We start from the raw sequence: 101,330 nt of genomic DNA on the forward strand, positions 1-101,330 counted from the left end.
ATGGAAACCATAATCCATTAAGCGCTTGGCAATATCGCTTTCGCTGATACCAGTTTCATCCTTTAATGGACGAATATCGATGATACATTCGTGCGCGACGCGGCCGTTTTTGCCAGCGTACAGAACAGGGTAGTGATCTTTTAGCTGAGCGGCGACGTAGTTGGCATTTAACAGCGCCAGTTCAGTGGCTTTAAGCAAACCATCACGGCCCATCATGGCAATATACATCCACGAGATCGGCAAGATGCTGGCTGAGCCATAAGGCGCTGCCGATACAGCTGAACAGTCTTTTTGCGCATTATGCACAGGGCTTAAGGTATGGTTGGCCATAAATGGTGCTAAATGTGCCTTCATACCGATAGGACCCATGCCAGGACCGCCGCCGCCATGTGGGATACAGAAGGTTTTGTGCAAGTTCATGTGTAATACATCTGCACCAACATCCGCAGGCTGCATCATGCCGACCTGCGCATTCATATTCGCGCCATCCATATAGACTTGGCCGCCATGCTTATGAATCAAGTCACAAATATGACGGATGCCTTCTTCGAACACACCATGCGTCGAAGGGTAGGTGATCATCAAGGCACCTAGGTGCTCGCTATGCTCTTCACATTTAGCGGTCAAATCTTCGATGTCGACGTTACCGTTTTCATCGGTTTTAACCACGACGACTTTCATACCCATCATCATGGCAGTCGCAGGATTGGTACCATGCGCTGACATTGGGATGAGGCAAACATCACGGTCGGTCTCGCCCAATGATTCATGATAGCGGCGAATCGCTAGCAGACCAGCATATTCACCTGAAGCGCCAGAGTTTGGCTGCATCGACACATCGTCAAAACCAGTGATGGCTTTAAGTTGATCTTGTAGACTATCAATCATCGCAATGTAGCCAGTGACTTGATCGCGCGGTGCAAAAGGATGCACATTGGCAAATTCAGGCCACGTAATCGGTAGCATTTCACTGGTTGCGTTCAATTTCATGGTACAGCTACCCAATGAAATCATACTACGGTTCATCGCTAAATCTTTGTCTTCAAGCGACTTTAAGTAGCGCAGCATCTCATGCTCGGTATGATGCGAGTTAAATACTGGATGGGTCAAGATGTCATCGGTACGCAAATGCGCGCTATCAAGTGACAGGCTGGCAGTCTCAGGCAAGTCATGTGATTTACTAACGAACAGCTGGGTCAACACCGTAAAGTCATGCTGGTCGCTGATTTCACTAAAAGCGACACCCAGTTTGTTATCATCTAGACGCCATAAGTTATAACCAACATTGTCTGCATTTGCAAAAATTTGCGTCGCCAGTTTTTCTGAACCGCAATCGATAACGACGGTATCAAAGAACTGATCATGTACTACACTTAGACTGCTATCGTTGGCTTCTGTAATGACATTAGCAAACGCTGTGGCAAAAGCATGGATACGAGTGGCAATACGTTTTACGCCACCTGGACCATGATAAACCGCATACATCCCAGCGAGGTTGGCCAGCAATACTTGTGACGTACAGATGTTTGAGTTGGCTTTTTCGCGGCGGATATGCTGCTCGCGGGTTTGTAATGCCATACGTAGGGCGGTATTACCTTGCGAATCTTTTGAGACACCAATGATACGACCAGGTGCTGAGCGTTTGGCTTTATCAGAGAAAGCAAAGTAGGCGGCATGAGGACCACCAAAGCCCATTGGAATACCAAAGCGCTGGGTGCTACCCAAAGCGACGTCTGCGCCCATATCCGCTGGTGATTTTAATAATACTAAGCTCATGATGTCGCTGACGACGCTGACGTACGTTTTGTTTTTCTTAACTGCAGCGATAACGTCAGTTAAGTCTTTGACATCACCTTCAACACCGACGTATTGGAATAGCGCACCGAAATAATCACCAGATTTGGCGGTTTCAAAATCACCAACGACGACTTCCCAACCAAAGTACTTAGCACGAGTATTGATAACGTCTAACGTTTGTGGATAGACGCGATCATCAACGAAAAACTGCGTTGATTTGCTTTTGCTTACCCGCTTAGACATCGCCATGGCTTCAGCGGCTGCCGTTGCTTCGTCAAGTAACGATGCGCCAGCCATTTCTAGACCCGTTAAATCGATACAAACTTGCTGGAAGTTAAGCAAAGCTTCTAGACGACCTTGGGCGATTTCAGCTTGATAAGGCGTATAAGCCGTATACCAACCTGGATTTTCAAGGACATTACGCTGAATGACCGCAGGCATACGCACAGGCGAATAGCCTTGGCCGATGTAGCTTTTATTAACGGTGATATTATCTGCCATGGCGCGCAATTTAGCCAACGCTGCATGCTCACTCATTGCCAATGGCAAATCTAAGTCTTTGTGCAAGCGTACGGGCTCAGGCACCGTATCATTGATAAAACTCGCCATGTCTTTATAACCAATTTTGCTGAGTAAATCAGCTTGTTTGGTCTCATTTGAGCCTAAATGACGATAGACAAATTCAGCTTCGTTGAATAAACCTTGAAAGGTATCAAACGTCGGGTTTTGAGAAATAGTCATGACAATCCTTGGTTAAGGGAGTAATAAAAGGGTTTATTTAAATAGAGTAATATGGCGATGCATTAAACGTAATGTACAAATTGCTTTTGATCAAAGCGAAACTGGCTGTTGTAAATGCCATTGTCAGCACGCTCGCCAGCACCAATCATCATGATAATGTGCTGATCATTGCTTAAGCCTAACAAGCGCTTCATGGCAGGCTCATCGAAGCCGCCCATCGGACAGCTATCAAAGCCGTGCGCGCGTAGTGCCAACATGAGGTTTTCGGCAGCAAGTGCGGTATTGTTGGTCGCCCAGTTTTTGGTGTCTTCAAAGGTATAGTAAGGCGATTTAATAGGCCCTTTTACCCGTCTGACGACTTGAGTTGCGCTCCATTTAGCCGCTGATACGACGTTGGCAGGTCCACGTAAAAAGTCCATGGCAACGACTTTGGTATAATAGTCTTTAACTTTCTTCGGTACTGGCGTCTCAGGATACTCACGTAAGATCTGCTGGGCGTGGTCGTGCCAAATGTCAGTACGGGCGACAACTGCGATCAAGCGCGCTGCTGTTTTTGCTGCGTTTTGATTCATGCAGTTTTTGACGGTACGTTTGCGTTTATCAGCATTATCAATCACATAAAATTCCCACGGCTGTAGATTGCTTGAGTTCGGCGCTAGCATGGCCAAACGCAGACAATCTGCTAACACATCGTCAGGTATCGGCGTGTCAGTAAAACGACGGACTGAACGACGTGACTCGACCACCTCACGAAACGCTTGCAACTGCGGTGTGTGTTCGGGTGTGGCAATGTTGTCGTTGTTATCAGAGTTGGAAGTCATATTAGGATCCATGCTGGGGATTAAGTGATTAATTTGCTTATTACCGATGGCAGATTTTTATAGACCAAGTCAAATAGATAAGGCAAATACATTAACGAGCATATGAGGTAATAACATTGAGTAACGATCTTTCATGGCAGTATGCGTATTTAGCACAGTTGCTGAATATTTTGAAATGATAAGTGCGTCTAAAATAAAGCGTACAGATACCAGTTAGCACCAGTATCTGTCATGTTTTCACGTCATATGACTAGCGAATATAAGTGATTATCGAATATAAATGACTATCGAATATAAGCTAAATATTGATTACAAAAGAAAGCTTGGACTATAGATCGTTTTCGTACTCATCAGCCGTCATTAGTGCTTCGTAGTCAGCGATGTTGTCAGGCTTCATTCTAAAGAACCAACCTTCGCCATATGGGTCAGAGTTGATGATTTCTGGATCGTCTTCTAGCGCTTCATTAATCTCAACCACTTCACCTGAGATCGGGGCATAAACGTCAGAGGCGGCTTTTACTGACTCAACGACTGAGATTTCGTCATCAACGGCGATGATGTCACCCACGTCAGGCAGTTCAACAAACACCACGTCACCAAGCAAGTCTTGAGCATGGTCTGTGATACCGACAGTGATTGTACCGTCGTCTTCTAGACGTAGCCATTCGTGGCTGGCAATGTATTTTAGTTCTGCTGGGATATTACTCATGGTCTCTCTCCTAAGTGATAGAGGATGGTTAACAAAAAAAGTGAAAGCTAATAATAGAGTTTATAATGCCTATGAGTCAAACTGCTGCTTGCCATTACGGACAAACGGTAACTTGAGAACGCGTACATCAACGAACTTGCCTTTGCCACGTAGATCAACTTGGACATTATCATCCTCTGATACGCTGGCAGGAACACGGGCAATCGCAATCGAGTTTTTTAGACTAGGGGAGAATGTACCACTGGTAATAATGCCAGTTTGTTCATTGTCTGAGCCTTGATTAATGGTAACTGTCATGCCTTCACGTAACACACCGCGCGTCGTCAATAGGAGACCCACTTGCTTCATGGCTGTGTTGTCGTCTTTTGACTGCTGGCGTTTGCTAACCAACGCTGCACGACCAACGAAGTCGCGCTCATCTTTTAGCGCGAGCGTCCAGCCCATATTACATTCGTAAGGGCTAATGGTTTCGTCCATATCGTGACCATAGAGGTTCATGCCCGCTTCCATACGCAAGGTATCACGAGCGCCAAGACCCGCTGGTTTTACACCGTTGGCTTTTAATAGCTCAAAGAACGCTGGTGCATCATCACCATGCATAATCACTTCGACACCATCTTCACCAGTGTAGCCAGTACGAGCGACGAACCAATCAGCGCCTTCGATATCAGTCAAGTCAGCACCGACGAAAGGTTTGAGTTCGGCTAAAGTATCTGCCCAGCTTGGTTTGGCTTGTGCCAGTTTTTCGACCGCATGTGGCCCTTGAACTGCCAACATAGCAAGCTCTGGACGCTCAGTGATGGTGATGTCAAAACCTTCTGCGACTTTATTGAACTGCGCCATATCTTTATCGCGAGTGGCGGCGTTTGAGACGATACGATATTTGGTTTCATCCGCATTCATAAGATAGACGATCAAATCATCGATAACGCTGCCTTGCTCGTTTAGCATGCCAGAATACAGCGCTTTGCCAGCAGTCTTGAGTTTATTGACATCATTAGCGAGCAGTTTTTGTAACCATGCCTTAGTGTCAGCGCCTTTGATATCTGCGACGACCATATGTGAGACATCAAACATACCGGCGTCAGTACGTACCGCTTCGTGCTCTTCGATTTGTGAACCATAATGAATCGGCAATTCCCAACCAGAAAAATCCACTAACTTGCCTTCACTATCAACGTGAGACTGGTAAAGGGGCGTGCGTTTAGGGGCTGAGGTATTGGTGTTTTGAGAGTCGGTCATAACAAATCCTTATGTGTACATTAGTCATACTCGGTAGAGTAATGAGCGATGCGCAGTATCATAGTAGCGAGAAGCAATGTTGCAGGGTGCAAGCATTGCAGCCAAGGGTAGCACAGAAAAAAAAGATAAAGCCGCCAGCCAAACAGACGCTGAACGTCAGTTTAAGCAAAAGCCCTATCTGTCCTGTAACCTGAGATTTTCAACACGAACCATCACTGTTAGTTTCTAAAGCATAAGCTTCAAAAAATCAAATCAAATGATGTCGCATTTTCTCCCCTTCGGTGGGTAAGACGTCGTCCGTCCTTACCGCTCTCCAGATTTGTTATGCCCTATGTTTGGATGCGCTACGCGATTGACGGTAGACAGCGAAACAGTCGTGACATGCGTTTTTCAGTCCTTTTACCTGAGCGATTGGCAGGGTGGATGCGCCTTCGGTGGTCGTGTAGCAATTATATACGTCGTATGACCAATGCGGTTTGATACGATATTTTTTATGTTATAACCATATATTATAGTATAACTATGCTCACAAACTCTCTCCTGAAAAACGCTTTTATTATGAAAGGTTCAGGGCGCTTTTACAAGTCATCAACGCCATTAAAATGGATAATTTCGGCAAAAGTGCCTGTTTGTGAGGATAATTAGGTACTTCCGCGATAAACCGAGTACCTTTATTACTGTTTTATCGTCTCAGTTTTAGAGCGGTTGCTTATATCAAAACGTAAAGCAACTACTGAAATTTGGCTAAATTATGCTAACCTACGCCTATAGTTTCTGACAGGTGGTTTTTATGCATTGTGATATTTATAAATTTTCTAAACATGACGGCATGTATGTCTATATTGCCCGCCCTGATTATCCTGATGACACTGACGAGATTAAGGACTGGCTGGGTGTGCTACCAAAAGACTTCCGCGCAAGCTTAGGTCGCAGTAAATTTGTGATGCATCTGGATTTGGCAACCACGCCAACGCTTGCACGTGTCGATAAAGAAGAGGTACTCGCAAAATTACAGTCGCAAGGATATTTTGTACAAATGCCACCGCAAGACGTTATGCGCCGCCAAGCGGAATTACGTGCGCGCGAGGCACAAGATAACATTTACGATTGATACGTTTTTTTGAAAATTTTTCTTGATAGCTATCTCTTTGATATGTTAAATGAAAGCCACTAAGAAAAAGTTTACGACACATTTGCGCTCATGCATTTTGATAGAAAGTCGTGATAAACTAGCAGGCTATATGAGTGATGAATGATGAGCGGCAAGTTGAGTAGTCTTGTCTCCAAGGCTTCTGTCGATAACGTATACGATACTCTCGTGAATAAAACAGCACATATTATAGTCAGAGCATTTTTAAACCGCTACGGTGTTACCTATCCTAGATGTACTCAGTGTACTATCTGCGGTCGGTCGCTTTGTAGCGACTCTAAAGTTCCTTGACTATATTTATCATTAAGCGCAACAACGCGACGCACAATTTATAAACGCAGGTAACTACACACGCATGGACTGGTTAAAAGGTATTATAAACAGCTTACCGCTGGAAGCCATTAGCGATATTCTCGGTGAGATTGCTATTTGGTGGGGACAGCTGGTAAAAGACGTGCCACCCGCAGACTTACCAATGTATGCGTATCTTGGTGGTGTCGTTATTGTGTTGGTATTGTGGTTGTTGGTCGCTCGTATGCTGCCGCGACCGTTGGGTGGTATGAGTTGGATGATGTTGTTTGCCGTGTTATTGGCACCTGGCACTGCCCTTAGCGACCCAAGTGTGATTGCACCGGCCAGTATCTCTGTGGTCTATGCGATTATGATGAAAGACACAGCTGGCGCGATTACCAACATGTTACCGATATTGGTTGTCTTGGTATCAGGCTTGTTTATTGGCTTTGTTTGGCAGCTTATTCGTGGTGCGTTTGAGTCAAGTCTAGACAAAGCGCGCAGTCGTACCGCAGAAGATACGCAAGCAACCATGCAGCTGACGACGGGCAGTTATTTGACAGAAAACGCGACTTTGATGGATCCGCCTACTGTCGCTGAGCAGTCTAATAAAACGCCTTTAGCGGCTAATGCTAAAGCAGATATTAGCTTAAAAAAAGACGGTGGCTTAGCTAAGCCACCCGATGCTGAAAAGCTTGATAAGCGGTAAAGTGATATCAGAAAAGTTATACCAGAAAAGTGATATCAAAATTTTGCTAGAGGTGACTGGGTCTTTGCCTTAGGCTTATGGTAAGTACAATCAAAGCCGTTATGAATAAGAGACACTGTTAATAGATAAAAAGTATTATGAATAAAAAAAGACACCATGCGTGTCTTTTTTTATGAAAAAACGTTTTACGACTGCGATGATAAATAGTTAAAAGGCGCTCCCTATATATGTTGTTTATTAGCAATTGCGAACGCATGAGTATTTTGGCAATCAATCATGCTGTGCTAATCTAAATGATTATTTATTTGCCATCGATTGCTTTTATGCCCTTTATGGCTCTTGATAGCCTTAATCTATAACAATAACTGAGACTTGATTATGACCACGACTGATAAAACGAAGAAAAGCTTTACCGGTACGCAAAACTATATAGCCACTGACGATTTGCAGCTGGCGGTTAACGCAGCGATGACGTTACAAAAGCCGCTCCTGATTAAAGGTGAGCCGGGTACTGGTAAGACGTTATTGGCAGAAGAAGTGGCTGAGAGTTTGGGTATGCCGCTGATTACGTGGCATATCAAATCAACCACCAAGGCGGAGCAAGGTCTGTATGAATATGATGCGGTTTCGCGCTTACGTGATTCGCAACTGGGTGATGACAAGGTGTATGAGATTGGCAACTATATCAAGCCCGGCAAGCTATGGGACGCCTTTACCAGTAAAGAGCGTAGTGTGCTACTGATTGATGAAATTGATAAAGCCGATATCGAGTTCCCAAATGACTTGCTACATGAGCTGGACAAAATGTCTTTTTATGTCTATGAGACAGGCGAGACCATTACCGCGGCACAACGTCCAGTGGTTATCATCACCTCGAACAATGAAAAAGAGCTGCCCGATGCCTTTTTGCGTCGTTGTTTCTTCCATTATATTGACTTCCCAGAAGAAGAGACCATGCGCCAAATCATCGACGTGCATTTTCCTGAGATTCAAGAAAAACTGGTCAATGATGCGCTCGATATTTTTTATAAGCTGCGTAATGTTCAAGGGCTTAAAAAGCCGCCATCAACGTCTGAGTTGGTTGATTGGTTAACACTATTATTGGCTGATGATATGGCACAAGTAGAGCTGGAAGAAAACCTACGCGGTGAAAAATCTATTCCGCCGTTATATGGTGCGCTGCTCAAAAATGAAGCCGATGTGAGCTTGTTGCAACGCTTTGCTAATATGATGCGTCGTTAAGCAATAGACCATTTGTCATGATTAAAGCTCATGATTGAAGTTAATAAGACGGCTTCATTCGTCACCATATCAGCCAATAAGCGATGCGACTCTTATGTTTATCAAATTGTTCTATACCTTACGTACTTACGGTGTGCCAGTCAGTACGCGCGAGCTGCTTGATCTAAATGCTGCGCTAGATAAAGGGCTGATGATGCACCCGCATCCTGAAGATTCGGCATTGACTACCTTTGCCAGTCGCGAAGATATGTATCGGTTGATTCGATTGTGCATGGTCAAAGACGAGCGCCATTTTGATAAGTTTGATCGGGCAATGGCAGATTATTTCGAGGGTGTCGACAGTCTGGATATGGATGAGCTATTGTCTAAGCTCACAGATGTGCCCAAAGAATGGTTAGATTTAAAGCTCGATCCAAAAAATTTGACCGAAGAGCAGCGCCGATTGCTCAAAAAATATGGCTCGTTAGAGGAGCTGATGAAAGCCTTGGAAGAGCGTCTCAAAGAGCAAAAAGAGCGTCATCAGGGTGGCAGTAAATGGGTTGGCACTGGCGGTACGTCACCATTTGGTGCCTATGGCGATCATCCAGAAGGGGTGCGCGTCGGCGGTGAGTCACGTAAGCGTAGCGCGGCTAAAGTCTGGGAGCAGCGTAAATATCGTAATCTCGATGACGACAGCCAGCTTGGCACCCGTCAGATTCAGATGGCGTTACGGAATTTGCGTCAGTTTGCCCGTACCGGTAGCGCGGATGAGCTAGACATTCATGAGACTATCAAACGCACCGCCAAAAAAGGTGTGCTTGATATTCATATGCAAGCTGAGCGTCGCAATCGCGTCAAAGTATTGATGCTGTTTGATGTTGGCGGCAGTATGGATATTCATGTCGAAGCTCTGGAAAAGCTGTTTTCGGCGGCTAGAAATGAATTTAAAACCTTAGAGTTTTTTTACTTTCATAACTGTCTGTATGACTATGTCTGGAAGGACAATGATCGTCGCCACAGTGCGCCGATGCCAACGTATGAGCTGCTCAACAAATACGGTCGCGAGTATCGTGTTATCTTCGTCGGTGATGCCTCAATGTCGCCATATGAGCTGATGACAGTAGGCGGTAGCGTAGAGTATATGAATAATGAGGCAGGTATTGTTTGGCTCAAGCGGGTACTTGATCATTTTGATAAAGTGGCTTGGCTGAATCCTGAAGCGCCTTCTTACTGGCAATATACCCAAACCATCGTTGAGATCAAAAAATTAGTGGATCATAAGATGTATCCGATGACGTTGCATGGCGTAGAAGAGATGACCAATTATTTAGCGCGGTAATTTTGGCGTTTTCACCAACTTATAAAACCTGTTGATTCCCATATTTTTTGATAAAAGCAGCCGTTATGACAGCATAACGGCTGCTTTTTTGGCTAAAAAATCAGCTTTATGGCAATGCGGCATTGGTATGCTTAGTAAAATATGATAACATTCATTTAAAATGAATGTTATAGGATTATTCTGATTGGCTAAGCTGAAAAGCTTGATCACGACTGTAAAAAGCTCCAATCATCATGGCCAGTTTGAGTGTTTTATTTTTCACATCTCCGTTTATCAATGTAGTTAATGACTAAGAGAAACAACATGGCCTCACCAAAAACGTTAGAAATCGTCACCGCAACTGTTCCCGTCCTTGAAGAGCATGGAACGGCAATCACCACGGTATTTTATAAAAACATGTTTGAAGAGCACCCCGAGCTGTTGGACATATTTAACGAAACCAATCAAAAATTGGGCCGTCAACAGACGGCTCTGGCGACGACCGTATTAGCCGCTGCTAAGCACTTGGATAAATTGGCGACGTTATTGCCACAAGTCACCCAAATCAGCCACAAGCATCGTGCTTTACAAATTTTGCCCGAGCATTATCCCATCGTTGGTAAGCACTTAATCGGTGCAATCAAGGAAGTATTGGGAGAGGCTGCCAATGACGATATCATCGATGCTTGGACGGAAGCTTATGATGAGATTGCCTCAGTATTTATTCAGATTGAACATGGCATGTATAAGGAGGCAATGTGGCAGAGTTTTGCGCCTTTTGTAGTGACTAAAAAGGTAGCAGCTGCTACGGATATTGCTGCTTTTACAGTTGTACCAGCCAAGGATAATGCAGAAAGTCATCAACAGATCGACCTGAGCAAATTGACGTTAACCGCGGGTCAGTACATCACAGTGAAAACAGACCCAAAAGACAGTGACCATGTTGCGCTACGTCATTACTCTTTGTACTCTGCTAGTACCGATGCAGGTATTCAGTTTGCGGTCAGACGCGACAATCGCAATGAGCATCATGGTTTGGTCTCTAACTATATGCACGACCAATTAGAAGTGGGTGACACGGTTTTATTATCGGCACCAGCAGGTGACTTTGCGCTCAATCAAGATTTGGTACAGCAAAATGAGATTCCGCTGGTATTGATGAGTGCGGGTGTTGGTGTAACCCCTGTGCTATCTATGTTAGAAGCACAAGTATTAGCCAATCCAAAACGTCCTATTATCTGGGTTTATGCTTGCCAAAGTGAAGCGCATCATGCTTTTAATACCGAAGTAAATAAGCTATTAAAAAAGGCTGAGACTGTAGAAAAGCATGTCTTCTATTTTGAGTCGGGACAATTATTAGATGAGGCATGGCTTGCTACCTTGCCTGAGCCTGCTGATATTTATGTCTGTGGCTCGATGCCATTTATGGAAAGTATGATCGATGGGCTAGTGACGTTAGATCACGGTGTCGATAGTGTCCATTACGAACCGTTTGGTCCCAAGATGAGTCTGGGCGGCTAGTTTTTAGCTATTGACTGTTGCTAGTAATAAAAAAGCACTTGGATGACAAAGTCGTCTCAAGTGCTTTTTATGCGACATACTATAGTCGATACTAAATAAAATGCATACAGGACACCATGCTGTATCTCTTTTATATTGACATAACTATATGAGGGCAGGCAGTTGATTAGATATTAACTTTGAAATATAAAGGCAAATTAATCTTTACTTTCAACCAGTCCAATCATCACGCCCATCTCTTTTTTGTCGTGCTTATCAATGCTGGGCGCATATAATGCTGACGCAATCCCGCCATCTAAAAATAGCGCGTTTGGACAGCTTAAGTCATTCTTAAACAACGATGCAAATTGATAAAACGTCACAGGCTCATCACTATTAACAAACTGTATGCTACCGTCGTCACAAATACCTGCGCCATTACGAATCTTGAGTGAGGTGCTATCAGGATTAAATTGCGGGTGTATCTCGTTATCGATGACCAGCATAGGACCTGATTGAGTGGCATACCTAGGCTCTGCCTCATCATTTTTAAGCTGCTCATTTAAAGCATTGCTTTCAGTGATTTGTACTTTACCAGCTTTATCCCACCACAGAACACCATTTGGCAGTAAATGAAAATTGCCGCCACCTTCTTTGGTATTTAACGCGCGAATCTCTTTACCGTCGATGACGGTATAGCCAATCGGTGCATAATTTTCGTTATACATACCTGCATTCATGGCAAAGCTAAGCGATTGATTGCTTGGTAATGTCGCTAATAAATTGTCAAAGGTTAGTAGCGGCTGACTGCTATCGGAGGGCTGCCAAAACAGCTGTAGAGAAGAGCGTTCGCTATTTAACGCATCAGCATCAACACGACAGACGCTGTAAGTAAACGGTGAGTTTTGCGTCTGGCATGACCAAATTCCTGTATTACTATCAGAATCTTGTTTGGTGATGGGCTGGCAAGCACTGACGCTTAACGTAATAAGCGCTGCTGTCAGTAGAGTGTGTGGTAAGGTGAAAACGGAACTTGGCATCAATCATCTGTCTTTTTGATAAAGAGTAAAATATAAACGCTCATGAATGGTGAAATACTCATCACTATTTTTCAATACTATTTTCAGTCATTGCTAGGTGGAAATTCACGAAAAGTATTGTTGACGTTGCCGATTAACTGCCCACCGCCACTGATACTCGCAAAGTTCCCAAGACTCTGTTCCGCTGATGTGGTGGTTTCTCTACCTTTATCTCGTGAGTCTTTATTATAAGCAATGAGGGCATCATCATTAGCTAAGAAGCTATCAGAGTTCGCCATTACCCACATCTGATTGAACACGTCCGCGCGGGCGCTACTATTGAGCAGGGCACCTCTATCAGTAAAATAAAAGAATTTCGATAATAGCTTTATCTGCCCATCATCGAGGCGTCGCGCGATATGATAAGGTTGCAATTGGCTTGGGTGTTGTAAGCCGACCGCACCCACGATACTGGCAAGCGATTTTAGGGTGTTTTTATGGAAACTTGCAACACGCTCAGCTTTGCTCGGCACATCCAATGCCTTTTGGCGATACGGGTCTTGGGTGGCAACGCCAGTCGGGCAAGTGTTGGTATGACACGAGCGTGATTGAATACAGCCCACGGCAAACATAAAGCCGCGTGCTGAATTACACCAGTCTGCGCCCAACGCAATCATACGAGCAATATCGAAGCCAGAGACAATTTTACCGCTCACACCAAGTTTGATTTTATCGCGGATGCCTGCACCGACCAAGGTATTGTGTACCAATAAAAACCCTTCGACCATTGGCATACCAACATTGTCCATAAACTCGACGGGCGCTGCACCCGTACCACCTTCTGCGCCATCGATAACGACAAAATCAGGATAATTGTCCGTTTCTATCATGGCTTTGACGATGGCCATAAACTGCCAAGGTTGACCAATACATAGCTTAAAGCCAACCGGCTTGCCACCAGATAACTCGCGTAGCTGCTGCCAAAAGGCGACTAGCTCACGCGGTGTGCTAAATGCCGTATGCGAAGAGGGTGAAATGCAGTCTTGCCCCATCGGCACTTGACGTGTATCAGCGATTTCTTGAGTGATTTTGCTGGATGGTAAGACGCCACCTTTACCAGGCTTTGCGCCTTGAGATAGCTTAATCTCAATCATTTTCACTTGTGGATCAACAGCTTTTTCGGCAAAGGATTGCGGACTAAAATCACCGTTTTCATCGCGGCAACCAAAGTAACCCGTACCTAGCTCCCAAATCAAATCGCCACCGAACTTGCGATGATAAGGACTGATGGCACCTTCACCCGTGTCATGGGTAAAACCGCCTATTTTCGCGCCTTGATTAAGCGCCATGATAGCGTTTGCTGACAGACTGCCGAAACTCATCGCCGAGATATTAAATACCGACATATCATGCGGCTGCTGACAACGCTCACCGCCCACCATAATGCGAAAATCTTGGTTTTCTAAAGGCTGGCTAATGGCTGATTGCAAAAACCATTCTTTACCATGGGTGTAGAGATTGTCTAGTGTGCCAAAAGCATTGGTATCACTAACGTTCTTGGCACGTTGATAAACCAAGGCACGCTGCTGGCGTGAAAACGGTACTTGCTCTTTATCGTTTTCTAACAAATACTGACGAATCTCAGGACGGAAGTCTTCAAGTACGTAGCGGATATGCCCAGCCACTGGATAGTTTCTCAAGATGGCATGCTTTGACTGTATAACGTCATAAATCCCCAAACATACCCCAAACCCACCAAGAATAATCAGCCACCAACTCATCAATAATAGCCCTGCTAAAAATAGCAAGACAGCAGCGGCAAAAGTGCTGTAACGTAACAGCACACCGACTAAATAAGGCGAGTTGGTTTTGGGTTCAGGGTTTAGATTGGTACGAGATTGGGGCATAACGAGGCTCAATAGTAATGGTTAAATATAGTATAGATAAGATGCTCAAATTTATCGTGTATATCATACGCCAATAATATCATGGCTTAATGATTATTGAGTAACGGTGTGCTAACGTTGGCTTTATTGAGTCAACCGCTTCGATTTATACGATTCTGGATATGTTTATAGGTTCTTACCCATCTCTCCTCAAAGGGACATTGAATTTCCTATATAATGTGAGCTATTTCGTTGTTGACGATCCATTCAATTTAGGCTTTTTTCTTAGTAAAAAAGGCTTCTTATCAGGTAAAACGGTGCTTTATGTTTAACGCTTCCTCGACTCGTTTAAATAAATACATCAGTGAAAGCGGCATTTGCTCTAGGCGCGACGCTGACCGCTTTATTGAGCAAGGTAATGTGTACGTCAATGGCAAGCGTGCTCAAGTAGGCGCGCAAGTGGTTGCTGGAGATGCGGTAAAAGTTAACGGGCAGTTGATTGAGCCACGAGAGCCCGATGATTTTGTGTTTATTGTCTTAAATAAGCCAGTGGGCATTGTGAGCACCACAGAAAGCTCTGAGAAAAATAACATTGTCGATTTTGTGCGACATAGCTTACGTATTTTCCCGATTGGACGTTTGGATAAAGACTCCCAAGGGTTAATCTTTTTGACCAACAATGGCGATCTGGTCAACAAGGTGCTACGTGCTGGTAATAACCATGAAAAAGAGTATCTGGTCACGGTCAATAAGCCGTTAACCGATAGTGTTATTGAAGGTTTGGCGGGCGGTGTACCGATGCTCGGCAAGATGACGAAAAAATGCCCAGTGACTAAAGTAGCGCCCAATGTGTTTAACATCACGCTAGTTCAAGGTCTAAACCGTCAAATTCGACGTATGTGTGAGCATTTTGGCTATGAAGTCGTAAAACTTGAGCGTACACGGATTATGAATGTGAGTCTCAAGGGTACGCCCGTTGGAGACTGGCGAGATTTGACGCCAAAAGAGTTGTCTGTTTTACTTAACTCTATAGAAGATTCTTCTTCGCAAGACAGTAAACCGGCTAAAAAATCTCGTAATGCACCACGAAAAAATCCTCGTACTGATGACTCGTCAAAAGCAAAGTCGTCTTCAAAACCAGCGGGGGCAGCAAAGGGAAATAAAAAATACTCCAAGGATGATGCTAGAAAACCAGCGGGTTCTAAAGGTAGGGATGGACGTCCTGCTGGTCGTGGTAAGCCATCAGGAGGTAATGGTAAGTCTGGAGGCAATGGTAAACCTGCTACCAATGGCAGGCGTCCTTCAAAAGGCCGAGGGTCTAAGCGGTAGTAGTTTCGCGATCATAAGTTTTTGACGTGAGACTGCTTTATTCATGTTTTAAATATCAGTAAGCTAAATAATTTCAACTTTGATCTTAACGGGACAATATTATGTTTAAAATAAAAGTAGAACGCATTGTCAAAAAACCGATTGATGAAGTGTTTGAAGCACTGAGTGACCATGCCAGTTATGGCTCATTTAAAGCTGTGGGGGTTGCTAAGCTAGTGGCTGAAGGTGACGAGGAGCGCAATGGCGTTGGGGCTTTACGTAGCATTCAAACGGGACCTGTTAAGTTTTGGGAGCGAATTACGGCGTTTGAGCGTCCTACTCATATGCAATACCAAATCGAAAAAGCCAAACCGATAAAAATGCAACACGATAAAGGCGCCATTGATTTAAAAGACTTGGGCGATGGCACCACACACGTGACTTGGGTATCTGAGGGTCGATTGATTGTACCATTGCCATTAATCGGTCGCTTATTTGACCATCAAATGCAGAAACAAGGAACCATAGGGTTTAGTAGCATACTCAAATCTATAGAAAGCCGCTAATCTAGCGGCAGTATTGGCTTTTTTGATATAACTATTTAGTGGTGGCTTACTTTATTTGAGCCATCACTGTTAGTTTTAATCCGATTTTTTCTTAGCAGCTTCAATCTCGTTAAAACGCGCTAACTGCTCTGGCGTTGCTTTCTGTTGATACTTCTCTTTCCACTCAGCATAAGGCATACCATAAACAAGCTCGCGCGCATCCTCGTATTCGATTTCAATACCACGCTCCTCACCAGCAGCTTTATACCATTTGGACAAGCAGTTACGGCAAAAGTCGGCAAGGTTCATTAGCTCAATATTTTGTACATCTTTACGCTCGTCTAAATGAGCTAGTAAGCGACGAAATGCCGCGGCTTCTAATTCGATGTTTGATTCTAATTTTGCCATAAGGTTTTTCCTAATTGTAATTGAGTCATCTCAAAACTGAAATGATACTAACGATATAAATATTGCGCAACCTATGTCGTTCTATATTAAAAAAGTCTATCAGTAAACTTGGCAAACTTATTATAGTAAGGTTTATCGACTTAAAGCCTTTTAATCATGATATTAAATCACGCTTCATTCCTATCTGCTCGTTGGTCAATCGTGAGCTAATTTTCTTCTTTGAATTCATGAATAATTTTTTTGCCAGTCACGCATCATAATGTCGTGTACCCATTTTACGTAGTATCAGCTATATCATCACTTCTAGAGAATCGTCGTTAAATGATTTGACTGTTATCATTTTAGCTGTTAATTTTAAGTAGCGTTTTGAATGTTAAGCAGTTTTAATTTAAAGTGCTTATGTCTATTGAGGCAGATTAATTAAGTCTTAATATCAAGCAAATGTCAAAAAAATAATCGCTATCAAAAGGAATTGATAATGAAATTAGCACCTTTTTTTTCGATAGGTGCACTAGCAGCTATTAGCCTTTTTGGTTGTTCTGGCCAATCTGATAACAGTAGCGAAGTTGCCTCAAATCAGGAAGTTACCGTTCTACGTTTCTCCCATTTTTATCCCGCCACTGCTGATGTTAATAAAGAAATTTTTGAGCCATGGGCCAAAAAAATTGGAGAAGATTCTAATGGTCGTCTTAAGGTTGAGGTATATCCATCGGCAACACTCAGTAAAGCAGATACCGCTTATGAATCCACAGTAAAGGGAACGATTGACATCGGTTCTCAAGTACAGGGTTATACTAGTGGCCGCTTTCCACTGACTCAGATTGCAGAGCTTCCCGGTTTGTCTAATTCATCAACACAGACAGGTTGTATGCTGCAAACCCTTTATGAAAATGGCACTATATCTAGCGAATATGAAGATTCACATCTCCTTTTTATGTTCGCTACCGGCCCTGGTACATTACATAGTGCTGATAAGCTTATTCGAACTCCCGAAGATATGAAAGGGATGCGTATCCGCAGGCCATCTGCTGTAGCAGGTGATATTATAGAAAGTATGGGTGCCTCTCCTGTGGGTTTACCTGCCAATGATATATATACGTCTCTACAGCGCGGTGTGGTTGATGGATTAAGCTTTCCATGGGAGGCGATCACAACTTTCAAGCTTGATGAGTTAACCAAATATCATACCAATATCCCATTTTATAGTTCTGCTCTGATGATGACTATGAATAAAGATAAATATGAAAGTTTGCCTGATGATTTAAAAAAGGTCATTGATGACAACTCAGGTATGGCTCTTACTAAGAAAGTTGGTGAGATGTGGGATAGAACTGATTTATTAGGTTTGCAAGCTGCTAAAGATAGAGGTGATGAGATCATTGATATTCCAGATCCACTTAATGATCCAGATTGGAAAGGACCTCTGCTAAAAGGAACACAAAAATACTTAGACGATGTAGGCGCATTAGGACTCGATGCTGAAAGTGTCTATGAAAAAGCAAAAGCTGCTAGTGTAGCCTGTAAGGTCTAATTATTTTTTAATATTAGGGCGTGTCATCAAATCTTCTATAAACCTCAAAAATTGGACAAAAAAAAGCCTCACTTCCTATTTAAAGAGTGAGGCTTTTAGTGCTTTTTCAAGCCATATTTGGAGCGGGAAAAGAGATTCGAACTCTCGACCCCAACCTTGGCAAGGTTATGCTCTACCACTGAGCTATTCCCGCTAATTATCAATTAACTATCGTCAGTTGATGATGGCGTATTATACGCAGTTTTTTTGGTGTGTCAACACCCATGACGAAAAAAACCAAAGTTAGTAAAATAGGCGTGTCTTCTAGCCATAAATGTATGTTATAACAGTTTATTATAATATGTATTCCAAAAGCTTTGCATTACATAAATAAGCTGGGATGCACTTTATAATTTAACCTCAATTACATTCACAGTTATCAATACTTATAAAGATAAGTCATAGGGATATACAATGAGTCAACACTATACCATCGCCGATTATTTGTTTGATCGTGTCGCAGAAGCGGGCGCATCTGAGATATTTGGCGTACCTGGTGATTTTAATTTAACTTTTTTAGACAATATTCTCGCATCTGATAAGCTGCGCTGGGTAGGTAATACTAATGAGCTAAATGCCGGTTATGCTGCTGATGGTTATGCACGCGAGCGTGGGTTTGCCGCGATGGTAACTACTTTTGGTGTGGGCGAGTTATCAGCGATTAACGCGACGGCAGGCTCTTTTGCTGAGTACGCGCCAGTACTACATATCGTGGGAGCACCAAGTACCGCTCTACAAGACTCAAAGCGCCGTATTCATCATTCGCTTGGTGATGGCGTATTCAATCATTTTATTAAAATGGTCGAGCCAGTGACAGTGGCACGGGCGCAAATTACACCAGAAAACGCCGCCTCAGAGATTGACCGTGTCATTCGTCTGGTGCTCAAAAAGCATCGCCCCGGCTATCTGTTACTATCGCCTGATGTTGCGCGTCAGCCTATCTATCCACCAACCACCAAGCTGATTGATAGCCAAGAAGACATCACCAGTCAAGCGGCACTGGCAGATTTCAAACAAGCATTAACGGAGTTTTTGCCAAACAAAACCATGATGCTTATGGCAGATTTGATGGTACATCGTTTAGGATTGCAAAATCAGCTCAAAGCACTGATCGCTGATACCGATATTCCTTATACCACACTGTCTTGGGGCAAAACTTTGCTTGATGAAAACAGTGATCGTTGGGCAGGAACTTATGCAGGTGTTGCCTCGCGTCCTGTGGTCAAAGATGCGGTAGAAAACTGTGAATGCCTGATCAAAGTAGGGGTGCAGTATACCGATACGACTACCGCAGGATTCAGCCAAGATATCAATGAGGATGTGGTAGTAGACTTACATTATGAACGGGCTTCTATCAGCGGTCAAAACTTTGCACCGATTGCGCTAAAAGATGCGCTGCAAGCGTTACATGAAGTGATGACCTCTGGCATCAATATCGTACCAAAATCTTTCTGTGAGCCGGTTAATCCTCATGAACAAAATGGCAAAGATGATGAGGCTATCCGCCAAGACGATCTGTGGCATATCATCGCTGCGCGCTTAGATCATAATAATTTGGTTTTTTCAGAACAAGGAACGGCCTATTTTGGTATCAGTGATGTGCGTCTGCCAGAAGGGGTTACCTCTTATGGGCAACCAATGTGGGGGTCGATTGGCTATACGTTGCCAGCCAGCTTAGGTGCTGCTATCGCATCGCCAGACAAGCGTGGTGTTCTATTAATCGGTGATGGCTCAGCATTGTTGACTATTCAAGAACTGGCAGTCATGATTCAGGAGCGTATCAATCCAGTCATCGTCTTAATTAACAACGATGGATATACCGTGGAGCGTGCGATTCATGGCGAAAACCAATACTACAATGATATTCCTAAATGTGATTGGCAGATCATGCCACAAGCCTTTGGTGCCAACAAAGAGAACAGTCTCATACTCAAAGTAGAAACGGCAGGTGAGCTAAAATCTGCCCTCGACAAGGCCGCTGCTACCACCGATAAATTAGTGATGATCGAGGTGATCGCGGATAAGCATGATATCCCGCCATTACTTGCAGATATCAGTGCCGCGCTTAAGCCAAAAAATGATTAATTAGTTTGCAAACAGCATTAACAATTATCAGTCATCGCCCCATTTAGCAGCATTGCTAGGTGGGGTTTTTTTGAGCCTTTTTATGATGTAAGTCAATTAAGCTGTTGTTCCTCTTATATCGCTTTGCAGACTTTAGTATCATGGTGGATTGGGCTATGTTCAGCCCTTAGCATTCAACAGGAGATGATCCCGTCGTGATTTGGTTAAAAATGCTTATTGGCGCTCTAATGGTACTGGCGATTCAATTATTTGCGCAAACTCGATTTTTTTATTTGGCGGCACTGGCGCCACTTTTCCCCACTTTTACATTAATCAGTCACTTCATCGTCGGTACTGAGCGTAGTCCTGCTGATTTAAGGGTTGCATTGATATTTAGTATGCTTGGCGTCATCCCGCATCTTATTTATACCTTTGTAGTGTTTTTTAGCATCAGCTATGTCAGCTTATATAAGGCACTTTTATTGGGCACCGTTGCTTGGACAATAGCGGCGGCAATTTTAGTACTTACTTGGCAATACATTCAGGCTTAGTCAGTATTGGAAAGAGCATCTAAAATAGTATGCCAAACAGTTTCAACTGTATTTATAGGACCGAGGACATGTCATCAAACTCACTTGTATCATCATGATTAAAATGAGAGCAAGTATTAGTAAAAATCTTTATAGATAGTTTTTGTAGAAATGATAGTAGATGTTATTCTTAATGATATTTTTAATATTCAGATATGGCGTCTACTGGTAAAGGTAAAAGATTAAATTGTAATATTTTCGCACCAACTTAATTCATCATCATTGATAAAAATAGGGCTTAAAAAAGATGGATACCTTAAATATCCTATACCTCGTAGGGGCATTGTTAATTTTTGCCAGTATCATGGCCAGTACGTTATCCGCGCGTTTGGGCGTTCCATTATTGCTGTTGTTTTTGATGGTAGGGATGTTGGCAGGTGAGCAGGGTATTTTAGGTATTGAGTTTTCTCAATATGGTATTGCCAATTTCGTTGGGCAAGCAGCCTTAGCCTGTATCTTGTTAGATGGTGGTTTGCGCACCTCTTTTAAGTCGTTTCGGGTTGGTCTTAAGCCGGCAATCACCTTGGCAACGTGGGGCGTATTGGCCACAGTAATGGTGCTAGGGGTGTTTGTTACTTGGTTGCTCGATGTCGATTGGCGCTTTGGGCTATTGATGGCAGCCATCGTTGGTTCAACTGATGCGGCAGCGGTATTTTCACTATTACGTAATGGCGGTGTCAAGCTCAATGATCGCGTCCAAGCCACGCTCGAATTAGAGTCTGGTGCCAACGATCCTTTGGCTATTTTATTGGTTACGGGTCTTATCGCTCTAAATGTTGATCCAGCGGGACAGACAGTATTTGGCTTTTTGATATTACTATTCCAGCAGTTGAGCTTTGGGCTAGGGATGGGCTTGCTATTCGGTTATTTGCTGTCCCGATTATTGCCCAAGATACATTTAGCAGAAGGCATGTATGCTATTTTGATACTATCTGCTGGCTTGTCCGTCTTTGCCGCGACCAATCTAATTGGCGGTAGTGGATTTTTAGCGGTTTATCTCACGGGTGTGATGATTGGCAATCACAAGGTACGCTCCACCGAGCATGTGATGCGAGTGATGGACAGCTTTGCTTGGTTATCACAAGCGGTGCTTTTCGTAGTGTTAGGACTATTGGTCACCCCATCAAACGTCATTAATGTCTGGCATTATTCGGTTGCGATCGCGCTCTTTATGATTTTTGTGGCGCGTCCTATTGCCGTCTATACCAGCGTTAAACCTTTTAAGTTTAAAGACAGAGAGATAGGCTTTATCTCTTGGGTTGGCTTGCGCGGGGCAGTGCCTATTACCCTTGCGATATTGCCTGTTATGGCAGGGATAGATAACGCCTTTATGCTGTTTGATATTGCCTTTGGGGTCGTGGTTTTGTCCTTGATTTTGCAAGGTACAACCATTCCTATCATGGCCAATTTGTTTAAGGTGCGGATTCCGACCAATGATGATCCAAAAGAGGAACATGAGGTTTGGGTGTCGGATAAGGCAAGTATTACTTTGTATGAATTCGAAGTTCAATCAGGGGCATTTGCGATTGGTCGTCATCCGATGGATATCTCTAAACGCATTAGCTCTGATGAGATTAGTGTGTTTGCGCTGGTACGTAGGCAGAGAATCGTGGTCGTTGACGAAGACACGAAGCTGAAATTTGGTGACAGTGTTTGGTACGCCATGCGCGGCGATCATGCCAGAAAAATTGCTAAAATTTTCAATGATACGACATTGGATCGTAAAGCCATCGATGATTTTTATGGCGACTGGCTACTATCACCTAGCGTCAAGCTTGGAGATTTACCCTTCTTTACGGCTATGATGCAATCTGAATCACTGGTAGACAGCCTACAGTCTGATCCTAATGACAGCCCAAAAAGCATGTGGGAACAAACGGTCGCTGAATATGTGACAGGAAACCTAGGTACAGCACTGGTCTCAGGAGATACCGTCGCCATTAATGATAAATGGTCATTGGTCATCAAAGAAATGGATGATAAAGGCAAGCTAAGAACCATTGGCTTAAAGCGTCAGGAGCAACCAATCTAATCAATCCACTATAAAAGCGTTACAGCGTTAACCTCGCTTGAGGTATTAAGTATACCTCTACACTCGGTTGCCTTGTACCACTTTTAAATTGAACCGACTATAGCGATATAGCCATTTATCGTTGCTGGTGATGAGCCATGATTTAAACTGGCTTATATTAGCTGGCTCGTATTAGGCCACGCCTTATTCATTTACAGCTTTGGCGAGCTTTTTGATAATAGACGCATCATTTGACTTAAAAAATCAGCGACCTGTTTGTGCAAGTTTTCTCGGTAAGCCCAATGATGCTTGACTTCGTAACTGGCCTCGGTGGGCAGTAGTATTTTCATCAGTCCCATTTCTTCATAACGCTTGGCTAAGTCATTGGGCAGGTAACCAACATGATGACCTGCCAAAATCAGCTGCGCGGTAGCTTCCATATGGTAAGTGGTGGCACTCAAGGTTTTTGGGCGCACATGATTGATACTCAAATCAGTAATATAGCCTCGTTTTATCCATGGATAGTTTTGTTCCAAATCCTCAAAAGTTAGCCCTTCTGACTCATAAAACAATCGATGCTCGCGCCCACAGCAAACTACCTGCTTCTCAATAAATGCTGGCTGGAACGTTAATAGTGGTGGAAAACTGCCAAAATATCCCACACCAATATCACTCTCGTTGCTTAGCAGCTTCTCTAACATGCTTTCAGGGCTTTGCACATCAATAGAAAAGTGGATAAGGGGATTGTCACGATAACTAGCAGCCAAGCATTGGCGCAAGGCATCATAAAAAAACGTCGGCATTTGATCAATGAGACACAATCGAATGTGACCGCCATGCACGGAATCTAATTGACGAATATAGTGCAGTTGATGTTGAAAGCTGGCAACCGCTTCGGTAAAACTCAAGCAGGCTTCATATACTGCTGCACCATCTTCTGTCAGCTTAAAACCCGCGCGTCCACGATAACAAAGCGTCATACCCAAGCGGTCTTCTAAATGGGTCAAATGACCACTAATGACAGAGGTCGTCACATTCAAGCGCGACTGGGCGGCTGTCACGCCCTGACACTCTACAATCGCCATAAAGCTACGCAAGGTTTTGATGTCTATTTTTATCAATTCATCTAGCATCAGTAATTATTCCTCAGCACTTGTAATGTTTATCAAAATGAATTTTCCATTCATCACTTTTTTAGCATAAAATTTATATCAAACTTCTGATAATAACGGTTAAATCTAACTTACTACGAAAAATCAGAAGTTTACTTCTAAATTTTACCATGGTTTGTATTCAATTATTTAGGTATTGTCAGAGTCATATAAAAAGTGACATATAACAAATTGGCTATACCGACACACTAAAACAAGGATGTGATTTATGAAATTCAATCAACCATTAAGCGGCAACGACATGCCAAGATTTGGCGGCTTTGCTTCTATGATGCGCCTGCCGACTCAGGCTGATGCAGAAGGATTAGATGTGGCTTTCGTTGGTGTACCTTTGGACATCGGTGCATCAAACCGTAGTGGTGCTAGATTGGGACCAAGACAGATACGCGATGAATCACGCATGATTCGTCCCTACAATGTGGCCACTCGTGCTGCGCCTTTTGAATCCTTACAAGTTGCTGATATTGGCGACGTACCTATCAATACATTCAACCTGCTAAAAAGCGTTGATATCATCGAAAAATTCTATACAGAAAAAGTCGTCAAACATGGCGCGATTCCTCTAACGTTGGGCGGCGATCACACCATTGCCTTGCCTATTTTGCGTGCGCTTGCCAAAAAACATGGCCCTGTCGGTATGGTGCATATCGATGCGCATGCAGATATCAATGATGATATGTTTGGCGAAAAAATTGCTCATGGCACCCCATTTCGCCGTGCTGTCGAAGAAAACTTAATCGATGGCAACCGTGTAGTACAAATCGGTCTGCGTGGTACTGGTTATAGTGCGGAAGAGTTTGATTGGTCAACTCAGCAAGGCTTTCGCGTTGTACCTGCTGAGGAATGCTGGTACAAGTCGCTAACACCGCTCATGGCAGAAGTGCGTGAAAAGCTAGGCGATGGACCTGTCTATTTAAGTTTCGATATCGATGGTATTGACCCAGCGTTTGCGCCGGGTACGGGTACTGCTGAAATCGGTGGTTTGACTTCAACTCAAGCCATAGAAATCATTCGCGGTATGCGCGGACTTGATGTGGTGGGTGGCGATTTAGTAGAAGTGTCTCCTCCTTATGATCCATTTGGTAACACCTCAGTACTGGCAGCGAACTTATTGTTTGAGATGCTATGTATCCTACCGGGTGTGCGCTATGACGATAAGGTCAAAGCTGTTTACTAATAGCTGTGTCTTATCATGACAATCATAAAAGAATGGATCCTTAACAATCTCTTATTAGCTAGATTTGGCGTATAGGGTAGCTACCCCAATACGGTATATGAGCGGATAACGGCATCGTCACCAGTGTATTTGAGCGGATAACGGCATCGTCACCAGTGTATTTGAGTTGCTGGTATTAATATAATTTGGTTAAGGAAGACCGCAATGAGCAAACCCTCTTCATTTTTTGGTCAAGATACGCTCTCTCCAAATGAGGCTGGACACAGTTTAGGTTCGATTGGTACGTTTGCGCTGTGGTTTGGTGCCAATATAGTCGTTACGACTATTTTAACTGGGATGCTGTTGGTACCTGATTTGCGGTTTACTACTGCTATAACGACGGTACTCATCGGCTCATTGATCGGTGCCATTCCGTTACTCTTAGTTGGTCTAATGGGTCAGCGCACTGGTTTACCATCGATGGCGCTCACACGTAGAGCTTATGGGCCATTGGGTAGTCAGTTAATTTCATTGGTAAACATGGGCGTGCTCATCGCGTGGAGCTGTATTCAGGCTTTGCTCGCTGGCATGAGCCTTAACTATGCCGTTGAAGCCACAACAGGCTATAGCAATCTGCCACTATTTGTCATCCTGTGCGAGACAGTCGTGGTGTTGATTGTATTACGTGGTCACCTTGGTATTGAGCTTGTCGAGCGCTGGGCAGCATTAGCAATGGCAGGTCTTACAGTCGTGGTGCTATATCAGTTAAATCAGCACTATGATGTTTCTACACTATTTGAGATGCCAGTTGAGTCGCGTAATGGTATTACGTTAGGTATCGCTTTTGATATTGTCATCGCCACTGCATTTTCTTGGATGTCTTCGGCAGCCGATTACAATCGCAATTGCAAGACCTCAAAAATTGCAGTATGGGGCACTTATTTTGGTTATATCGTGGCTGCTATCGTTGCGATGGGTTTGGGTGCGACAATCTCAGGGCTTTCTATCCTAAATGGCATGGAGCAGACTTACGATCCGACTCGTTTGCTTGCTGAATTTGGTTTTGGTTTACCAGCTGCACTGGTTATTTTCTTCTCAGTCATGACAACCAATGTGATGGCAGTCTATAGCGCAACACTATCATGCATGAACATAGCGCCTAACATGAGCTTTTGGAAACCTGCACTTATCATTGGCTTAGTCACTATTTTTGGTGCACTGATTCCTGGTATTTTAGATCAGTTCCAAAACTTCTTGTTAATCGTTGGTGCATTGTTCATCCCAGCATTCTCAGTCATGATTGTTGATTATTACCTTGTGGGTCAAGAAGGTTATACGGCAAAACTGCTTGATTCTACTAAACAATTGGGCCGTCCTACGGCAAAGATTGCTATCGCGGCTTACTTAATTGGTGCTGCTCTTGCAGCTTACTGGACTTTGATCTCTCCTCCCTCTTTTGGTGCCTCGTTACCTGTCTTTATCATCACTGGCGGACTTTACTGGTTAGGTGCTACTTTATTTACTCGTCCTAATGATGCCATCACTTCCGCTCAAAAGGAGCCTTCATTATGAGATTGATGATTGCTCAAACAAATCCTTTATGGGCTGAACCTGCTGCTAACTTAAAAGCATTGGAGTCATTATGTCGCCTAGCAGCAGAAGCCAAAGTAGACTTACTGGCATTGCCAGAGCTGGCATTCACAGGCTACAACATCTTTGAGCGGCTTGATAGCCTAGCGGAACCTGCTGATGGCTTAATCGTGACCGAAGTAGCCAAGCTTGCTGATAAATATAATTTGCACTTGCTATTTGGCTTTGCTGAGCAGGGTGCTGATGGTGAGTTTAGCAACTCTGCCTTATTGTTAGATGATAACGGTCAGCACCTTGGCACTTATCATAAGCGGCATTTGTGGGGCCGCGAAAGTGAGTTCTTTGTTGCAGGTAAGCAATCTTGTGTGGTTGATACTCGATTCGGAAAATTAGGATTGATGATTTGCTATGACAATGAGTTTCCAGAAGTGGCAAGAGAGCTGGCACAAGCAGGGGCGGAAATAATACTGTCACCGACGGCAAATATGTTGCCAAATGCAGAGCGGCAGGTGCTACAAATACGCGCTCGAGCAATGGACAATCAATGCTTTGTCGCTTGTATTAACCGATCAGGTGTAGAAGAAACGCTTCATTACTGTGGGAATAGTATCGTCGCCGGTCCGGATGGTGAGGTGCTCGGCCGACTTGGCTTAGCGGCTGGCACCCTGATAGTAGATATCGATCTCGCTTGCATCGATGAGAGTCGCACGCATCAAGACTATCTTAAAGACCTGCGTGTTCTTAAAGACAATCATGCCTTTAATGGAGCGAACTCATGAGTGAACAGTCATTACCACGTATCAAACCAGAAAACTGGTATCGAACAACAACACTCAACGATGGCATTACGCTCATCGATGAGCCGTGGATCAAGCCGTTTTTTCGCTGTAATCTATGGCACGTACGGGGTAGTGAACGCGACTTATTAGTCGATTTTGGATTAGGGGCTGTACCATTGCGCCGCCATGTCGCTTTGCTCGCTGATCGCGATATCGTTGGTGTTGCCAGTCATACTCATTTTGACCATATTGGCGCGGCAAGTGAATTTGACTGCTGTCACGTGCATTCTGCTGAAGCCCATATTCTCGCTGAGCCAGACAATGCTCGCACCTTAGCAGATATGTTTGTCAACGATGAGATGTTTGATGCGTTACCTCCTGAGCCTTATGCTCATTGCGGCTATAGAATTGTTGCACCAGCGAAAATAATGCAACTTGAAGACGGTGACATGATTGATTTGGGCAATCGTCAATTTGAAGTGATTCATACACCCGGTCACTCCCCAGGTGGTATTGCCTTGTGGGAATCAGCTAGCGAGACTCTGATTTCTGGTGATCTGATCTATGACGGCCCATTGATCGAAGATACATGGCATAGCAATATGTCTGATTATGCTAAGAGTATGCGCCGCCTAAATGCACTGCCTGTACGTGTTGTACACGGTGGTCATTTTCCCAGTTTTTCAGGCAAACGCTTAAATATCATGATTGATGATTGGTTACGGCACCATGAATTGTGATTTGTAGCATTTAATAACTATTTAAAACAAACAGCTAGCCAATATAAAAAGCTTAACTTAATACTTATTACATTCTTTAGGATAACTGACTCATGACCCAATTGACGCAAACGTCTTCTTCATTACCTGCAACCCCATCTCTGACATGCGGTGAGCTGTTGGTACAGTGGTTAGAATACTATGGCGTAGAGACCGTATTTGGCATACCCGGTGTGCACACGGTCGAGCTATATCGTGGTCTGCCAAACACCAATATCCGCCATGTGACGCCGCGTCACGAGCAAGGCGCTGGGTTTATGGCTGACGGCTATTACCGCGCTTCGGGCAAGATTGGCGTTTGCTTTATCATCACCGGCCCTGGCATGACCAATATTATGACTGCCATGGCACAAGCATTGGCGGATTCTATACCGATGCTGGTGATCTCTAGTGTCAATAAAGTGGCAGATACGGGCAGCGGTGAAGGGCACTTGCATGAATTACATGATCAGCAAGGTATGGTCAGTAAGGTTGCGCTTACGAGCAAAACCATCTGGAAGCCTGAGTCGCTACCGAAAGTCATCGCAGAAGCTTTTGCCTTATTCAATGGTGCACGTCCGGGGCCAGTGCATATCCAGCTACCAATCGATGTGATCACCGCTGATGCCAGCCATGTCGCCAAGCCGCCTGATTTAACGCCTTACTTGAATAGTCCGGCAACTAGCCAAACTGATGCGAATAGCTCAACGCTGCCTCGAGTAATGAGACCGCTGCCCAATCCTGCACAGCTTGATTTGATTATCGAGTCTCTCAAAACCGCAAAAAACCCAGTATTGCTCTATGGTGGTGGCTGCGTCGATGTCAATCAAGATGCGCAAAAACTGGCAGAGCTGATCGATGCGCCGACATTTTTGACCATCAATGCCAAAGGTTTGCTACCACCCGCTCATCCGTTAAGTTTGGGCAGCAATCAATCATTAGCAGCAGGTCGAGCCGTTATTACTGAAGCCGATTTGGTATTGGCGATTGGTACTGAGCTTGGTGAGACTGATTATGATGTGTTTTTTAATGGCGAGTTTAAAATCAACGGTAAGCTGATTCGTATCGATTGCGATGCTCAGCAATTGCAGCGTCCTTTTAGAGCGGATATCGCCGTATTATCCGATGCGCAAATGGCTATAAGTGGCCTTTGCACACGTCTAGAACACCAAGCGTTGAATCATAAAGCGGTGTCACGAGTCGCCGAGGCAAAACAGGCATTGTTAGCAGAAATGACCCCAGACTTTGCTGGTCAAAATGCACTACTTCAGCTGATTCGAGATGAAGTAAAAGACGTCATATTTGTTGGAGATTCAACGCAGCCTGTCTATAGTGGCAATCTTGGTTTTGAAGCACTGGCAACCCGAAAATGGTTTAACTCGTCGACTGGGTTTGGCACGTTAGGTTATGGCTTACCTGCCGCGATAGGTGCCATGATTGGCTCAAACCTTCCCGTTATTAGTCTTATTGGCGATGGTGGTATTCAGTTTACGATTGCAGAACTCATCTGCGCTGCCGAGCTTGAGCTACCATTGATAGTCCTACTGTGGAACAACCAAGGCTATGGCGAGATTCGTCGTTATATGGAGGAGGGTGGTCTACCACTGATTGGGGTCAATATTAAGACGCCACATTTTGAGCCATTAGCCGCAGGATTTGGTGCAGGTTATCGCCGAATTACTGATAAGCAGCAACTGCTAGACGCCTTGCAAAAAGATATCAACGGTAAGCAGCCTTTCATTTACGAAGTTGATGAAGCTGATGATTTTCTGACTGAGATAGGCAAGGACTTTATCTGTTTTAGCTGATGGTAATGACTTAACTGTACTAAAGGCTGGTGACTCAAGGAAAAATGTCTGCAATGCTAAATTCTAACCACTCGTCTAATAGTTGGAATGCGTCGCAGGCGAGTTTGTTAGCAGACTTAGCAGCCGTTGCTGGCGCGCCCAATGTATTGACCAAGCCGAGTCAGCAGCAGTCGTATATACAAGGGGCGATTGCTGCTATCACAGATGCTATCTTGGCAGTGGTAACCCCTCATTCTCTTGTGGCGCTATGGCGCGTCATTAACCTCTGTGCAGCATCTGATGTGATCATTATCGCTCAGGCTGCTAACACAGGGTTGACCGGAGGCTCCACGCCGTATGGGAAGTATGATCGACCAGTCATTGTTATTTCTACGCAACTATTGGGCGGTGTTCATCTGCTCAATGACGCAGCAGAGCTTGTTGCCTTGCCAGCGGCGACCCTTCAGCAATTAGAATACAAGCTTGCACCTTTGGGGCGTGAGCCGCATTCAGTGCTGGGCTCTAGTTGTGTTGGTGCTTCGGTGATTGGTGGCATTTGCAACAGCTCTGGCGGTATGTTGGTGCAGCGTGGTCCGGCGTATACCGAGATGTCACTATTTGCCAAACGTAATGCTATGGGTGAGTTTGAATTAATCAATCACTTAGGCATTGATTTAGGTGTCGATCCAGAAGAGATGCTTGGAAACCTACAAGCTGGCACGTTCAATAAAAATCCACATAGTGCCAACAGTAAGTCCTGTACAAACCACCATTATCAACACAAAGTGCGCGATTGCGAGGCAGACACACCTGCCAGATTTAACAATGACCCTAATGGATTGTATGAAGCCTCTGGTTCAGCAGGAAAAGTCATCGTCTTTGCGGTTCGAGTCGCGACATTTGCCAAACCAGCGCAAGAGCAAACATTCTATATCTCGACCAATGACGTTGATACCTTGACCACACTCAGGCAGCAGTGGTTAAAAAGCGAGCTGAACCTGCCTGTTTTGGCAGAATACATGCACAAAGACTATAACGATATAACCATGCGCTATGGCCGCGATACTTGTTTAAGTATGCGCAAACTGCCAGCCAGTAAGATAGGCGCGTTGTATCGGTTACAAGCCAAGATTGGCTATTATTTGGATAAATGGCGACTGCCTCAGACTTTACCAGATCGGGTGCTACAAATGGCATCGACCTTTATGCCGCCATCATTGCCAGACTCTTTGGCTGAGCAGGCACGCTCCTATCGTTATCATTTAATCATCAAAGTCGCGAATGACAGTGACAGTGACAGTGACAGTGATAATGACAGTGCTAAGGCTAGTAATCAGCATATTGCCGCCGCTCAAGCATTTCTACAGTCCCATATGCAGCATCATCAAGGCGTCGTACATCTTTGTACAGCAGAAGAATCCCAAGCATTATTGGTGTTTCGCAGTGCGGCAACCGCTGCCATTTTTCGTTATCACAATCTTAACCACACAAAGTTTGGCGAGCTATTAGCGACTGATATTGCCTTACCAAGAAATGCCGTAGATTGGGATGAGGTGCTACCTACTGACTTGCAAAAGCAGGTAAGTAAAACCTTTTATCTGGGGCATTTTTTCTGTCATGTCATGCACCAAGACTATCTGTTATACCCTGAAGTGGATGCAAAAAAATTCAAGGATGAGCTATTGGCGTTTTATGATCGACGTCGTATAGAGTACCCTGCTGAGCACAACGTGGGACATGTCTATACCGCAAAATCTGCACTACATAATTTTTATAAAAAACTAGATCCGACCAATTCGCTAAACCCAGGCATTGGTCAGACAGCAAAATGGAAAAATTGGCGGTCGTCGCCTATCATGGAGGAATTAAATGACGAGTCATATCAGTAAGTCACAGCAGCCAGTCTTAGGTAATAATGCTGTCGATCCAAAAACACCACAGGGCGAGCAATGGCGAGCGTCATTGTGGAAATTTCTCTTATTTTCAGCCCTTGGTATCGCGCTATTTATCATTCCCTTTCAATGGGATGGCAAGGTTACTATTTTATTGGGCGTATTGACCGATGCACTACAAGGCTGGATAGGCGGTTATGTGGCTTACGTGGCACTGGCGATCGTTACCATCTCTTTTGTTGGCGCACTCGCGGTCAAGCTGTTACGACCGACCTTGCACGAAGACTCTATGATAAAGAAGCTCTTCGATGTTGAGTGGCTGTGGTTTGGTGCCCGTTTTTTAGGCGCAGTATTTATCTGGATGATCTTTTTACAAGTAGGCCCCGAGTTTATTATTAACCGTAATACCGGCGGCGTTATTTTTGAAGATTTGATTCCGATTTTGATTCCTTTATTTTTCTTCGCTATCTTATCCTTGCCGTTCTTAACAGATTTTGGTTTGATGGAGTTTTTGGGAACATTAGCCAGCAAAGTCTTTATCAAACTATTTAAACTACCCGGACGCTCAGCGGTAGATGCGATGTCTTCTTGGTTTGGCGCGGCCTCTATCGGCTTGCTAGTGACCATGCAAGAGTATGACAAAAGTTATTATAGCCAGCGTGAAGCGGCGGTTATTGCCACAACTTTTTCGGTCACCTCAATCGCTTTTACTTATGTCGTAGCGAAAACAATTGGCGTAGACAACAACTTTGTCTTCTTTTATCTGACCATCGCGTTGACTGGTTTTATAGCAGCCATTATCATGCCACGCATCCCGCCATTATCACTAAAGGCGGACACCTATCATTCTGGCAAATGTATGCTAGATGAAGAGATTCCTACTCAGTATAGTATGCCGCAGTGGGCGCTAAATCGTGCTGTGACGCGTGCGTATTCTATGCCAAGTCTGGCAAGTGTGTTCAAACACAGCCTAAAGAATTTATTTGATATTTACTTTGGTCTGATTCCTGTTATTTTTGCTATCGGCACCATTGGTCTAGGGCTGGCAGAGTACACGCCAGTATTTAACTGGATATCTGCGCCTCTCGTGCCTTTGCTTGAATTGCTACAAATTCCAGAAGCGGCAGAAGCGGCGCCTGCCATGATTATGGGCTTTGCTGATATGTACTTACCAGCGTTGGTCGGTAAGAGTATTGAGAGTGAAATGACACGATTCATCGTTGGGGCATGCTCTATTACGCAGATTATTTATATGTCTGAAGTGGGTGCGCTGATTTTGAAATCAAACATTAAGCTTAATGTTCTAGAGCTATTCATGATTTTCATCCTCCGTACTTTGATTAGCCTAGTGATTATTACCTCAGTAGCGCATCTTTTGTATTAGTCAGAAGATCTAATGAAAAAGTGAGATGAGCGACAGTGATTTTTAGCGGGTGATTGATGCCAGTGACAGCGCAGGTAGGCAGTAGTGTCAATCACCCGTAATCATTATCAATAAATACGCTACGAATAAACAATGAGAGAGGACATACCATCATGGAAACGACAAATGCTACTGATATAACCAGACAAATTGCAAAAGAGACAATGCAAAATGAAGTGGTATTAAATGCGGCCTATATTAATGGTAAATGGACTGCCATCGAAGCATCATCGGTTGATAGCGAAGACACTGATACGCAGAATTTATATGACCCAAACACTGGTGAGGTGTTAGCAATGACGCGCTTATGTACCAGTGCCCATGTAGAAACAGCGGTTAATGCTGCCTCTGCTGCCTATGCAAATTGGTCGCAAACCCCAGTAAGCGTGCGTGCGCATTATCTGCATGCGATTGCTGACGCTATGGAGCAGCAATTTGATAAGTTAGTGGGGCTGTCTGTTTTAAACAATGGTAAGCCCATCGAAGAAGCAAAAATAGACGTCGGTGACGCCATCGCTTGTTATCGCTATTATGCCAATCTGATAACAGATCAAGAGACGTGGTCGGAAGTACCCACGAATGAAGCAGGCATTCGTCTGCTAAAGACTTTTGCGCCCGTTGGCGTGTGTGCATTGATTGTACCTTGGAACTTTCCAATGGTGACGACCTCTTGGAAGTTGGCACCAGCGCTAGCAGCAGGCTGCACAGTGGTATTAAAGCCTTCTGAAGTGACCTTATTGCCAGAATTGATGCTGGGCAATATATTGTCTAGTATCGATCTGCCAAAAGGCGTGGTTAATATTTTGCCCGGTGCTGCCGAAGTTGGTGCTGCCATGACCAGTCATCCGCTGATTGATAAAGTCTCTTTTACGGGTAGTAATGTGGTGGGGGAAAAGGTAATGACCCAAGCGGCAAAAAGCATCAAAGACATCAGTCTTGAGCTTGGTGGCAAGTCTGCCATTGTGGTGCGCGCGGATGCCGATATCGACTACGCTTGTGACCTTATCATTGGCGGTGTATTTACCAATGCTGGTCAAATATGTTCAGCGACCTCTAGATTGCTTGTTCATCAAGATATCGCACCGACTTTATTTGAAGCGTTGAAAGTGAAAACCGCAAGCCTGCAAGTTGGTGATGGTTTTGATACAAGCACTCAGATGGGTCCAATGGTCAGCGAGCAACAGCTTAAGCAAGTAAAAAAATACTGTGATATTGCGACTGCCGAAAACCTTACTTGCCTGACTGGTGGAGAAATATCAGCTAGTCAAGGGTATTTTGCCGCGCCCACTGTTTATATAGATGTTCCTGTAACCAGCCAATTGTGGCTCGAAGAAGTGTTCGGACCAGTATTGGTTAGCAAAACCTTCAAAGACGATGCAGAAGCCATTAGTTTGGCCAACGACAGCAAATATGCGTTGGCGGCAACCATTGTCAGTACTGATGAAAAGGTCGCATTGGCGATGGCATTACAGATTGAAGCGGGTCATATTTGGATCAACGAACAACAAATCGTGCTGCCTGAGTCAGGGTGGGGCGGCTTTAAGCAAAGCGGCATCGGCCGTGAGTTAGGTGGGGGCGGTCTGTCCGCTTACCAAAAGAGCAAGCATGTATTGTTATCTGACTAAATATGTCTAAATTTCGATTTTCTCAACTATCAAATAAAAACCCCTTTAAATTTTAAAATTTAAAGGGGTTTCAAAAACGATTAACTTTAGATAATGAACGACAATAGTACGATTGAGTTTTCAATTTTTGCCACGTTAATGGGTCATCCACTTTAGCTGATGTAAATATTACTTTCGATATTATTCTTCATATGAAGCAACCGAGGGGCAATGTCTTCTTCTAGTTTAGTACGGCTAAGAACAAAACTGGGTGCGCCGCAATTAAAAGTCAGTAAGCCCTCAGTCGGATGCATGATGGCGGTAGCGACAGCGTTGACGTCTTTTTGCCATTCACTAATCGAGAAGCAATACCCATAGTCGTCATAATCTCTAAAGGCTTTATCCAGTCCGCGTCTAATCTTTAACCAATCATCTTTATACTTACTGCGAATGGCATCAAGGATAAATTCTTGCTCAGCAGCGGGCATACTGGCTAAGCATGCGCGTCCCATCGAGCTCAAATGAATGGGGAGGTATGAGCCGACATTACGTCGCATGGTCGTAGTACCAGACCCTTGCACGACGTTTAGATATACCATCCTCAGGCGGTCACGGGTTGCCATAGCGACCGCACTATTGGCATAATCTGCCAGTTCTTCCATATACGGGGTGACTAAATTGTTGATAGAGATATTCGCCATCATCGTATAGCCAAACCCTAACACACCGGCAGAAAGCTGATATTTACTACTGTTGGTCGATTGCTTTAGATATCCTAACTTGACTAAAGTATAAGTCAGTCGCGTGATCGTCCCTTTAGGCAGCCCAGTCAATTGACTCAAGTCTTGATTACCCAAATAGGGACGCTGCGGGGTAAAACAACGCAGCAGCTCTAAGCCGCGTGCCAAAGCGGTAATAAACTGCCTATCGTTTTTATCTCTCATGTCACTAATCGGCTCTAACAGCTCAATGTGTGTTGATTTATTAGAGTCTTCATCATCAAGGATATTAGTTGTCATATAAGATTTATTGCTCTCAATTACGTTAATTTAAATAGCATAAAATTCACTACTTTTAGTACCTTGCAAGCCAATAGTTGTACGCTGATAGTAGTTTGTTGCTTTTAATAACACTCTATTAATGTACATTGAAACTATTAACATAGCTATTATAAATATCAGCTATTATAAATATAAAATATCTCGCTATGCGGTATATATGTATTTAATAGTATCACGCCTTTTGTGGATCATATTGCTGTTCTTTGATGAACAACGTTGGAATAAGGCCACATAAGAAATACGCGCCTGCCATAAGCAACAAACCTGCACCAATAGAGTTTTGCATGGCCATATAACCAATGGCAACCGGCGCAATAACTGAGCCTAGTCGTCCGATATTGAATGCACCGCCAATAGCCGTACCTCGAATAGCGGTAGGAAAGCTTTCCGTCAAGTAGGTGGCATTGATAGCATAAGGGATGCCGTATAAGAAACCAAAGGTTATCATCAACCAACCGATGTTTTCTGGGGTATGCATATAGACTAACACTGGAATAAATAGCGCTGTGCCCATAGTACCGAAGGCAAATACTATCTTGCGACCAATTCTATCAGCCACTAGACCTGCCACGACTTTAGCAAACATCATCGTCAAGTAAGTACCCGCCATATATAGTGCCATCTCCTTAAACTTGATACCCAATTCAGTTTCTAGATAGGACGGCAGCCAGTTACTTACGCCAAAATAGCCAAATAGTAACAGCCCTGAACTCATCGACCATAAAATGAACATAATGCGATGTTTGGGGTTTTCAAATATGGCTTTATAAGGATTTTCAGGTTTTGTGAGTGAGTTTTTCGCGCCACTAAGTTTGAGGGCACGAGCCTCTTTCCAAGACTGTGGTTCAGGGATAAGAAAATACATCGATATCGAGAGAATAATAGGTAGGAACGTTAAGAGATATAAGGTGCGCCAGCCATAGACGGGAATAATCCAAGCTGAAATGCTCGTGATCACTAAAGACCCTAAGGTAAAACCTGTCATCAATGCTGCGAGTACCGTCGTTCGATGTTTGGTAGGTACCATTTCAGACATCAGAGTGTTAGTCGCAATATATAAACTGCCCAGACCCAAACACGCGGTGAACCGTAATGCTATAAACTGCTCATAGCTCTGCACAAAGCCACTAAAACCAGATAGCACGGAGAAGAGCGCTGTCGCAATCACGATAACACGTACTCGGCCAAAACGATCACAGGCCCAACCACCGAAAAATCCACCGATGGCCATGCCAAATAATGACCAACTGCCCAAAGCGCCAGCTTGTATGTTGGTCAATCCAAACTCTAGCTTGAGACTTGATAGGGTAAAGGCGAGAATCCCAATATCAGCCCCATCACATAACAGTACTAGAAAACAAAAAAAGAAGGCCAATTTCCAAGGTTGCTTTTGGGTAGAGTCTGAGCTTGGATTTGACGTTATAGCGGCACTTTTCACAATTTATATCCTTATTGTTGTGAGAAAGAAATTTTATAGTAATAGCGACATAAGTCAGGTATCTGCGTCCTAGCAAATACCTCGATACGTTTTAATAGTGTGAATATCTTTTACTATTCAAATAAATAGCACTCAAATAAATGACAACTACTCACTAACTTCTTTAATCATATTGCGGGCAATGATGATCTGCTGGATTTGGGTCGTGCCTTCATACAAACGATATAAGCGCACATCACGATAAAAACGCTCAATGCCATAGTCAGCAATATAGCCAGCCCCGCCGTGGATTTGCACCGCTCTATCAGCAACACGGCCACACATTTCGGTGGCAAACATCTTGGCACATGACGACTCGGTAACGACATCTTTGCCGTCATCACGCAGGCGTGAAGCATCTAATACCATCGATTTGGCCGCATAAATCTCTGCTTTTGAGTCAGCAAGCATCGCTTGAATCAGCTGAAAATTGGCAATGGGTTGACCAAACTGCTTACGTTCAACGGCATAGCGTAGCGCGTCGTCTAACATGCGAGTAGCTGCTCCGGTACTCGCTGCAGCAATATGTAAGCGACCTTTATCAAGCACTTTCATGGCAGTTTTAAAACCTACGCCTTCTACACCACCGATCAACGCATCAGCAGGTACGACGCAATTGTCAAAGATCACATCACAGGTATGCGCGCCTTTTTGGCCCATTTTTTTGTCGATTTTACCAAGCGTAATACCAGGGGTGTCGCTCTCAACGATGAATGCTGAAATACCACCAGACCTTTTGTTTTCAGGGTCAGTACGTGCCATGACGGTAAATATACCGGCTTGAGGGGCATTGGTGATATAACGCTTGGTGCCGTTGAGTACGTAAGTATCGCCGTCTTTGATTGCAGTGGTTCGCAGCGATGCAGCATCGGAGCCTGACTCAGGTTCGGTCAAGCAAAATGAGCCAATAATTTCACCACTGGCGAGCCTTGGTAGATATTTTTGTTTTTGCGCTTCAGTACCATCGATGACAAGGCCAGAGGAACCAATACCGTTATTAGTGCCTATTAATGAGCGAAAAGCAGGTGAGGTGCGCCCTAACTCAAATGCCAATGTGACCTCTTCTTCCATCGTAACGCCAAGCCCGCCGTATTCCTCGGGAATGGTCAGTCCAAATAGGCCTAACTCACGCATTTGACTGATGATCTCTTCTGGCAGACGGTCATTTTCTGCCACCCAGTCTTCTTTTGGGATCAGTTGGTTATTCACAAATTGACGAATGGTTTGGACGATATGGTCGAGTACTTCCTTATCTCTAATCATGTGATTCTTCCTTGTTTAGATGACGTCTAATATTGATTGATGAGGGCTTTACAATTAATTTGAATAAACAGCATAATCGATAATTTATTGGATTACAATACTTTTGGTTTAAAAAACCGCAATGCGGTATTTATAAAAGAGACGAGGTATTAACGGTCTGTTTATTTATCAATTTAACTGGCTTTTACTCTTCACAAAAGAAAATAAACAGTATATATTGGTACTGAATATCGCTATGCGGTATTAATAATCATAATTATTAGTCTGTTTTAAGGGTGGCGGTTTACCTAAAGACATTACTTAAAGGACAGCATCATGGAAGAGCAAATCATCATTTGTGAAACGTTAGACAATGGCGTGAGCCTGATAACACTCAATCGTCCCAAGGTTCGCAATGCTTTAAACACTGAATTACGCGAAAAAATGGCAGAGATTTTCATCAAATTAAACGATGACCCAAAGACCAAAGCTATCGTGCTGACGGGTGGTGATAAGGTGTTTGCGGCCGGTGCTGACATTAATGATTTCTTAACTGCCAAAACAGTCGATGTGTATTTACGTCATAGCGAACGCTATTGGGATGCTATCACCAATTGTCGCAAGCCTATTATTGCAGCGGTAAATGGCTATGCGCTTGGCGGTGGCTGTGAGCTTGCTATGCATGCCGACATCATCGTCGCTGGCAAGTCTGCTAAGTTTGGCCAACCAGAAATCAAAATCGGACTGATGCCCGGAGCAGGGGGCACGCAGCGTTTGTTTCGCGTGATTGGCAAACATAAAGCCATGAAGCTGATACTAACAGGCGACATGATAAGTGCTGATGCAGCGGATCAAATGGGGCTGGTCTCTGAAGTGGTCGAAGATGAGGCGACTATTAATCGCGCCATCGAGATTGCTGAACAACTCGCAGGTTATTCGCCTATTGCTTTAACCCAAATTAAAGAAGTCGCCAATCTTGGGGTGGATATGCCGCTACAAGCTGCCTTAGCTTTGGAGCGTAAAGCCTTTCAAATTTTATTTGATACCGAAGATCAAAAAGAAGGCGCGAAAGCCTTTTTGGAAAAGCGTGACGCGAACTATAAAGGTCAGTAGCTTGTCAAAGCATAGATTTTTCGAAACATAGGTTTCTCAAAGCATAGACTTTCCGAAACATAGATTTCTCAAAGCATAGAAAGAAACAGCACATATACTTTGAAAACGAGACTATTCAATAAGAGCATATAAATTAACAAGACCATATAAAGGATTATTATGACTGTTAAATCATTGGCCATTGTTGGCACCGGTATTATGGGTATGGGTATTGCTCAAATCGCCGCCCAAGCAGGCATTCAAGTGCTGTTATTTGATGCCAAAGGAGGCGCTGCTGAGCAGGGACGTCAATCGCTTCAAGCTATGTTAGAGAAGCTAGCGGCTAAAGGCAAATTCACCGATGAGCAGCTACAAGCTACTTTATCGAATCTAACCGTGATTGAAGATATAGCCAAAATTGCCAAGGTAGATGTCGTTATTGAAGCAATCATTGAAAATTTAGACATAAAAAAGCAGCTGTTTAAGCAACTAGAAAGCCTTGTCCCTGCCGAGACGATTTTGGCAACCAACACCTCATCGCTAGCGGTGACAGCGATTGCCTCCGATTGCGAGCACCCAGAGCGCGTGGCAGGATTTCACTTTTTTAATCCAGTACCCTTAATGAAAATCGTTGAAGTAATTCCGGGAATTTCTACCAAACTTTCAGTAGTAGAAACGCTTACAACTCTAGCCAAACGTATGGGGCATTTAGGGGTAGTGGCAAAAGATACCCCAGGGTTTATCGTCAATCATGGCGGTAGAGCTTACGGTACAGAAGCGTTGAAAATATTAGGTGAGGGCGTTGCAAGTTTCGAGGACATCGACCGTATTTTACGTGAAGGCGCTGGCTTTCGGATGGGACCTTTTGAGCTGCTTGATCTCACTGGTATCGATGTCTCGCATCCGGTCATGGAATCGATTTATAACCAATATTACTCTGAGCCTCGCTATCGTCCGCACCCCTTGACCCGTCAAATGCTAACGGGTAACAAGCTTGGTCGAAAAATTGGCGAAGGATTTTACCAGTACATAGACGGTCAAAAAGTGACATCAAATACAAATCAACAGTCATCGTTTGAAGCATCGGTTTCTAAAGATAGGTTTTCTCAAAAAGAGGCTGATGCTGATACCTCAAACCTCTCAGTTTGGATTGGCGCAGATTTAGCAGAAGATAAAAAACAGCTGATTGATCATCTAAACGCTAATGGCATTACTATCGACGATAATGATCAGCCAAATTCTGACAGTTTAATATTACTGGCAATTTATGGCGAAGATACCACCAATGCGGCTATTCGCTATCAGGTGAATCCTAAACAAGCGGTCGCCATTGATATGCTGACTGACTTATCCAAGCATCGTACTCTCATGCCAAGTATCGTTACAGAGGATAATTTTGTGGCGCAAGCTTATGCCCTATTTGGGAGAAATAATAAGCTCGGTAAAAGCTCAGATGAGGATTCAGAGGTTGCTGTCGATGCCACGCTAATTGCCGAAAGCACGGGTTTCGTGGCGCAGCGAGTCGTGGCGATGGTGATTAATTTAGGCTGTGATATTGCGATGCAAGGCATTGCCACACCAAAGGATATCGACAATGCCGTCAAGCTTGGATTGGGTTATCCCTATGGGCCTATCTCATGGGGAGATGAGCTTGGTGCCGCGCGAATTTTGCTTATCTTGGAGCGTATCTATGGGTTAACAGGTGATCCGCGTTATCGTCCTAGCCCATGGTTACAACGCCGCGCCAAGCTAGGCATCTCATTATTTACTCAGCAGAGCAATTGTCAACGATAAGAGCTAGACCAATTTAATAAACCCTATATTTTAATCAAATACACCCTTAAAACACAACAAGGAACAGTTATGTTAGACGCTTATATTTATGACGGATTAAGAAGCCCTTTTGGTCGCCATGGTGGTGCATTAGCCACGGTGCGTCCTGATGACATGATTGCGACAGTAATGAAAGCTTTGGTCGAAAAGCACCAATTACCAAACGATATTTTTGACGAAGTGCTAATCGGTAACACCAACCAAGCGGGTGAAGATTCACGCAATATTGCCCGTAATGCCGCATTGCTAGCAGGACTAGATGTAAAAACCCCCGGTCAAACTGTCAACCGTTTATGTGCCTCAGGTCTGTCTACCGTCATCGATGCCGCTCGTAGTATCACTTGTAACGAAGGGGATATATTTTTAGCAGGTGGCGTTGAATCAATGACCCGCGCGCCCTTTGTGTTTGCTAAGACCGAAACGCCTTTTAGTCGTGAATTTAAAGTATTTGATACGACCATTGGCAGCCGTTTCCCGAATCCTCTTTTGACTAAAGAATTTGGCAGCGACAGCATGCCGCAAACGGGCGATAACGTCGCTCGCAAATATGGTATCACTCGCGAGCAAGCTGATAAATTCGCAGCAGCCTCACAAGCTAAATATCAAACCGCCAAACAAGCGGGTTTCTTTGACGATGAAATAACGCCAATTATGGTGTCGCAAGGTAGAAAATTACCAGAAAAATCGATAACAGAAGATGAGCATCCTCGCGCCACATCTACTGTGGAAGCACTGCAAAAACTTAAACCTTTAAATAGTGAAGGTGTGGTCACAGCAGGTAATGCGTCAGGTATTAATGATGGCGCAGCGGCTTTAATTATTGGCTCAAAGCAGGCAGAGGAAAAGTTAGGTTTTAAGCCTATTGCAAAGATTCTCTCATCTGGTGCGATGGGCGTAGAGCCAAATATTATGGGCGTAGGACCTGTTGAGGCCATCAAACTGGCATTGAAACGTGCTGATTTGACCCTTGATGATATGTCCATTATCGAGATTAATGAAGCATTTGCCTCGCAAGTACTCGGTTGCTTAAAAGGTCTAGAAATTGACTTTGATGACAAGCGCGTTAACCCCAATGGCGGTGCGATTGCCGTTGGACACCCGCTGGGCGCATCAGGTGCAAGACTTGCATTAAGTACGGCACGAGAGCTACAGCGCACGGGCGAAAAATACGCAGTGGTCAGCTTATGCATTGGCATTGGGCAAGGGCTTGCCATGGTGATAGAACGAGTTTAATTCTTGCGTTAATCCACTATAAAAGAGTGACAGCGTTAACCTCGCTTGCCTTGCCCTTCTTTTAAATTGAATCAACTATATGCCCTCGCCATACTATTTTATTATCAAGGACGACAATAATGACTTCTATACTTAACCAACATGAGGATTACCAACAAGCTCAAGAAGCGTATGGTTTTCCTTTGATTATCAAGCAGCTGCTAAACCGTGCAAAAATTGCTTCTACGGATCAAACCATTAGTTATGCCAATAAGGTCACTTATACGTATGCTGAATTTTTTAAGCGCGTTAATCGCTTGGCAAACGTACTGAAAAACATGGGTTTGCAAGCAGGTGATGTGGTTGCTGTTATGGATTGGGACAGTCATCGTTACCTTGAAGCGTATTTTGCTGTGCCGATGTCTGGCATGATTTTGCAAACGGTCAATGTACGCCTAGCTGAAGATAAAGTGCTGTATACAATCAACCACGCCAAACCCAAAGCCTTGTTACTAAATGCTGAATTTGAGCCAATGGCTAAAAACTATCGTCATGAAGCCCCTTCTATCGAGAAAATTGTTTGGCTCGATGATACTGGCTTTGATGATGCTAAGTATGCCGGAGACGATATAAAGAATGATACAAAAACTGAGCAAGTTAGCATGCCAGATTATGTCGAAGGTGAATATGAAGCCATGCTAGCGGCGGCTAGTGATGCGTTTGATTTTCCAGATTTCGATGAAAATACCATCGCCACCACATTTTATACCAGTGGCACGACGGGCGATCCAAAGGGGGTTTTCTTTACCCATCGACAGATTGTATTGCAGACGCTGGCAAGTACGTTAGCATCTGCGCTAAATGCCGAAGGTCAAGGCGCGCGCTACAATGATGTGTACATGCCAATGACGCCATTATTCCATGTGCATGCTTGGTGCTGGCCGTATGGGGCAACCATGATAGGGCTTAAGCAAGTATATCCAGGGCGCTATCTAGCCCCCACGTTGGTGGATTTAATTGAGCAGCACAAAGTCACGCTTTCACATGGCGTTCCAGCAATTTTGCAGATGCTATTAAAAGAGATGGCAGCACGAGGACGTAAGTTTGAGGGTCTGAAGTTGTTACTCGGTGGCTCAAAGTTGAATGAAGGTTTGGCCAAAGCAGCCATTGAAAGCGGTATTGAGTTTATGTCTGGATTTGGGATGTCAGAATCCTGTCCTGTGCTATCTAGAGCAGTATTCGATGATAAAACGGACTCGATGGAGATGAAGGAGCAGCTCAATTATCGGTGTTTGTCTGGCTCACCAATTATGCTCGTCTCAATGGAAATCTGGGATGAAAACGGCAAAGCTCTACCAATGGATGGTGAATCGACAGGGGAGCTTGTAATTCGAGCGCCTTGGCTGACCCAGAGTTATTTTAAAAACCCAGATGCTGGCAATGAGTTATGGCGCGGTGGCTGGATGCATACCCAAGATATTGCTTGTATTACCTCTGACGGCACGCTAAGCATTACGGATCGGCTTAAGGATGTGATTAAGTCTGGTGGTGAGTGGGTATCTTCGCTTGAGGTCGAGACTATTTTATCCTTCCATCCCAGCGTCGCTGATGTTGCCGTCATTGGCGTGCCACATGAAAGATGGGGCGAATGTCCTTTAGCGTTAGTGGTTTTAAAACCTGAATATACCGATACCAAAGCGGATGATATTTTAGCCTTAGGTCACCAAGCGGTAGAGAAAGGCCATTTACCAAAGTATGGCGTGCCAAGCGAAATCAAGTTTTTAGCAGAAATGCCAAGAACCAGTGTGGGTAAGCTCGACAAGAAAAGAATGCGGATAATGTGCGCAGAAAAACTCATTTAATCCAATTTTTTTGTTAAACATTGTCGAAAACACTCATTACATCTGACTTAATATTTTTAATATCGGTGTCAATTGGCATGACTAGAAGAGAATACTATGAAAGCTTTAGCTATATTACCGGAAACCCAAGAGGTGCTGGATAAAGACAAAAACCATCCCATGCATGGTTTTGCGGTTATCTACTCTCAACAAGTAGCGTGGGGCGATATGGATGCTTTTGGTCACGTCAATAATGTGGTCTATTACACTTATGCCCAAAACGCTCGTATTTACTACAACAGTCAATTAAATCTATTTAATGAAAATACTTTTTCCGTCATGGCGGCATCATCCTGTCAATACTTCAAACCAGTGACTCACCCCGATACCTTATGGATTGGGGTTCGAGTCAAGAACATTGGCAATGCCAGTTTGATTCATGAATATATCTATTATAGTACGGTGTTGAATACCATCGTTGCTAAGGGTGAGTCCGTGCTGGTATATCTTGATAAAACCAGTGGAAAAAAGAAAAACATCGATGACACCAAAAAAGCCGCGATTATTGCTTTTGAAAGTTTTAACTAGGGCGTGTCATCATTTAGATTGTGAGGCTTAAAATGAGAAAAATTGCAGCCAAACAAGGAATAAATTGCCGCAAATATGAACATATTGACAAGATTGCTGATGATGTTTGGCAAAATTTAGCCATTTTAAGACCACTAAATGTATCAATGTGCTAATTGATGACACGCCCTAAATTAGAATGCATAGGTTTTATACAAGGAGATAGTGCTGGTATTTATAAGGTTAAAAAATACGGTAGCAGCAGATATTTAAAGGGATTTCAATTAATTTAACTGGATTTTAAAACAACACAAGGAATGTGTAGGTTATGCTTTATATCAAAAAGTTGTCTTTTGGTTTGGCTGTTCTTGGGGCATGCGTACAGGCACAAGCGATAGATCTTGTCACCAATGGAGATACCACTTTAAGTATCGGTGGTTATGTTAAAGCGGAAGGCATATTTTATTCTCCCGATGAAGGGGAGTCCGAGTTCAAAGGAAGTGGACGACAATCTCGGATTAATGTTAAAACCACGAAGAACGTAGAGAATAAAAAGCTAACGGGTTTTATTGAAGGCGACTTTTATGGCAATGCCGCAAATGGTGGTTCAGACTTACGGCTCCGCCATGCCTATGTTCAGGTCGATGATTTGACCGTCGGTAAGACGTGGAATGGTCAGTTCTTAGCGGTCTACCCACTTTTGACTGATCAGCTTGACTTTCGGGGCACGGGATTGGGTACTATCTCTGGTGGCGGCGCTGATATTCGTCCAGATTTGACGGTGCATTACACTCATAAAGGGTTTCGTTTTACCGCTCAAGACCCTGTTTATGATGAAGCTAATCTGCCTGATATGGTTGTTAGCTATAAGAATAATATATCTGATCTTAGCTATAACGTGGCGGTCACTGCTCGTGAGGCCAAAAATGGAGACGATTCGGATGTAGGCGTCGGTGTCTCTTTGGCGGGTAAACTAAAACTGGGCAATGACTCGCTACATGCGAGCGTATATAACGGTAAAGGGATGGGCGTCTATTCTACCGTCTGTGTTGGAAGAGCCTTTGGCACGACGGGCGATTTAGATTGTGATGCGGAAGACGGTAAGCTTGTCTCGCAAACGGGCTACACGGTCGGTTACAGGCACAAGTTTACAGAGAAACTGATGAGCAACATGCGCTATGGTGAAATTATGGTGGATGATGAAGCAGATACTTCTGTAAATGTAAAAAGTATCAACCTTGTCTATGAGTATTTACCAGATCTAGACATTGGTATTGAGTGGAGAGATCGTAGCGACAAAACGCTATCACAGGTAAAAAAAGGTCTGCAAGTTGAAGTAATGGCCAAATATAACTTCTAAATTATAGTCAGTGAAAAGTAATATTGATACATTACGCACTGCTAATATCAATATTACTTGCTTGCTGTGCAGACAGAGGCTACAAAAAATTGATGTCAGCAGTATCGTCGCGTTTTTTGGGTATTTTGACTGTATATGTTGAGAGATAATAAGCAAACCACATCTGCCTTGGTGCTTTAACGCCCAAACCCTTCTGAATTCCAATGCGAGCACAGCTTTCATCTTATGTAGAGACAAAGCGGTGCCTCGCTTCATCCTTCTTTATTTAATATCTCTCGTTCTTCTTCAGCTATTTTTAATTGGCGTTTGAGTTGCTTGATTCCTTCAAGAGCTGCCACAACTCCAGTATAATAGGATTCTGTGGCGACAAGCTTGCCTTGATTGGTTTTGTTCTGCCAATTGGCTAGCTTTTGCATCGCTTTTCCTAATTGCTGAGCAGTTGCAATCGAATTAGCATTATTATCTGCTATCTTTTGACCGATTCTACTTTGAATTCCGTATTATCGCTCTGTATTTTCTTGGTCATGATACACTTATCGTCGAGTGGTTGGTTGACCAAATTTACTGCCATGATTTTTTCAGCATCGCTCAATAAATGTAAATAATGACTGTTAATTTAATGAATAAGTAAAATATTTAACCCATTAATTTTTTCACTCATACGCCTCTAACAAGAAGATTTTATTATGCAAACCAAACGTCCGTTATATATTCCCTTTGCAGGCCCTGCATTATTAGAAACCCCTTTACTAAATAAGGGTAGCGCTTTTTCATCAGAAGAGCGCGATAGCTTTAATCTAACAGGCCTACTGCCTCATAACATTGAGACGATTGAAGAGCAGTCATTACGCGCTTATCATCAACTGCGTTCATTCACTAATGATATGGATAAGCATATTTATCTGCGTAATATTCAAGATACTAATGAAACCTTATTTCATCATTTGATTGAGCAGCACATTGAAGAAGTCATGCCGCTCATATATACCCCAACCGTTGGCCAAGCATGTGAAAAATTCTCTCAGATTTATCGCCGCAAACGTGGTTTGTTTGTCTCTTATCCTGAGCGTCATAAAATCGATGACATGCTGCAAAATGCCACCAAACAAAACGTGAAGGTAATCGTTGTCACCGATGGTGAACGTATATTAGGCCTAGGGGATCAAGGCATTGGCGGTATGGGTATTCCCATTGGTAAATTGTCGTTATATACGGCTTGTGGTGGTATTAGCCCCGCTTATTGCCTACCGATCTTATTAGATGTGGGCACCAATAATCAGCAGTTGCTTGACGACCCTATGTACATGGGCTGGAGAAACCCGCGCATCTCGGGTGACGAGTATAATGAGTTTGTAGACTTGTTTATTCAAGCCGTTAAACGTCGTTGGCCTGAGGCATTATTACAGTTTGAAGATTTTGCCCAAGAGAATGCGACACCATTATTGAATAAATATCGTGACCAATTATGCTGCTTTAATGATGACATTCAGGGCACTGCTGCGGTTTCAGTCGGTACCTTGATTGCAGCATGCTTGAATAAAGGTCAAAAGCTTAGCCAACAGAATATTGCGTTTTTAGGTGCAGGATCTGCTGGTTGCGGTATTGCTGAGCATATTATTCGCCAAATGCAGCGTGAAGGCTTAACGGAGGCGCAGGCTCGCAGCCAAGTATTTATGGTGGACCGTTATGGCTTGCTTACTGATGGCATGACAGAGCTACAAAAATTCCAAGAACCGTTAGTACAAAAAGAATCGGCTATTGCAAGTTGGGATAAAAGTAAAAAGCTTGGTTTGGCGCAAGTGGTGAAACAAGCAAAAATAACGGTATTATTTGGCGTCAGTGGACAAAAAGGTCTGTTCACCCAAGAGGTGATCGAAGCTTTATGTGTGAATACTGAGCATCCTATTGTCTTACCGCTTTCAAACCCAACGTCTCGTGTTGAAGCGACACCGCAAGAAGTAACAAACTGGAGTCGTGGTAAGGCAATCGTTGCAACCGGAAGTCCTTTTCCTCATACTACTTTTGAAGGACAGACTTTCGAAGTGTCGCAGTGTAATAACAGCTATATTTTCCCCGGTATTGGTCTAGGTGTTTTAGCATCACGTGCGACGGGCATCAGCGATAATATGCTAATGGCGGCAAGCCAAGCACTTGCCGATATATCAATGGAATATGAAAAAGCACCAGGTGCAATATTACCGCCCATTAGAGTCATTAGAGAGATCAGTGAAAAAATAGCCTATGCAGTCGCACGACAAGCGATTGAAGATAAACTGGCATTACCTGTCACGGCAGAGAACTTAGAACGTCAATTAAAAGCCAATTTTTGGTTGCCTAAATACCGCAACTATCGTCGTACTTCTTTCTAATTTTATAAAGTACATACAAAAAGCCAAATGTTACCGTTAGAGGTAGCATTTGGCTTTTCTGTTATATGGTGTCATGAACATATTATATCGTTTAAAACCCATAAAAAAAGGCTTGCCGCATCGCTGCGAACAAGCCTGATTTCTTTTTGCACTATAAATTTGGTGGGCCCAGTAGGACTTGAACCTACGACCAAAGGATTATGAGTCCTCTGCTCTAACCAACTGAGCTATGGGCCCTAACGCTAGACGGACAATGATACCTTATTTTTTGAATTTTTCAAGTAAAAGTTAACAAGTAGCGCAGAGTATTTGATGACTTGTTAATAACTGCCACCAGCCAACGTCAAACTACGCCCGCCATCAACCGCGATAATCTCGCCAGTCACATAACTTGCCCCAGCCAAATAGAGCACGCAATGGGCAATTTCATCAGGCATTCCTATTCTTTGCATAGGAATAGAGTCGATAATGCTGTGTTGTTGCTCATTATCAAGCGCTTGGTCGCTATCGATTTCAGGTAATATATTGACCCCAGGGGCAACACCATTGACGCGCACATCAGGTGCCATATCGAGTGCGAGAGATTGTACCATCATCCGATGTGCAGCCTTTGCCATATTGTAGACGGTATAAGTGCTGAATGGTTTATTGTGCGCATGGATATCGAGTAGGCTAATGATGCAACCTTGCCGTGCTTTCAGATACGGATATAACGCTTGGCTTAATAGTAAGGGCGCTTTTGCATTGGTCAAAAACAATTCGTCCCATTGTGCTTTTTCGATACTACCAAGCGCACTCGGATAAAACCGTGAGGCATTATGTACTAGCACATCGAGCTGACCAAAACTTCCTATGATATTTTCAATAAACTGGCTAAGAGCCGAGCTGTCATTAACGATTGCCAAATCAGCGACGATTACCACGGCACTATCGGCTCGATTTTCATTGAGCTCATCAGCTAGGGCATTGGCTTCTTGCTCACTATGATGACAATGGATAATGACACGGTAGCCTTGATGGTGGGCGGCTTTGATAATAGCGGCACCGATACGCTTAGCGCTGCCAGTCACCAGCATCACTGGTGCAACGGTATTTTCTGCTAAAGAGGTATTAATTTTTTGATTCATAGTTAAGTTTTAGTAGACATTTGAGAGTGATTTTTAAGCCATCTTTTCAGAGGGTGTTAAAGACATATCGTGCGCTTGTAAGTGTTCAATTCTGGCTTGTCGCAATGCAGCACCAATCGCTGGACCTTTAAGGTCTGACTCGATATCTTTGACACCCATAGCATGGAAGCTGCCTAAGGCTAGCATCATCTCACGGTGCTGAGAGGCGAGCTGTAACACGTGGCTGGTCACTAGCAGTTGCGAGAGCTTATCAGGCTCTTTATGAGCACTACAGGCTTGGATAAGGTCTATTTTTTCACTCGCATTAAGCTCATTTATACGTTTTAATTTTTCGCCTTGCTGCACGAATAAAGTCGCAAACTGAGTTTGAGCCTTTGGTACTTTGGCGGTATTGCCTATTTCAGTAATAGCTTTTGTGGCAGACATCGTTTCACAGGGTGTTAAACCAAATAACGCTGGATTAAGACTGGACAGTAATAACGCCCAGCGTTGTGATAGATTTAATTGCATTTGACCCGCGAAATACAGCGCAGTCTGTACAGTCTCTCGTATGTGACCGTTAATGCTCCACGTCTGATGTAAGGGCGCAAAATATTCTGTTAAAGCATCGATTTCGAACAGCTGCTGCCAGTATACCTGAGGAGAGACCTGCATCATTGCACGGCTCGATTCTTGCCAAATGCGCTCACTACTCAAATGTGACAGTTCGCCCGAGCTGACCAACTGGCGCATCAATGCCAAGGTCTCATCAGCAATCGTAAAGCCTAAGTCATAATAACGCCCATAAAAGCGCGCCGTTCTAAGCACCCGCAATGGATCTTCGTTAAAAGCGCTGGAGACATGGCGTAGGGTTTTGCTTTTTATGTCACTCAGTCCACCATAATAATCGACCACTTCGCCACTGATAGGAGTGTCGTCAGTGAGGCTCGTGACTTCGATCGCCATGGCATTGACGGTTAAGTCGCGTCGTTGCAAATCTTCCAACAGCGTCACTTCAGGGCTGGCATGGACACTAAAGCCCTGATAGCCTCGTCCTTGCTTGCGTTCGGTACGTGCTAGCGCATACTCTTCATGACTGGTCGGATGCAAAAACACAGGAAAATCTGCGCCGACTTGTTGAAATCCAGCAGCAATCATCTCTGCTACTGTCGCCCCAACGACAACGAAGTCTTTGTCTTTAATAGGACGATCTAGCAATCGATCACGTACTGCGCCGCCGACGAGATAAACTTGCATAATAGTTCCTATTTATTGACTTAATTGACACTAGTGAAAGGGTGATTGACAAAAAAACCAGTCAGCGCTTTTAATAAAGCACTGACTGGTTTTAGTATAGCAGACCATCTCCATAAATAAATTACAGTGATGGTGCTAATAACACACTCATACTATTTCTGAGCTTCGTTCTCTAAATCCTGAGCTTCAGTAACGGTCAGTGCAGTCATGTTGACGATACCACGTGCTGTCGCTGATGGCGTCAAAATATGCACCGGCTTATTAGTACCTAATAGGATAGGGCCAATAGAAGCACTGCCAGTTGCGGTTTTAAGCAGGTTGAAAGCGATGTTTGATGCGTCAAGTGTTGGCAAGATAAGCAAGTTCGCTGCACCTTTTAACGGGCTTGATGGCATGTCGTTTAGACGGATATGTTCGTTAAGCGCGGCGTCACCTTGCATTTCGCCTTCGAATTCAAAGTCGACATTCATATTGGTTAGTAGCTCATGAACCTTACGCATTTTGACAGCGCTGGCACGGTTTGAAGCACCAAAGTTAGCATGAGAAACTAGCGCGACACGTGGCGTGATACCAAAACGACGTAACTGATCAGTTGCCAAGACCGTCATTTCAGCCAACTGTTCAGCCGTTGGATCTTCGTGGATATAGGTATCCGCGATGAAAATGTTACGATCTTGCATCAATACGGCATTCATCGCATAAAAGTCGTTCATACCTTCTTTTTTACCAATGACGCTTTCAACGTATTTTAGATGCAATTGATAATGGCCAAATGTACCACATACCATGCCATCTGCCGCACCATTTTCGACTAGCAAAGAACCAATCAGAGTCGTCTTACGGCGAACATCACGACGAGCAAGCTCAATGCTTACACCGCGGCGTTTGTTCTTCTCGTAGTAGCCCTGCCAGTAGTCTTTGTAGCGAGGATCGTCATCAATGTTGACGATGGTAATATTCTCGCCATCTTTTAGACGTAGGCCCAGTTTTTTGATATTGGCTTCGATAACTGAAGGGCGACCAACCAAGATAGGTTGTGCTAGCTTCTCATCCACGACGACTTGCACAGCGAGCAAGATATTGTTGTCTTCACCTTCACAATACACAATACGTTTTGGATCAGCTTTAGCACGAGCAAAGATTGGCTTCATCACAAACGCTGAGTTATAAACAAACTCAGACAGACGCTGACGATATGCTTGCATGTCATCGATAGGTAGCGTGGCAACGCCTGAATCCATTGCTGCTTTGGCAACAGCAGAGGCAATCTCAATGATTAGATTTGGCTCTAGAGGGCCTGGGATTAAGTAGTCACGACCAAAACTCTGCATCTTTTCGATGTTTCTAGCGCTGGTAGTTGGAGTAGCTTCGACGTGTGCCATCGCAGCGATTGCTTTTACGCAAGCGACTTTCATCTCTTCGTTGACGGTCGTTGCGCCAACATCCAATGCACCGCGGAAGATGTACGGGAAGCATAGCGCGTTGTTTACTTGGTTTGGATAGTCTGAACGACCAGTTGCCATGATGACGTCTGGACGTACCGCATGTGCCAATTCTGGCATGATTTCAGGTGTTGGGTTGGCAAGTGCAAAGACAATAGGGTCTTTTGCCATACGGCGAACCATATCTTCTGATAGTGTACCTGGCATTGATAGGCCTAGGAACATATCGACATCGTCCATGACTTCTTCGATAGAAGTAGCCGTGATATCACGAGCATAGCGCTGTTTGGTTTCGTCAAGGTTTTCACGGCTAGTACTGATAATACCGCGTGAATCTGAAACAATGATGTTGTTTTTATTAACACCAAGGGCGCAAATGATATCTAAACAAGAAATGGCTGCTGCGCCGGCGCCTGAACAAACAATTTTAATCTCTTCAATTTTTTTGCCAGTAATCAACAGAGCGTTTAGCATGGCTGCGGCAACAATGATTGAGGTGCCATGTTGGTCGTCATGGAATACGGGAATGTTCATGCGCTTACGCAATTCACGTTCGATTTTGAAGCATTCTGGTGCTTTGATGTCTTCTAGGTTGATACCACCAAATGTTGGCTCAAGAGAAGCGACGGCTTCAATGAATTTGTCTGGATCGTTTTGGGCAATTTCAATATCAAAAACATCAATACCCGCAAACTTTTTGAACAGAACCCCTTTACCTTCCATCACTGGTTTTGACGCCAACGGGCCGATATTACCTAAACCTAGTACGGCAGTACCATTGGTGATGACACCGACCAAGTTGCTACGCGCTGTATATTTGGCCGCTAATGCTGGGTCTCTTTGAATTTCAAGACACGGTACAGCAACACCTGGAGAGTAGGCAAGTGCTAGATCTCGTTGGTTGGCCAATTGCTTGATAGGGGTAACTGAGATTTTACCTGGTCTTGGAAACTCATGGTAATGGAGGGCAGCTTGTTCAAACTGCTCTTTTTCCGTATTAGGGTTATCCGTATTCAAAGTGATATCGTCATTCATAATAATTGCCATGGTTGGAATAAATTGGAATAGATTAAATGGTGATAAAAAACTAACGCCGAACCCTCAAAAAACCATGAGATATGATAAGAAGAGGGCACAGTTACACTAAAAAAGGTAATGATCGATAAAAAGGTAATGATTGGCGCTTAGATTGCAGCGAAAAAAGCAATTTTGCAAAATAGTTATTCTAGCACTATTGACAATTCGCGCCTAGTCAATAGCCGTGAATTGTCCGAACAATATAATAAAATGATATTCATTATTTAGCTGGTTGATAATGCCAAAGAACAGAGCCAAATATCAACCTTAATTTTATAATGTTTTAAAATACTATCGAACAGTAGATGTATTAAGACGAGCAGCTAATGGGCATTTGCGGTGCGTGAGGTGCAGGCGGCGCACTATCTAGATCGGTAGCGATAGTTTGGACATCATAAGGATTGGCAAGTAGCTCGAATACACGATTAACTTCCTCGAATTGACCTTGTTCTGCAGCAGTGATCGCACGCTGAGCCATGCTGTTACGCAATACATAAGCAGGATTGTTCGCTTGCATGTCATTGAACGCTTGTTCCATAGACAAGGGCTGTAATTGCGCCAGATAACGTGCTGACCAGTCTTGCCAAACTTTATTTGCTTCGTCGTTGAGCTCTGCCATCATGGTAGACAGTAGTTGCTGCTCATAAGGATAATCGTTTGGCGCTACGAGAGCCAATAACGCCCGAAAGCTATTGGTATAGTCGAGTAAATTGTCTTCGAGAAAAGTGAGCCATTCAAAGGCTAAGCTGAGACTGTCTCTTTGATGCGGCAATCCAAGTTTACGGCATAGCCCCTGCTGATAGTGCTGCATAAAGGTCGCCTCGTAAGGTGCCAAACAGTCAGCCAGCGTCTCACGCGTTACTCCCTCTAAGCGCATGAAGTGTGGTAGCCAAGTATTTAGATTCCAATGTCCGATAGCGGGCTGATTCTGATAAGCGTAACGCCCAGTGTGGTCAGAATGATTGTTAATCCATGCAGGATTGAAGCGCTCCATAAAGCCAAACGGCCCAAAGTCCAAGGTACTGCCCGTGATAGATAAGTTATCTGTATTCATCACGCCATGGGCGAAGCCAATCAGCTGCCAGTCGGCAATCATCCGTGCGGTACGCTCAACCACTGCGGTCAAAAACGCCAGCACTGGTGTCTCGCTTTGGCGACACTCTGGATAGTAAGTATCAATCATATAGTCAGTGAACTCACTAAGTAAATCAGGAGCAAAGCTGGCAATCCACTCGACATGACCCAATCGAATATGACTGTCAGCCACGCGCATCAATGCCGCCCCTGCCTCCATGCGCTCACGGCGTACCCGAGTATCTGAGACCACAAAGCCCAAGGCATTGGACGAAGGAATACCAAGCTGGGTGAGGGCGTGACCACATAAATACTCGCGAATGGTACTGCGTAACACCGCGCGTCCATCGCCCATCCGCGAATAAGGCGTCAGGCCGATACCTTTAAGATGTAAGTCTTGTGGTTGGTCGTTATTATCGAGCACTTGTGCCATGAGTAAGCCGCGCCCATCACCCAATTGACCAGCCCATTGCCCGAACTGATGACCCGCATAAGCCATGGCTAACGGTTCAAAATCTGCTGGCAGGTACTGACCACCGAGTATCTCAACCCAGCGTGCCATTAAGTCCTCATCGTCTGCCCAGCCCAATTGCTGTGCCACCTGCATATTGAAGTGACCAATCCGTGGATTGTCTAGTGGCGTAGGAGGCTGTTTATGATAAAGACGTGTGTCTAGATGGACGTAGGTGTTTTGATAGCGCATGCAAGGCTTTCCCATCGAATGATATAATCGAATTATAAATTAAGTGACTTATTTGAGTGACTTGCTTACTATAGCATAGCCTTACCATTGCAGCGTTTCACTCTGTCCATCTCTTGTAATCTGCGCCTCTCAAGACTGTCTAATGAATCCTGTCCGATTTCATAAATCTCATAAATAAATAAGTGCTGTGAATAAACGTTAGATAAAAAAATCCCTCTATCTATTACAGATAAAGGGAAGGAAAAAAGTCAAAATAGAAAAGTCAGATTACTGTTAACGTTTAAGCCGCTTTGGCGTTATGACCAATAGAGCGAAATGCCGTCTTTAAATTGCTATTATGCTCAAGGATTTTTTGTTCAATCTTGGCATAGTCATTTTTCAGTATATCTTCAGCTTCATGCAAGCGATCCGCAAACTCTGTTTTTTTCATCTCAATAGTCTTGGCTTTTAGTGCTTGCCATTCTTCTACTGTCTGGGTGAACGCATCAAATTCAAACTTAATACGATCTTGGAAGCTTTTCATTGCATGAGGTAGATCAATGCCGCCAACGGTTGCTGTATCAATTTTCTGTTGTGCTGCCTTAAACTGCATTTGCACTTCAGCATGCTTGATGGTCGTGTCATCTACTGTACGTAGATCTGTTGTCAGACCCAGCTTCGATAAACCTACAATCAACCATTTGGTTGGATCATACTGCCACCATTTCACGCCATTACGATAATCGTATTGGAAGAAGTGATGGTAATTATGGTAACCCTCACCCCATGTAAAGATGGCCAAGAAGAAGTTATCACGAGCCGTATTAGTATCCGTATAAGGACGGCTACCAAACATATGGCATAGCGAGTTGATAAAGAACGTAAAGTGATGCGTCAATACCAACCGCAGTAAACCAGCTATAACCAGCGTACCCCAAACATCACCCAATAACCAACCAATAGCAGCGACCATACCAACGTTCAAGGCAACGACCCATAAACCGTAGTATTTATGCTGAATCTGTAACGTTCTGTCTTTGGTCAAGTCAGGGATATTCTTATAGTCAAATTTACCGCTAGGGTAGTTACGTAGCATCCAACCAATATGGCTGAACCAAAACCCACGCTTTGCTGAATATGGATCATCCAAACGATCGTCTACATGGCGATGGTGAGTACGATGACCAGACACCCAGTCAAACGCAGAGCCTTGCACCGCTAGGGTTGAGCCAAGCAACAAGAAATTTTTGACAATTGGATGCGCTTTATAAGCACGATGCGCCAATAGACGATGGTAACCAGTTGTGATACTCATGCCCGTCCATACCATAAAGGCACCAAATACGCCCCAAACAGGCGCGCTCACGTCATGCGTAAATAAATACCATGGCGTAATAATGGCGGCAGCAATTGGTGTGGCTACCAAGATAGTCGCTGGAATCCAGTTGATCGGCGCTTTTGTGAACTCAAACTCACGCATATCAATGCTTTGCTCTTCTGTAGAAACGTCAGTTTGTGCAGAATCTGTCGCATAGTTGCGTTTTGCTACAGGTTGCTCATCAAAAGCAGCTTGCGCCTTTTTTTCGTCAAAACGAGTTTTAAAACGCGTTACTTGAGTGCTGGCAGTTTTTACAAGCGTGTCGCCAGATTTGATAGCGAAACGTAAGCCTTTAAGCGGTAAGCCAAGTGCTTTTTTTGCAATCATATAATATCCCTAACGGTATTAATTTAAGACACCATAGTACCTTAAAAACTAAGTAAAGTGAACACTTATACACTATAAAAATATTGCTAAATAACAATAACTTGTATCGATTATGGTATTCATTGCTGTAAATAACCGGTGACTTATCAGGCATAGCGTAAAAGTGTAAGTAGCACGACAGATATGTAGGGGGTGTGAGGTTTTTTCAAGAGGGGTGTCGGACCGTTAGTGTACCAATAGGTAGGTTGGAAAATCCGTAATAATTACATCAACCTGCCACATTATTAGTGATTTAATGGTATCGATGTCGTTGACCGTCCACGCACTAACAGGTAAACCATAACGATGGCTGTTTTTAATGACGGATTGAGTTAGGAGCGGGTAGTGGATGCCCAGTCGACTACAGCCCAGTTGCAATGCGGTATTGGGCGCCATTGCCAAGGCGTCAGGTGTGCGAATAAGCAAGCCGCGTGGGGTATGCATCAATAGCGGATGACGTTGCAAGCGAGCATGCAGCTCGACATCAAAGCTGGTTAGCACCATAGGTAAACTGGCAAGTGGTGTGTCAATGAGGTTGCGTGCTAGCGCGTTTACCAACTGCGTATAATTGGTGCGCTCATGGGTCTTTATCTCAAGCTCGATATAGCGAAAATTGGTCAGTACATCATAAGCGCACGCTAAAGTCATGACTGGATATCCATACTGCCGATAGCGTTTAATCTCAGCGAGCGTTAACTGGTCGATATGCGATTGCTGACCACACATGCGTTCTAAGTTATCGTCATGGAACACAACCAATTGTTCATCAGCACTTAGCTGAACATCAAACTCAACCCCCGCTAGACCCCATGCTTGTAAATGCTGTGCATGCTCAAAACCTGCCAAGGTGTTCTCGACTGCTTCACCGCGTGCACCGCGATGACCGAGCAAAAGCGTGTTTTTTAGCTGTATCATATGAATGGCTATCGGTTATTTTTATGCCTCATAATATAGGGTGTAACCAGCAGAATCTAACGAAATTTGCAAAATAGTTTTTGATCAAATGCCGCTTCAGAGGGTGGTAATATAAAAAAGTAAGTTGATATTTGAAAGTCGTTTCAAAAAAGGTTTGTTGTAATTTTCCGCTAGAAGTAAACCGTTGTTTAAAAATTATTAGCGATGATATAAGTAAGTATGTATTTGTTATGTTTTTGCAACCAAACATAGGTTTTGGGCACAATGTTAGACATTATTTGTACAGTAGGGAGTTACACTAATGACCATCCTATTCAAACACCGTATAATAATCTGATTTTCAAATCTATCGCGGCAAATGTTGCGATCTGAATGTCAAATACTGTCCATCGCTGGCGGTAAGCATTAGTAAATTGGGAGTAAATTGAGTATGAGCGTAGCAAAAAGCAAGTGGATCAAATGGCAGCACGTTGCGGGTATTAGTCTGATATGTGGTTTGGCCGTGACAGGTTGTGATCGCTCAGATAAGGACGATAGCGCTGAAACGACAGCAGCAACGGCAGATCAACCAGTGACTGACGATAACGTAATCGCTCCTGCCGTCAGTTGTGATGATCCGCTGGTACAAGACCGCTTGAAATCCACGCTGAAAAACACGCTCAATCAGCAAGCCCAAACGTTGGCTGCCAATTATGCCAATGAGGCAGAAATCAGTCTAAACGGTGGTGCTGTCACTGACAAAATCAATGGCATTATTATCGATGTGCAAAATGCTGCAATCTTACAAGAAGTCAATAACAATGGTATGACGACTTGTCAGGCAAGCGTTAGTATGACTTTGCCAAGCGAAGACTTATATCAAGCAAGTCAAGTACAAGCGGCTGGTAACCAACCAAGCTTGCAGTCTCGATTAGCGCAAAACAATATTCGTATTAATAATAATATGCTCGTTGACGACGCTTTTACGTATGTCGTCGGCACTCAAGGTGGTCAAGTTCGTACCCGTATTGCTGGACAACCGGCACTATTGACTGTTGTGGCAGATGTAATGGCAGGCTCGGTGTTTAAGTCAGCGGTTGATGAGCAGCGCGCCCAACGTGCCGCTCAACAGGCTGAAAGTCGCCGTGACGCTGCACAGAACAATAACAGCGATCAATCAGCGCCAACCCGTCAGCCAAGAGTAGTGACGCCAACCGCCCCTGTTCGTCCAGTAGAGCCTGCTACGCCGCCGACCATTAATAATCCAAGCAGCAACAGTCAGAGTAGCGCTACAGAAAACAACCAAGCCGCCGCGTCAAGTGCTGATGCCAAAAAGCCAGCAACACAAACAACGCCAAAGTTAGTGCCTAATGATGACAGCATTGATATGGTCATCGTCGAAGATGATAGCGCTACATATTAAGTCGTCAAGACGAAGCAGTTGCTAATAGCATCTTAAAAAAGCCCGCAACTTTTACGCTGCGGGCTTTTCTGTATGAGCTATTGGCTTATCGATAGAGTGGCATATAGCCTCATATCGCTGTGCTGTGCTGTGCTGTGCTGTGTTATGGGTGATTATTTATCATTAGTGAAATTTTGCAAGACTTGACTGTCCCACAGCACTTCAGAGACTTTGGCAGGATCGGTGCAAAAACGCGCCGCGACGAATAACCAATCAGACAAGCGATTTATAAAGCTAATCGCAGTACCGCGAATGGCTGGTGGACGTTGTTGCTGTAAGAGTACCGCTTGGCGCTCAGCACGGCGACAAACGGTACGCGCTATATGCAGCTGACTGACCAATAGTGAGCCTGTCGGTAGAATAAAGTCTTTTAACGGTGGTAAGGTCGTGTTCATCGCGTCAATTTGTTGCTCCAACCATTCGATATGAGTGGCATTGACACCTTCATATTCTGGCATGGCCAACTCGCCACCGATATTAAATAATAAGTGCTGAATAATGACTAAGGCTTGAGCAAAGTCTAGTTCTTTTTGCTGCTGTAAGCGTTCAGGCAACTGCTGTTGGTTTGCGTTTTCATTATTATGGGCAGCTTGTGCCAAGTGCGCGCGTACCAGACCGATGTGTGAGTTGAGCTCATCGATATCACCCATCACGCTAAATAGGTTGTCGGCTTTACTCACGCGGCTGCCATCTGCCATACCGGTGCTGCCATCATCTCCGGTGCGTGTATATATTTTGCTTAATCGATTGCCCATTTCTACATCCTTAACGGTTTTTATCATTGAATAGGGTTAGTTGTGCGCTCATTGTAGTATTTTCCGGCTGATTTCGCTAAGATAATGGGTTAAGTTTTATAAAGTGATTATTTTTTATAAAGCGGTAACTTTTAAATTTATCATCTCATTAGTCGCGGTTAGTGGCTAATAGTACGATACTCATATTTTATCGTCATCTCAATTTATCTATCTTGTTCTAATTAAAAGGCTTTTATACCATGACCACACCTCTTGCCGATGCGATGTCTCAGCTTGCCATTTATGATTCACTGACTGGCGGTAAACGTCAGTTTGTACCACTCAAAGCCGGGCAAGTAGGTATGTATGTATGTGGCATGACTGTTTATGATTATTGTCATATTGGTCATGCACGCATGATGATTGGCTTTGATATGGCAGTACGCTGGCTGACGCAATTGGGCTATGACGTCAATTATGTGCGTAATATCACCGATATCGATGACAAAATTATCACGCGCGCTGCCGAAAATGGCGAAGAGATTGGTGTATTGACTGAGCGTTTTATTAAAGCGATGCACGAAGACTTCTCTGCACTTGGCTGCTTGACGCCTGATGCCGAGCCGCGGGCAACTGACCACATCGACGAGATGCAGCAAATGATTGAGACGTTGGTCACTGGTGACTATGCGTATGCTGGCGACAATGGCGATGTTTATTATGCCGTCGATAGTTTTGCTGACTATGGCAAATTGTCCAAGCGCAATCTTGATGATATGCAGGCAGGCTCGCGCGTTGATGTCGAGAACGATAAGCGCAATCCGTTTGACTTTGTATTATGGAAAGCTGCAAAACCTGATGAGCCACAATGGGCGTCACCATGGGGTCAAGGGCGTCCAGGCTGGCATATTGAATGTTCGGCGATGTCGACCAAGTGCTTGGGCAATACTTTTGACATTCATGGCGGTGGTCATGACTTACAGTTCCCGCATCATGAAAACGAGATTGCGCAGTCTGAAGCAGCGACTGGCTGTGAGTATGCACGTAATTGGATGCATGTTGGTTTTATTAATGTCGATGGCGAAAAAATGTCTAAGTCATTGGATAACTTTTCCACCATTCGTGATGTCATTGCGCATTTCCATCCTGAAACGTTGCGCTTTTTCTTATTATCCAGCCACTACCGCAGTCAGGTGAATTTCTCTGATAGTGCCTTGGAAGAAGCGCATAATAGCCTAAGCAGATTATATAATACCTTAAAGTTGGCTGAACAGCAAAAAGGTGAAGAATTAATAATCAATGAGGCGTTAATAAATGACGCTTACAGTAGCGCTGCTGGGCAAGACTTCATTAAAGCCATGAATGATGATTTTAATAGCTCGACGGCCATTAGCGTGTTGTTTGGGCTGGCCCGTGATATCAATAAAGCCATCAAAGCTGAAGACGTGGCGAGTGTTTGGCAATGGGCGCAGCAGCTCAAAGCCTTGGCACAGGTATTAAATGTACTACAGCAACCAGTGTCACAGTTCTTACAAGCAGTCGTCGGTGATCAAGCAGATGACGGGTTAACTGATGCGGTTATTGATGGTCTAATCATTGAGCGAGCAGAGGCTAAAGCCAATAAAGATTTTGCGCGTGCCGATGAGGTGCGTGAGCAATTAAAAGCGGCAGGAATTGAGCTTGAAGATAGCCGTGCTGGTACGACTTGGCGCCGTGCCTAATGCTGTGCTTAATAGTGCTTTGCTCAATATAGATGGTATCAACCATAAAATACGTCAACTTACCTCACTTTTATCCTCATTTTTAAAATGAGGACACGCCCTAATAAATTAAGTCAGCATTGCGCTGGCTTTTTTTTGTAGACTGCATTAGGTTAAGAATATACTGAGGCCAAGATTTTTCTTATGCAAAATTTCCTACATTCTCTAGACACTACACACGTTAACAACGTCAATGATAGACCTAACGCTATTTATGATGTTGGTGGCAGTGCTGTGCGCCATCATAGTAGACTGACACTTTTACTCAGCATGCTGATCATGGTATGTAGTGTGTTTTATCTTCCTGCGACAGCGGCTACCAACAACGATACGGTCGTCGAAAATCAAAGTAATGCACTAAATACTGTGCTTGCGAAGCCAGAAAACTTGGCGGATTACACGGCACAGAAAATTGAACAGATCAAAAAAGAAGGCATTAGTGTCTCGGAGATTGCAGATGAAGTTGTCAATCCCTTAGACAAGGATGCAGTGCAGCAAGCAGGCGTACTGCAAGGAGATACGGGTCTCACTGGTGATTATAACGAAAGCTATTATTCTTTAAACAAACTAAATGCAGGATTGCCACCGCTCGCTGAACCACCAAATTTATCCACGCCGCTTGCCACCTTGGAGTTTTTTCAGTCAGCCGTCATGAAGCAGCAGTATGATTTGGCTGCTTATGCGCTCAATATGAATTTGATTGATGGTAAGTTACAGCGTAGTCGGGCGATAGATCTGGCCAAACAACTTGATTTTTTGTTGATTGAAAAAAAGCTCTATGTTTTTGATGAGTTGCCAGATCGCCCTGACGGTTTGATTGAGCCACCGCTTGGTAGCACGAACAGTATTCAAGGCATTCCTAGACGCTCTATTCAGCTTGGTTACATTGATTATCGTGAGCGCCGTGTACCCATACATTTAGAGCGTGTGCGCATTGATGATAGTGCGCCTTTTTGGATATTTTCTGCCCAAACGGTTGGTAATATTGATAACCTCTATGAGCAATATCATCCTGCAAAGTTTGAGCGTTATTTACCAGCGTGGACAAAATTACAGTTATTTAGTATCGCCATCTGGGAGTTTTTAGCATTACTTGTTTTCTTCTCTTTTACCATGGGAGTGGGCTGGTTACTCAGTAAAGGTGCTGGCAAGATTCTCAATTGGTATGTCAAAGATAAAGCCGGCAATCGGCTGAGTACGCTCCACCATAATAGCGTGGAAGATTTGGTCAATAAGCTGACAGTACCGCTAACCTTTACCATCAGCTTCTCATCGGTATTTACCTTGGTATCGGGCGGCTTTCCTTACTTGGATGCAGTCGCTTCCTCTATACGTCCGATTATTTGGATTGGATTGGTCTTTAGCGCCATGTGGCTCGGTATACGTGTTATCAACTTTTTTGCCAACCGCTATCAAGATATGCAGATTGAAAACCTAGGAGAGGAGCAGTTTGACAAAGTGCGCCGTCGTCGAACTTACGTATCGATATTTCGCCGCGTCTTCGTATTTGTCATGGTGTTGGGCAGTATTTGGATAGGTCTGAGTGAGTTTGCCAACATGGAAGGCTTTGGCAAAACCTTAGTGACTTCGGCTGGCATTGCTGGCGTGGTCATTGGTATCGCCGCTCAACCAATACTGGGTAACATCATTGCTGGAGTACAGGTAGCAGTGACCCAGCCCGTACGAATTGGCGACAGCGTAATAATGGATGGCAACTTTAGTACCGTTGAAGACCTGCGTTATACTTATGCGGTACTAAAAACATGGGATGAACGTCGATTAATCGTGCCGATGCGCGAATTGATCACCGAAATGGTAGAGAATTGGTCGCATACAGAAGTGCATCAGACCTGTCCTGTGTTCTTATATATCGATTACGGCGCAGATATTGATGCCATTCGCCAGCAGTTTATCTCGGTGGTGAAAGACAACAAGCTTTGGGACAACAAAACTGAGCCTGAAATATTTGTCGTTGAGGTGACTGAAAAGACCATTCAACTGCGCGGCGCTGTTTCAGCGGTAGGCCCTGTAGAAGCATGGACATTGGCCTGTGAGATACGTGAGCAGATGCTTGATTATTTGTACCGTGAACAAAAGCATTATTTACCAGCTGAGCACCTTGTATTGAGACAAAAGTAGTCAATGTCTATTGGTTTGACGCTTAAAAAAATTGAATGTACAGCCTCACTATCGATAGACAGCTTTGGGTAAAACCCACTGACAAATATAGCATGCGATTTGCTTGCTTATTTGTTATAATATGGCGTTATTTTTAAGGGATAACTAAGCGATTAAAGATAAGGCCGCGCAGTATTTGCGTTTTCTTACCACTGATAAATCAATAGCAGTTTTCCAGTGCTTCTTATTTGATTACGAATAATGTTTGATGATAAATAACGACTGGCACATTGCTTATTATCTAAAACTCTATGATTCAAAGCCTTTAACAAACAAGGGTTGAACGTCGTAAAGTCATAATGGTGATCTTGATTGATTGTCTTAATGCGAAAATCCCACCCATCAAAATAACCACCACTAGGGGTCTGTATGTTACGAATTGTCGATGAAGCCTTCACCTTTGATGACGTTTTATTGTTACCAGCCTACTCTGAAATCTTGCCAAAATCTGCCGATCTGTCCACGCGCTTGACCAAAAGTATCACACTGAATCTGCCGCTAATCTCGGCTGCTATGGATACCGTCACCGAATCTGAAATGGCTATCACCATGGCACAGCTGGGTGGTTTGGGTATCTTGCATAAGAGCATGGATATCGATAAGCAGGCCACACAAGTACGCCGCGTCAAAAAATTCGAAGCAGGAACGGTAGTCGATCCTATCACTGTGCATCCTGAAATGACGATTGGTGAATTATTAAGACTGACCCAAAACAACAATATCTCAGGTGTACCTGTGGTAGAAAAGGGCACGGATAAAGTCGTCGGTATCGTCACACATCGTGACTGGCGTTTTGAGACCAATCTGTCGCTACCAGTTAGCTATATCATGACGCCAAAAGAGCAGCTAGTCACCGTGCAAGAAGGTGAGAGCAATGAAAATATCAAAAAATTGCTGCATGAGCACCGTATCGAAAAAGTGATCGTGATTGATGAAGACTTTCGTCTGCGCGGTCTGATTACGGTCAATGATTTTGCCAAAGCTGAAAACAACCCAAATGCTTGTAAAGATGAGCAAGGCCGCTTACGTGTCGGCGCTGCTGTCGGTACGGGTGCAGATACGCAAGCGCGCGTTGAAGCATTGATTGCAGCTGATGTCGATATTATCGTGGTCGATACGGCACATGGTCATTCAAAGGGCGTGATTGAAAAAGTCTCTTGGATCAAGAAAAATTTCCCTCATGTACAAGTTATCGGTGGCAACATCGCTACCGGTGATGCAGCTCTAGCGCTACGTGATGCGGGCGCTGATGCGGTAAAAGTTGGTATCGGTCCTGGCTCTATCTGTACCACACGTATCATCGCGGGTATTGGTGTACCACAAATCTCGGCCATTGATAATGTCGCCAGTGCACTGAAAGACAGTATCCCATTGATTGCTGATGGTGGTATTCGCTTCTCAGGTGACATGGCAAAAGCCATCGCGGCTGGTGCTTCTTGTATCATGGTCGGCTCATTAATGGCTGGTACTGAAGAAGCCCCAGGCGAAGTTGAACTGTTCCAAGGTCGTTATTATAAAGCATATCGCGGTATGGGTAGCTTAGGTGCGATGTCAGGTCAGAATGGCTCATCAGACCGTTATTTCCAAGATGCCAAAGATGGCGTAGAAAAACTGGTTCCAGAAGGCATCGAAGGTCGCGTTCCTTATAAAGGACCAGTGGCAGGTATCGTGAATCAATTGGTAGGCGGTTTACGTTCATCAATGGGCTATACGGGCTGTGCGACTATCGAAGATATGCGTACCAAACCACAGTTCATCAAGGTGACGTCTGCGGGCATGAAAGAGTCGCATGTGCATGACGTGCAAATCACCAAAGAAGCACCGAACTATCGAGTGGATTAATTAAAACACTTTAGTCCTAATAACTTCTTAATCCTAATAACTTTTTAGTCCTAAGAACGTCGATAGTCACTGACAGACAGCATGACAGTGACATCAGGATACAAACAGTCAACAATGCCCCGTCATTGTTGGCTGTTTTTTTTGTAAAATACACCAATAGATTATAATAACTATTGCCTTGCCTGCGCGTACGTCTGGCGTTTCATTTTTAGACTTGAGGAACATTTGTAATGAGCTACTTTGGCACTGATGGTATTCGCGGAAAATTTGGTGAGTTACCGATCACCCCTGATTTTATTCTAAAATTAGGTTATGTGACTGGACTGGTGCTCATAGAAAACAATGACAATCCTAGCCGTAAGCCGAGCGTGGTCATTGGCAAAGACACTCGTCTCTCAGGCTATGTGATCGAAGGGGCGCTACAGGCCGGTTTTAACGCAGCAGGGGTAGATGTAAACATGCTTGGCCCATTACCAACGCCAGCTATCGCTCACTTAACTCGCAGCTTTCATGCAGATGCAGGCGTCGTTATCTCAGCATCTCATAATCCATACTATGACAACGGCATTAAGTTCTTCTCAGCTGACGGTAAAAAGCTGACCGATGAGATGCAAACGGCGATTAATGACAAATTAAAAGCCATTATGAGTGACTCTAATGGCAGCGATGTGCTCATGCCTATTCTTGATCCAGCACAATTGGGTAAAAATAACCGAATTAACGATGCTAAAGGTCGCTATATTGAATTCTGTAAAGGCAGCTTCCCTTATCAGTACGACTTAGCTCATCTAACTATTGTTGTCGATTGTGCCAATGGCGCAGGCTATAGCGTTGCTCCAAGAGTCATGCGTGAGCTTGGTGCCAACGTGATTGCTATTAATAATACGCCAGACGGTATCAATATCAATGCTGACTGCGGCTCGACCCATCCAGAGAGCTTGCAAAAAGCCGTACTTGAGCACGAAGCGGATGTCGGTATTGCCTTAGATGGTGACGGTGATCGTATCGTGATGGTCGATGAGATGGGTAAACTGGTCGATGGCGATGGCATTTTATACGTGCTTGCCACCCAAGGCAAAACGCCTGCGGTAGGGGTGGTTGGTACGCTCATGACTAACATGGGTCTAGAGTTGGCATTGAAGGAGGCAGGTATTGCCTTTACTCGTGCAAAAGTAGGCGATCGTTATGTCATGCAAGAGCTTGCCGCTCACGACTGGATACTAGGTGGTGAACCATCTGGGCATATATTATGCTTAGACAAGAGCCGTACGGGCGATGCGATCATTGCAAGCTTACAAGTATTGGCCGTTATGCAAGCGCAAAATAAAGCTCTAAGTGACCTTACAGAGGGCTTTGAAGTACTGCCACAGAAGCTGGTCAATGTACGCTTATCTACCATGCAAGATCCTTTTGAGCATAAAGAGTTAGTCACCGCTTTTGATAAAGCACGTGCTACTCTAGAGGGTCGTGGTCGTCTGTTGATTCGTCAATCGGGCACTGAGCCGATGATTCGAGTGATGGTCGAGTCAGATGATGAGATAGAGTGTGATGTGATGGCCAATGATTTGGCTGAGCAGATTAAGGCAGTATTGGGCTAGGGCGTGTCTTCAATTCACTCGATAGTCATCTCAATGGGCTGAAAATGGCTAAATCTTGCTAAACATCGTCAAATAGCTGGTTAATATCCCGATATTATCTGCACTATTTTTCTTGTTTGACTGTAATTTATCTCATTTTTATCACCATTTTTGAAATGAAGACACGCCTTAATAATCTCGATAAATAGGTCATTAAAAAGGGCTTAATAATATAACGCAATCAAGGAATAGTTATGAGCATGGACTTTACCGATCAACGTTTATCGTACGAAAAAGGCGCTCTTGACCAGCAGTCGATTCCTACATCACCATTTGAGCTATTAAAAGGTTGGATTAGCGATGCGACCGAGCAAAAAGTGCAAGAGCCCTATGCGATGAGCCTTGCTACTTGCGGGGCAGATAATAAACCCAGTGTGCGTATTGTATTAATGCGTGAGATTACTGAGACTGGTGTGGTATTTTATACCAACTATGAAAGTGCTAAAGGTCAAGATATCGCTGAGAACCCCAATGCAGAAGTGCTGTTCTTTTGGCATGAGCTTGAGCGGCAAGTCCGTATCAGCGGTAGCATTGCTAAAATAGATGCCAATAAGTCAGCTACGTACTTCCAAAAGCGTCCACACGATAGTCAAGTAGGCGCATGGGTCAGCCAACCACAAAGCGGTGAAGTTGCTAACCGAGAAGTTATGGAACAGACCTTTGACCAGCTACAAGCTGATTATCCCGAAAACAGCCAAGTGCCAACACCAGCGTTTTGGGGCGGTTATGAGATTACGATCAATGAGATTGAATTTTGGCAAGGTCGTGCCAACCGCATGCATGACCGTATTGTGTACACCCAAGATAGCAACGAGGACAAGGCAGGTTGGACAACTAAGCGCTTATTACCTTAGACGTTAAATTAATAGGTGTGAGGCTGATAGATGTCAGCTTGTTTTAACGCTAAACAAAACCCCCTTTAAATCCCTTTATACTGGTATTTAAAGGGGGTTTTTATGCTAGAGCGTACTTAATATGCCCCAGTTTTTTGCTTTAATCTATAGTTAAAATACCTCAAAAACGCGACAATACTGCTGATATCAATTTTTTGTCGCCTCTGTCTGCACAGGCACAGCAAGCAAGAAAAATTGATATCATCAGTCCTAATATTTGAATGTTCAACAGACCTTATAGTTTTTCGCTTTAATCTAGCTTTTCGCTTTGATATTAGTATCTACATCGACAGAGACCGACATACCGGGACGTAATTGAGCAAGCTCAGCCTGATTTTGGTCTAAGTCAATACGCACGGGGATACGCTGGGCTATTTTAATATAGTTGCCAGTCGCAGGGTTTGCCGCGCCTGCGCTAAATTCACTACCAGTCGCTGGTGAGATATTGCTGACATGACCACTGAATTTGGCACCACCAAGCGCGTCAACATGGATGGTTGCAGGTTCACCAATTGCCATATTAGCGACTTGCGTTTCCTTAAAATTCGCGATAATCCAAACGCCTTTAGGAACGACATACATCAGCTGGGTGCCAGCACTAACGTATTGACCTTCTTTGACACTGACCTGACTCAACTGTCCCGCTTCAGGTGCGGTGATGATGGTGTTATCTACATTAATCTGTGCTTGCTTGAGACCTGCTTCAGCATTTTTTATGTTCGCGTCCAAAGAGGAGCGGCTGCCACTGGTTTTTTTGCGGTTTTCACGAGCTGCTTGTAAATTAGCCTCAGCTTGTTGGACGCCTGCCTGTGCTTGCGCAAGTTGTGCTTTTGTATGAGCAACTTCTGCCTTTGATACTGCGCCGATAGCATCCAAACCTTGATATCGATTGACATCTTCACGAGCACTTTCGACACTCACTTTGGCACTGTATAAATCGGCTTCACGTGCTTCAATTTGTGCTTGGCTTGATTGAGTATCTTGAGTGTTGCTAGAGCGGTTAGTAACGGCCACTTCTATATTGGCCTGTGCTTGCTCAAGCTGTTGCCGGAAGCTACGATCATCAATTTTTACTAGTAAGTCATCCGCTTTTACGTTGGCAAAATCCTGTACGGCTACTTCGGTGACGTAGCCGGATACTTGCGGGCTAATAATGGTGGTTTGTCCTTTTACAAAGGCGTTGTTGGTCTGCTGCACAGTAGGCGTGAAGGGTGGCAGCTTCCATGCATATAAAATCAATGCCACACCAATGACAATCATTACAACCAATAATCCTAAATTCAGATAGGATTTTTTCTTTGGCGACCAGCCAGTAGCCGCTGCGATAGGTTCTTTTGGTGGCATAGGCGTCTCATCACGTGAGCCTTTTTGTATGTCAGTAGCTGGATTTGTCTCAGAGGTATCCGTTTGCTCTATTGTAGGATTTTCGGCCTGACTGTTATCGGTATTTGACGCAATACGTGCGTCTGTTATGGGAGCATCAGTTGACGTCTGAGGTGTTTGATTCAGTTCACTGGGTTTCTTTTGGCTCATGACGCGCTCCTAAATGTTTAATTAGCAAATACTTACACGGTGTGGCGATAAATCAATAAAGTGAAAAATCACTCATGCAATAAAAGGCATTATTTTGGTTCACGCATTTTTGCAATAACAGCAAGCTCTTTGGCCAGAGGATTGCGTTTGTGATAACGATAGTAAAAATAATTGAGTAATAACATAGCAGTAGCCACAGTTGATAGAATGGCCATGATAAAAAACAAATCACCATAAGCGGAGACTGTTGCTTGGCGCTGAATACCTTGTAATACTTGGCTCATTGCCCCAACATTCGCTTGCGCTGCATCCGTCGTTTGGTTTGACAATATACTACGAGTACCAGCAATTTGAGCGCTGAACGTAGGATCACCCAAATTCAGTGAGCTGACCATATCGGCATAATGCACTTGCGTACGAATGGTTGTAAATGCCTGGATTGCCGCTGCACCTGCCAAGCCGCCCACCGTTTGTGAAATACCAAAAATAACGGAAAAACTAATAATATAGGCAGGACCACTGGCAATCGCACGCAAAAATCCTTCAAAAACCAGAGGCCCCATGAAATACACGGCAGCAAATGCAATCAAAAATTGGCTGAGATAAAACATATAGGGTGCAGAATTAATAGACACACCCACATCCATCCAAGAGCCTAATGCAATCAATGCCACTGCAAAAATAACGGGTCGGCGTAAATCCATCGGATTGGTGCTAAAAATACTAATCACCAAAGCCAACACACTGGCAGCCAATATGACCGCATAAAAAGTAATGAGCTGATGGTTACCATAGCCTAAGTTGGCAAGTAATCCTGCCGCACCGACATTTTGCTCAGATAGCAAAATTCGCATGACAGCGCCCGTAATCATAAAAGCGATAATATTGCGGCTACGCATCCAGCGAACTTGCAGCATTGGGTTTTTGCGATGCGTTTCAATCCATAAGGCGATGCTGATTCCAACAATGGCAATCATCAGTGGATAGACAAGCCAAGGTGTCGTCCACCACAGAATCCTACCTTGCACCAAAATGACCGCTAATGCAGCCAGACCACTGGCAAAAAAACCAAAGCTGAGAAAATCGAGTTTCTCAAATACTTTTTCTGTATTACCTGGTGGTAGCTCTAAGATATTAATCAATCCAAAACAAATCAGTGCCAAACCAAATTGGAATAGAAATAAGCTTTCAAGCTGACCATCGATGGTGAGGTAGGGCGAGATGATGCGGGATAATGGAATACCGAACTGTACCAAGCCAAAGCCCAATATTAGGCCACTAGTACGTTTGACAGCTGGCATACCTTGCAAGCAATAAAATAAGCCCAATATGGTCATGCCACTGGCCACCATACCGCTAAGTCCCCTTGCGACAATCTCTAGGTAATAGGGCTCGATGCCGATATTAGGCGTATCTAATAAGTGACTACTGATCAGCCACTGTAGACTCGTGGCGGCTAACAGAAAAAACAGGGTGATTTTACTAAACAGTGACATGCCAAATTGTTGGCGAATTTTGTACAGTAGAACGGTGATACAGGCATTGGTCATATTGTAGCTGACAGATATCCAACCCCCTTCGGCGGGCGTTAATCCCAGTTGGCCTTGAATTTGAGTGAGATTTGCGACAAGTAGACCATTTTGGAAGCTGGCTGTGAGACCGACGAAAATTCCAATCAGTAAATAAAACACTTTACGGCGTGCAGGATGGTCAGGGTTGGCTGGAGAGCCCACCATCATTGGTTGTTCGTGGGGCTTAAACTGGTATTCGTTGCTCATGGGCGTATGATGATTTGTGTGAATGAATAGAGTAAGGACATGGTACAGCTCCCCTATGATTGGCGGCGCTAGCTGCGCGTGTCAGCAACTGATCTTAGTACAGTTATTAATGGAATAAAACCACAAAAATAGCCCAAGATAGACTTGGGCTATTTTATCATATTTTTTATTGAGCATTTATTATGAAGCGTGTTTACGCTTGCTTTGACTCGTCATGCTCAGCTTCAAGATTCATCGCACGTTGATAGCTATCAAGACTGGCCAGCTTTTCAGCATATTGTTTAATATGTGGATAAGCGTCCAGTTTTTGACGTTGAGCAAGAATGATCAAGTCAAACGACAGCATAAAATCAGCACCGCTCAATTTATCACCCACAATAAACGACTTACCCTCAACTGAGGTGTCTAGATATTTGAACAGTCGGGTTTTTTCTATCTCTATATAACCGTTCAAAAACTCATTGTCATTGATACCTGCTTTTTTGGTAAACAATTCAAGCATCAATGGCAACATCAGCGAGCTTTCGGCAAAGTCAATCCACTGTAGATAATGCCCATAATCGGCGCTATCAGGAGCAGGGCGCAAACGATCTGGCGCAAAGCGTTCGATCAATAGCTCAGTAATGGCCCCTGACTCCGAGTATATTTCACCATCCATTTCAATAACCGGTGATTTACCAAGAGGATGTACAGCTTTTAAGCTATCAGGTGCCAGATGCGTTTTAGCATCGCGCTGGTGACTGACGATCTCATAAGGGACGCCAAGCTCTTCTAAAAGCCATAAAGTACGTAGCGACCGCGATTGGTTGAGATGGTGTAAACGAATCATAATAGTAGCCTTTTTACTTTGTTAATTGGATCAACCGTTAAGCTTTGCCATTAGACGCTTAGCTGCTTCTTCTGACGATGCTGGGTTTTGACCTGTGATTAACAAGCCGTCTTCTACCACAAACGATTCCCAATCAGCTGCTTTTTCGTAATTACCGCCATTGGCTTTAAGTGCATCTTCTACTAAGAAAGGCACTACATCCGTAAGGCCAACTGCGTCTTCTTCTGAATTGGTAAAACCAGTAACGGTTTTGCCTTTCACTAGGTACTCACCATCAACTTTGACGTTTTTAAGCGCGGCAGGAGAGTGACAAACAAAAGCAACAGGCTTATCTTGTTGTACAAAGGTCTCGATCAGATTGATAGAGTTTTCATCAACTGCCAAATCCCACAATGGGCCGTGACCACCAGGGTAAAAGACTGAATCAAAGTCTTCTGCTTTCATATCAGCCAGTTTTTTGGTGTTAGCTAAATGCTCTTGAGCGTCTTTATCATCTTTAAAACGGGTGGTATCTTTGGTTTGCGCATCTGGTGTGTCGCTACTAGGATCTAGCGGTGGCTGACCACCAGCAGGAGAGGCGATCGTGACATTGGCGCCAGCATCAAGAAAAGCATAGTAAGGTGCGGCAAATTCTTCTAGCCAAAAACCTGTTTTCTTACCAGTATCGCCCAATTTATCGTGTGAAGTTAGTACCATTAAAATATTCATGATTGTCCTTATTTATTATTAACGTTGTTTTTAAATGATTGATGGTTAGCAGCCATCTTTAACCAATCGTACTTAGTCAATAGTAGCGATGACTGCCAACAGTATTCATGGTTAAGATGTCATTTTCAGTGGTTGTCTTAACAAATTATGTTGTTAACTCGTTATCCAACCGATTTATTCGACATCAGATACTTTAACCACTGTTTTACCAAAGTTATCACCATTGAGCATGTCAACGAAGGCATTTGGTGCATTATCTAAGCCATCAGCAATATATTCTTTGGTTTTGACATCACCTGATTCTACCCATTTGCTCATGGTTTCTAAAAATTCTGGGAAGTGATCGCCATACTCTTCAAAGATGATGAAGCCTTTGACGGTTAAACGGTTGGCCAATACTTGACCCATTAGCATACCCAAGCGGTCTTTACCGTCAGGTAAGTCAGTGGCGTTATATTGTGATACTAGACCACATACTGGGATACGGGCATGCGCGTTCAATAGTGGTAATACTGCATCGAACACTTTACCGCCAACGTTTTCGTAATAGATGTCGATACCGTCTGGACATGCTGCTTTTAGTTGCTCAGCGAAGTCATCGGCTTTGTGATCGATACAGACATCAAAGCCAAGCTCGTTGACCGCAAAATCACATTTTTCTTTGCCGCCTGCGACACCGACAGTGCGCAGACCATATTGATTACCCACTTGACCAACCGTTGCACCGACAGGACCAGTAGCCGCTGCGACAACCAAAGTTTCGCCTTTTTGTGGTTTGCCGATATCGGTAAAACCCATGTAACCGGTAAAGCCTGGCATACCAAGGACACCTAAACCATAAGAGGGGTTCGGCATGTCTTTGTCTAATTTTAGGATGCCTTCGCCATTACTGACGCTGTAATCCTGCCAGCCTGAGTTTGAGACTACTAAATCGCCTTTGGAGAAACCATCAATATTTGACTCGACCACTTGAGCGACTGTGCCGCCCATAATAACATCACCAACTTCTAAGGGATCAGCGTAGCTTTTGGCATCGCTCATACGTCCGCGCATATACGGGTCTAATGATAGATAGACCGTACGCAGTAGCATCTCACTGTTATTGGGTGTTGGGATGTCGCTAGTAGCCATGTCAAAATTTTCAGCTTTTGGCTCACCAGTAGGACGACTGGCCAGTTTGATTTGACGATTTTTTTGTTGGTTTTGTTGTTTTTCAAAGCTCATAGTAAAGCTCCTTTTTTATTTATTGAGTGTTGATTGTCAGTTAATGACTAATACTTAGAAAGTTAACTGTTTAATCATTGGGTATTGCATAGCCGTTTTTTAATAGTTATTGGCTAGTTACTGATTGAAAACTAATGACTGATTAAGAGGGCAGTAACTACTCACTGTTGAATAGTTACTGTTATTTTCATGATAATTTTATTTCGACGATGCTTTTGTTTTCATGACAATATCATTTTGGATAGTGTCACTTTAAGGAAGACAATCACAAACAAATACTATTTAACCTAACATCGCATTTGTTTGCTGTATTCGTTGGTTACGAAGCCTTGCTAGTAACCGCACGGTCCAAGATACGACGTGATACGTCAAGATCATTTTTGCCGTGCTCACCCAGCTTGACCATGTTGTGAGCTTCAAGTTGTTTGATAATAGGATCAATGGCAGCATTGTCTAAATCAACATCTTCTAAACTTACTGGCAAGCCAAGCTCGCGGAAGAAGTTTTCAGTGTTGACAATCGCTGTCTCAATGATGGTGTCATCATCTTGGTCAGTATCGGTGAGGTTCCATACATTACGTGCATACTGAAGCAATTTCTCTTTTTTGCTTTCTTTTAGCTCGCGCATCACTGATGGTAAAACGATGGTCAATGTACGTGCATGATCGATAGCGTGCAATGAAGTTAATTCATGACCAACCATATGCGTCGTCCAATCCTGTGGCACACCAGTACCAATCAGACCGTTCAGTGCCATGGTCGCTGTCCACATAATGTTTTTACGCGTTTCCATATTTTCTGGGTCTTTTTTGACTGCTGGACCTTCTTCAATCAGAATTTTCAACAAGCTCTCAGCAAAGGCATCTTGCACTTTTGCATTGACTGGATACGTTAAGTATTGCTCCATCACATGGACGAAGGCATCGGCAACGCCGTTCATTACTTGACGCTCAGGCAAAGTCAATGTCTTAGTAGGATCTAAGATTGAGAACTTAGGGAAGGCAAGTGGGTTACCAAACGGTAGTTTTGCTTGGCGTTCGCTATAGTTGACAACGCCGCCAGAGTTCATCTCTGAACCAGTCGCTGGAATCGTTAAGACTGCACCTAGATCAACGGCAGAGTCGATATTTCTGCAATAGCTTGTCAAGGCATCCCATGCTTGATCGCGTGAGACAGTACCGTCTTCTTCTGTTAATGAAGCCACAAGCGCCACAAACTTACTGCCATCAATGACCGAACCGCCACCGACTGCTAATAAGAAATCAATGTTGTGCTCGTTAACCATGTCAGCAGCTTTTAATAGTGTGACGAATTCTGGATTTGGCTCAATACCACCGAACTCAAAGACAGTACGGTTTCCACTCGCAGACAAAGCATCTTTTACTTCGTCTAATGTACCAGTGCGCTGTGCTGAACCGCCACCATAAGTAATAAGAACACGGGCGTCAGTAGGAACTAGATCTGATAATTGCTCGATTTGACCTTCACCAAAAACGATACGTACTGGGTTGTAATATTGAAAGTTATTCATAATTTTCCTAAAAGTTGTAGAGTGTATGTCTGAAATTAAAAGCTAAAATTCGTGATGCTTGTTTTAAACATCTGCAGGCATTGTACATTAGTTAGACCGGTCGTCTAGTGTTTTCTGTAAATAATTACAAAAGTATCGTAAACCAAATGATATGAATCCAATGAACCGTTATTTACTATTAAGGTGCTTTTCACTTAAGGCGCTTTACATTGAAAACACCTAGTGATGAGAGTGGTGATTCAGACCAGCGACTGAGAATAGGTAACGGCCGTTAGCGCCCCATTTGCGAAGTCGTCATTTGCCAGACTTCCGCAAGCGGCGTATTGGTTTGACTGGTCTTAGCGATTAGGCTGGCTCCGAGCCATGCAAAATACCAGCGCTTAGCCATACTCTCGGCAGCGATATTGTCAGGCTGTGGTACAGAACCATCGACCCAGCCCGCTTTTATTTGTGTGGCTAGCCAAGTGACGGTCTGCTGATAGCCAGCATTTAACGCCTCACGCATCGTCTCTGACATGTCTGCCACCTCGGCGCTAAGCTTGACGACCAAGCATTTCTCGTGGTCACAGCCATTCTGTTGGGTGTCGTACCAATTCTGAAAATAGTTATACAGTTTTTGCTGCGCACTCACATCTTGCCCGCCGATCGCTTCTAAACGATTCTTATAATTGACAAAATAGTGACTGATAATCGACTCACCAAAGGCTTCCTTTGAGGCAAAATAATGATAAAACGAGCCTTTGGGCACCCCTGCGGTATCCAATATTTGCTTGATACCAACAGCGGTAAAGCCTTTTTTGGCTATTAATTGGTAGCCAGTCGCAAGTAAATGAGCTTTGGTATCGGGTGTAGTAGTGTCTGTTATGTTAGACATAGGTAGGATGTTCTCCTTTAATAGCAGTATTTATATAAGGTAGTCAGCGTTCATTTGAACGTCATGTTGATAGCGTATTGTAATAGGATATATTTATAGGTGTTACGTTTTATCAACAATATTTACTGACAAAGTAGTCTTGTTTTATTGATAGCTATGGTAGCATTAGACCAGTCGTCTAGCAAGGTAGGTTTTGTTGTTATCCGTTATCACAGCGTCTTTATTCTAACTGATGGCTTTTAACTAATTGTTTAACCATAACTTCACACTTACTACTTATAAGATATGCTTTTAATTGAGATATCTCCGACTTAATAATTTTATTCAAATAATCGAAAATAAATATTCAGCACAACAAACCAAAAATAAGGCTAATTATGTCAACCAACAATACAACTACCAGTGCATATACTGACTTCCATTTGCAGTTCATCGCTGGTGAATGGCAAACAGGTAAGGACGACAGCAGCAATACTAATACCAATCCCTATAATGGCGATACGCTCGTAGAAATTCAGCAAGCGACCAAAGATCAGCTTAATGAAGCATACGATGCTGCGAGCCAAACTCAAGAAGCATGGGCTAAGCAAACGCCTGCAACGCGAGCCGCAGTGTTATATAAAGTGGTCAACATACTGGATCAGCGCCAAGAAGAAATCGTTGATTGGCTAATCAAAGAGTCGGGCAGCACACGTATCAAAGCGATGGTCGAATTCAGTGCGACGCGCGCGATTACCCTTGAAGCAGCGACGTTCCCTAACCGTGTACATGGTGAGATTCGCCCATCGAATACCCCTGGCAAAGAAAACTTTATTTATCGTGAGCCTATCGGTGTCGTAGCAGTTATTAGCCCATGGAACTTTCCGCTACATTTGACTCAGCGCTCTATCGCACCAGCCCTAGCGCTTGGTAACGCGGTGGTACTCAAGCCTGCTAGCGATACGCCAGTGACAGGTGGTTTGCTATTGGCCAAAGTATTTGAAGAAGCAGGTCTGCCAAAAGGTCTATTAAACGTGGTAGTTGGCTCAGGTAGCGAGATAGGCGATGCCATCGTTGAACACAAAGCGCCAAGCCTAGTGTCGTTCACAGGTTCGACCTCAGTGGGCAAACATATCGGTGAGTTAGCGAACGGCGGTGAGTACATCAAACAAGTGGCGCTTGAGCTTGGCGGTAACAGCCCATTTGTCGTACTAAAAGATGCTGATATCGAGCAAGCAGTAAAAGCGGCTGCCTTTGGTAAGTTCTTGCATCAAGGTCAAATCTGTATTGCCATCAACAGAGTGATTGTTGAAGACGAGATATATGATGATTTCGTAGAGCGTTTCTTAGCGCATGTCAAAACATTGAACGTCGGTGATCCTAACAAGCAAGACACCGCTGTTGGCCCAATCATCAATGCCAAGCAAGTCAAATCGCTCAAAGAAAAAATCGCTAAAGCGCAGGAAGAAGGCGCAAAAATGATATTAAGTGGCGAGATCGAAGGCCAAGTCGTACCACCGCATATCTTTACCGAAGTCACTCGCGAAATGGATCTATCACGTAATGAAGTGTTTGGACCACTGGTCGGTATCATTCGTGCTAAAGATGAAGACGATGCACTATCGATCGCCAATGACTCTATGTACGGTCTGTCTAGTGCCGTGTTCACTGCTGATATGCAAAAAGGTCTGCGCTTCGCTCGCGGTATCAGAGCAGGCATGACTCATATCAATGACATCTCAGTCAATGATGAGAGCAATACGCCGTTTGGTGGTGAGAAAAACTCAGGTATCGGTCGCTTCAACGGTGAGTGGGTACTTGAAGAATTCACTAGAACACATTGGATCTCAATGCAAAATGAGCCACGTGAATATCCGTTCTAATTGCCTTAAATTAGCTATTAAATCTAGCTGATAGCTAATAAAAAAGACCGCTTTGATAGCGGTCTTTTTTTGTGTGATATTTGGCAGCTTACTGAGAATGATGTATTTGAAAGTTAGTCAATCTCTTATCTAGCATGAAAGCCCAGTAATCCTTCAATCTCTTCAATAGTCATGCGTCTTACCAGTGCTTGTTCTTCTACCGACAAGCGATTGGTATGTTCTTTTATCATCGTATGAATACTCCGCGATATCTCAGAGGTGGTGGCGTAATACATTTGAGGCTGCTCTTTTGTCAGTCTCATCAAAAATCGATTAATAAGTTTACGCTTTTCATCTGATTTATTTTCTTCAGTCGTAGTATTATTTTGAGTCATGATGTTCTCCTAGAGGTAAGTCATTTAAGCAGTTAGATACATGAGAGTCGATGCTTATAAGTGGTTTCTGGGGCTGAGCGCATTGCCTTACAAGTATTAGGTTAGCATCAAAGTTGAATGCTAAGTATGTGTTATACCGTATATGATACTTTAAGATTAAAAATAATAAATCAGTGCTAAGTAGCCAGAAGGATAGGGTATGTCAAATCAAGCAGCGAACAACTCAGAGAACAACAATGTCACATTAGTACTATTTCATAATGACTTGAGAGTGGCGGACAATGCCACTTTATTGAAAGCATCTAAGATATCCACTGATGGAAAGCTGCTATTGGTTTATGCGTCATCGTTGACAGATATATTAGATAATAAAGACCATTACGATGCCTATCGCTATGAGGCTATGGGGCAAGCTCGCCAGCAGTTTTTGCATGAGAGCTTGGCTGATTTAAATGCGTCACTGATACAGCGTGGTAATAGATTGCTGTATTTACAGAAAAATCTGGCAGCATTAGACACTTTTGCACAGCTGAGTGAACTCATCGAGCAGCAACAAGTGACGGATATCTGCATCAGTCAAACAGCAGATTATAATCAAAACAAAGTATATGACCTTCTACAGGTGAAATATCCCAAGATACAGTGGCATGTTCAAACAACAGCGACTTTGTTTGATGGGTTACCGTTAGAGCATCTGCCCAAAAGCTTTACGCAGTTTCGTAAACAAATCGAAACTGATTATGATTTGCTGCATGCAGAAAAAGATATAGCAATTTATCCAACGCCAGAATCACTTGCTCCATTGCCTGAAAATATGCAGAGTAGGGACGAGTGCTTTTTTGAATCGCAGTGGTCTAATGAGGCAGGGCGTGATAAGCCATCACAGCAGCCATCCAGTTTTAGAGGTGGTGAGTTAAATGGCCTAACGCACTTATATACCTATTTTGGTTCCGATGCGCCCAGCACTTATAAAACCACCAGAAACACGCTAGATGACTGGACACATTCTACGAAGTTTTCCGCTTGGCTTGCAAACGGCTCGCTGTCTGTAAACACAGTATTAAATCGTTTGCGCCGTTATGAGCGCGATATTATCGCAAATGACTCTACCTATTGGATATGGTTTGAGCTGCTGTGGCGTGAGTATTTTTATTGGTATGCTGTCACCCATCAGCAAAAGTTATTTTGGTTTAAAGGCATCGCTCAGCACGCGCCTTCAACTCAATTGGACGAAAATCTGTTAGCGCAATGGAAGAGTGGTACAACACAATATCCTATCGTCAACGCATGCATGAACCAATTGCGCACGACAGGTTATATGTCGAATCGCGGACGACAACTGGTTGCCAGCTGCTTTATCCATGAGCTAGGCCTTGATTGGCGCTACGGGGCAGCTTACTTTGAGCAACATCTTGTTGATTATGATGTCGGCAGTAATTGGGGCAATTGGCAATATCTGGCAGGCGTGGGTGCTGATCCAAGAGGATGTAGACAGTTTAATCTCGACAAGCAAACCCAGCAATACGATCCAAATGGTGAGTTTATCCGTCAGTGGCAAGGCAACACTCAAAAGAGCGATTAATGTATGTTGAAAACTCCCACCTAACAGGTGACAACTATTATTAGACTAATCATAAGATAGGTTTAAACGATGAAAAAGCCCAGTCCTTATCTAACTTTTGTAGGTACGATTCCATTTATAGCCTGTGCATTTTTGCTGATGATAGACGTTGTTACCGTGCCTATGCTTGGTTCAGTAGTCGATGTATTAAGTGCTTATGGGCTAGTGATTGCATCATTTATGGCAGGCGCGCATTGGGGTAATCATTTAGATTTAGCTGACGACAATAAGTGGGCTATTAGACTTCCACTGTATAGCAATAGCATTGCGCTTGGCCTTTGGCTTGGTTTTTTGATCTTATCAGCCAGTAGTTTTATTTGGCTATTAGTAATTGGTTTTATAAGTCTGTTGGTTATTGATTATAGCCTGCATCGAGCGCAGATTATCAGTCACACATATTTTAAAGTTAGGCAGTATGTCACAGCGATAGTGGTCATATCGTTAGTCATTGCGGCATTACAGTTGTAAGTGGTATTAACTAAGTCATGGCTAAATAATAGCTAAAGAACAGCCAGCTTGCTTTCTCTATTTTTATATAGTCAAATCCATATAAATCCGCTACATCGTCATCCTCGCTAAGCATACTAATGTATAACTTGCGCTCGGTTTCCTTGTATCGAAATTATTTGAATTTAACTATACTTGAGATTTTGCTTCTAGAGATTTCCGCAAGCGTAGCACTTCGATGAGTAAAGTGTTTGATAGTTAGACTAAATATTTATAAAGTTCATTTAAAATGAATGTTATAATTAGAGCCATCTATATTCCTCTAAGAAGATGGCTATGCACTCTATCAAGTTACCTAGCAAACCACTAAGCTCTCCGCATCCTATCCTTAATTTGAGCTTTCGCCTATTTTTCAGCGCTGCTGCGCTATTTGCTGTGGCAACGATGCTGCTATGGGCTTTTGTGTTTACTGGTCACACGGATATCGATGCACAGGTATTGAATCCGTTGTATTGGCATGGTCACGAGATGATTTATGGTTATGCACTCGCAGTGGTTGCTGGGTTTTTGCTAACAGCGGTGAAGACTTGGACAGGGGTGATGATGCCGCATGGTTATAAGCTGCTAGGCATCTTTGTCTGTTGGTTAATGGCGCGTTTATCGTGGTTGGCTTTTGGGCTTGGTGTCGCTATTGCGGGGAGTAGTGTGTGGTTACTATATGCAGCGGCACTATTTGATATGTTGTTCATCGGAGCGATGGCCTTTGTCATATGTCGTGCGGTGCTACAAGTTAAGCAATACAAACAAATGGGGATTTTGGCAAAGTTGGCGCTATTAACACTGGGCAACGGTCTGTGCTACTGGGGCATTATCAGTGCTGATATGGCCATTACCAGAGTAGGTATATATCTAGGCTTTTACTTAATCATTGGTCTGGTATTGACCATCGGGCGACGGGTCGTTCCTTTCTTTATTGAGCGCGGATTAAGTGGGAATGGTACAGACAATGTAACGCTACGAAATAGTAAAATTCAAGATATTGCCAGCTTGGCTTTTTTCTTCGCTTTTTTTATGACCGATTTGTTTTATCCTAATAAGTACTTGCTGACGATCACGGCACTTGGCGTAGCCGTGGTCAATATCATTCGTTTGCTAGGATGGTATAATCGCGGTATTTGGCAAAAGCCATTGTTATGGTCATTGTATATTGCGTTTTTAGGCATATGTTTGAGTTTCTTATTGTATGCATTACAGCCTTGGCTCGGTTATCAGCACAGCATCGCTATGCATGGACTGGCAATTGCTGGTGTTGGTATGATGACCGTGGCGATGATGACGCGGGTATCGCTTGGACACACGGGTCGCAGTATTCATCAACCACCAAGAACCGTCAATGTTATGTACGGTTTGATGGTATTGGTATTTATCAGCCGAGTGCTATTACCGCTGGTCGATATGAGTCATTATCTAGCATGGATTATGGTGGCTCAAAGCGCGTGGATTGCTTGCTTTGTATTATTTTGCATCAGTTATTTGCCGATGCTGACACGACCGAGACCAGACGGCTTATTTGGGTAATGTGCTTTAGCTCATCAATGTTGAAACCGTAAAATTTTAATACTCTCAAATCAGACAGGAGCGTGAATCAATGCGATTAACCAATTATAGTGACTACGCACTGCGCTCATTAATTTACTTAGCAGTGAAGCCAGACCCACACTCACTGTCTAATATCAGTGACATTGCAGACAGCTATCATATTTCTAAGAGCCACTTAACCAAGATTATTCATCAGCTCGGTCAGCTTGGGTACATTGATAGCGTCCGTGGCAAAAATGGCGGTATTCGGTTGGCTTACGCCCCAAAAGATATTAACTTAGGCGTACTGATTAAACAAATTGAACCGGATTTTGCGTTGGTAGAATGTTTTGCCGCGCAGTTGCCCAATACCGAGACAAAACCTCATTCAACAGGCTTACCCATCACCTTGATAGCGGAATTAGCGCCGACGCCTACTTTGGGCTGTGTAATTAGTCCAGTCTGCCAATTAAAAGGGGTGTTTTTTGAAGCGCTCACTGCTTTTATTACCGTGCTTGAACGCTATACGTTGGCAGATATCATCAATAATGAGGATGAGCTGGCGACCTTGTTATTTCGATGAGGTTATAGCCACCTCAAAACATAAAAAAAGGGCTACCAAAATGGCAGCCCTTTTTTTTACAAAATACGTCGGTCAAAATACGGTACAAGCTATGATTTTTCTAGCTTTGGACGTGCTTTATCAATGGCTTTTAGCAGTGCTTTTTCAAACTCACCTTCTTTAAATCGAACCAGATAAGAATGCGCTGCGCAGAAATTGCGAACGTCGCGCCATTCATGTGCCAAGTTGGTCGCCCAATCGCAATATTGTGCACCAGCATTTGGCTCGTTTGTGAGGGCTTTTTTGGTAGTAGGGTGCAATATCAGCTCAGGTAATACTGCCTCTAGTAATTTCATTGGGGGACTCATAAAAGTGTCATCAACGTGCAAGCTCTGGCTGGCAGGGTGATAAGCCAATAAAGAACCTGCATGGATCATCTCGTTAGGCGAGATATAGTGGACACCTTCAGATAACGAAAATTTTAATTCAGGGTAGCGCTGTGCCACCGCTTCGCTCTCAACCAAATCCTCTGCCCACTTAATCTCTGGCATTTTTTTATGATGACGGCTGCTGCCATACATAGTGGCTTTCGGAAAGTCTTTTGCCATTTGTGCACAGTGTACCGTATGGAAGGGATGAACGTTAAGTACCGCTTCGACATCTTGACCATTATTGGTTAGTGCCATGACTTCATCTCGAACGTCACCCGTCAAGGCGTAACTGTCCAAAAATATAAAGCGTCCCGATGCCAGCTTGACCAGTGAGCATTGAGTGCCGATATTCAATACACCGCCTATGCGAAAGCTTCCGCGTATGTTCCAAAATCCTGAGCCTAAATCTATAATTTTGTCTGTCATAAATATTGTTCCTTAATTGATCAATGATGAGGTGTAGCAATTTAATAGGGTAGTTATGGGTGACTATAAAAATAGTAAATCACTAAATGTAAGCAATTAAATATAAGCAATTAAATATAAGTCACTAAGTTTAGGTCACTAAATATAAGTCACTAAATATAAGCAACTATAAATACCAAGATATGGATAATGACGTATGACAGGCGTAAAGTCTGTTATAAAAAGGATGTCAAAGAGGGCAATATCCCATCGACACCATGAGTTCAATACAAATTGTGATAAACCACCCATATTTTTCAGCGTTTTTCACCGCTGATGGCTTTTAGTGATTATTATTGACGCTGGTTATTTTTGGTCTTGCTTGTGATTGTTTAAATTATTCAAGCTTTTTCAAGCTCAGGACGGGCGCTGTCAATAGTTGCTAATAGCGCTGCTTCAAATTCACCTTCTTCAAACACTACTAAACCTGAATGCGCACTACAAAAATTACGCACGTCACGCCAGTCATGCGCCAAGTTGATGGCCCAATCACAATAATCTTTGCCAGAATTTGGCTCATCTTTGAGTGCTTTTATGGTCGTAGCATGTAAGTTTATACCTGCTTGTACCGCATTAAATCGCTTCGAAGGTGGCGTCTCGATGGTATCGTCGACATACAGACTTTGGCTGGCAGGATGAAATACCAAGAGCGAGCTTGAGTGCACAGAGTCATCAGGGGCAATATAGTGAATGCCTTTTGGCAGTGAAAATTCAAGCTCAGGATAACGCTCGGCGACCGCTGTACTTTCAACGTAATCTGCACTCCAATTCACTTCTGGCACTTCCTTATGGTGACGTGCACTGCCATAAAATAGAGCATGTGGAAAGTCTTTTGCTACTCGCGCACAGTGCACCGTATGAAAAGGATGCACATTGAGTACTGCTTCTATGTCCTGCCCATTATTGGTCAGTGCCATCACTTGCGCGCGGACCTCGCCAGTGAGTGTATAGCTGTCCAGCAGCACAAACTTTCCAGAAGATAATTTTACCAATGCTGATTGATTGCCTATATCAATCATGCCTTGTCTCACGAACGAGCCGCGAATATTCCAAAAACCTGCACCCAAATCATGTATCTGGTCTTTCATTGTAGACAGTCTCCTTTAAGTCATAGCCAATTAAGTCATAGCCAATTTAAAAGGCATCGCTAAATTTAAATTTTCTTAAGCCATATTAAGTTTTCTTAAGTCATAATAGTACGCAAATAAAGGAGTAATTAAAGCAAATGTCACCATTCCTATACACCGCTTTACGAACAGTCTTTATAATCATAAGCAGAGATACGTGGGCTTTTGCTGTAGTTTTCGTTGGCACATAAAAATTTATCGAAGCGTGTGTCATTATTGATATAGCGCTGCATCCACGCGATACCAGGCTTACTCAGCAGTATCTCGTTAAAGCGGTAGGTTGGACAAAAATGACTGCCATTGTCCACCTCAATTTTCATCTTGGGGCCGGTGGCATTATGATAAAAAACATTGGTATATTTCTCATTGGTGGCAATACGGTCACGCTCGCAGGCGATGACTAAAGTTGGTGTCTTTACCTCGCCATAGCTTTTGTCATGATAGGGTGCGAGTGGCATGATGGCTCGTACTGTGCTGCGCTCCTTTGCCAGCTTAAGTGCACCGCCACCGCCCATAGACCAGCCGATAGCGCCCAATCGCTTAGGATCTATCTTATTGCCAACGGTATCATCAGCGATTATGTGGTCTAGTGCGGCATTCAATTGAGTAGCTCTACTATTCGGATCGTCATAGATAGAGTTGGTATCGATAGTGATAACGACGAATCCCCAAGAAGCCAAACGCGGTCCCCACCATTTGATAGCAGCCTCGTAAGACACGTAACCTGGAACCACAGCGATAGCACCTAACAAGCCGCAACCGATAGCATCGGTTGGGTAGTGAATCGTGCCACCACCGAAGCCCTTTGCTGATTGGCGCGCAACGTGTTTGGTACTGACAGAGAAGGGGCCGTTATCACGAGTATCAGAAAGCGCCGCTGCTGTGATTGCGCTATCAGCAATACAGTTTGATGGTAATGTTGGCACTGTGGGTAATGCTTCATTTGCTGAAATAGTCGTGGTTTCTGATAAGCTGACTTCAGCCAAAGTTGGCATAGAAAAAATCAGCGCGCCCATGGTGATAGTGGCTTTTTTAAGCCAAGCATTTTTTATCATGATAAATATTCTTTTAAGTGAAAGTCGTGTACTTGTGCTGAGCGGCTTAGTTATATTGTTTTATCTTATACTTAAGGCAAAACAATAGTAGACATTAATCTTGTCATTGTCAAAGTTGTGCGCTGTCTGCACGGTATCGAATGCGACTAGGTAGCAGTGCAAATTTAAAAGGTAAAGCGAGGCTGCTTTAAAGAAGTGAATTTCTATAGATGACGTGGGCATCATAGACATAAAATCGTTGGTAATTAATGGTTAAATAACAAAGCTAATGTAGTGCCAATAACACATCTAGAACTGAGTATATGGCTTGATGTGATAACATAACCCGCTTGTCTTTACGATATGAATGTATCATTTAAAGAGACTGTCTTACCTTCTGGATTTACTTAACTTCTGGATTTATCGTGCAACTAGATTTGTTGTGCAGCGTGTTTAGAACATAGCTCTGTCACCCGTCTCTCATCCAAGCCAATAACAGGTGTGTATCACTGTCGTGGCATAACCAATAAAGTCAGCCTTCTTGTGAATCATTCTACCGACCAGACCCAAAATACCGTCCCACAGCCTTCTGTCTCACCAAATCATTCAACGTCATGGGTGTTAAAGCTCACCTTTGGCTTGATTGGCATGTTCGCTTTTTTACAAGTGTATTCTATTCAAGCGGTGCTACCCGTCCTGATGGTAGATTTTGCGGCGACTGAAGTGCAAGCCGGTATGATCGTTGGGGCAACCGTGTTAGCAATCGCCATCATGTCACCGTTTTTGGGCATGCTCTCTGATGCGGTCGGGCGTAAGTCATTTATCGTTGGTGCTTTGTTGTTTTTAGCGATACCGACGGCGCTCATTGCGCAAAGCCCTAGCATTGGTTGGATGGGTATATGGCGCTTCATACAAGGACTCTCTGTGCCCGGTATTACTGTGGTGACCATTGCCTATATCGGAGAAGAGTTTGAGGGACGGGCTGTCACTGAGTTGATGTCATTTTATGTCTCAGGCTCGGTATTTGGCGGCTTTATGGGACGGTTTTTGCTCGGGCATTTACACGAGCTTATCGGCTGGCGTGCCGGCTATTATGTGATGGCAGCGATGACGCTGATAGGTGCGCTCTGGGTCGGTAAAATGCTGCCCTCATCGCGTCACTTTGAGGCCAATCCGAACTTTCACTCAGCGATACAGACGCTGGGTGAGCATTTGACCAATCGTTACGTTGTGACAGCCTGTTTGCTTGGTGCTTGTGTATTATTCTCATTAGTTGGCTGTTTTACCTTTATTAATTTGCACTTAACAGGCACACCATATGAGCTCGGTACGGGTGCGCTGGCCAATATTTTTGCGGTGTACTTGATTGGGGTAGTCATTACGCCATTGTCTTCTACATTGCTACGTCGATTCGGTTCAGCACGAACCGTTCGGGTGGCCGTTATTGTGTCGATATTTGGGATGTTATTGACGCTGGTGACGCCACTTTGGGGTATTGTCGTAGGGCTGGCGATTATGTCCTCTGGCGTGTTTGTCACTCAGGCGGCAACGATTAGCTATATCGCGGTCAATGTCAAAAAAGGTCGCTCACTGGCTTCTGGCTTATACTATATGGGCTATTATGCAGGCGGTACCTTAGGGGCATGGCTATGCGGGATAGCGTACGCGCGTGGTCAATGGTCACTTACCGTATGGTTACTATTATTCGTGCAAGTACTGGCATTATCGGTCGCCAGTTTTGGCATGATAAAAACCAAACCTCGAACCACTTAACCTATATATAGCTCGTCAAATATGACATAAAAATCACAGCTACTATCCTAATACTTACGTAAGCAGCCTTTACATGGTTGAGGTTTTTTCTTACTATCATTACAAGGTTTGTCGAGCATATTTTTTATTAAAATAATAATTTCAGTTCGCCTCAAACCCTTTAATAGCCATTAAAATTACTGTAAATAATTAACAAGGACGTCAGATTTATGTCAAATATCTATCACAGTGCGCCAGCTGCTTATGAGTTCCCATTACTGATTAAGCAGTTGTTAAACCGTGCCAAAACCGTCTCACAAGATCAAGAAATCGTTTATGCGGATAAAAAGCGCTTCACTTATAAAGATCTGTTTAATCGTATCAATCGCTTGGCCAATGTTTTAGCCGACCTAAATCTTGATACTGGTGATGTGGTTGCCGTTATGGATTGGGATAGCCATCGCTATTTAGAATCCTACTTTGCGGTGCCAATGTCACAGTATATTTTGCAGACCGTCAATATCCGTCTATCACCAGAAAAAGTGCTGTACACCATCAATCATGCAAAACCAAAAGTGCTGATGCTGAACTCTGAGTTTGCCGCACTGGTGAAGGATTATCAGTTTGAAAACTCCAGTATCGAGCATATTATTTGGCTAGATGATAATGGTATGACGGTAGAAGGCGTTTTTGGTGATAACCAAAGTCGCGTAACGGGTGAGTATGAGGCATTGCTAGAAGCCGCTGATGACACTTTTGATTTTCCAGATTTTGATGAAAACACGATTGCGACGACTTTTTATACCTCAGGCACCACAGGCGATCCAAAAGGCGTGTTTTTTAGCCATCGTCAGTTGGTACTACATAGTATGGCAGAAGCCGCCACGCTGGGTATGTTGCCGAACAAACAAGGCGTGAGTAATGGCGACGTTTATATGCCGATGACGCCGATGTTCCATGTGCATGCATGGGGTTTTCCTTTTACCGCGACCATGGTTGGTCTAAAGCAAGTCTATCCAGGACGTTATGCGCCTGATACTTTGCTGGATTTGATCATCAACGAAAAAGTTAGCATCACCCATTGTGTGCCGACGATTTTGCAAATGGTACTTAAAGAAGCGCAAGATCGAGGTGCCAGTTTTAATGGTCTAAAAATGATCATTGGTGGTTCAAGATTGACCGAAGGGTTAGCAAAATCTGCATTGGCGCAAGATATCGAAGTCTATACGGGCTACGGTATGTCGGAAACAGCACCGCTCATTAGCCTGACAGAATTTAGTCTCAACGAGCCAGAAATGACGGAAGAAGAAGACATCGCTCGCCGTTGTATGACTGGTAAGCCAGTGGTTATGGTGGACGCCCAGATATGGAGTACGAATAATGAGCCAGTTGGTACAGGTGAAGAAAATACGGGCGAGCTGGTACTGCGCGCACCGTGGTTGACCCAAAGCTATCTGAAAAACGATGATGCTGGCAAAGAGCTGTGGGAAAACGGCTATATGCATACTCAGGATATCGCCTATGTACGCCCTGATGGCTACATTAGAATCACGGACCGTCTAAAAGATGTGATTAAATCAGGTGGCGAGTGGATTTCATCATTGGAGATTGAGACGATTTTGTCGCTACATCCATCAGTGGCTGATGTGTCGGTCATTGGCGTTCGTGATAAGCAGTGGGGCGAGCGCCCATTGGCATTAGTGGTGCTCAAGCCTAATGCTCAAGAGACCAAAGTCGAAGATATCAAAGCCATTGCTGAGAAAGCGGTAGAGCGCGGTATCATCCCTAAGTATGGTGTGCCCAGTCAGTTCAAGTTCGTTGATGAATTGCCCAAAACTTCTGTAGGCAAGCATGACAAAAAAGTCATGCGTGAGATGTATGCCGATCAGACCGAAGTATAACTTTACGTGTCTCATTATCTAAAGTCGTTAGCTGTTAAAGTATTTAAATGTTCATTATGATCGAACAGATTAAACGCTTAACAGTTGACCTTTATTGTTAGCTCTGCTACATTTTAAACCGATACATAATGTATCGGTTTTTCAGTTCTGGCACGGATGACCAGTACCTCATTACGATATTGTTTATCACAACTATATTCAAAACTATATTGCATCATATCTTGTTTACGCTAAGGACAGCTATTATGAGCGACCCAATCAACAACCAAGTAGCAACCGAACTTTCTGAAAATGGCCAAACTCAAGCCACTCAGACCCCGAGCTTTGCTGATATTTACCACAGCTCTATCAACGATCGCGAGCAATTCTGGGCAGAGCAAGCGAAACGTATCTACTGGCATAAAGAGCCGGAACAAATCCTTGATGACAGTAATTTGCCGTTTGCTAAATGGTTCGTCGGCGGTGAGACCAATCTCTGCTATAACTGCGTCGATCGCCACCTGCCTGATCGTGCTGAGCAAGATGCTTTTATTTGGCTGTCCTCAGAGATCAATCAAGAGCTAATAGAAACCTTTCCCACTGTGGCTGACGCTTTTAGCAATCTAGGCAATAACGTTGAGTTCTATACAGACTATACCAAGCGTCGCCTAACCTATAATGACTTGTATAAAGAGGTCAACTACTTCGCAGATGTGCTGCAACGTCATGGTGTTGGAGAGGGCGATCGAGTCATTATTTATATGCCGATGATTTTGGAAGCCGCTTATGCTATGTTGGCTTGTGCGCGTATCGGTGCCATTCATTCAGTGGTATTTGGTGGGTTTGCCGCGCACAATTTAGCCATTCGTATGGATGATGCCGAGGCAAAAATGGTCATCACTGTCGATGCTGGTCTGCGCGGTGGTAAAGTTATCAATTACAAAAACCTTGTCAATCAAGGGGTAGAGCAAGCGACAGCCAAGCCTGAGCATGTATTGGTCGTTGATCGTGGTATTTTACCTTTTGCAGCGCAAGCGATAGATATCGATTATGCGACTGAGCGCCGCATCAGCTGCGAGGCCAATGCCATCGTTGAGCCAGTATGGTTAGAGTCCAATACGCCATCGTATCTACTTTACACTTCTGGTACGACCGGCACTCCTAAAGGGGTGCAGCGTGACACGGGCGGTCATGCCGTGGCGTTAACGACCTCGATGGACTATATTTATAATGGTAAAGCCGGTGAGACCTTTTGGGCGATATCCGATATTGGCTGGGCAGTGGGTCACTCTTATACTATTTATGCGCCCTTGCTGGCAGGTATGACCAGCGTCATGTACGAAGGTCTACCGCATCGTCCCAATCCGGGCATCTGGTGGCGTATCGTTGAGGCCAACAAGGTGAATATTCTTTTCACCGCGCCTACAGGTGTGCGTATGCTCAAAAAGCAAGATGAAACTTGGATGACACGCTATGATGTCTCTAGTCTTAAATCTTTCTTTTTAGCCGGTGAGCCGCTTGATCAGTCCACAGCAGATTGGTTAAAGAAACATCTGGGTGTGCCTATTTTAGATCATTACTGGCAAACCGAGTCCGGCTGGCCCATCCTAAGCAATACCCCAAAATTTGATGATAAACCGCACAAGCAAGGCTCACCTGGTTATCCGATGTATGGCTATGATGCGCATGTGATCAATGAAAAAACAGGCGAGCGTTGCGCTGCGGGCGAAAAAGGCTTGCTGGCAATTACTGCGCCACTACCACCTGGCTGCCTGACAACCGTATGGCGTAACGATGAGCGTTTTATTAGCAGCTACTTTAGTTTAGCTGATGGCAATGAGTACTCTACATCAGACTATGCCGTAACTGATGAGGATGGTTGCTTTTATATCCTCGGCCGTACCGATGATGTCATCAATGTCGCTGGTCATCGGATTGGTACTCAAGAGATTGAGGAGGCGATTAGCACCCATCCTGAGATGGCTGAGTGTGCCGTTGTGGGCATTCATGATGAGCTGAAAGGCGAGTTACCCATCGCGTTTTGTGTGCTAAGAGACCACACCCAAGTGGCCACAACCGAAAATCGCTTTCGCCTTGAGCAACAAATCATTGGCGCAGTCGTCAAGTCGCTTGGCGGCATTGCGCGTCCAGCAGCGGTTTATTTTCCGCAATCAGTACCAAAGACCCGTTCTGGTAAAATACTACGCCGCGCCATACGTGCGCTGGCCGAAAACAAGCCCACAGGAGATATGTCAACACTCGACAATCCAGCAGCGATTGATGCGATTAAGCAGTCTATGAAAGATTATTAGAAAATAATCAGCCTAGGTTTTTTGGTTAAAGTGTGTTTGATCTTCAAAAATAGTCTCTGTCGGAGCTATGGTCGAATATCTAGCACACTTTAAGAGAATACCCAATTTTACCTAGCGCATTTCTACGACTTATTCGTTTGCGTTAAAGGAAGTTGCTGTTATGGATATTTTTGCCATTGTATTGTCTTTGGTATTGTTAATGTATTTTGCTTATCGAGGAGTGAGTGTTTTAATACTAGCCCCTGTTCTTGCCATTCTAGCTGTTGTTCTAAGCGGCGTTGGCAGTCAAAGCATGGGAATGTATACCCAGATATTTATGGAGGGGATGGGCAGCTTTGCGGTTAAGTATTTTCCCTTATTTTTACTCGGGGCTATTTTTGGCAAGCTGATGCAAGACTCAGGCTATGCTTATGCCATTGCCAAAACTTTAGTGACAAGATTAGGAGACAAGCATGCCATGCTATCGGTGGTATTGGCTTGCGCTATTCTTACTTATGGCGGTGTATCCGCTTTTGTGGTTACTTTTGCCATATACCCGATTGCCGCTGCTTTGTTCAGACACGTTAATATTCCCAAAAGATTGATACCGGGTGCGATTTGTATTGGTGCCTTAACACTGACCATGACCGCATTACCGGGTACCCCTTCAATTCATAACGCTATTCCCATGCCTTACTTTGAGACAGATGCGTTTGCAGCCCCTGGATTAGGCATTATTGCCGCAATAATTATGCTGGGTGGCGGTATGTTATGGATGAGTCGCCAACTTCGTATTGCCCGTGTGAATAATGAAGGGTATGGCAATCATACTTTAAATGAACAAGACAGCCCTTCGAATAACGATATACCCAATTTCTGGCTAGCACTATTGCCCATTGTCATCGTCATATCAGGCAATTATGTCTTTTCAAAGATCATAATACCTTTGTGGAGCAACAGCTACTTAGCTGATGAAAAATTTGGAGGGGTAGAACTAAGCTCGGTCATTGGTATTTGGTCCATAATTTTATCGTTGGTTTTGGCTTGTATTTTTGTTATGGCATTTAATTTTAGAAAAATGGACAGTGTAAAAGAAAGTTTAAACAAAGGCGCAATGGGATCTTTACTGCCGATTTTTAATACGGCATCAGAGGTGGGCTATGGGTCTGTTATTGCGACGCTTGCAGGCTTTGCCATTATCAAACAATACCTTATGGGGTTTGCGCCAGGCAATCCATTGATATCTGAAGCGATCATGATTAATGTTTTAGCGGGTATCACAGGATCAGCGTCTGGTGGTTTGGGTATTGCCCTAGAGATTATGGGCGCAAGTTATATGCAATTAGCAGAGCAATATAATATTGACCCTGAACTGATGCATCGTATTGCTTCTTTAGCAGCAGGTGGGCTGGACTCATTACCACATAACGGGGCCATCATAACCATGCTCGCTATTTGTGGGCTCACCCATAGAGAGTCCTATAGAGATATCTTTGTGACGGCTGTCTTAGTCCCGTTGATAGCACTAATCACAGTGATTACCTTAGGAACAATGTTTGGGTCGTTTTAATCCTTTGTAGAATGATAGTTTGTTACCTAGAAACAAGGTAAACGCTTTAATTTATATATAAAACTTGTTTATATTGCTATTTATGTTGTTTTTTACTCATATTTCACCTTTGAGCTCATGGACTCTCATGGGCTTTTTTTGTTCTTAAATTTTACTCTTGGTGTTTCAGCTATAGTCAAAGAATTTTAGAATCGCTACAAGGCGACCGACCGCAGCTAGTACACTTAGCGCATTTAGGACGGGTAACACCGTAGCGGTTTAACAGTGCCTTGACTATATCAATAGATAATGGCTGATATAAATTTATGATGTCTATGTTTAACGTTCAGGTTTAAAGTTCAGCTTTGACATTCAGGTCTAGCGTCCATATTTACCGTCAAAAATACCACTCGGAAGGCTAATAGACTTTTACCAGCGTCCATACTAACAAGGATATTTTTCTTTAGAAGGAACTCCTTTACTAAAACTTTAACAAAGCCCTTGACCCTAAAATTGTTTTATTGTTATAGTCAATAACGATACGTAATAAATCATTTTATAATTAATGTGATTTGTAGCAACCTATGAATTTTTAATCCTCCTCATAACTATAAAGATACCGTTACGCGGTAGTCTCGCAAACAAGATAAGGATATCTTATGCACCACGTTCAGCAGCTCATCAATGGCCAGTTTGTTGATTCTAATACCAGCGAGTGGATTGATATCACCGATCCTGCCACCCAAGAAGTCATCGCAAAAGTTCCACAGACCACAGATGATGAGATTAACCAAGCCGTTGCTGCTGCCCAAGCGGCTTTTCAGACTTGGCGCAAAACACCGATTACCACTCGTGCTCGTATCTTTTTAAGATACCAAGCGTTGATCCGTGAGCATATGGATGAACTGGCAGCAATCTTGACCGCTGAACAAGGCAAAACGATTGCAGATGCCCGTGGTGATGTATTCCGTGGCCTAGAAGTGGTCGAGCATGCCGCAGGTATTGCAAATTTACAGGTCGGCGATTTCGTTGAAAACGTGGCCTCGGATGTGGATACCTACAGTATTTGGCAGCCACTTGGCGTCTGTGCAGGCATTACACCCTTTAACTTCCCAGCGATGATTCCGCTTTGGATGTTCCCGATGGCGATTGCTACGGGCAATACTTTTATTTTAAAGCCTTCTGAGCAAGATCCAATGGTCACCATGCGTTTGGTGGAGTTGGCAGTCGAAGCGGGCGTACCCGAAGGCGTGCTAAACGTGGTACATGGCGGCAAAGCGACCGTTGATGCTATTTGTGACCATCCCGATATCAAGGCGGTTTCTTTTGTTGGATCAACCAACGTCGGCAAACACGTCTACGAGCGTGCCAGCAAATCAGGCAAGCGTGCCCAGTGTATGATGGGTGCCAAAAACCATGGCGTTATCTTACCTGACGCCAATAAAGAGCAAACACTTAATCAACTAGCGGGTGCCGCCTTTGGTGCTGCTGGTCAACGTTGTATGGCGCTGTCAGTCGTGGTGTTAGTCGGTGCTGCTGGTGAGTGGATTGATGACATTAAAGCCAAAGCAGAAGGCTTAATCGTCTCAGCTGGTAAGCATGATAAAGACTTAGGCCCACTTATTTCTCCTGCCGCCAAGGCTCGTGTTGAGCATTTGATTGGTACAGGCGTAGAAGAAGGCGCTAGTCTGTTGCTTGATGGTCGCGGTATCACCGTCGAAGGCTATGAAAAAGGCAACTTCGTCGGGCCAACTATCTTTGATAATGTCACAAGCGATATGCAGATTTATAAAGAAGAAATTTTTGGTCCAGTGCTTTGTATTATGCGTGCCGCCAGCCTTGATGAAGCGATTGAGCTGCTTAATGCCAATCCACATGGTAATGGTACGGCTATCTTTACCCAGTCAGGCGCTGCAGCGCATAAATTCCAGCAAGACATTCAGGTCGGTCAAATCGGTATCAACTTGCCGATTCCTGTGCCGCTACCGATGTTCTCATTCTCAGGCTCACGTGCCAGTAAGCTCGGCGATCTCGGTCCTTATGGTAAGCAAGCCGTTCAGTTTTATACTCAGACCAAGACAGTAACTGCGCGCTGGTTTGATGATGAGGCGAGCCGCGGCGTCAATACCACTATTTCAATTTAATCGTTAATCCACTATACGTGTGGTATAGCGCCACTCATGTTTAATATGTTTTTTAATATCAAAGCATAATTTTGTGATGGTCGTTATGCCACTGCTATACTGTATAAACGATATTAAACGAATGACTCATCAAACCTGAGTCACCATATTTGCTTTGCAAGCACAAGGATGATCTTATGGATTTCTCATTGACAGACGACCAAATTGCCTTTCGCCAAACTGCCAGACAGTTTGCGCAAAAAGAGCTAAAGCCAAATGCCGCTGAGTGGGATCGCACCTCACATTTCCCAGTCGATGTTATCAAAAAATCAGGTGAGCTTGGGTTTTTGGGGCTGTATACCAATCCAGACTATGACGGTTTAGGATTACCGCGCTTAGATTCTGCTATGGTTTTTGAAGAGTTGGCATGGGGTGATACGTCTGTGGCGGCTTATATGAGTATTCATAATATGGCAGGCTGGATGATCGGTGAATATGGTAGCGATGTCCTATGCAAAAAATATTTGCCGAAGATGGTCAGCGGTGAATGGCTGGGCAGCTACTGCTTGACAGAAGCTAATGCTGGTTCTGATGCGGCCTCATTGCGTACCAAGGCTGATAAGCAAGGCGACCATTATGTGCTTAATGGGGAAAAAGCCTTTATCTCCGGTGCTGGTGAGACTGATGTCTTGGTAGTGATGGCACGGACAGGTGGTGCAGGGCCAAAAGGCATCTCAGCATTCGTTATCGATGCGCATAGCGCTGGTATTGAATATGGCAAAAATGAGCATAAGATGGGCTGGAAAGCGCAGCCAACGCGAACCATTAGCTTTAAAGACGTCAAAGTGCCAGCAGAAAACTTAATAGGCGAGGAAGGTCAAGGCTTTCGTATCGCTATGAAAGGCTTAGATGGTGGACGTATCAATATCGGTATCTGTGCAGTTGGTACGGCACAGTCAGCGCTAGAGACCGCAACCAATTATGTGCAGGAGCGTAGTCAATTTGGTAGCCAGATTGCCAGCTTGCAATCAGTACAGTTCAAGCTTGCTGACATGCTGACGCAAACCATTACTGCACGGCAAATGCTGTATTTGGCGGCTAGTAAAGTCGATAACAATGATGGACAAGCGTCTACCTACTGCGCCATGGCAAAGCGTCTCTCGACTGACCTTTGTTTTGATGTCGCCAATGAAGCGCTACAGCTACACGGTGGCTATGGCTATCTAAATGAATATCCACTTGAGCGCCATGTGCGAGATTTGCGTGTCCATCAGATTTTGGAAGGCACCAATGAGATTATGCGAGTGATTGTCTCGCGGCAGCTATTACAGGACGATGCGTTGGATCAATTACGTTAACTGCATTAGTCAGCTAATCTGGCTTAGCTATGATTAGCTGCAGCTTTTGTACCTAGCGCCTAACCAATAAACCATACCAAATTCAGATAAAATAAAGGACTATTTATGACGGATTATACCAATCTCAAGTTATCGATTGACGGTCATACTGCTACTGTGACATTGAATAACCCGCCAGCCCATACATGGACAATGGATAGTCTGCCGGCGCTAAAGCAGCTGGTGACTGATCTTAACGCCAATGATGATGTTTATGCCTTAATCATTCATGGCGATGGTGAGAAATTCTTTTCAGCGGGTGCGGATTTGAATAATTTCTCGGATGGTGACAAGGGTCGAGCAATAAGCATGGCCATCGCGTTCGGTGAAGCGTTTGAAGCGTTGTCGGCTTATCGCGGTGTCAGTATTGCGGTTATCAACGGCTATGCCATGGGCGGCGGACTTGAGTGTGCATTGGCATGTGACATTCGTATCGCAGAAGCACATGCGCAGATGGCCTTACCAGAAGCTGGTGTTGGTTTATTGCCATGCGCGGGTGGCACACAAAATCTAACAGCTTTAGTGGGTGAAGGTTGGGCAAAGCGCATGATATTGTGCGGCGAGCGTATCGATGCAGATACCGCATTACGTATCGGCTTGGTTGAAGAAGTCGCTGCTAAAGGGGAAGGGCTACAAGCAGCACAAAAGCTTGCGCAAAAAGTCGCTAAGCAATCACCCGTTGCCGTTAGTTATTCTAAAACACTTATTCAAGCCGCTAGAAATACCCCGCCTGCGCAAAACCTTATCCATGAGCGCGAAGCTTTCGTGAAATTGTTCGACACCAACGATCAGCGCGAAGGTGTACAAGCATTTTTAGAGAAGCGCAAACCTACTTGGCAAAATAAATAGTCTGTAGGCATGTCTTGATATTTACTTTACTCATTTTAATTTTGGTAGGTCTCTTTTATGACAGCAGCAACAGAAAACACAGAACAAGCAGCGCCTGTATTGTTCAATACTGAACCGACAGAGTGTGGCCATCTCATTGGTATCATGACGTTAAATACCCCAAAATCACTCAATGCCTTAAGTGTTGAGATGTGTCAATTGTTATCACAACAGTTAGAGCAATGGAAAAGTGATGAGCACGTAGTGGCGATACTATTAAAAGGAGCAGGCGATAAGGCGTTTTGTGCTGGCGGGGATATCCGCAAGCTTTATGACAGTATGTCGGAAACTGCGCCAATGCCAAACCCTTATGCGACTGAGTTTTTCAGCCATGAGTATCGTCTATACCGCCAAATGCACTTTTATACTAAGCCATTAATACTATGGGGTGACGGCATTATTATGGGCGGTGGCATGGGATTGATGTCAGGTTGCAGCCATCGTCTGGTCACCGAGCGTACTCGCTTTGCGATGCCAGAAGTGACTATTGGACTGTTCCCCGATGCTTCTGGCAGTTGGTTTTTGCAGCGTATGCCAGCCAAAGCAGGTTTGTTCTTAGGGCTAACGGGTGCGATGTGTAATGGCAACGACGCAATGTTGGCTAACCTTGCAGAGTATGCTGTCGCCAGTAGTGATTATGATGCCGTCATACAAAGTTTAAAACAGAGCGATTGGCAGGTTGCAGCTAGTAGTACGGATAAATGTGATAACAATAGTGCCTACAGTATCGTTAGCCGTGCACTGGCAGCACAGCAAGTTGCCGAGTTGCCTGCTAGTAAGCTAGCAACATATTGGCAACCTATCCAGCAATTGATGAATAGCGGCGGTCTAGGCGATATTGATGCACTCCTACAAAGCGACGAGGCATTGGCAAATCTAGATGCAAACTTTGCTGATGATAGCTGGACGCAGCGAGCAGTGACCACTTATCGCCAAGGTTGCCCAGTTACCGTTGCTTTGACCTATGCGCTTTATCATAAAGTCACAGATTTATCGATAGAGCAGGTTCTATATTTAGAGACCAATGTGGCGGTACATTGTGCGGCCAATCCTGACTTTAGAGAAGGCGTACGTGCGCTATTGATTGATAAAGATCGCAATCCGCAATGGTCGCGTTCATTAGCCGACTGTCTCAGTACCGAAGGTCAGAATTACATTCATCAGCACTTTGTGAACCCTTATTCTAAAGGCGAGCATCCCTTGGGCGATTGGTTGGGTGATGAGGCAGCAGGCAATCAGCTGGTGCGTTAAAGACTGGATGTGTCAATTCAATATAAATTAAACTCAAATGAACAGCGTACAACTATATATGTAGCATTATATATAGCAATGCCTGCACGCATAATCAATACTTAACCATCAAGGAATGATGAGATGAATACAAAGGATGTAAATGCCACCAGTAGCGATACTACTAAGCCAAATATTGCCTTTATTGGGCTTGGTAATATGGGCGCACCGATGGCAGAAAACTTGTTAAAAGCAGGTTATACACTATCTGTCTATGATTTGTCTGAGGACGCGACTCAGCGTTTACAGCAAGCGGGTGCCAGCGTGGCTGATAGCCCGAAAGATGCTGCAAACAATGCCCAAGTCGTCATTAGTATGTTACCAGCTGGCAAGCACGTCCATTCTGTCTATCTTGGAGATAGTGGTCTGCTGGCGAATTTACCAAAAGGCACCTTGGTCATCGATAGCAGTACGATAGCTGCAGCTGATGCAAGGACGGTAGCAGAGGCGGCAAGTGAGCTTGGCATCGACTTCCTAGATGCGCCAGTCTCAGGCGGTACGGGCGGCGCTATTGCAGGCAGTTTGACTTTCATCGTAGGCGGCAGTGCTGATGCGTTTGCCAAAGCAGAGCCAATACTAGCCGTTATGGGCAAAAACATCTTTCATGCAGGTGACCACGGTGCCGGACAAGTCGCAAAAATCTGTAATAACATGCTGTTAGGTATTCTCATGGCAGGGACGGCAGAGGCGATCAATTTGGGTGTCAAAAACGGCTTAGATCCAAAAGTTCTGTCGGATATTATGCTACAAAGCTCAGGTCGTAACTGGACACTAGAAGTCTACAACCCTTATCCGCAAGTAATGGAAAATGTCCCATCCAGTAATGGTTACCAAGGCGGCTTTATGAGTAAGCTGATGCAAAAAGATCTGAATCTTGCGATGCAAACTGCTCAGGACACCAATGTTGAGACACCAATGGGTGCCAAGGCGACAGAGCTGTATGAAGCTCACACAGTAGAGAATGGTGATAGGGACTTTTCTAGCATCATGGGTCGTCATGACGCATCGTTGCTGTCTTAGAAATACCAAGACTTATAGATAAAAAAAGGTCTGCGCTAGTATTATAGCGCAGACCTTTTTTTTGAGTTTGGTTTTGATTGTCAATGTTGTTAATTTTGTAGGTCATATACTAGCGTCTGCACATCCTGCGCAGCTTTTCGCAGTCTTGGTACATGGGTCAACAGCTCGTCTAGCGACACGCGTATGGTTGGTGCATGCAAATAGAGAGAAGCTAGATAGCGTGACTTCTTGTCCAATATAGGCACAGCGACTGCCACCATCTCAG

At 44.0% G+C, this 101,330-nt stretch carries 75 protein-coding genes, 2 tRNA genes, 2 pseudogenes and 2 riboswitches (1 of these 81 only partly in view); of the genes and pseudogenes, 46 read left to right on the forward strand and 33 right to left on the reverse strand.

Translation table 11 applies throughout. The annotated features are described in order from the left end of the window. The 4 genes from gcvP to gcvT all read right to left on the reverse strand — a co-directional run. Positions 1-2,538 carry the 5' portion of an aminomethyl-transferring glycine dehydrogenase gene (gene gcvP, locus IE130_RS08610; RefSeq protein ID WP_189584598.1) on the reverse strand. 360 nt of this gene lie to the left of the window's left edge, so only the first 2,538 of its 2,898 coding nucleotides appear in the window; the start codon lies at positions 2,536-2,538; the stop codon falls past the left edge of the window. 62 nt (positions 2,539-2,600) lie between these two features. Next, complete coding sequence (locus IE130_RS08615) at positions 2,601-3,359, reverse strand: nitroreductase family protein (protein ID WP_189584601.1); 759 nt, start codon at positions 3,357-3,359, stop codon at positions 2,601-2,603. A gap of 328 nt (positions 3,360-3,687) precedes the next feature. Next, on the reverse strand, positions 3,688-4,068 hold the full coding sequence (gene gcvH / locus IE130_RS08620) for a glycine cleavage system protein GcvH (protein ID WP_189584604.1): 381 nt from the start codon (positions 4,066-4,068) through the stop codon (positions 3,688-3,690). A 69-nt stretch (positions 4,069-4,137) separates the two neighbouring features. After that, positions 4,138-5,310, reverse strand: coding sequence for a glycine cleavage system aminomethyltransferase GcvT (gene gcvT / locus IE130_RS08625; protein ID WP_189584607.1), 1,173 nt, complete (start codon positions 5,308-5,310; stop codon positions 4,138-4,140). Between the two features lie 168 nt (positions 5,311-5,478). After that, positions 5,479-5,637, reverse strand: a riboswitch (glycine riboswitch). Between the two features lie 54 nt (positions 5,638-5,691). After that, positions 5,692-5,863, reverse strand: a riboswitch (glycine riboswitch). Between the two features lie 237 nt (positions 5,864-6,100). Here gcvT and IE130_RS08630 point away from each other — a divergent pair. The 5 genes from IE130_RS08630 to IE130_RS08650 all read left to right on the forward strand — a co-directional run bounded on the left by IE130_RS08630 (position 6,101) and on the right by IE130_RS08650 (position 11,520). After that, a complete protein-coding gene (locus tag IE130_RS08630) occupies positions 6,101-6,421 on the forward strand; it encodes a YcgL domain-containing protein (protein ID WP_010199666.1) in 321 nt (106 codons plus the stop codon). A gap of 394 nt (positions 6,422-6,815) precedes the next feature. Then, positions 6,816-7,460 carry a hypothetical protein gene (locus IE130_RS08635; RefSeq protein WP_189584611.1) on the forward strand — a complete coding sequence of 215 codons (645 nt, stop codon included), beginning with the start codon at positions 6,816-6,818 and terminating at the stop codon, positions 7,458-7,460. A gap of 378 nt (positions 7,461-7,838) precedes the next feature. Further along, the gene (locus IE130_RS08640; protein ID WP_189584614.1) at positions 7,839-8,702 is read left to right on the forward strand and encodes an AAA family ATPase; all 864 of its coding nucleotides are present in this window, start codon (positions 7,839-7,841) and stop codon (positions 8,700-8,702) included. A 94-nt stretch (positions 8,703-8,796) separates the two neighbouring features. Further along, the gene (locus IE130_RS08645) at positions 8,797-10,020 is read left to right on the forward strand and encodes a vWA domain-containing protein (RefSeq protein WP_189584617.1); all 1,224 of its coding nucleotides are present in this window, start codon (positions 8,797-8,799) and stop codon (positions 10,018-10,020) included. A 303-nt stretch (positions 10,021-10,323) separates the two neighbouring features. Next, positions 10,324-11,520, forward strand: a complete 1,197-nt coding sequence (locus IE130_RS08650; RefSeq protein ID WP_189584619.1) for a globin domain-containing protein — start codon at positions 10,324-10,326, stop codon at positions 11,518-11,520. Between the two features lie 197 nt (positions 11,521-11,717). Here IE130_RS08650 and IE130_RS08655 read toward each other — a convergent pair whose 3' ends face one another. Both IE130_RS08655 and IE130_RS08660 read right to left on the reverse strand, forming a co-directional pair. Continuing rightward, positions 11,718-12,539: a phosphodiester glycosidase family protein gene (locus tag IE130_RS08655; RefSeq protein ID WP_189584622.1), complete on the reverse strand. Its 822-nt coding sequence runs from the start codon at positions 12,537-12,539 to the stop codon at positions 11,718-11,720. 83 nt (positions 12,540-12,622) lie between these two features. Beyond that, positions 12,623-14,425 carry an FMN-binding glutamate synthase family protein gene (locus tag IE130_RS08660; RefSeq protein WP_189584625.1) on the reverse strand — a complete coding sequence of 601 codons (1,803 nt, stop codon included), beginning with the start codon at positions 14,423-14,425 and terminating at the stop codon, positions 12,623-12,625. Between the two features lie 303 nt (positions 14,426-14,728). Here IE130_RS08660 and rluF point away from each other — a divergent pair, with 303 nt between their 5' ends. Both rluF and IE130_RS08670 read left to right on the forward strand, forming a co-directional pair. Beyond that, positions 14,729-15,733, forward strand: coding sequence for a 23S rRNA pseudouridine(2604) synthase RluF (gene rluF, locus IE130_RS08665; protein WP_189584628.1), 1,005 nt, complete (start codon positions 14,729-14,731; stop codon positions 15,731-15,733). A 101-nt stretch (positions 15,734-15,834) separates the two neighbouring features. Further along, positions 15,835-16,278 (forward strand): SRPBCC family protein, encoded by a 444-nt coding sequence (locus tag IE130_RS08670; protein WP_189584631.1) that lies wholly within the window; start codon positions 15,835-15,837, stop codon positions 16,276-16,278. A 75-nt stretch (positions 16,279-16,353) separates the two neighbouring features. Here the strand turns inward: IE130_RS08670 and IE130_RS08675 are convergent, their stop codons facing one another. Then, positions 16,354-16,665, reverse strand: a complete 312-nt coding sequence (locus IE130_RS08675) for a DUF1244 domain-containing protein (protein ID WP_010199695.1) — start codon at positions 16,663-16,665, stop codon at positions 16,354-16,356. A gap of 478 nt (positions 16,666-17,143) precedes the next feature. On the opposite strand from IE130_RS08675, the gene IE130_RS08680 reads away from it, so the two are divergent. Then, on the forward strand, positions 17,144-18,196 hold the full coding sequence (locus tag IE130_RS08680) for a TRAP transporter substrate-binding protein (RefSeq protein ID WP_189584634.1): 1,053 nt from the start codon (positions 17,144-17,146) through the stop codon (positions 18,194-18,196). Positions 18,197-18,314: 118 nt separating this feature from the next. Here IE130_RS08680 and IE130_RS08685 read toward each other — a convergent pair. Next, positions 18,315-18,389, reverse strand: a tRNA-Gly gene (locus IE130_RS08685). Between the two features lie 260 nt (positions 18,390-18,649). Here IE130_RS08685 and IE130_RS08690 point away from each other — a divergent pair. The 3 genes from IE130_RS08690 to IE130_RS08700 all read left to right on the forward strand — a co-directional run bounded on the left by IE130_RS08690 (position 18,650) and on the right by IE130_RS08700 (position 22,921). After that, complete coding sequence (locus IE130_RS08690; protein ID WP_189584637.1) at positions 18,650-20,320, forward strand: alpha-keto acid decarboxylase family protein; 1,671 nt, start codon at positions 18,650-18,652, stop codon at positions 20,318-20,320. A gap of 194 nt (positions 20,321-20,514) precedes the next feature. Continuing rightward, the gene (locus IE130_RS08695; protein ID WP_227676175.1) at positions 20,515-20,850 is read left to right on the forward strand and encodes a GlpM family protein; all 336 of its coding nucleotides are present in this window, start codon (positions 20,515-20,517) and stop codon (positions 20,848-20,850) included. Between the two features lie 286 nt (positions 20,851-21,136). Beyond that, on the forward strand, positions 21,137-22,921 hold the full coding sequence (locus IE130_RS08700; RefSeq protein ID WP_189584640.1) for a potassium/proton antiporter: 1,785 nt from the start codon (positions 21,137-21,139) through the stop codon (positions 22,919-22,921). A gap of 191 nt (positions 22,922-23,112) precedes the next feature. Here IE130_RS08700 and IE130_RS08705 read toward each other — a convergent pair whose 3' ends face one another. Further along, positions 23,113-24,033, reverse strand: a complete 921-nt coding sequence (locus IE130_RS08705; protein ID WP_189584643.1) for a LysR family transcriptional regulator — start codon at positions 24,031-24,033, stop codon at positions 23,113-23,115. Between the two features lie 247 nt (positions 24,034-24,280). On the opposite strand from IE130_RS08705, the gene speB reads away from it, so the two are divergent. The 8 genes from speB (at position 24,281) to IE130_RS08745 (ending at position 35,082) form a co-directional block, all read left to right on the forward strand. Next, positions 24,281-25,249, forward strand: coding sequence for an agmatinase (gene speB / locus IE130_RS08710; protein WP_189584647.1), 969 nt, complete (start codon positions 24,281-24,283; stop codon positions 25,247-25,249). A gap of 204 nt (positions 25,250-25,453) precedes the next feature. Then, positions 25,454-26,800, forward strand: coding sequence for a purine-cytosine permease family protein (locus tag IE130_RS08715; RefSeq protein WP_189584650.1), 1,347 nt, complete (start codon positions 25,454-25,456; stop codon positions 26,798-26,800). After that, a complete protein-coding gene (locus IE130_RS08720; RefSeq protein WP_189584653.1) occupies positions 26,797-27,597 on the forward strand; it encodes a carbon-nitrogen hydrolase family protein in 801 nt (266 codons plus the stop codon). Before IE130_RS08715 ends, IE130_RS08720 begins: the two co-directional genes overlap by 4 nt. Continuing rightward, a complete protein-coding gene (locus IE130_RS08725; RefSeq protein ID WP_189584656.1) occupies positions 27,594-28,337 on the forward strand; it encodes an MBL fold metallo-hydrolase in 744 nt (247 codons plus the stop codon). The genes IE130_RS08720 and IE130_RS08725 overlap by 4 nt, the downstream gene beginning before the upstream one ends. Before the next feature lie 92 nt (positions 28,338-28,429). Then, the gene (locus IE130_RS08730; RefSeq protein ID WP_189584676.1) at positions 28,430-30,163 is read left to right on the forward strand and encodes a 5-guanidino-2-oxopentanoate decarboxylase; all 1,734 of its coding nucleotides are present in this window, start codon (positions 28,430-28,432) and stop codon (positions 30,161-30,163) included. Between the two features lie 53 nt (positions 30,164-30,216). Beyond that, on the forward strand, positions 30,217-32,031 hold the full coding sequence (dld, locus tag IE130_RS08735) for a D-lactate dehydrogenase (RefSeq protein WP_189584679.1): 1,815 nt from the start codon (positions 30,217-30,219) through the stop codon (positions 32,029-32,031). Continuing rightward, a complete protein-coding gene (locus IE130_RS08740) occupies positions 32,012-33,418 on the forward strand; it encodes a YjiH family protein (RefSeq protein WP_010199713.1) in 1,407 nt (468 codons plus the stop codon). Before dld ends, IE130_RS08740 begins: the two co-directional genes overlap by 20 nt. A 152-nt stretch (positions 33,419-33,570) precedes the next feature. Further along, on the forward strand, positions 33,571-35,082 hold the full coding sequence (locus IE130_RS08745) for an aldehyde dehydrogenase family protein (protein WP_227676176.1): 1,512 nt from the start codon (positions 33,571-33,573) through the stop codon (positions 35,080-35,082). A 152-nt stretch (positions 35,083-35,234) separates the two neighbouring features. Here the strand turns inward: IE130_RS08745 and IE130_RS08750 are convergent, their stop codons facing one another. The 3 genes from IE130_RS08750 to IE130_RS08760 all read right to left on the reverse strand — a co-directional run bounded on the left by IE130_RS08750 (position 35,235) and on the right by IE130_RS08760 (position 38,862). Next, positions 35,235-36,080, reverse strand: a complete 846-nt coding sequence (locus IE130_RS08750; protein WP_010199717.1) for an IclR family transcriptional regulator — start codon at positions 36,078-36,080, stop codon at positions 35,235-35,237. 214 nt (positions 36,081-36,294) lie between these two features. Next, positions 36,295-37,560, reverse strand: a complete 1,266-nt coding sequence (locus IE130_RS08755; RefSeq protein ID WP_189584682.1) for an MFS transporter — start codon at positions 37,558-37,560, stop codon at positions 36,295-36,297. 147 nt (positions 37,561-37,707) lie between these two features. Continuing rightward, complete coding sequence (locus IE130_RS08760; RefSeq protein WP_101212061.1) at positions 37,708-38,862, reverse strand: acyl-CoA dehydrogenase family protein; 1,155 nt, start codon at positions 38,860-38,862, stop codon at positions 37,708-37,710. Positions 38,863-39,177: 315 nt separating this feature from the next. Between IE130_RS08760 and IE130_RS08765 the strand changes: the two genes are divergently transcribed. The 6 genes from IE130_RS08765 to IE130_RS08790 all read left to right on the forward strand — a co-directional run bounded on the left by IE130_RS08765 (position 39,178) and on the right by IE130_RS08790 (position 46,746). Further along, entirely contained in the window at positions 39,178-39,954 is a 777-nt protein-coding gene (locus tag IE130_RS08765) for an enoyl-CoA hydratase (RefSeq protein WP_189584685.1), read from the forward strand. A 159-nt stretch (positions 39,955-40,113) separates the two neighbouring features. Continuing rightward, a complete protein-coding gene (locus IE130_RS08770) occupies positions 40,114-41,727 on the forward strand; it encodes a 3-hydroxyacyl-CoA dehydrogenase (RefSeq protein ID WP_189584687.1) in 1,614 nt (537 codons plus the stop codon). Positions 41,728-41,796: 69 nt separating this feature from the next. Next, on the forward strand, positions 41,797-42,999 hold the full coding sequence (locus IE130_RS08775; protein WP_189584690.1) for a 3-oxoadipyl-CoA thiolase: 1,203 nt from the start codon (positions 41,797-41,799) through the stop codon (positions 42,997-42,999). A gap of 119 nt (positions 43,000-43,118) precedes the next feature. Beyond that, the gene (locus IE130_RS08780; protein WP_189584693.1) at positions 43,119-44,840 is read left to right on the forward strand and encodes a long-chain-fatty-acid--CoA ligase; all 1,722 of its coding nucleotides are present in this window, start codon (positions 43,119-43,121) and stop codon (positions 44,838-44,840) included. Between the two features lie 96 nt (positions 44,841-44,936). Continuing rightward, on the forward strand, positions 44,937-45,407 hold the full coding sequence (locus IE130_RS08785) for an acyl-CoA thioesterase (RefSeq protein WP_189584696.1): 471 nt from the start codon (positions 44,937-44,939) through the stop codon (positions 45,405-45,407). Between the two features lie 307 nt (positions 45,408-45,714). Next, positions 45,715-46,746: a DcaP family trimeric outer membrane transporter gene (locus IE130_RS08790; RefSeq protein WP_189584699.1), complete on the forward strand. Its 1,032-nt coding sequence runs from the start codon at positions 45,715-45,717 to the stop codon at positions 46,744-46,746. A gap of 260 nt (positions 46,747-47,006) precedes the next feature. Here IE130_RS08790 and IE130_RS14215 read toward each other — a convergent pair. Continuing rightward, positions 47,007-47,272 (reverse strand): annotated as a pseudogene (locus IE130_RS14215) (IS3-like element ISPar1 family transposase); the annotation flags it as partial. Between the two features lie 160 nt (positions 47,273-47,432). Here IE130_RS14215 and IE130_RS08800 point away from each other — a divergent pair. Next, positions 47,433-49,115 carry an NAD-dependent malic enzyme gene (locus tag IE130_RS08800; protein WP_189584705.1) on the forward strand — a complete coding sequence of 561 codons (1,683 nt, stop codon included), beginning with the start codon at positions 47,433-47,435 and terminating at the stop codon, positions 49,113-49,115. A gap of 160 nt (positions 49,116-49,275) precedes the next feature. Here the strand turns inward: IE130_RS08800 and IE130_RS08805 are convergent. The 7 genes from IE130_RS08805 to IE130_RS08835 form a co-directional block, all read right to left on the reverse strand. Further along, positions 49,276-49,352: transfer RNA gene (locus IE130_RS08805), tRNA-Ile, on the reverse strand. Positions 49,353-49,435: 83 nt separating this feature from the next. Next, on the reverse strand, positions 49,436-50,242 hold the full coding sequence (locus IE130_RS08810) for a pteridine reductase (protein WP_189584708.1): 807 nt from the start codon (positions 50,240-50,242) through the stop codon (positions 49,436-49,438). Between the two features lie 33 nt (positions 50,243-50,275). After that, entirely contained in the window at positions 50,276-51,478 is a 1,203-nt protein-coding gene (locus tag IE130_RS08815; RefSeq protein ID WP_189584711.1) for a tRNA nucleotidyltransferase/poly(A) polymerase-related protein, read from the reverse strand. Between the two features lie 152 nt (positions 51,479-51,630). After that, positions 51,631-53,955, reverse strand: a complete 2,325-nt coding sequence (locus IE130_RS08820; RefSeq protein ID WP_189584714.1) for an NADP-dependent malic enzyme — start codon at positions 53,953-53,955, stop codon at positions 51,631-51,633. Between the two features lie 352 nt (positions 53,956-54,307). Continuing rightward, positions 54,308-55,774, reverse strand: a complete 1,467-nt coding sequence (locus tag IE130_RS08825; protein WP_189584717.1) for a protein adenylyltransferase SelO — start codon at positions 55,772-55,774, stop codon at positions 54,308-54,310. A gap of 280 nt (positions 55,775-56,054) precedes the next feature. Then, positions 56,055-57,233, reverse strand: coding sequence for an acyl-CoA desaturase (locus IE130_RS08830; protein WP_189585261.1), 1,179 nt, complete (start codon positions 57,231-57,233; stop codon positions 56,055-56,057). Between the two features lie 450 nt (positions 57,234-57,683). Then, positions 57,684-58,412, reverse strand: a complete 729-nt coding sequence (locus tag IE130_RS08835; protein WP_189584720.1) for a glycerophosphodiester phosphodiesterase — start codon at positions 58,410-58,412, stop codon at positions 57,684-57,686. A 430-nt stretch (positions 58,413-58,842) separates the two neighbouring features. Here IE130_RS08835 and IE130_RS08840 point away from each other — a divergent pair, with 430 nt between their 5' ends. Next, a complete protein-coding gene (locus IE130_RS08840; RefSeq protein WP_189584723.1) occupies positions 58,843-59,814 on the forward strand; it encodes a hypothetical protein in 972 nt (323 codons plus the stop codon). Between the two features lie 152 nt (positions 59,815-59,966). Here IE130_RS08840 and IE130_RS08845 read toward each other — a convergent pair whose 3' ends face one another. After that, positions 59,967-60,608, reverse strand: coding sequence for a cob(I)yrinic acid a,c-diamide adenosyltransferase (locus tag IE130_RS08845; RefSeq protein WP_189584726.1), 642 nt, complete (start codon positions 60,606-60,608; stop codon positions 59,967-59,969). Positions 60,609-60,847: 239 nt separating this feature from the next. On the opposite strand from IE130_RS08845, the gene cysS reads away from it, so the two are divergent. The 5 genes from cysS to pdxH all read left to right on the forward strand — a co-directional run bounded on the left by cysS (position 60,848) and on the right by pdxH (position 68,858). Beyond that, positions 60,848-62,308: a cysteine--tRNA ligase gene (gene cysS / locus IE130_RS08850; RefSeq protein WP_189584729.1), complete on the forward strand. Its 1,461-nt coding sequence runs from the start codon at positions 60,848-60,850 to the stop codon at positions 62,306-62,308. A gap of 183 nt (positions 62,309-62,491) precedes the next feature. Next, entirely contained in the window at positions 62,492-64,486 is a 1,995-nt protein-coding gene (locus tag IE130_RS08855; RefSeq protein WP_189584731.1) for a mechanosensitive ion channel family protein, read from the forward strand. A 408-nt stretch (positions 64,487-64,894) separates the two neighbouring features. Further along, positions 64,895-66,367 carry an IMP dehydrogenase gene (gene guaB, locus IE130_RS08860; protein WP_189584734.1) on the forward strand — a complete coding sequence of 491 codons (1,473 nt, stop codon included), beginning with the start codon at positions 64,895-64,897 and terminating at the stop codon, positions 66,365-66,367. A gap of 230 nt (positions 66,368-66,597) precedes the next feature. Then, positions 66,598-67,965 carry a phosphoglucosamine mutase gene (gene glmM / locus IE130_RS08865; RefSeq protein WP_010199765.1) on the forward strand — a complete coding sequence of 456 codons (1,368 nt, stop codon included), beginning with the start codon at positions 66,598-66,600 and terminating at the stop codon, positions 67,963-67,965. 239 nt (positions 67,966-68,204) lie between these two features. Then, positions 68,205-68,858: a pyridoxamine 5'-phosphate oxidase gene (gene pdxH / locus IE130_RS08870; protein WP_189585264.1), complete on the forward strand. Its 654-nt coding sequence runs from the start codon at positions 68,205-68,207 to the stop codon at positions 68,856-68,858. A gap of 294 nt (positions 68,859-69,152) precedes the next feature. Here the strand turns inward: pdxH and IE130_RS08875 are convergent, their stop codons facing one another. From IE130_RS08875 to IE130_RS08905, 7 genes are all read right to left on the reverse strand, one after another. Continuing rightward, positions 69,153-70,430, reverse strand: a complete 1,278-nt coding sequence (locus IE130_RS08875) for an HlyD family secretion protein (protein ID WP_189584737.1) — start codon at positions 70,428-70,430, stop codon at positions 69,153-69,155. Positions 70,431-70,519: 89 nt separating this feature from the next. Then, a complete protein-coding gene (locus IE130_RS08880) occupies positions 70,520-72,208 on the reverse strand; it encodes an MFS transporter (protein ID WP_189584740.1) in 1,689 nt (562 codons plus the stop codon). 193 nt (positions 72,209-72,401) lie between these two features. Then, complete coding sequence (locus IE130_RS08885; protein WP_010201074.1) at positions 72,402-73,037, reverse strand: glutathione S-transferase family protein; 636 nt, start codon at positions 73,035-73,037, stop codon at positions 72,402-72,404. Positions 73,038-73,067: 30 nt separating this feature from the next. Next, positions 73,068-73,745: a type 1 glutamine amidotransferase domain-containing protein gene (locus IE130_RS08890; RefSeq protein ID WP_189584743.1), complete on the reverse strand. Its 678-nt coding sequence runs from the start codon at positions 73,743-73,745 to the stop codon at positions 73,068-73,070. A gap of 174 nt (positions 73,746-73,919) precedes the next feature. Further along, a complete protein-coding gene (gene curA / locus IE130_RS08895; protein ID WP_189584746.1) occupies positions 73,920-74,969 on the reverse strand; it encodes an NADPH-dependent curcumin/dihydrocurcumin reductase in 1,050 nt (349 codons plus the stop codon). Positions 74,970-75,288: 319 nt separating this feature from the next. After that, the gene (locus IE130_RS08900; protein WP_189584749.1) at positions 75,289-76,500 is read right to left on the reverse strand and encodes an iron-containing alcohol dehydrogenase; all 1,212 of its coding nucleotides are present in this window, start codon (positions 76,498-76,500) and stop codon (positions 75,289-75,291) included. A gap of 271 nt (positions 76,501-76,771) precedes the next feature. Further along, positions 76,772-77,374 carry a TetR/AcrR family transcriptional regulator gene (locus IE130_RS08905; protein WP_189584752.1) on the reverse strand — a complete coding sequence of 201 codons (603 nt, stop codon included), beginning with the start codon at positions 77,372-77,374 and terminating at the stop codon, positions 76,772-76,774. A gap of 377 nt (positions 77,375-77,751) precedes the next feature. On the opposite strand from IE130_RS08905, the gene IE130_RS08910 reads away from it, so the two are divergent. Further along, positions 77,752-79,236, forward strand: coding sequence for an aldehyde dehydrogenase family protein (locus IE130_RS08910; RefSeq protein WP_189584754.1), 1,485 nt, complete (start codon positions 77,752-77,754; stop codon positions 79,234-79,236). A gap of 125 nt (positions 79,237-79,361) precedes the next feature. Here the strand turns inward: IE130_RS08910 and IE130_RS08915 are convergent, their stop codons facing one another. After that, the gene (locus IE130_RS08915) at positions 79,362-79,610 is read right to left on the reverse strand and encodes a hypothetical protein (RefSeq protein ID WP_010201084.1); all 249 of its coding nucleotides are present in this window, start codon (positions 79,608-79,610) and stop codon (positions 79,362-79,364) included. Between the two features lie 199 nt (positions 79,611-79,809). On the opposite strand from IE130_RS08915, the gene IE130_RS08920 reads away from it, so the two are divergent. From IE130_RS08920 to IE130_RS08935, 4 genes are all read left to right on the forward strand, one after another. After that, positions 79,810-81,192 carry a DASH family cryptochrome gene (locus tag IE130_RS08920; RefSeq protein ID WP_189584756.1) on the forward strand — a complete coding sequence of 461 codons (1,383 nt, stop codon included), beginning with the start codon at positions 79,810-79,812 and terminating at the stop codon, positions 81,190-81,192. A gap of 69 nt (positions 81,193-81,261) precedes the next feature. Beyond that, entirely contained in the window at positions 81,262-81,699 is a 438-nt protein-coding gene (locus tag IE130_RS08925; RefSeq protein ID WP_189584759.1) for a DUF3429 domain-containing protein, read from the forward strand. Positions 81,700-82,014: 315 nt separating this feature from the next. Beyond that, positions 82,015-83,256, forward strand: a complete 1,242-nt coding sequence (locus IE130_RS08930; RefSeq protein ID WP_189584762.1) for an NnrS family protein — start codon at positions 82,015-82,017, stop codon at positions 83,254-83,256. 70 nt (positions 83,257-83,326) lie between these two features. Continuing rightward, entirely contained in the window at positions 83,327-83,839 is a 513-nt protein-coding gene (locus IE130_RS08935; RefSeq protein WP_189584765.1) for an Rrf2 family transcriptional regulator, read from the forward strand. Positions 83,840-83,928: 89 nt separating this feature from the next. Here the strand turns inward: IE130_RS08935 and IE130_RS08940 are convergent, their stop codons facing one another. The 3 genes from IE130_RS08940 to IE130_RS08950 all read right to left on the reverse strand — a co-directional run bounded on the left by IE130_RS08940 (position 83,929) and on the right by IE130_RS08950 (position 86,896). Then, on the reverse strand, positions 83,929-84,675 hold the full coding sequence (locus IE130_RS08940; RefSeq protein ID WP_189584768.1) for a hypothetical protein: 747 nt from the start codon (positions 84,673-84,675) through the stop codon (positions 83,929-83,931). Positions 84,676-85,055: 380 nt separating this feature from the next. Beyond that, entirely contained in the window at positions 85,056-85,802 is a 747-nt protein-coding gene (locus IE130_RS08945; RefSeq protein WP_189584771.1) for a hypothetical protein, read from the reverse strand. Between the two features lie 161 nt (positions 85,803-85,963). Beyond that, a complete protein-coding gene (locus IE130_RS08950) occupies positions 85,964-86,896 on the reverse strand; it encodes a dienelactone hydrolase family protein (protein WP_189584774.1) in 933 nt (310 codons plus the stop codon). A gap of 597 nt (positions 86,897-87,493) precedes the next feature. On the opposite strand from IE130_RS08950, the gene IE130_RS08955 reads away from it, so the two are divergent. The 9 genes from IE130_RS08955 to mmsB all read left to right on the forward strand — a co-directional run bounded on the left by IE130_RS08955 (position 87,494) and on the right by mmsB (position 101,065). Beyond that, positions 87,494-88,648, forward strand: a complete 1,155-nt coding sequence (locus IE130_RS08955) for an MFS transporter (RefSeq protein ID WP_201574497.1) — start codon at positions 87,494-87,496, stop codon at positions 88,646-88,648. Positions 88,649-88,857: 209 nt separating this feature from the next. After that, complete coding sequence (locus tag IE130_RS08960; protein WP_189584780.1) at positions 88,858-90,528, forward strand: fatty acid--CoA ligase; 1,671 nt, start codon at positions 88,858-88,860, stop codon at positions 90,526-90,528. Between the two features lie 245 nt (positions 90,529-90,773). Further along, positions 90,774-92,819 (forward strand): propionate--CoA ligase, encoded by a 2,046-nt coding sequence (locus IE130_RS08965; RefSeq protein WP_189584783.1) that lies wholly within the window; start codon positions 90,774-90,776, stop codon positions 92,817-92,819. 160 nt (positions 92,820-92,979) lie between these two features. Beyond that, positions 92,980-94,368 (forward strand): GntP family permease, encoded by a 1,389-nt coding sequence (locus IE130_RS08970; RefSeq protein ID WP_010201111.1) that lies wholly within the window; start codon positions 92,980-92,982, stop codon positions 94,366-94,368. A gap of 638 nt (positions 94,369-95,006) precedes the next feature. After that, on the forward strand, positions 95,007-96,491 hold the full coding sequence (locus IE130_RS08975; protein WP_189584786.1) for a CoA-acylating methylmalonate-semialdehyde dehydrogenase: 1,485 nt from the start codon (positions 95,007-95,009) through the stop codon (positions 96,489-96,491). A gap of 176 nt (positions 96,492-96,667) precedes the next feature. Beyond that, positions 96,668-97,828, forward strand: coding sequence for an acyl-CoA dehydrogenase family protein (locus tag IE130_RS08980; RefSeq protein WP_010201119.1), 1,161 nt, complete (start codon positions 96,668-96,670; stop codon positions 97,826-97,828). Between the two features lie 105 nt (positions 97,829-97,933). Then, positions 97,934-98,716 carry an enoyl-CoA hydratase gene (locus IE130_RS08985; RefSeq protein WP_189584791.1) on the forward strand — a complete coding sequence of 261 codons (783 nt, stop codon included), beginning with the start codon at positions 97,934-97,936 and terminating at the stop codon, positions 98,714-98,716. 57 nt (positions 98,717-98,773) lie between these two features. Further along, positions 98,774-100,006: an enoyl-CoA hydratase/isomerase family protein gene (locus IE130_RS08990; protein WP_189584794.1), complete on the forward strand. Its 1,233-nt coding sequence runs from the start codon at positions 98,774-98,776 to the stop codon at positions 100,004-100,006. 123 nt (positions 100,007-100,129) lie between these two features. Next, entirely contained in the window at positions 100,130-101,065 is a 936-nt protein-coding gene (gene mmsB / locus IE130_RS08995) for a 3-hydroxyisobutyrate dehydrogenase (protein ID WP_189584797.1), read from the forward strand. A gap of 89 nt (positions 101,066-101,154) precedes the next feature. Here mmsB and IE130_RS14220 read toward each other — a convergent pair. Then, positions 101,155-101,330, reverse strand: a pseudogene (locus tag IE130_RS14220) (IclR family transcriptional regulator domain-containing protein); the annotation flags it as partial.

The organism is Psychrobacter glaciei, from assembly GCF_014652895.1.
Lineage (GTDB): Bacteria > Pseudomonadota > Gammaproteobacteria > Pseudomonadales > Moraxellaceae > Psychrobacter > Psychrobacter glaciei.

Coding starts and splice junctions, on each gene's coding strand:
- IE130_RS08875 (WP_189584737.1), bottom strand. CDS start 70,430: ATGAGCCAAAAGAAACCCAGTGAACTGAATCAAACACCTCAGACGTCA.
- IE130_RS08640 (WP_189584614.1), top strand. CDS start 7,839: ATGACCACGACTGATAAAACGAAGAAAAGCTTTACCGGTACGCAAAAC.
- cysS (WP_189584729.1), top strand. CDS start 60,848: ATGACCACACCTCTTGCCGATGCGATGTCTCAGCTTGCCATTTATGAT.
- IE130_RS08675 (WP_010199695.1), bottom strand. CDS start 16,665: ATGGCAAAATTAGAATCAAACATCGAATTAGAAGCCGCGGCATTTCGT.
- IE130_RS08645 (WP_189584617.1), top strand. CDS start 8,797: ATGTTTATCAAATTGTTCTATACCTTACGTACTTACGGTGTGCCAGTC.
- IE130_RS08800 (WP_189584705.1), top strand. CDS start 47,433: ATGCAAACCAAACGTCCGTTATATATTCCCTTTGCAGGCCCTGCATTA.
- gcvT (WP_189584607.1), bottom strand. CDS start 5,310: ATGACCGACTCTCAAAACACCAATACCTCAGCCCCTAAACGCACGCCC.
- IE130_RS08975 (WP_189584786.1), top strand. CDS start 95,007: ATGCACCACGTTCAGCAGCTCATCAATGGCCAGTTTGTTGATTCTAAT.
- IE130_RS08730 (WP_189584676.1), top strand. CDS start 28,430: ATGACCCAATTGACGCAAACGTCTTCTTCATTACCTGCAACCCCATCT.
- IE130_RS08920 (WP_189584756.1), top strand. CDS start 79,810: ATGTCAAATCAAGCAGCGAACAACTCAGAGAACAACAATGTCACATTA.
- IE130_RS08830 (WP_189585261.1), bottom strand. CDS start 57,233: ATGCGTGAGTTTGAGTTCACAAAAGCGCCGATCAACTGGATTCCAGCG.
- guaB (WP_189584734.1), top strand. CDS start 64,895: ATGTTACGAATTGTCGATGAAGCCTTCACCTTTGATGACGTTTTATTG.
- IE130_RS08750 (WP_010199717.1), bottom strand. CDS start 36,080: ATGACAACTAATATCCTTGATGATGAAGACTCTAATAAATCAACACAC.
- IE130_RS08680 (WP_189584634.1), top strand. CDS start 17,144: ATGAAATTAGCACCTTTTTTTTCGATAGGTGCACTAGCAGCTATTAGC.
- IE130_RS08835 (WP_189584720.1), bottom strand. CDS start 58,412: ATGATACAGCTAAAAAACACGCTTTTGCTCGGTCATCGCGGTGCACGC.
- IE130_RS08670 (WP_189584631.1), top strand. CDS start 15,835: ATGTTTAAAATAAAAGTAGAACGCATTGTCAAAAAACCGATTGATGAA.
- IE130_RS08700 (WP_189584640.1), top strand. CDS start 21,137: ATGGATACCTTAAATATCCTATACCTCGTAGGGGCATTGTTAATTTTT.
- IE130_RS08785 (WP_189584696.1), top strand. CDS start 44,937: ATGAAAGCTTTAGCTATATTACCGGAAACCCAAGAGGTGCTGGATAAA.
- IE130_RS08940 (WP_189584768.1), bottom strand. CDS start 84,675: ATGACAGACAAAATTATAGATTTAGGCTCAGGATTTTGGAACATACGC.
- IE130_RS08900 (WP_189584749.1), bottom strand. CDS start 76,500: ATGAATAACTTTCAATATTACAACCCAGTACGTATCGTTTTTGGTGAA.
- IE130_RS08630 (WP_010199666.1), top strand. CDS start 6,101: ATGCATTGTGATATTTATAAATTTTCTAAACATGACGGCATGTATGTC.
- IE130_RS08650 (WP_189584619.1), top strand. CDS start 10,324: ATGGCCTCACCAAAAACGTTAGAAATCGTCACCGCAACTGTTCCCGTC.
- IE130_RS08915 (WP_010201084.1), bottom strand. CDS start 79,610: ATGACTCAAAATAATACTACGACTGAAGAAAATAAATCAGATGAAAAG.
- IE130_RS08705 (WP_189584643.1), bottom strand. CDS start 24,033: ATGCTAGATGAATTGATAAAAATAGACATCAAAACCTTGCGTAGCTTT.
- IE130_RS08775 (WP_189584690.1), top strand. CDS start 41,797: ATGTTAGACGCTTATATTTATGACGGATTAAGAAGCCCTTTTGGTCGC.
- IE130_RS08820 (WP_189584714.1), bottom strand. CDS start 53,955: ATGAATGACGATATCACTTTGAATACGGATAACCCTAATACGGAAAAA.
- IE130_RS08855 (WP_189584731.1), top strand. CDS start 62,492: ATGCAAAATTTCCTACATTCTCTAGACACTACACACGTTAACAACGTC.
- IE130_RS08885 (WP_010201074.1), bottom strand. CDS start 73,037: ATGATTCGTTTACACCATCTCAACCAATCGCGGTCGCTACGTACTTTA.
- IE130_RS08615 (WP_189584601.1), bottom strand. CDS start 3,359: ATGACTTCCAACTCTGATAACAACGACAACATTGCCACACCCGAACAC.
- IE130_RS08635 (WP_189584611.1), top strand. CDS start 6,816: ATGGACTGGTTAAAAGGTATTATAAACAGCTTACCGCTGGAAGCCATT.
- glmM (WP_010199765.1), top strand. CDS start 66,598: ATGAGCTACTTTGGCACTGATGGTATTCGCGGAAAATTTGGTGAGTTA.
- IE130_RS08815 (WP_189584711.1), bottom strand. CDS start 51,478: ATGCAAGTTTATCTCGTCGGCGGCGCAGTACGTGATCGATTGCTAGAT.
- IE130_RS08715 (WP_189584650.1), top strand. CDS start 25,454: ATGAGCAAACCCTCTTCATTTTTTGGTCAAGATACGCTCTCTCCAAAT.
- IE130_RS08980 (WP_010201119.1), top strand. CDS start 96,668: ATGGATTTCTCATTGACAGACGACCAAATTGCCTTTCGCCAAACTGCC.
- IE130_RS08990 (WP_189584794.1), top strand. CDS start 98,774: ATGACAGCAGCAACAGAAAACACAGAACAAGCAGCGCCTGTATTGTTC.
- IE130_RS08905 (WP_189584752.1), bottom strand. CDS start 77,374: ATGTCTAACATAACAGACACTACTACACCCGATACCAAAGCTCATTTA.
- IE130_RS08985 (WP_189584791.1), top strand. CDS start 97,934: ATGACGGATTATACCAATCTCAAGTTATCGATTGACGGTCATACTGCT.
- IE130_RS08765 (WP_189584685.1), top strand. CDS start 39,178: ATGGAAGAGCAAATCATCATTTGTGAAACGTTAGACAATGGCGTGAGC.
- IE130_RS08655 (WP_189584622.1), bottom strand. CDS start 12,539: ATGCCAAGTTCCGTTTTCACCTTACCACACACTCTACTGACAGCAGCG.
- IE130_RS08910 (WP_189584754.1), top strand. CDS start 77,752: ATGTCAACCAACAATACAACTACCAGTGCATATACTGACTTCCATTTG.
- pdxH (WP_189585264.1), top strand. CDS start 68,205: ATGGACTTTACCGATCAACGTTTATCGTACGAAAAAGGCGCTCTTGAC.
- IE130_RS08925 (WP_189584759.1), top strand. CDS start 81,262: ATGAAAAAGCCCAGTCCTTATCTAACTTTTGTAGGTACGATTCCATTT.
- IE130_RS08890 (WP_189584743.1), bottom strand. CDS start 73,745: ATGAATATTTTAATGGTACTAACTTCACACGATAAATTGGGCGATACT.
- IE130_RS08965 (WP_189584783.1), top strand. CDS start 90,774: ATGAGCGACCCAATCAACAACCAAGTAGCAACCGAACTTTCTGAAAAT.
- IE130_RS08740 (WP_010199713.1), top strand. CDS start 32,012: ATGACGAGTCATATCAGTAAGTCACAGCAGCCAGTCTTAGGTAATAAT.
- IE130_RS08935 (WP_189584765.1), top strand. CDS start 83,327: ATGCGATTAACCAATTATAGTGACTACGCACTGCGCTCATTAATTTAC.
- IE130_RS08840 (WP_189584723.1), top strand. CDS start 58,843: ATGAGCGTAGCAAAAAGCAAGTGGATCAAATGGCAGCACGTTGCGGGT.
- dld (WP_189584679.1), top strand. CDS start 30,217: ATGCTAAATTCTAACCACTCGTCTAATAGTTGGAATGCGTCGCAGGCG.
- IE130_RS08930 (WP_189584762.1), top strand. CDS start 82,015: ATGCACTCTATCAAGTTACCTAGCAAACCACTAAGCTCTCCGCATCCT.
- IE130_RS08970 (WP_010201111.1), top strand. CDS start 92,980: ATGGATATTTTTGCCATTGTATTGTCTTTGGTATTGTTAATGTATTTT.
- IE130_RS08945 (WP_189584771.1), bottom strand. CDS start 85,802: ATGAAAGACCAGATACATGATTTGGGTGCAGGTTTTTGGAATATTCGC.
- IE130_RS08780 (WP_189584693.1), top strand. CDS start 43,119: ATGACTTCTATACTTAACCAACATGAGGATTACCAACAAGCTCAAGAA.
- mmsB (WP_189584797.1), top strand. CDS start 100,130: ATGAATACAAAGGATGTAAATGCCACCAGTAGCGATACTACTAAGCCA.
- IE130_RS08845 (WP_189584726.1), bottom strand. CDS start 60,608: ATGGGCAATCGATTAAGCAAAATATATACACGCACCGGAGATGATGGC.
- IE130_RS08960 (WP_189584780.1), top strand. CDS start 88,858: ATGTCAAATATCTATCACAGTGCGCCAGCTGCTTATGAGTTCCCATTA.
- IE130_RS08690 (WP_189584637.1), top strand. CDS start 18,650: ATGAGTCAACACTATACCATCGCCGATTATTTGTTTGATCGTGTCGCA.
- gcvH (WP_189584604.1), bottom strand. CDS start 4,068: ATGAGTAATATCCCAGCAGAACTAAAATACATTGCCAGCCACGAATGG.
- rluF (WP_189584628.1), top strand. CDS start 14,729: ATGTTTAACGCTTCCTCGACTCGTTTAAATAAATACATCAGTGAAAGC.
- IE130_RS08760 (WP_101212061.1), bottom strand. CDS start 38,862: ATGATTAGAGATAAGGAAGTACTCGACCATATCGTCCAAACCATTCGT.
- IE130_RS08660 (WP_189584625.1), bottom strand. CDS start 14,425: ATGCCCCAATCTCGTACCAATCTAAACCCTGAACCCAAAACCAACTCG.
- IE130_RS08825 (WP_189584717.1), bottom strand. CDS start 55,774: ATGCGCTATCAAAACACCTACGTCCATCTAGACACACGTCTTTATCAT.
- IE130_RS08880 (WP_189584740.1), bottom strand. CDS start 72,208: ATGAGCAACGAATACCAGTTTAAGCCCCACGAACAACCAATGATGGTG.
- IE130_RS08725 (WP_189584656.1), top strand. CDS start 27,594: ATGAGTGAACAGTCATTACCACGTATCAAACCAGAAAACTGGTATCGA.
- IE130_RS08810 (WP_189584708.1), bottom strand. CDS start 50,242: ATGAATCAAAAAATTAATACCTCTTTAGCAGAAAATACCGTTGCACCA.
- IE130_RS08790 (WP_189584699.1), top strand. CDS start 45,715: ATGCTTTATATCAAAAAGTTGTCTTTTGGTTTGGCTGTTCTTGGGGCA.
- IE130_RS08745 (WP_227676176.1), top strand. CDS start 33,571: ATGGAAACGACAAATGCTACTGATATAACCAGACAAATTGCAAAAGAG.
- IE130_RS08950 (WP_189584774.1), bottom strand. CDS start 86,896: ATGATAAAAAATGCTTGGCTTAAAAAAGCCACTATCACCATGGGCGCG.
- IE130_RS08770 (WP_189584687.1), top strand. CDS start 40,114: ATGACTGTTAAATCATTGGCCATTGTTGGCACCGGTATTATGGGTATG.
- speB (WP_189584647.1), top strand. CDS start 24,281: ATGAAATTCAATCAACCATTAAGCGGCAACGACATGCCAAGATTTGGC.
- IE130_RS08720 (WP_189584653.1), top strand. CDS start 26,797: ATGAGATTGATGATTGCTCAAACAAATCCTTTATGGGCTGAACCTGCT.
- curA (WP_189584746.1), bottom strand. CDS start 74,969: ATGAGCTTTGAAAAACAACAAAACCAACAAAAAAATCGTCAAATCAAA.